General features: G+C 59.3%; 106 protein-coding genes, 1 other RNA gene and 2 pseudogenes (2 of these 109 running past the window's edge). 52 read left to right on the top strand and 57 right to left on the bottom strand.

Annotated elements, in window-relative coordinates:
- The 20 genes from P0111_01030 to ssrA all read left to right on the top strand — a co-directional run.
- A protein-coding gene (locus P0111_01030; protein MDF0642584.1) for an SRPBCC family protein crosses the window boundary here: on the top strand, positions 1–168 show its 3' end. It extends 360 nt beyond the left edge of the window; 168 of the gene's 528 nt are visible here — the last part of the coding sequence; the start codon falls outside the window, past its left edge; the stop codon is at positions 166–168.
- A 45-nt stretch (positions 169–213) separates the two neighbouring features.
- Positions 214–813: a DUF1579 domain-containing protein gene (locus tag P0111_01025; protein ID MDF0642583.1), complete on the top strand. Its 600-nt coding sequence runs from the start codon at positions 214–216 to the stop codon at positions 811–813.
- 192 nt (positions 814–1,005) lie between these two features.
- Positions 1,006–1,182, top strand: a complete 177-nt coding sequence (locus P0111_01020) for a hypothetical protein (protein ID MDF0642582.1) — start codon at positions 1,006–1,008, stop codon at positions 1,180–1,182.
- Positions 1,183–1,400: 218 nt separating this feature from the next.
- Entirely contained in the window at positions 1,401–1,778 is a 378-nt protein-coding gene (locus P0111_01015) for a nuclear transport factor 2 family protein (protein ID MDF0642581.1), read from the top strand.
- Positions 1,779–1,901: 123 nt separating this feature from the next.
- Entirely contained in the window at positions 1,902–2,267 is a 366-nt protein-coding gene (locus P0111_01010) for a VOC family protein (protein MDF0642580.1), read from the top strand.
- Positions 2,268–2,341: 74 nt separating this feature from the next.
- Positions 2,342–2,641, top strand: a complete 300-nt coding sequence (locus tag P0111_01005) for an antibiotic biosynthesis monooxygenase (protein MDF0642579.1) — start codon at positions 2,342–2,344, stop codon at positions 2,639–2,641.
- 839 nt (positions 2,642–3,480) lie between these two features.
- Positions 3,481–3,798 (top strand): hypothetical protein, encoded by a 318-nt coding sequence (locus P0111_01000; protein MDF0642578.1) that lies wholly within the window; start codon positions 3,481–3,483, stop codon positions 3,796–3,798.
- A 14-nt stretch (positions 3,799–3,812) separates the two neighbouring features.
- On the top strand, positions 3,813–3,947 hold the full coding sequence (locus P0111_00995) for a hypothetical protein (GenBank protein MDF0642577.1): 135 nt from the start codon (positions 3,813–3,815) through the stop codon (positions 3,945–3,947).
- Between the two features lie 13 nt (positions 3,948–3,960).
- Entirely contained in the window at positions 3,961–5,145 is a 1,185-nt protein-coding gene (locus P0111_00990; GenBank protein MDF0642576.1) for an efflux RND transporter periplasmic adaptor subunit, read from the top strand.
- A gap of 3 nt (positions 5,146–5,148) precedes the next feature.
- Positions 5,149–8,316, top strand: a complete 3,168-nt coding sequence (locus tag P0111_00985; GenBank protein MDF0642575.1) for a multidrug efflux RND transporter permease subunit — start codon at positions 5,149–5,151, stop codon at positions 8,314–8,316.
- A gap of 1 nt (position 8,317) precedes the next feature.
- Positions 8,318–9,745: an efflux transporter outer membrane subunit gene (locus P0111_00980; protein ID MDF0642574.1), complete on the top strand. Its 1,428-nt coding sequence runs from the start codon at positions 8,318–8,320 to the stop codon at positions 9,743–9,745.
- A gap of 69 nt (positions 9,746–9,814) precedes the next feature.
- A complete protein-coding gene (locus P0111_00975) occupies positions 9,815–10,033 on the top strand; it encodes a DUF2934 domain-containing protein (GenBank protein MDF0642573.1) in 219 nt (72 codons plus the stop codon).
- Positions 10,034–10,039: 6 nt separating this feature from the next.
- Positions 10,040–10,642 carry a nitroreductase family protein gene (locus P0111_00970; protein ID MDF0642572.1) on the top strand — a complete coding sequence of 201 codons (603 nt, stop codon included), beginning with the start codon at positions 10,040–10,042 and terminating at the stop codon, positions 10,640–10,642.
- A 4-nt stretch (positions 10,643–10,646) separates the two neighbouring features.
- The gene (locus tag P0111_00965; protein MDF0642571.1) at positions 10,647–11,297 is read left to right on the top strand and encodes a DNA-3-methyladenine glycosylase; all 651 of its coding nucleotides are present in this window, start codon (positions 10,647–10,649) and stop codon (positions 11,295–11,297) included.
- A 12-nt stretch (positions 11,298–11,309) separates the two neighbouring features.
- Positions 11,310–12,185, top strand: a complete 876-nt coding sequence (locus tag P0111_00960) for an MBL fold metallo-hydrolase (GenBank protein MDF0642570.1) — start codon at positions 11,310–11,312, stop codon at positions 12,183–12,185.
- Entirely contained in the window at positions 12,182–12,352 is a 171-nt protein-coding gene (locus tag P0111_00955; GenBank protein MDF0642569.1) for a hypothetical protein, read from the top strand. The genes P0111_00960 and P0111_00955 overlap by 4 nt, the downstream gene beginning before the upstream one ends.
- 18 nt (positions 12,353–12,370) lie before the next feature.
- On the top strand, positions 12,371–12,757 hold the full coding sequence (locus P0111_00950) for a RidA family protein (GenBank protein ID MDF0642568.1): 387 nt from the start codon (positions 12,371–12,373) through the stop codon (positions 12,755–12,757).
- Positions 12,758–12,771: 14 nt separating this feature from the next.
- Entirely contained in the window at positions 12,772–14,406 is a 1,635-nt protein-coding gene (locus P0111_00945) for a hypothetical protein (protein MDF0642567.1), read from the top strand.
- A gap of 433 nt (positions 14,407–14,839) precedes the next feature.
- Positions 14,840–15,013, top strand: a complete 174-nt coding sequence (locus tag P0111_00940) for a hypothetical protein (protein ID MDF0642566.1) — start codon at positions 14,840–14,842, stop codon at positions 15,011–15,013.
- Positions 15,014–15,384: 371 nt separating this feature from the next.
- Positions 15,385–15,732: a transfer-messenger RNA gene (ssrA, locus tag P0111_00935) on the top strand.
- A 106-nt stretch (positions 15,733–15,838) separates the two neighbouring features.
- Here ssrA and P0111_00930 read toward each other — a convergent pair.
- The 5 genes from P0111_00930 to P0111_00910 all read right to left on the bottom strand — a co-directional run bounded on the left by P0111_00930 (position 15,839) and on the right by P0111_00910 (position 25,454).
- Positions 15,839–16,312 carry a DUF4411 family protein gene (locus P0111_00930; GenBank protein MDF0642565.1) on the bottom strand — a complete coding sequence of 158 codons (474 nt, stop codon included), beginning with the start codon at positions 16,310–16,312 and terminating at the stop codon, positions 15,839–15,841.
- Between the two features lie 17 nt (positions 16,313–16,329).
- Positions 16,330–17,547 (bottom strand): XRE family transcriptional regulator, encoded by a 1,218-nt coding sequence (locus P0111_00925; protein ID MDF0642564.1) that lies wholly within the window; start codon positions 17,545–17,547, stop codon positions 16,330–16,332.
- Between the two features lie 105 nt (positions 17,548–17,652).
- Positions 17,653–20,865 (bottom strand): TaqI-like C-terminal specificity domain-containing protein, encoded by a 3,213-nt coding sequence (locus P0111_00920; GenBank protein MDF0642563.1) that lies wholly within the window; start codon positions 20,863–20,865, stop codon positions 17,653–17,655.
- Positions 20,862–24,077 (bottom strand): helicase-related protein, encoded by a 3,216-nt coding sequence (locus P0111_00915; GenBank protein ID MDF0642562.1) that lies wholly within the window; start codon positions 24,075–24,077, stop codon positions 20,862–20,864. The genes P0111_00920 and P0111_00915 overlap by 4 nt, the downstream gene beginning before the upstream one ends.
- A gap of 1,191 nt (positions 24,078–25,268) precedes the next feature.
- On the bottom strand, positions 25,269–25,454 hold the full coding sequence (locus P0111_00910; GenBank protein ID MDF0642561.1) for a hypothetical protein: 186 nt from the start codon (positions 25,452–25,454) through the stop codon (positions 25,269–25,271).
- A 270-nt stretch (positions 25,455–25,724) separates the two neighbouring features.
- On the opposite strand from P0111_00910, the gene P0111_00905 reads away from it, so the two are divergent.
- The 4 genes from P0111_00905 to P0111_00890 all read left to right on the top strand — a co-directional run bounded on the left by P0111_00905 (position 25,725) and on the right by P0111_00890 (position 29,859).
- The gene (locus tag P0111_00905; GenBank protein MDF0642560.1) at positions 25,725–25,967 is read left to right on the top strand and encodes a DUF4926 domain-containing protein; all 243 of its coding nucleotides are present in this window, start codon (positions 25,725–25,727) and stop codon (positions 25,965–25,967) included.
- Between the two features lie 251 nt (positions 25,968–26,218).
- Entirely contained in the window at positions 26,219–27,469 is a 1,251-nt protein-coding gene (locus tag P0111_00900) for an ATP-binding protein (protein ID MDF0642559.1), read from the top strand.
- Between the two features lie 318 nt (positions 27,470–27,787).
- Positions 27,788–28,753 (top strand): hypothetical protein, encoded by a 966-nt coding sequence (locus P0111_00895; protein MDF0642558.1) that lies wholly within the window; start codon positions 27,788–27,790, stop codon positions 28,751–28,753.
- Between the two features lie 74 nt (positions 28,754–28,827).
- Positions 28,828–29,859 carry a hypothetical protein gene (locus P0111_00890; GenBank protein ID MDF0642557.1) on the top strand — a complete coding sequence of 344 codons (1,032 nt, stop codon included), beginning with the start codon at positions 28,828–28,830 and terminating at the stop codon, positions 29,857–29,859.
- A gap of 65 nt (positions 29,860–29,924) precedes the next feature.
- Here the strand turns inward: P0111_00890 and P0111_00885 are convergent, their stop codons facing one another.
- Entirely contained in the window at positions 29,925–30,395 is a 471-nt protein-coding gene (locus P0111_00885) for a hypothetical protein (GenBank protein ID MDF0642556.1), read from the bottom strand.
- 238 nt (positions 30,396–30,633) lie between these two features.
- On the opposite strand from P0111_00885, the gene P0111_00880 reads away from it, so the two are divergent.
- From P0111_00880 to P0111_00865, 4 genes are all read left to right on the top strand, one after another.
- Entirely contained in the window at positions 30,634–31,791 is a 1,158-nt protein-coding gene (locus tag P0111_00880) for an SUMF1/EgtB/PvdO family nonheme iron enzyme (GenBank protein ID MDF0642555.1), read from the top strand.
- Positions 31,792–31,982: 191 nt separating this feature from the next.
- Positions 31,983–32,801, top strand: coding sequence for a polyphosphate kinase 2 family protein (locus P0111_00875; GenBank protein ID MDF0642554.1), 819 nt, complete (start codon positions 31,983–31,985; stop codon positions 32,799–32,801).
- 61 nt (positions 32,802–32,862) lie between these two features.
- Positions 32,863–33,684 carry a DUF4412 domain-containing protein gene (locus P0111_00870; protein MDF0642553.1) on the top strand — a complete coding sequence of 274 codons (822 nt, stop codon included), beginning with the start codon at positions 32,863–32,865 and terminating at the stop codon, positions 33,682–33,684.
- 32 nt (positions 33,685–33,716) lie between these two features.
- Positions 33,717–34,364 carry a DUF4412 domain-containing protein gene (locus P0111_00865; GenBank protein ID MDF0642552.1) on the top strand — a complete coding sequence of 216 codons (648 nt, stop codon included), beginning with the start codon at positions 33,717–33,719 and terminating at the stop codon, positions 34,362–34,364.
- Between the two features lie 664 nt (positions 34,365–35,028).
- On the opposite strand, the gene P0111_00860 is transcribed toward P0111_00865, so the two are convergent.
- A complete protein-coding gene (locus tag P0111_00860) occupies positions 35,029–36,474 on the bottom strand; it encodes an amino acid permease (GenBank protein MDF0642551.1) in 1,446 nt (481 codons plus the stop codon).
- Positions 36,475–36,481: 7 nt separating this feature from the next.
- On the opposite strand from P0111_00860, the gene P0111_00855 reads away from it, so the two are divergent.
- The 4 genes from P0111_00855 to P0111_00840 all read left to right on the top strand — a co-directional run bounded on the left by P0111_00855 (position 36,482) and on the right by P0111_00840 (position 40,333).
- Entirely contained in the window at positions 36,482–37,480 is a 999-nt protein-coding gene (locus tag P0111_00855; protein ID MDF0642550.1) for a ParB N-terminal domain-containing protein, read from the top strand.
- Positions 37,481–37,584: 104 nt separating this feature from the next.
- Entirely contained in the window at positions 37,585–38,034 is a 450-nt protein-coding gene (locus P0111_00850) for a CBS domain-containing protein (GenBank protein MDF0642549.1), read from the top strand.
- A gap of 61 nt (positions 38,035–38,095) precedes the next feature.
- Positions 38,096–38,446: a 4a-hydroxytetrahydrobiopterin dehydratase gene (locus P0111_00845; GenBank protein ID MDF0642548.1), complete on the top strand. Its 351-nt coding sequence runs from the start codon at positions 38,096–38,098 to the stop codon at positions 38,444–38,446.
- 33 nt (positions 38,447–38,479) lie between these two features.
- The gene (locus P0111_00840) at positions 38,480–40,333 is read left to right on the top strand and encodes a RiPP maturation radical SAM C-methyltransferase (protein ID MDF0642547.1); all 1,854 of its coding nucleotides are present in this window, start codon (positions 38,480–38,482) and stop codon (positions 40,331–40,333) included.
- A gap of 10 nt (positions 40,334–40,343) precedes the next feature.
- Here P0111_00840 and P0111_00835 read toward each other — a convergent pair whose 3' ends face one another.
- The 15 genes from P0111_00835 to P0111_00765 all read right to left on the bottom strand — a co-directional run bounded on the left by P0111_00835 (position 40,344) and on the right by P0111_00765 (position 54,818).
- A complete protein-coding gene (locus P0111_00835; GenBank protein MDF0642546.1) occupies positions 40,344–40,676 on the bottom strand; it encodes an arsenosugar biosynthesis-associated peroxidase-like protein in 333 nt (110 codons plus the stop codon).
- A 71-nt stretch (positions 40,677–40,747) separates the two neighbouring features.
- The gene (locus P0111_00830; GenBank protein MDF0642545.1) at positions 40,748–41,032 is read right to left on the bottom strand and encodes a hypothetical protein; all 285 of its coding nucleotides are present in this window, start codon (positions 41,030–41,032) and stop codon (positions 40,748–40,750) included.
- 116 nt (positions 41,033–41,148) lie between these two features.
- Positions 41,149–41,970, bottom strand: a complete 822-nt coding sequence (locus P0111_00825) for an inositol monophosphatase family protein (protein ID MDF0642544.1) — start codon at positions 41,968–41,970, stop codon at positions 41,149–41,151.
- A gap of 248 nt (positions 41,971–42,218) precedes the next feature.
- Positions 42,219–42,341 (bottom strand): hypothetical protein, encoded by a 123-nt coding sequence (locus tag P0111_00820; GenBank protein MDF0642543.1) that lies wholly within the window; start codon positions 42,339–42,341, stop codon positions 42,219–42,221.
- A 412-nt stretch (positions 42,342–42,753) separates the two neighbouring features.
- Positions 42,754–43,692, bottom strand: coding sequence for a UDP-3-O-acyl-N-acetylglucosamine deacetylase (gene lpxC / locus P0111_00815; GenBank protein ID MDF0642542.1), 939 nt, complete (start codon positions 43,690–43,692; stop codon positions 42,754–42,756).
- Between the two features lie 208 nt (positions 43,693–43,900).
- The gene (locus tag P0111_00810; GenBank protein ID MDF0642541.1) at positions 43,901–44,764 is read right to left on the bottom strand and encodes a universal stress protein; all 864 of its coding nucleotides are present in this window, start codon (positions 44,762–44,764) and stop codon (positions 43,901–43,903) included.
- 31 nt (positions 44,765–44,795) lie between these two features.
- Positions 44,796–46,046 carry a diphosphate--fructose-6-phosphate 1-phosphotransferase gene (gene pfp / locus P0111_00805; protein MDF0642540.1) on the bottom strand — a complete coding sequence of 417 codons (1,251 nt, stop codon included), beginning with the start codon at positions 46,044–46,046 and terminating at the stop codon, positions 44,796–44,798.
- Positions 46,047–46,143: 97 nt separating this feature from the next.
- Positions 46,144–46,998, bottom strand: a complete 855-nt coding sequence (locus P0111_00800) for a formate/nitrite transporter family protein (GenBank protein MDF0642539.1) — start codon at positions 46,996–46,998, stop codon at positions 46,144–46,146.
- 6 nt (positions 46,999–47,004) lie between these two features.
- The gene (gene fdhF / locus P0111_00795) at positions 47,005–49,752 is read right to left on the bottom strand and encodes a formate dehydrogenase subunit alpha (protein ID MDF0642538.1); all 2,748 of its coding nucleotides are present in this window, start codon (positions 49,750–49,752) and stop codon (positions 47,005–47,007) included.
- Between the two features lie 11 nt (positions 49,753–49,763).
- Entirely contained in the window at positions 49,764–51,284 is a 1,521-nt protein-coding gene (locus P0111_00790; protein ID MDF0642537.1) for an NADH-ubiquinone oxidoreductase-F iron-sulfur binding region domain-containing protein, read from the bottom strand.
- Positions 51,281–51,763: an NAD(P)H-dependent oxidoreductase subunit E gene (locus P0111_00785; protein ID MDF0642536.1), complete on the bottom strand. Its 483-nt coding sequence runs from the start codon at positions 51,761–51,763 to the stop codon at positions 51,281–51,283. Before P0111_00785 ends, P0111_00790 begins: the two co-directional genes overlap by 4 nt.
- 32 nt (positions 51,764–51,795) lie before the next feature.
- On the bottom strand, positions 51,796–53,175 hold the full coding sequence (locus P0111_00780; GenBank protein ID MDF0642535.1) for a hypothetical protein: 1,380 nt from the start codon (positions 53,173–53,175) through the stop codon (positions 51,796–51,798).
- Positions 53,159–53,383 (bottom strand): DUF2934 domain-containing protein, encoded by a 225-nt coding sequence (locus P0111_00775; protein ID MDF0642534.1) that lies wholly within the window; start codon positions 53,381–53,383, stop codon positions 53,159–53,161. Before P0111_00775 ends, P0111_00780 begins: the two co-directional genes overlap by 17 nt.
- 37 nt (positions 53,384–53,420) lie before the next feature.
- Positions 53,421–54,356, bottom strand: coding sequence for a universal stress protein (locus tag P0111_00770; protein ID MDF0642533.1), 936 nt, complete (start codon positions 54,354–54,356; stop codon positions 53,421–53,423).
- A gap of 42 nt (positions 54,357–54,398) precedes the next feature.
- Positions 54,399–54,818: a cupredoxin domain-containing protein gene (locus P0111_00765; protein ID MDF0642532.1), complete on the bottom strand. Its 420-nt coding sequence runs from the start codon at positions 54,816–54,818 to the stop codon at positions 54,399–54,401.
- A 797-nt stretch (positions 54,819–55,615) separates the two neighbouring features.
- On the opposite strand from P0111_00765, the gene P0111_00760 reads away from it, so the two are divergent.
- A complete protein-coding gene (locus tag P0111_00760) occupies positions 55,616–56,302 on the top strand; it encodes an alpha/beta hydrolase (GenBank protein MDF0642531.1) in 687 nt (228 codons plus the stop codon).
- Positions 56,280–56,708 (top strand): universal stress protein, encoded by a 429-nt coding sequence (locus P0111_00755; protein ID MDF0642530.1) that lies wholly within the window; start codon positions 56,280–56,282, stop codon positions 56,706–56,708. Before P0111_00760 ends, P0111_00755 begins: the two co-directional genes overlap by 23 nt.
- Positions 56,709–56,715: 7 nt before the next feature.
- Here the strand turns inward: P0111_00755 and P0111_00750 are convergent, their stop codons facing one another.
- Both P0111_00750 and P0111_00745 read right to left on the bottom strand, forming a co-directional pair.
- Complete coding sequence (locus P0111_00750) at positions 56,716–57,312, bottom strand: adenylyl-sulfate kinase (GenBank protein MDF0642529.1); 597 nt, start codon at positions 57,310–57,312, stop codon at positions 56,716–56,718.
- 10 nt (positions 57,313–57,322) lie between these two features.
- The gene (locus P0111_00745) at positions 57,323–58,567 is read right to left on the bottom strand and encodes a phosphotransferase (GenBank protein MDF0642528.1); all 1,245 of its coding nucleotides are present in this window, start codon (positions 58,565–58,567) and stop codon (positions 57,323–57,325) included.
- A gap of 160 nt (positions 58,568–58,727) precedes the next feature.
- On the opposite strand from P0111_00745, the pseudogene P0111_00740 reads away from it, so the two are divergent.
- From P0111_00740 to P0111_00720, 5 genes and pseudogenes are all read left to right on the top strand, one after another.
- Positions 58,728–59,012 (top strand): annotated as a pseudogene (locus P0111_00740) (HPF/RaiA family ribosome-associated protein).
- 54 nt (positions 59,013–59,066) lie between these two features.
- Entirely contained in the window at positions 59,067–59,426 is a 360-nt protein-coding gene (locus P0111_00735; protein MDF0642527.1) for a cytochrome c, read from the top strand.
- A 43-nt stretch (positions 59,427–59,469) separates the two neighbouring features.
- Positions 59,470–60,903, top strand: coding sequence for a pentapeptide repeat-containing protein (locus P0111_00730; protein MDF0642526.1), 1,434 nt, complete (start codon positions 59,470–59,472; stop codon positions 60,901–60,903).
- A 219-nt stretch (positions 60,904–61,122) separates the two neighbouring features.
- Complete coding sequence (locus P0111_00725; protein ID MDF0642525.1) at positions 61,123–61,428, top strand: transporter; 306 nt, start codon at positions 61,123–61,125, stop codon at positions 61,426–61,428.
- A 323-nt stretch (positions 61,429–61,751) separates the two neighbouring features.
- Positions 61,752–63,329: an alginate export family protein gene (locus P0111_00720; GenBank protein MDF0642524.1), complete on the top strand. Its 1,578-nt coding sequence runs from the start codon at positions 61,752–61,754 to the stop codon at positions 63,327–63,329.
- Positions 63,330–63,542: 213 nt separating this feature from the next.
- On the opposite strand, the gene P0111_00715 is transcribed toward P0111_00720, so the two are convergent.
- Positions 63,543–64,127, bottom strand: coding sequence for a hypothetical protein (locus P0111_00715; protein MDF0642523.1), 585 nt, complete (start codon positions 64,125–64,127; stop codon positions 63,543–63,545).
- 758 nt (positions 64,128–64,885) lie between these two features.
- Between P0111_00715 and P0111_00710 the strand changes: the two genes are divergently transcribed.
- The 3 genes from P0111_00710 (at position 64,886) to P0111_00700 (ending at position 68,771) form a co-directional block, all read left to right on the top strand.
- Complete coding sequence (locus P0111_00710; protein MDF0642522.1) at positions 64,886–66,028, top strand: transposase; 1,143 nt, start codon at positions 64,886–64,888, stop codon at positions 66,026–66,028.
- A gap of 200 nt (positions 66,029–66,228) precedes the next feature.
- On the top strand, positions 66,229–67,692 hold the full coding sequence (locus tag P0111_00705) for an arylsulfatase (protein MDF0642521.1): 1,464 nt from the start codon (positions 66,229–66,231) through the stop codon (positions 67,690–67,692).
- Between the two features lie 20 nt (positions 67,693–67,712).
- On the top strand, positions 67,713–68,771 hold the full coding sequence (locus P0111_00700) for a transporter (protein MDF0642520.1): 1,059 nt from the start codon (positions 67,713–67,715) through the stop codon (positions 68,769–68,771).
- A gap of 366 nt (positions 68,772–69,137) precedes the next feature.
- Here the strand turns inward: P0111_00700 and P0111_00695 are convergent, their stop codons facing one another.
- The 11 genes from P0111_00695 to P0111_00645 all read right to left on the bottom strand — a co-directional run bounded on the left by P0111_00695 (position 69,138) and on the right by P0111_00645 (position 84,006).
- On the bottom strand, positions 69,138–69,905 hold the full coding sequence (locus tag P0111_00695; GenBank protein ID MDF0642519.1) for a class I SAM-dependent DNA methyltransferase: 768 nt from the start codon (positions 69,903–69,905) through the stop codon (positions 69,138–69,140).
- 157 nt (positions 69,906–70,062) lie between these two features.
- Complete coding sequence (locus P0111_00690; protein ID MDF0642518.1) at positions 70,063–70,215, bottom strand: hypothetical protein; 153 nt, start codon at positions 70,213–70,215, stop codon at positions 70,063–70,065.
- Between the two features lie 22 nt (positions 70,216–70,237).
- A complete protein-coding gene (locus P0111_00685) occupies positions 70,238–70,684 on the bottom strand; it encodes a CBS domain-containing protein (GenBank protein MDF0642517.1) in 447 nt (148 codons plus the stop codon).
- 34 nt (positions 70,685–70,718) lie between these two features.
- A complete protein-coding gene (locus P0111_00680) occupies positions 70,719–71,288 on the bottom strand; it encodes a hypothetical protein (protein ID MDF0642516.1) in 570 nt (189 codons plus the stop codon).
- Between the two features lie 168 nt (positions 71,289–71,456).
- Positions 71,457–74,315 carry a cation-translocating P-type ATPase gene (locus P0111_00675; protein MDF0642515.1) on the bottom strand — a complete coding sequence of 953 codons (2,859 nt, stop codon included), beginning with the start codon at positions 74,313–74,315 and terminating at the stop codon, positions 71,457–71,459.
- Positions 74,316–74,482: 167 nt separating this feature from the next.
- Positions 74,483–77,611, bottom strand: coding sequence for a CusA/CzcA family heavy metal efflux RND transporter (locus tag P0111_00670; protein MDF0642514.1), 3,129 nt, complete (start codon positions 77,609–77,611; stop codon positions 74,483–74,485).
- Positions 77,608–78,816, bottom strand: coding sequence for an efflux RND transporter periplasmic adaptor subunit (locus P0111_00665; protein MDF0642513.1), 1,209 nt, complete (start codon positions 78,814–78,816; stop codon positions 77,608–77,610). The genes P0111_00670 and P0111_00665 overlap by 4 nt, the downstream gene beginning before the upstream one ends.
- Positions 78,817–80,225: 1,409 nt before the next feature.
- Positions 80,226–80,522 (bottom strand): hypothetical protein, encoded by a 297-nt coding sequence (locus tag P0111_00660; protein MDF0642512.1) that lies wholly within the window; start codon positions 80,520–80,522, stop codon positions 80,226–80,228.
- Positions 80,523–80,780: 258 nt separating this feature from the next.
- Complete coding sequence (locus tag P0111_00655) at positions 80,781–81,419, bottom strand: response regulator transcription factor (protein MDF0642511.1); 639 nt, start codon at positions 81,417–81,419, stop codon at positions 80,781–80,783.
- The gene (locus P0111_00650) at positions 81,412–83,523 is read right to left on the bottom strand and encodes a PAS domain S-box protein (protein ID MDF0642510.1); all 2,112 of its coding nucleotides are present in this window, start codon (positions 83,521–83,523) and stop codon (positions 81,412–81,414) included. The genes P0111_00655 and P0111_00650 overlap by 8 nt, the downstream gene beginning before the upstream one ends.
- Before the next feature lie 144 nt (positions 83,524–83,667).
- Positions 83,668–84,006, bottom strand: a complete 339-nt coding sequence (locus P0111_00645; GenBank protein MDF0642509.1) for a hypothetical protein — start codon at positions 84,004–84,006, stop codon at positions 83,668–83,670.
- Positions 84,007–84,299: 293 nt separating this feature from the next.
- On the opposite strand from P0111_00645, the gene P0111_00640 reads away from it, so the two are divergent.
- Positions 84,300–85,253, top strand: coding sequence for a glutathione S-transferase family protein (locus P0111_00640; protein ID MDF0642508.1), 954 nt, complete (start codon positions 84,300–84,302; stop codon positions 85,251–85,253).
- A 228-nt stretch (positions 85,254–85,481) separates the two neighbouring features.
- On the top strand, positions 85,482–85,967 hold the full coding sequence (locus P0111_00635; GenBank protein MDF0642507.1) for a YbaK/EbsC family protein: 486 nt from the start codon (positions 85,482–85,484) through the stop codon (positions 85,965–85,967).
- 315 nt (positions 85,968–86,282) lie between these two features.
- Here P0111_00635 and P0111_00630 read toward each other — a convergent pair whose 3' ends face one another.
- From P0111_00630 to P0111_00615, 4 genes and pseudogenes are all read right to left on the bottom strand, one after another.
- On the bottom strand, positions 86,283–86,966 hold the full coding sequence (locus tag P0111_00630; protein MDF0642506.1) for a Fic family protein: 684 nt from the start codon (positions 86,964–86,966) through the stop codon (positions 86,283–86,285).
- A 405-nt stretch (positions 86,967–87,371) separates the two neighbouring features.
- Positions 87,372–89,072 (bottom strand): annotated as a pseudogene (locus tag P0111_00625) (Eco57I restriction-modification methylase domain-containing protein).
- Positions 89,073–89,090: 18 nt separating this feature from the next.
- Entirely contained in the window at positions 89,091–89,516 is a 426-nt protein-coding gene (locus tag P0111_00620) for a hypothetical protein (GenBank protein ID MDF0642505.1), read from the bottom strand.
- Between the two features lie 171 nt (positions 89,517–89,687).
- Positions 89,688–90,170, bottom strand: a complete 483-nt coding sequence (locus P0111_00615) for a type I restriction enzyme HsdR N-terminal domain-containing protein (GenBank protein MDF0642504.1) — start codon at positions 90,168–90,170, stop codon at positions 89,688–89,690.
- A gap of 875 nt (positions 90,171–91,045) precedes the next feature.
- Between P0111_00615 and P0111_00610 the strand changes: the two genes are divergently transcribed.
- From P0111_00610 to P0111_00595, 4 genes are all read left to right on the top strand, one after another.
- Positions 91,046–92,659, top strand: a complete 1,614-nt coding sequence (locus tag P0111_00610; GenBank protein MDF0642503.1) for a thiamine pyrophosphate-binding protein — start codon at positions 91,046–91,048, stop codon at positions 92,657–92,659.
- A gap of 36 nt (positions 92,660–92,695) precedes the next feature.
- A complete protein-coding gene (locus P0111_00605) occupies positions 92,696–94,405 on the top strand; it encodes an electron-transfer flavoprotein:ubiquinone oxidoreductase (protein ID MDF0642502.1) in 1,710 nt (569 codons plus the stop codon).
- A gap of 117 nt (positions 94,406–94,522) precedes the next feature.
- Positions 94,523–95,326 carry an electron transfer flavoprotein subunit beta/FixA family protein gene (locus P0111_00600; protein MDF0642501.1) on the top strand — a complete coding sequence of 268 codons (804 nt, stop codon included), beginning with the start codon at positions 94,523–94,525 and terminating at the stop codon, positions 95,324–95,326.
- Positions 95,327–95,365: 39 nt separating this feature from the next.
- Entirely contained in the window at positions 95,366–96,382 is a 1,017-nt protein-coding gene (locus P0111_00595; GenBank protein MDF0642500.1) for an electron transfer flavoprotein subunit alpha/FixB family protein, read from the top strand.
- Positions 96,383–96,700: 318 nt separating this feature from the next.
- Here P0111_00595 and P0111_00590 read toward each other — a convergent pair whose 3' ends face one another.
- From P0111_00590 to P0111_00525, 14 genes are all read right to left on the bottom strand, one after another.
- The gene (locus tag P0111_00590) at positions 96,701–97,921 is read right to left on the bottom strand and encodes an acyl-CoA dehydrogenase family protein (GenBank protein MDF0642499.1); all 1,221 of its coding nucleotides are present in this window, start codon (positions 97,919–97,921) and stop codon (positions 96,701–96,703) included.
- Positions 97,911–98,537, bottom strand: a complete 627-nt coding sequence (locus tag P0111_00585; protein ID MDF0642498.1) for a V-type ATP synthase subunit D — start codon at positions 98,535–98,537, stop codon at positions 97,911–97,913. Before P0111_00585 ends, P0111_00590 begins: the two co-directional genes overlap by 11 nt.
- 60 nt (positions 98,538–98,597) lie before the next feature.
- A complete protein-coding gene (locus P0111_00580) occupies positions 98,598–100,016 on the bottom strand; it encodes a V-type ATP synthase subunit B (protein MDF0642497.1) in 1,419 nt (472 codons plus the stop codon).
- Positions 100,017–100,184: 168 nt separating this feature from the next.
- Complete coding sequence (locus tag P0111_00575) at positions 100,185–101,918, bottom strand: V-type ATP synthase subunit A (protein MDF0642496.1); 1,734 nt, start codon at positions 101,916–101,918, stop codon at positions 100,185–100,187.
- Entirely contained in the window at positions 101,915–102,256 is a 342-nt protein-coding gene (locus P0111_00570) for a V-type ATP synthase subunit F (protein ID MDF0642495.1), read from the bottom strand. Before P0111_00570 ends, P0111_00575 begins: the two co-directional genes overlap by 4 nt.
- Positions 102,223–103,308 (bottom strand): V-type ATPase subunit, encoded by a 1,086-nt coding sequence (locus P0111_00565; GenBank protein ID MDF0642494.1) that lies wholly within the window; start codon positions 103,306–103,308, stop codon positions 102,223–102,225. Before P0111_00565 ends, P0111_00570 begins: the two co-directional genes overlap by 34 nt.
- Positions 103,309–103,335: 27 nt before the next feature.
- Positions 103,336–103,932, bottom strand: coding sequence for a V-type ATP synthase subunit E (locus tag P0111_00560; GenBank protein MDF0642493.1), 597 nt, complete (start codon positions 103,930–103,932; stop codon positions 103,336–103,338).
- Between the two features lie 8 nt (positions 103,933–103,940).
- Positions 103,941–104,162, bottom strand: a complete 222-nt coding sequence (locus P0111_00555) for a hypothetical protein (GenBank protein MDF0642492.1) — start codon at positions 104,160–104,162, stop codon at positions 103,941–103,943.
- 28 nt (positions 104,163–104,190) lie between these two features.
- Positions 104,191–106,098 carry a V-type ATPase 116kDa subunit family protein gene (locus tag P0111_00550; protein MDF0642491.1) on the bottom strand — a complete coding sequence of 636 codons (1,908 nt, stop codon included), beginning with the start codon at positions 106,096–106,098 and terminating at the stop codon, positions 104,191–104,193.
- Positions 106,099–106,134: 36 nt separating this feature from the next.
- Positions 106,135–106,533 carry a V-type ATPase subunit subunit G family protein gene (locus P0111_00545; protein ID MDF0642490.1) on the bottom strand — a complete coding sequence of 133 codons (399 nt, stop codon included), beginning with the start codon at positions 106,531–106,533 and terminating at the stop codon, positions 106,135–106,137.
- Positions 106,534–106,555: 22 nt separating this feature from the next.
- Entirely contained in the window at positions 106,556–106,834 is a 279-nt protein-coding gene (locus tag P0111_00540) for a trypsin-like peptidase domain-containing protein (protein ID MDF0642489.1), read from the bottom strand.
- 334 nt (positions 106,835–107,168) lie between these two features.
- Complete coding sequence (locus P0111_00535) at positions 107,169–108,368, bottom strand: citrate synthase (GenBank protein ID MDF0642488.1); 1,200 nt, start codon at positions 108,366–108,368, stop codon at positions 107,169–107,171.
- 685 nt (positions 108,369–109,053) lie between these two features.
- Entirely contained in the window at positions 109,054–109,545 is a 492-nt protein-coding gene (locus tag P0111_00530; GenBank protein MDF0642487.1) for a hypothetical protein, read from the bottom strand.
- 124 nt (positions 109,546–109,669) lie between these two features.
- A complete protein-coding gene (locus P0111_00525) occupies positions 109,670–110,146 on the bottom strand; it encodes a hypothetical protein (protein MDF0642486.1) in 477 nt (158 codons plus the stop codon).
- Positions 110,147–110,991: 845 nt separating this feature from the next.
- Here P0111_00525 and P0111_00520 point away from each other — a divergent pair.
- Both P0111_00520 and P0111_00515 read left to right on the top strand, forming a co-directional pair.
- Positions 110,992–111,585, top strand: coding sequence for a response regulator transcription factor (locus P0111_00520; protein ID MDF0642485.1), 594 nt, complete (start codon positions 110,992–110,994; stop codon positions 111,583–111,585).
- Positions 111,586–111,937: 352 nt separating this feature from the next.
- Positions 111,938–112,330, top strand: coding sequence for a phosphoribosyltransferase family protein (locus tag P0111_00515; GenBank protein MDF0642484.1), 393 nt, complete (start codon positions 111,938–111,940; stop codon positions 112,328–112,330).
- Here P0111_00515 and P0111_00510 read toward each other — a convergent pair.
- From P0111_00510 to trxC, 3 genes are all read right to left on the bottom strand, one after another.
- Positions 112,314–112,700, bottom strand: a complete 387-nt coding sequence (locus tag P0111_00510; GenBank protein ID MDF0642483.1) for a c-type cytochrome — start codon at positions 112,698–112,700, stop codon at positions 112,314–112,316. The genes P0111_00515 and P0111_00510 overlap by 17 nt on opposite strands.
- Before the next feature lie 65 nt (positions 112,701–112,765).
- Positions 112,766–113,020: a hypothetical protein gene (locus tag P0111_00505; GenBank protein ID MDF0642482.1), complete on the bottom strand. Its 255-nt coding sequence runs from the start codon at positions 113,018–113,020 to the stop codon at positions 112,766–112,768.
- A gap of 310 nt (positions 113,021–113,330) precedes the next feature.
- Positions 113,331–113,765: a thioredoxin TrxC gene (gene trxC, locus P0111_00500; protein ID MDF0642481.1), complete on the bottom strand. Its 435-nt coding sequence runs from the start codon at positions 113,763–113,765 to the stop codon at positions 113,331–113,333.
- Between the two features lie 357 nt (positions 113,766–114,122).
- Here trxC and P0111_00495 point away from each other — a divergent pair, with 357 nt between their 5' ends.
- Together P0111_00495 and P0111_00490 are read left to right on the top strand one after the other, a co-directional pair.
- The gene (locus tag P0111_00495; protein MDF0642480.1) at positions 114,123–114,326 is read left to right on the top strand and encodes a dodecin family protein; all 204 of its coding nucleotides are present in this window, start codon (positions 114,123–114,125) and stop codon (positions 114,324–114,326) included.
- A 678-nt stretch (positions 114,327–115,004) separates the two neighbouring features.
- Positions 115,005–115,343 carry the 5' portion of an Hsp20/alpha crystallin family protein gene (locus P0111_00490; protein MDF0642479.1) on the top strand. 135 nt of this gene lie beyond the right edge of the window, so only the first 339 of its 474 coding nucleotides appear in the window; its start codon is at positions 115,005–115,007; the stop codon falls past the right edge of the window.

Here is a 115,343-nt window from a genome sequence, read left to right as displayed (position 1 = left end):
GAATTCACATTGATTCCCAACGCCGCCTCTACCGAAGTGACCTGGGCCATGTACGGCCCGCAGCCCTACATGATGAAAGTCATGGGGCTTTTTTGCAGCATGGACAACATGGTCGGCAAGGACTTTGAAGCGGGTCTGGCCAATTTGAAGGCAGTCGTTGAAACGTAACAGAGGTGCAGGATGCGAAACGCGGAGGAGACCAAGGAGGTGCACATGCGTATGATATCGACCGTGATTCTGTCCCTATGTCTGCTCATCGGAGCCGCTCCGGTTTTGGCGAAAGAGAAGAAACACGAGAAGCCGATGGATCCGCAGGCCATGATGGAAGTTTGGAAACAGCTTGCGACGCCGGGCGAGCCGCACAAGCTGTTTGCCGGCCTGGCCGGCAGTTGGACGACGAAAACCAAGGAATGGATGGAGCCCGGCAAGCCTCCGACGGAATCGACCGGCACTGCTGAGATGAAGATGTTGTTGGAGGGGCGGTTTCTCTACCAGGAATACCACAGCCAGATGATGGGCCAACCCTTCTCCGGCGTCGGCATCGACGCGTACGACAACATGACAAAAAGATACGTCACGGCTTGGATGGACTCGATGGGCACGGGCATCTTCATCATGGAAGGCACGGCGAGCGCCGACGGCAAAACGATCACGCTGCGCGGCTCGCATCCGGAGCCGGGCGGCGGCAAGATGACGCATCGAGCCGTCTGGAAACTGGTCGATAACAACAACCAGACCTTCGAGATGTACGGAGCCCACGGCAAGGAGAAAGAAATGAAGTTCTTAGAGATCGCCTATACAAGGAAGCAGTAGAGAAGAGCCGATGGCGGCTCTTGTGTCGCAAAAACCCTGGACTTTCGTCCTTTTATAGATAACGACATAAGTTCTGCCCTGTTCGTCATTCCGGGCTTGACCCGGAATCCAGTCCTGATCTGGATTCCCGCTTTCGCGGAAATGACAGACACTGCTGTGACTTGCCTCGTCATGTTTTGCGAGAAGGTACCGATGTCAGGCCAGGTTAAGGCAATCCCGGAAGGGTACGAGGGGGCCACGCCCTATTTGATTGTCGGAGGCGCCACCAAGGCCCTTGAGTTTTACAAGATAGCCTTCGATGCCACGGAGCTGATGCGCATCCCGGCCCCCGGATGGAAAGTAGGGCACGCGGAAATCAAAAATGGCTAGCACCTATCTCAACATGGGTGTTCCGGTGAGAACTGGTCATGCCCGCGAAAGCGGGCATCCAGAGTGAGCTGTCGGAACAGCTCTTTCCGGGGCCGTACGTTGAGGCTCTGAGCGATGCGAGAACGCCGCTGACGGGCTTTTGCGCATCCTGCTGGCGGTGCTCCAGCGGACTGCCTGAATCTCGCGGCTGAGCTTTGGCATTGGGCGGACATATGCTCATGACACGAGAAGACCGTGAGGCATTCGCAACTCGATGGGCGGAGTCGTGGAATCGTCGCGCCATTGAAACTGTCCTCGAGTATTTCCATGAAGATATCAGCTTTATCAGCCCCACTGCTCTCGCGGTGGTGGGCTCACCCGTTGTTCGCGGCAAGAGCGCGCTCCGCGAGTATTGGACCGAAGCACTGGCGCGCATCACCTCCCTTCGATTCACGGTGGATCGCATCCTGTGGGATCCTGTCCATCGTGAGCTGGGCATCATCTACACCTCCGATATCGACGGAAGGACCAAGAAAGTGTCTGAGAATTTCACATTCGATGAGAACGGCCGGATCGTGGCCGCGGAGGTGTTTCATGGCGTCCCCGGTCGGATTTGAGAGTGGCACGTTGCGTTTCGCGGCGGCTTCACTCTGGCGTTGGGCAGCAAAACCACGGGTGGGGATCTTTCCAGTCTGAAGAGGCCGGTCCAGCCGATACCGGATTTCGTAAGGAGGCCAAATATGAAAGTCGTTGAAATCGCGTTTACCTGTTACCCCGTCACAGACTTAAAGCGGGCGCGTCAGTATCATGAGGGCGTGTTGGGCCTCAGAGAGTCACGGTTCTTCGGAAACGAAGATCAGGGCTTCGTCGAATATGATATTGGATCGGGCACGTTGGCCATCGGCAATACAGCGCCGGAATGGAAGCCCTCCGCCGGCGGAGGGTCGGTCGGCCTCGAGGTCGACGACTTCGACGCGGCGATCGTGCGTCTAAAAGCGAGCGGGTGCCCCTTTGTCCTCGAACCGTTCGAGACGCCCGTCTGCCGGATGGCTGTGGTGTCCGATCCCGACGGCAACTCGATCACGATCCATCGGAGAGCCGTCTGATGGCCTGGTTATCATTCTGATGGCGAGCGAGATGGACGAGTACGCGGTTTGGTTCACGATTGTAGGAGGTCCGCATGATCACCGTGGTATGGGATACCTGGCTGAAGCCAGGCACTGAAGCCGAGGGGTTGCAACTCACTCGCAAGGTCTGGTCGGACATGCGGAGCTTTGACGGCTATTTGTCGCATCAGATTCTGGTCGATCAGCATGCGCCGGGCCACATCATCGCCTTGGCCAAGTGGCGGAGCCTTGCGGACGCCGACGCGGTGCGAGAGAAGTACAAAGACTCCGAGACGATCCGGCAACTGACCCCGTTGCTCGCCCGCCCTCGTGAGCGATGGATTACCCATGAGGATGTGCCGGCATCAGCCTGACTAGAACCTATCTCAAATTTCATTCATGATGGAATGGAATCTCTTGTCGTCATTCCCGCGCAGGCGGGAATCCAGTCTTTTCAGGACATTCTGGATGCCCGCTTTCGCGGGCATGACCAGTTCTGACCGGAACAGCCATTTTGAGATAGGTTCTAGCCCGCATTATCCCGGATTCCGCAGTAGCAACAGAGAGATTGACCTCGAATGTCATTTCGACCAACGGGAGAAATCTGTTCTCGCTTCCAAGCGTGAGGATTTCTCACTCCGTTCGAAATGACAAGCCGATCAGGGGCTGATCGGCTGATGTCCAGACTGGTGGAGCACGCATCGCCCTTCCAAACCCACAGGCTCAAATTCAACTGCGGACTCCGGGATTATTCACGATGACTTCTACTGCAACCGCCGATACGCCGCTGCGACAGGCGTGGATGCGAGGCGAAGGAGGTGCGGGCAGATGAGCGGCGCAAGGCTCGAAAAAACCGGACGCGTATCCGCTGGAATACGTTGAGGATGTTTTCGGGCCGAGCACGATGCAGATCCCTGCAGATCGTCTGCCGCAGTAGAATCGCATGACTCTGACAGACTCCTAGGATGCTGGAAATCACCTATACGCGTACGCGTAAGCCGCAAATCGAGTCCGGAAGCGGCTCGCCCACCCCACACAATCCTGCCGATGGTTCGGCTTGTGCCGGGATATCGGCAGGTCTCCCTCGTCACTCAACGAGACTGGGTGTCGGAAGCGCCCAACCACCTCGTTGTTTCAACAAGTTATAGGAGCAGTTTCAATCGTCCTGATTGGAACGAGCCTTGCCATTCCCTTGGGTGAGGGGGAATAAGGAATGCTGAAAATTACCGAACAGACAGGTGAAGGGACCGGGTCGATGTCCCTCCTGTTGGAGGGGCGCTTGGCCGGTCCCTGGGTCGAGGAGGTCGATTCCTATTGGCGCCGATTGGATGAACACCAACGAAGACGGACTGTGATCAACCTGGGGGGCGTGACCTTCGTCGATGGGGAAGGGAAGGCGCTCCTGGCTCGAATGTGGAAAACCGGCGCGAGGTTTGTTGCTGCGGGTTGTCTGATGAGATGCCTCGTCGATGAAATCACCGGAGCAGACACGAGCGCATCAGCCTGGCCGCGTGAAAAGCGACTCGACTGATCGGAGTTGTGACCATGGAACCATTGATGCCGTCATTCCTCGTGATGCTCGCCTTCGTGCTGACGATCACCTTGGCCATGGGCTTGCTGGAGGTCCACCGCGCCAGTAGAATGGCCGCGTCGATCACGAGCAGGATGCGACGATCGTAGGTAACTGGAGCACATGGCCATGGTCTCACCGAAAACTCAACTGTTTGGATTCTGGGCGGCATCGCTGATCATGGTCGGCTTGCCGGGGTGCAAGGAGCAGGCTGATTCAGCTCCAGCTCAGCAACTGTCTCAAGTCGAGGTGATCACGGTCTCCACACAGACGGTGCCGGACGAGCCGGAATTCATCGGACAGGCGGAAGCCTCCCGTCCGGTCGAGATCCGCTCACAAGTGACGGGGATCCTGAAGGCCGTGATGTATACAGAAGGTCGAGAGGTCAAAAAAGGAACTCGGCTCTACCAGATCGATCCCGTCCCCTTCCAGGCTGCGATGGCCAGCGCCAAGGCCAAGATTGCGCAAGCCGAAGCCAAGGTGGTGCAGGCCAAGCAGGACCTGGCGCGGGTGAAGCCGCTGCTCCTCGAGCAGGCCGTGAGCCAGAAGGACGTGGATGACGCGGTTGCGGACGATCTTTCCGCGAAAGCCGCCTTGCAGGGCGCCAAGGCCGATTTTATCAAGGCGCAGTTCGATTTCGACAATACGCTCATCACGGCTCCGATCGACGGCATGATCGAGCGCAGCCGGTATTACGAGGGTCGTCTGGTCTCGGCCCAAACGGACTTATTGACGGTGATTCACCGCGTCGATCCGATGTATGTGGTCGTAAGCGTGCCGGAGGCGTTTTTTCTCAAGCGGACCCATGACATTGAAGCCAAAAAGATCACCCATCCGAATGCCTACGACTTGCGCGGCGCCCTGACCTTCATGGATGGGACCGCCTATCCCTACGAGGGAGTTCTGGATCTCATGGAGCCGGGCATGCGGACCGAGACCGGCTCGCGTATCGAGCGCATGACCTTTCCGAATCCCAAACGGACGCTGTTGCCGGGACAGTTCGTGAAAGTCACGTTCAAGGGAGACGCCAAGCCCAACGCGGTCCTGATTCCGCAACGGTCGGTGTTGCAAGGGCCTCAGGGACCGTTCGTGTATGTCGTGGGACCTGACGAACGGATCGAAATTCGTCCGGTGGAAGCGTCGGTCTGGCAAGGAGATCAGTGGCTCATCGACTCGGGCCTCAAGGCCGGCGAGCGGGTCGTCGTCAACGGACTGATGAAGATCGGGCCGGGGGCTCCGGTCAAGGCTGTGCCATGGGAGCCACAGTCTCCGGCAGATGCGTCTCCTGATCAGACCAAGCAGGGATAACCGGTGATCTCACACGTCTTCATCGATCGGCCGATTCTGGCGTCCGTGGTGTCCGTCGTGATCGTGGTGATGGGGCTGTTGTCCGTTCAGTTTCTTCCGATCGCCCAATTTCCAGAAATCACGCCGCCGGTCGTTCAGATCGATGCCGACTATCCCGGCGCGAGCGCGGAAGTCGTCGCGGAATCGGTCGCGCGCGCCATCGAAGTCCAGCTGCCCGGCATCGACAACCTCGTCTATTTCGACAGCACGAGCAGCAACGACGGACACGTCACGATCAAGCTGACCTTCGAAATCGGAACCGATCCGGACATCGCCCAGGTCCAGACGCAGAACCGGGAAAAACTCGCGGAGCCTCAGCTGCCTCCGGAAGTCATTCGTCAGGGGGTCAACGTCAAGAAGATGTCGCCCGATTTGGTCGCGGTGATCGCCCTCAAATCGACCGATCCCAACCACGACGCGGTCTTCCTCTCGAACTATGCGATTCTCAGACTCGTCGATAACGTGCGTCGCGTCAAGGGGGTCGGCGACGCCATGGTCTTCGGCCAGCAGAATTACAGCATGCGGATCATCTTGAATCCGCTGCTGATGGCCAAATTGGACCTGACCCCGACGGACATTGCGGCGACCATCCGGGAACAGAACCGCGACTATCCGGCCGGCACGATCGGCCGAGAACCCGCGCCCAAAGGCACCGAGTTGACGATCCCGGTCATCACCAAGGGGCGTTTGACCGAGGTGAAGGAGTTTGAAGAGTTGATCGTGCGCGCCCTTCCCGACGGCTCTCTCGTGCGATTGAAGGACGTCGCCCGCATCGAACTCGGCGCGCAATCCTATGCGCTCGAAGGGCGCTGGAACAGCAGCCCGACCACGTTCATCGTCACGTTTCTGGCGCCCGGAGCCAATGCGCTGGATACCGTGCGACGGACGCGGGCTGAGATGGATGGGATGGCCAAGAGCTTTCCGCCCGGCGTGTCCTACGACATTCCCTACGACACCACGAGATTCATCGAAGTGTCCATCAAAGAAGTGGTCAAGACGCTGCTGGAAGCGATGGTCCTGGTGGTGCTGGTCGTGTATCTGTTTCTTCAGAGCTGGCGGGCGACGATCATCCCCACGGTGGCGGTGCCCGTCTCCCTGATCGGGACGTTCGCCGGCCTGTACGCACTGGGCTTCTCGATCAATACCATCACGCTCTTCGGAATGGTGCTCGCCATCGGCATCGTCGTGGATGACGCCATCGTGGTGGTCGAGAACGTCGAGCGGCACATGCGCGAAGACAAAGTCTCGGCGAAGGAGGCGGCCAAACGAGCCATGAATGAAGTGACCGCCCCGGTCATCGCCATCGTACTGGTGCTGGTCTCGGTGTTCGTGCCGGTCGGGTTCGTCGGCGGCATCACGGGGCAACTCTACAAGCAGTTTGCCGCCACGATTGCGATTTCGGTGACGGTCTCCGGCTTCGTCGCGCTCACGCTCAGCCCCGCACTGTGCGCGATGGTGCTGATCCATCGACATGGCGAACGGGGAACGTTCTGGATCTGGTTCGACCGCCTGTTCGGCAGAACGCAACATGGCTATACCAGCATCGTCGGGGGACTGGTCGTCAGGCCCCTTCGCGTGATGTTGGTGTTCGGTCTCGTACTGCTCGTGACGTTCGGCATGTTCAGCACCCTTCCCCGCAGCTTCCTGCCCGAGGAGGACCAAGGCTATTTCATCGTGGTGGCGCAGTTGCCAGACGGCGCGTCGAAGCAACGGACCGATGCGGTGTTGGAACGGATCGAGCGGTTTTTCCAGGCGAACCCGGCTGTTCATTCGACCGACGCCATGTCCGGACAGAACTTCGTGTTCGGGACCAGAGGGTCGAACTCGGCCACGATGTTCGTGCCGTTGCATCTGTGGGACGAACGGAAGGAGCCGCAGTTCCACGTGCAATCGCTGATCGGTATGGCCTACGCGGAGTTTGCCAAGATTCCGGAAGCCCTGCTCCTGGCGTTCAACGCCCCGTCGCTCCGCGGCGTGGGCACGGTCGGAGGCTTCTCGGCGCAACTGCAGGATCCGAGCGGTGGAGACTTCAAGAAGTTCGCCGTCGCGACGCAGCAGTTCATCGAGCGGGCGAAGAAGGAGCCGGCCATCGGTCGAGTCGGAACGAATTTTCGAGTCTCCTCCCCCCGGCTCTATGCCCAGGTGAACCGTGAACGGGCGAAGGCGCTCGGCGTGCCGATCTCGGACATTTTCGACACGCTGCAAGCCTATTTCGGGACGTTTTATATCAACGATTTTCTGAAGTTCGGGCGCATCTACCACGTGCAGACGGAAGCCGATGCGGAATTTCGATCCAAGCCGCAGGACATTTCAAAGATTTACGTCCGCGCACACAACGCGCAGGGCACGAACATGGTCCCCCTGGACACGTTCGTCACGACGGAGTACCAGAGCGGGCCGGATCCGGTGAACCACTTCAACGGGTACAACACGGCGCTCGTGTTAGGAAGCGCCGCGCCCGGCTACAGTTCGGGACAGGCGCTCGAAGCGCTGGACCGGGTGGCGAAGGAGGTCCTGGTGCCGGAGGGGTACGCCATCGACTGGAGTAACATTTCGTTTCAGGAACGCCGGGTGGGTAGTCAATCCAACCTGGTGTTCGTCATCGGTCTGCTGATGGTCTTTCTGGTGCTGGCGGCGCAGTTCGAGAGTTGGGTCGTGCCCTTCGCGGTCATCCTGGCCGTGCCCTTCGCAATTTTTGGGGCCTTGACGGCGGTCTGGGTGCGAGGGCTCACGAACGACATCTATTTCCAAATCGGTCTCGTCACGCTGATCGGCCTCGCGGCCAAGAACGCCATCCTGATCGTGGAATTCGCCAACACGCGGTACGAAGCCGGACGTCCGCTGGTCGAGGCTGCGGTGGAAGCCGCGCGCCTGCGGTTCCGTCCGATCATCATGACGTCGATGGCCTTCATCTTCGGCATGGTGCCGCTGGTGTTCGCCACCGGCGCGGGAGCGGCCAGCCGGCAGTCGATCGGCACCGGGGTCCTCGGCGGCATGCTCGCCGCGACCTTTTTGGCGATTTTCTTCGTGCCCCTCTTCTATGTGTTGATTCGGAAACTGACGGTTCGTCGTTCTGAGGCCGTCGCGGCGCATGCGCCGCCGGGACTGGCCTCCGCGCAGGAGGGACTCTGACATGCGGACGATTCTACTGGTACTGTCGGCAGCGGTGATGTTCTCCTGCGCGATCGGGCCCGACTACGAACGGCCGACCGATCTCCAGCTCGACAAGTTCCGCATGGCGGAAGGCGCGACCGACGCCAATTCCATCGCGAACATGCCGTGGTGGCAGCTGCTGAAGGACGAGGAGCTCCAGCGGCTGGTCCGCACGGCTCTGGACGAGAATCGGGACCTTCGTCGCGCCATCGCCAGCGTCGAAGAGTTTCAGTCGCGTCTGTTCATCTCGCGCATGGACTTCGCCCCTCAGATGACGGCGACGGCCTACGCCCCCTCGATCAAGAACAGCAGTTTCGCCTTTCCCGGATTTCCCAACCCGTTCAATTACTATCTGCAGGGAAATCTGACCTGGGAACTCGATATCTGGGGCCGCATTCGCCGGTCCAATGAAGCGGCGCGTGCGGATCTCCTGTCCAAGGAGGAGAGCCGCCGGGCCGTGGTGCTCCAGCTCGTGAGCGGCGTGGCGGAGGCGTATTTCGATCTCCTCCAGTTCGATATGCAGCTGCAGATTGCTCGGGAGACGGTGAAATCGTGGGAAGAGTCGGTACGGATCGCGCAGGCGCGGCTGCGCCAGGGCATGACCAACAAGCTCGATCTGGACCAGTTCGAATCGGAGCGGGCCAATGCGGTAGCGAGAACGGCTGAACTGGAACGGCTGATGGTCCAGAAGGAAAACCAGATCAGCGTGTTGTTGGGGCACAGTCCGAAGCAAATCCCGCGAGGACGCTCGCTCACCGAACAGGTGATTCCCCCTGAAGTGCCGCCGGGGCTTCCGTCCGAACTGCTCCAGAGAAGGCCGGATATCGTGCAGGCGGAACGGAACCTCGCCGCCGCCACCGCGCGCATCGGCATGGCGAAAGCCGATCGCTTCCCGAAGGTGTCGCTCACGGGTCTGCTCGGCATCGCGAACCCCCAGATCACCAATCTCTTTACGCCAGGCAGCGACTTTGCCGCCTTGGGACCGACCATCACGGGGCCGCTCCTGAACGCGCAGATTCTGGGATTCCAGCAGGAAGCCTCCGAAGCCCTCGCGCGACAGAGCCTGGCGCAGTACGAACAATCGATCTTGGTGGCGTTCCGGGAAGTCGAGGACGCCCTCGTGGCGGTTCGCACGGTCCGAGATCAACGTCAAGCGCAGATCCAACGGGTGGATGCGTTACGCTCCGCGTTCCGGCTCGCCGAACTGCGGTACAAGGGTGGGCTGGCCAGTTATCTGGATGTGTTGGTGGCGCGGCGGACGCTGTTTGAGGCGGAGCTGTCGCTGACGGAAACCCATCGACTGCATCTCGTCTCAGTAGTCCAGCTCTACAAGGCGTTGGGCGGAGGTTGGTCGCCGGAGACGGCCGGCGACAATGCGGGGGCGACGACTCAGAAGAGCGCCGGATAAGATTTAGGTCGGGAGCGAAGCGCAGGCCCACCAACGGTCGGTTCATGACCATCACGTAAGGAGGCAGCCATGTCCAAACGAACGACGAAGCGACCAGAGTCCTCGGGGGTCAAACGCGTCATCTTCGGCGTCAGCGGGAACGGGCTGCATGGTCAGGACCTCCATCAACAGATCGAGCTGCGCGCCTATGAGCTGTATCTTCAGCGGGGCGCCGGAGAGGGCCGGGCCGACGAGGACTGGTTTCAGGCGGAACGCGAAGTGTGCGGAGAACAGATCCAGCCTTCGTGAACCCTGATGGAAAAGCTTGCGGAGTCTCAGTACCCCATCCATGACCGCTTGCGCCGCCGCTGGAGTCCACGCGCGTTTGCCGAACGACCCCTGGAAGCGGAGAAAGTGCGAAGTCTGTTCGAAGCCGCCCGTTGGGCGCCGTCCTCGAACAACGAACAGCCGTGGCGTTTCCTGGCTGCAACCCGCGATGCGGGAACGGATTACGATCGGCTCTTGGCATGTCTGAATGAGGGCAATCGAAAATGGGTCTATCGTGCCCCGCTGTTGATTCTGTCGATAGCGGGATTGCATTTTGAGGACGATGACAAGCCGAACCGGCACGCGTTTCACGATACGGGGCTGGGGGCAGAAAACCTGGTCCTGCAGGCGGTGGCGCTCGGGCTCGTCGCCCATCAGATGGCCGGCTTCGACGTCGAGAGGGCGCGGTCGACCTGCCTGATTCCTCCGGGGTATGAACCGGTCGCCATGATTGCCGTGGGCTATCCGGGCGACCCGGCGGTCCTGCCTGAGTTTCTGCGCGAGCGTGAGATGAAACCGCGTGACCGTAAGCCGATCGGCGAATTTGTGTTTTCGTCACAGTGGGGCCTGGTCTCGCCTCTGGTCGGGTGAGCCGGTGACGCGCCGTTCACCCGCGATTCGCCATCTCTCGCTCGTCGACCCGGTCATGGAGCGATTGATCTGCGACATCGGGCCCTGCACGCTGAAACAGCGGAGCCGACGGTCGCCGTTCGAATCTTTGGCGAGGGCGATCGCGTATCAGCAACTGCACGACAAGGCGGCGGAGAGTATTCTCCGCCGGTTTGTCACGCTGTTCCCTCGCCGTCGATTCCCTCGTCCGGATGAATTGCTCGCACTCGACGCGGGCCGGATCAGGCGATGCGGGTTCTCTCGCGCCAAAGCCCTGGCGCTTCGAGACCTGGCCGCCAAGACGCTGGACGGCACGGTGCCGACGAGTCGCGCCATCGCGCGGTTGGACGACGACGCGATCGTCGAGCGACTCATCACGATTCGGGGGATCGGGAGGTGGACGGTCGAGATGCTCTTGATTTTTCAGCTGGGTCGTCCTGATGTGCTGCCCGTGGATGATTTCGGCGTACGAAACGGCTTTCGAATCGCGTACGGCCGCCGATCGATGCCGACGCCGAAGGAGATGTTACGATATGGACAACGGTGGAAGCCCTATCGCACTGCCGCCTCCTGGTACCTCTGGCGCGCGGCGGATCGGGTGAAGAACGGGAAAGAGAGCCCCGGCATCACAATATAGAGAATGTAGTCCATGGCCGACAGGAAGAAGCGCCTCGAGTCCAATGTGGCGGGCAACTTTTTTGTGGATGTGTCGTGCATCAACTGCGACACCTGCCGGCAATTGGCGCCGAAGAGCTTTGAGGAGATCGGCGAGTATTCGGCGGTCGCGCACCAGCCGGAGGGTGACGAGCAGATCCACCAAGCCTATCAAGCGCTCCTCGCCTGTCCGGTCGGCTCAATCGGGACGGAGGACACCGACCAGGCGCGCTTGCAGCAGGCAAAGAACAGTTTCCCGCTCCATCTGGAAGACGGCGTCTTTTATTGCGGGTTCAATTCGGAGAAGTCCTTCGGAGCCAACAGTTTCTTCATCCGACATCCGGACGGCAACTGGCTGATCGACTCCCCGCGCTATCTCAAGCAATTGGTCGAGGCGTTCGAGGGCATGGGCGGCATCAGAACCATTTTTCTCACGCATGAAGACGACGTGGCCGATGCCGGCCGATACGCCGAACACTTCGGGGCGCAGCGCCTGATCCACCGTGCGGACGCAGACGCGGTTCCAGGCGCGGAATGGATTGTCGATGGAACGGAACCACAGCAGCTCGCGCCGGATTTTCTCGTCATTCCCGTACCGGGCCACACGCCGGGCTCACAAGCGCTTCTGTACAAGGAGCGGTTCTTGTTTACCGGCGACCATCTTTGGTGGGAACCGGACTCCGAGCGACTGGGCGCGCCGCAATCGCTGGTCTGGGACCACGGAGAGTTGATTCGGTCGATCGAGAAATTGCTTCATCGCCGGTTCGAGTGGGTGCTGGCCGGGCATGGAGATCGAGTTCGCCTGTCGCCGGACATTTTGCGCAGGAAGCTTGAAGACCTCCTCGAACGACGGCTCGTCATGCCCTCATGAGCCGGTACGTTTTCGACAAGAACGTGAAGGACCGGGAACTCGGCCGGTTGCGATTGATCGAAGCGGCCTTGGCGGACCTTGCGATCCGGCGTGCGCGCGGGCGCTGGATCGATCCGACCTTTGCAACCTGGTTGGGCCATAACAAGCGCCGCATTCCCTTGAGCTAACGAGCAGAAGGAGCTGGCATGCCACGACAGAATGTTTCCACCGGTGGTCCCTGGGAAGGCAAGATCGGCTACTCGCGGGCGGTGCGGGTCGGTCAATCGGTATCCGTATCCGGCTCGACAGCCATGACGCCGTCGGGGCTGGTCGGTAAAGGCGACGCCTATGCGCAGACGATCCAGACGTTCAAGACCATTGAAGCGGCGCTCAAGCAGGCTGGGGCCTCGTTGAGCGACGTGGTCCGGACCCGCATCTACATGGCGAACATCGATCAGTGGCAGGAGGTGGGCCGGGCGCACGGGGAAATCTTCGGCGCCATCAGGCCGGCCACGACGATGGTCGAAGTGAAACGGTTGATCGATCCCGACCTGCTCGTGGAGATCGAAGCGGACGCGATCGTCTCGGCCTGACGACGACGCCCTGCATGTTGCACGACCTCACCAGTTGGATCGATCGGAACATCCTGTCGCTCGGACGCGAGATGCGGCTGTCTTATCTACCGCCGCTGATGGTGTACGTGGCTTATGGGATTTCCGGTCTGACCGGGATCGTAGGCACGTTCTTCGTCAAAGACTACCTCGGGCTCTCTGCCTCCTTCCTGGCCGCGCTCGGCTTTTGGGCCGGCATCCCTTGGGCGCTGAAGATGCCCATCGGCCATACGGTCGACCTGCTCTGGCGCTGGAAAAGTTGGCTCGTCGGCGTGGGTGCGGGACTGCTCGCCGTCAGTCTCGGTATCATGGCCGCCCTAATCGGCAATCGCGACGCGATGACGTCGGTCGTTTCCGCGGAAACCTGGTTTGTGATCAGCGCCCTGCTCGCCCCGATCGGTTATGTCATTCAAGACGCGGTCGCAGATGCCATGACGGTGGAGGCGGTTCCCCGCGTCAACGACCAAGGCCGGTCGTTCGATGAACCGCAACGCAAGCTGATGCATACCACCATGCAGACGCTCGGCCGCGTCGCGATCATCGGTGGCGGGATCATCGTGGCGCTGATCAACGTCTACATCTTCAGCGGCACGGAAGGCCTGCCACAGAGCGAACTCGTTCGTCTGTACAAGCAGGTCTATCTGATGGCGCTGGTGATTCCGTTCGTCTCAGTACTCGGCGTCGGATTGGCCTGGTGGCTCCAACAGCAGCAAGAGCAGCGCCTCCTCTCGCAGGGTTTCTCGCGTGAGCAGGCCGAGCACATGGTGCATGTACGAGAGGACTCAACCGAACCGACGAAGCCGAATTGGTGGATATTGGGCGGCAGCCTCGCCTTCGTGCTGTTCACGTTGACGGTCGGACTCGGCGGGTTTCCCTACAGTGAAGAAATCGTCTTTGCCGGTTCGATGGCCATCGTGCTCTTCCTCATGACGCGGCTCGTGCACGAACTGGAACCGGACAAACGCTTCACCTTGGTCGGCACGGCGGTCGTCGTCTTCATCTTCCGTGCGATTCCGAGTACCGGTCCCGGTACGACCTGGTGGATGATCGATCACCTGAAGTTCGACCAGCAGTTTCTCTCGGTGTTGTCGCTGATCGGCAGCACATTAACCCTGGCGGGCATGTTCGTGTTCCGTCGATTCATGGCCGAGCGGTCAATCGCCTATGTCGTGGGATTCCTGACGGTGATCGGGACGATCCTCACGTTGCCGATCGTCAGTATGTACTATGGTCTGCACGAATGGACAGCGAGGGTGACCGGCGGAATCGTCGACGCGCGTTTCATCGCCTTGATCGATACGGCGCTGGAATCGCCGCTCGGCCAGATTTCCATGATCCCGATGCTGGCCTGGATCGCGAATAGCGCGCCGGACAACCTCAAGGCGACGTTTTTTGCCGTCATGGCCTCGTTCACCAACCTCGCGCTGTCGCTGAGCCAGCTCGGGACGAAGTACCTGAACGACGTCTTCGTCGTCACCAGAGAGGTACGCGACCAGGTTTCACAAGCTATTCAGACTCCTGCCGACTACAGCCAGCTCGGAGACCTGCTGATCGTGCAGTTGGCGCTGGGGCTCGCCCTGCCTTTCGTCGCGATCGTGTTTGCGAAGATCACCCGCTTCAAGAGCGCGTAACAGGATGTTGAAAAGCGCCGTCAACTTCGTTCTCGCATCGCTCAAACCCTCAACGTACCTAAAACCGTACGCCTCGGGCTTTCGCTCGCTGCGGCCTCGTCGAACGACGCTTTTGACCAACCTGCGACTTAGCTCCGGTCTCGCGCCGCGGCTATGCGATTTCGCCAGGAACCGTATGTTGGAAGGATGAGTTTGGGATGCACTCATGTCGAAGCCAGGAATTTATGTTCGATAAAGTCATTTTGTCTTAATTCCTGGTGTTGCGCCCCAGAAGCTCGCTCGTGGTGAGCCTGTCGAACCATCAACGGAACTCCCTGAAAGTGGGTGTCCTTCGACCGTCTCAGGGCGAACGGATTATTGCCTGAACTTCTGGGACACAACACTAGCTGTCATTGAGTGCCAACTGAAAGGGAAATCCTAAGGCGGCGTTGAAGTGGGCGATGTCCTTGAAGCGAAGGTCCAAGGGAGGACGATTACCCTAGTTCCGAAACGCATGATTGATCGAGAACTGGCCTTGGCGATCGGGGAAGTCAAGCGCGGCCGCGTCAAGGGGCCGTTTCCCACCGCTCAAGCGACCGTGCGTGCCCTAAGACGCCGGACGGCTTGACGGCTTCGTTCACGCTCCGTTTTCGGAAGCAGTATCAGCAGCTTCCCCAAGCACGCCAAGCTAGGTTCGATGAGCAGTCGGCTTTTCTGCTTTCCAATCTTCGACACCCTGGCATCCCCTTGACCCATGCGGTATCATGAACACCTGTAAGAAGATGCTGATAGCCTGGGGCTTCTTGCAGAAGTCGGACGCAACAGGATGTTCAAAATGGCTTCTGGCAAGGCCGCGTCGGAGATCTTTAAGGATGTTCAAAAAGGTCTTCTGGCAAGGCCGCAACGAGCGAAGGGGCGAGGCGTACTGTTGTATGTACGTCGAGCCTCGGAGCGAAGTGAGAACGCAGCCAGAAGCCTTTTTCAGCATCCGAACGAAAGGGGGGCGACCGGTTTCGACGGGGATACTGACGCCATCGGTGCATGTCGAGCTCTCGGGGACTCGTACAACTCCGGGAAAATGCAACTGCCAATCAAGAACTGGCACTCGCAGCTTAATAAGCTGTGACGTCGTTCCATCTGAGGCCCGCGGGGGTGGAATGGCGCGATGCAGCGGGCTGGTCCAACGCCGGTGCTCAGCGGCTGAGGACGAGAACTTTCTGGGCTAGCGGCCATTCTAAGCCAGCCGATGGGCGTGGGTGGCTGCGAAACTTAAACTATCGGCTACACATGTAGATCCGGTGTGCCGACGATCTTCGGACAGGGGTTCAACTCCCCTCGCCTCCACCAAACCGCACTTCGTGCGTTCCGGCGGCTCATCAGGCGAAGCCTCTCTTCATTGACGCCGCCGGATAAACACCTCTAGTGGTTTTACTTTCTGATACCAAGCTTAAATTCAGAACTTCCATTTCTCTTTCCGCATTAAACCAAGAAGATTGATGCAAGGGATGCCGAGGTCACGGCAGACATCGGGGATGTAGTGGTTCTTCTTGGGATTTCGCTTTTCATGAGCAGAGGTCTCTTGCGAGATAACGATGCCGCTTTGGAGTTTTGCGAATGCAATCACATAGGCATCAGCCGATTGATGGGGGCTTTTGACATCCAGCAAGTCAGGGTACTTTGCTTCAATGGCGGCGGCTTCGAGCTGGACATCGGGGGTGAGAGGGGCAAAGAGAGTCTTATGGCTGCCAGCCCATGTCTTCAGGTCAGGCGTTCCGATCGCATTGATCTCCTCCTTGACCAACTCAACGGCTTTGAAGTTGCCGGTCTTGATGAGTTGCTCGATCCGTGTGTTTAAAGTCGCGAATACATCCAGCGGATAATACCGGGCCTGCCAATCCATGAAGAAACTCGTATCAACGGAGTACACGGGCGGATCTATCCTTTTCAGTCGCCATCGTCTCCACCATCAGATCCCCCGGATCCTCCGCCTGGCCCCTTGAACAACTGCTGACGAAGGGTCTGGACATAATCAAAACGAAGGTCAAGATATCGACTGGCATCTACCGAGGTGATTCGGTTGGCATCCAATGCTTCCAATACCAGTTGGGCAAAGGGACGGCCTGCGCGGCCTAAGGTCTTATCCACTGGTGAGACAGGACCACCTTTGCGCGGCTTCAATGTGTCCACGTAAGCATCCCATTTTTCTCTCCACGACCTGTAGCCGTTCCACGTCAATGCACCGGTTGAACGCAAGCGCGTCGCCATCGCCAGCGGCGTGACTCGAAATGCAGTGGCCAGTTTCCTCACCAGGGGCACGTCCCACGCATCACGCGCCACGGACATCTTCCCCAAGAATCCACCCAACATCTCATCAGGAATGAGCACTGCGCTCGCGACTTCCTCGGCAAAGCGTTCCATCTCTTGCCACCTTGCTTCACTGCGACGCTCGCGCAGAGCCACGTCCTCCTCATGCCCGTACACAAGGGCCACATGCACCAACTCGTGCATCAGAGTATAAGAACGCGCGGCAGCCGAAGACTCCTTGCTGTTAATTCCGATGGCGGGTAGCGGAAAAATCGGAAGTGCCACACCCCGCACTTGCTTTAGATCAACCTTGGGAAATTGAAAGACGAGAGCACCGATGCGCTCCACCGCTTCACGCCAACTCCTCCACGCCTGCCATTCATTTGCCCACTCCAATTGCTCCTCTGGAGTAATGCCGAGCACAGTCCGCAGCCGTGCCCCCGCAGCCACAGGGGGATCGGATGGATGGAGTGCGACAGTGAACTCCGGTACGGTATGGTCCAATTCACCGCTCAACTCAAGCGTTACTTCTCGTCGTTGAGACATGACTCGAAGCGCGAGCCGCAATTCAGGCGATTCCGCCCCTGGTTCAATCCCCGGCAGACGCCGATACTCTGCAGCGAGTGGAGGAAGCGAAGGAGGCTGTGGCAAGAAGAACAGGCCCAGTGGCCGGTGATAGAGCTTGGCGAGCGCCTGCGCCTGGCGCAGCGTCGGCTTGGCGTCACCCTGTTCCCACGCAAGAAGTTTGTCAGCGTGCACACCAGCCCGTTTCGCGGCCGGCTCGGGGTCATAACCGCTTTCTTTCCGCGCCCACTTGAGTAGGGCTGGAGTCACCATCGCTGGAATTGATGCTGCCATAGCTCGTCCGTTCAGATCATGCCGGGATCGGAGGGCCTCAGTATATCAATCCTGTCTTCCATGAGGCGGGAAACCCCCACCGTAAACCCCGCGCCCGCAACGAGATCATCTTTGAGCGTTATCCTCGACGAGCTTGATCTCGTCCGGCGTCAGGCCGTAGAGCGCATAGACCAACTGGTCGATCTCCCGGTCTTTATCTGTAGTATCACTGCTAGGATCGCGTTCCTTATCTTTGAGGATTGATTTTACTAATTCAATAATAGGCGCTTGGACTTTTGACGACACGTCCTTAATGGGAAGACATCTAACATCATTAACAAGGATTTTCGGGAATAGTCCCTTCTTAGATTTTGGAGAAGTTTCGAAATGATAAAAAGAAAGAAGGCGAGAATTAATTAATCCTAGGATGAAGAAAGGAGATAGTTTTTTGAATGAAACGACATTTATGATTGAAGGTGTATTGTAAAATTCCTCCTTTGTATATCCAGCCAGGATGCGAGGATTTGTAATCTCTCGTATCAAAATGCGCTCGGATTTAAAGAAACGTGGCTCTCTAGGGGCAGCCAGCCAAATGCCGTAACTAATCCATGTCTCTCCATTCCATTGAACCAAATATCGGTCCACATCTTTACCTTGTAACTCCCGGCGATATGTTTTGTTTTTCTTCCTAGTGGCGTGCCATATACGGTTTTTGATCGTATATTCATTATGGCCTCGATATTTGTCGTATGGTATTAAACCTTGAGAACTGTCAGCAAAATCGCTTAACGGTGTCCCCTGGTTTCGAATTTTATCCGCTAGCACAATCTTACTGTCCGCTGCAGAAAAAGAGGTTAACCAATTATCTAACCTTACTCGCAATTCCTTAGACTCAACATCCTTGGACTGAATATGACCCTTTAATGAGGAAAACAGTGATAGCCGCAGCGCGTAATTAGAAGCCGGAGGCGTCTTTGACAACATAGTTATAGTGTTACGGACATTTGCAGATTCAAATACAGAAAAATCCGAACAGTCGTCGATGCGAAGGATGGTGTACGTTTCAAGTAAATGATTACGGAACCTTTTCGCATACCGATTTATCAACCAAGTATTTGGCACAATAAAGCATTCAAATCCTCCAGTTGTTAGTAGCTCCAGTCCAATACAAATGAAATAATCGTATGATTCGTAATCTGGGACAAATGGGAACTTGTTTTCGAGTCGTCTCCGTTCAAATTCCGACAAGTCGGCCCCATACGGTGGATTGGCGATCAGCACATCAAAGCCGCCTTTACGATGGAACACTTCCGAGAAATAAATCTCGAAGTCGAAATCCTCCTTGCCGTTGGTCAGTTCGTGGATGGTGTCGTCAATCTGCTGCTTGTAGCGATCTTTCTTGTCCTTGTCCGGCTCGTCGAAGTAACGCGGCTTCAGTTCTTCAAGCCGCTGGAAAATCCGTTCGTTGAATAGGTTCTTCTCCACGCCTAGCAGCGAGTTACCGGTGACGACTTTGTAGAACAGGTTCGGCAGCGGCTTGATCTGTTTCACGTCCTCCTCGTCCACAACGAGCGAGAGCCAGAGGCGGAGCTTCGCGATTTCGACCGCGCCGGGGTCAATGTCCACGCCGTACAGACAGTTCTGGATGGCGTGGCGCTTGAAGTGGTAAGGCGTGCGGTCGTGCACGTCGTTGAAGTAAGGCGTGAGCGCGGAGCGCGCGCGGACAATCTCCGTCATCATTCCCACCGGAAAGGCTCCTGATCCGACGGCAGGATCGCAGACGGTGATGTCGGCCAGTTTTTCGTCAATCAGTCGCGCGTGCTCCTCGATGCTTTTGGGCAGTTGCGGTCTGTAGCTGACGGTTCCTGACAGTCGTGCGGTTTCGAAGAGCGATGCTTGTTCGCCGAGATGGACAAAGGCCTCAATTTCTCCACGCGAAATTATTTCGCGTCGCACGGTTGTTTTGAGTCCGGTTTGTTCCGGTTCTGGCTCGCCGAGAAGCGTGGTTTGTTTGGGATTTGTCGGGATGGGAGATTCCTCTGCCGTGTTGAGCGCGGTATCGAGGTAATTAATGAGACTTTCCTGACACATGTAATGGACGATTTCGCGCGGCGTGTAATAGGAGCCGAGACCTTTGCGGCGATTGTCCTCGATGAGGTTTTCAAAGACCTTCCCAAGCATTTCCGGGTCAATGGCCACTTCTTTTTCCAGTGGCTCGGCCTCGTTGACGGTGAAGTTGTAGCGGTCGAACACGTCGAGGACGCCTGTGCCAGTGATGCTCTCCTCGACGAACTCAGAATTCGTGAACAGTGTGTTCGGCAGAATGATGTCGGTCTTCTTCCAGTTGTAATTGCCAAGCGGTTCGAACAAACCGCCGTTGAGGAACGGAATGCGGGACTGGAAACGATTGCACCAGGCCTCGTGTCCCCGGTCGGTCGCCAGGGTGTCGTAGAAGAGCGGTTCGAGGATGTCGTTGAAGAGGTTTTCGTAAGAACCGTATTTGCCGCCGGCAAGCCGACGCAGGAAATCATGTGGGCCAGTGCCCCAATCCTTTCCCTTGGCGACACCGAGCCAGCCTTTCTTCTGAAGGAAGTACAGGAATACAACCTGACCCATGAGCTTCTTGGCAAAGTCCACGGCCTTGACGTGCTTCTTCTGGAACTCGTCGCGAATGGCCTTGTCTTTCACTGCCAACTTGTCCAGCCCAGCGTTGATGTCCTCGAAGAGCTTCCGGTATTGGGCGAAAAATTCTTTGGTGACAGCCTCGACGCTGAAGGCATCCTCGATTAGCGCGAGCGTGGGATTGTTCTCCGTGTCCTGCAGCAAATCGAGAAAGCGGGTTTGTGCCGTGTGGCAGCTCTCGCCTTCGCCGACGATGTAGGAGAAGCGCCGGGCCGGCGTCAAGCGTGATTCCACACCAATCTTGCCGGACTCCTTCTGAACCGTGGCATACTCCATCTTAACGTACGAGAACCGCCACTGTTGCTCGGTGGGTGAAACGAAGGCGACGAGCGCGGCGTCTTTGTTGTCATGTTGTTTAAGATGATCCGCGACGAAGTTGCGGATTGCCGTGCGTGCGCGCTCCAATTTGGATTCGTTCGTCAGGTGCACGATGAGCACGTCGAGCTTTTCGCTTTCAGGCGACGTGTAGGTGCCGAGTCGTTCGAAACGCGAGACGTGCTCCTTGAAGGCATCCTTGACATAGGTGCTGTTGCAGAAAAAGGCTTTCGACTCGTCGAACTTGTTGAGGAGGTTGATGGCGAAGTTGCGGAAGCCGGCCTTGTCGAACGAGCGGGTAAACGTGTCCCGGACGAGCGCGCGCGCTTGGTCTCGGTTCATTTGGCTTGCACCAGGTAGGACGAGAGAATGACCTCGCGCGGACTGAGCGCGTGGAACGTCCGTTGAGCCCGCGTGGGCTGGAACAGTTGCGAAGGGATGTCTCGCCGAAGGATGCCTAAAACCTTTAGGGGTTCGAGTTCTTTTTTCAGCGCCTCTGCGACCTTCTTCGTGGTCGGTCGAGGAAGCGCGCCGTCGTTCAGGAGTTGGACGACCTGCTGGAGATACTCCTCGTCCTCCTCTGTGAATCCGTGGTAGTGGCGAATGTCTTTGGCCCTGAGACGTTTGAGAATGTAGGCATCGTTCGCACCGCCTTTGTGTTGGGATGAGGCATCGTCGTTCGACGGGCTCGTTGCCGCCGTGAAAGCCTCTTTGTTCTTGTCGAGCAGCGCATAGAAGTCCTGTGAAATGGTCTGCCGTGCTTCAGCAGTGTCATGAGGCTTGAGGATCTGTGCAGCGGCAAAGAAGTCTACCTCTATTGCGTCATGGGCACCAGGATGAGCTGCAAAGAACTTATCGAGTCGGCCCTGACGGAAATAGGTCAGCAACGCCGGGAGTTGATTGATCGTTGAAGCAGGGTTAGCTTCTAGCATTCTAGAGGATCGAGCTTTCTTCGGAAGCTGCTTGATCCTCGTAAATAGCTCCGGGTTCTTGTCGCGGACTTCCCGGATTTCCGTGAGGTATTCCAGTTCGCTGTCTTCCTCTCCGTCCTCGCCCGTGATTGTCTTCTTAGAGTTTAACTGGGCAAAGAGGTCATACGACTTGATCTCCTCCCCCTCGGTCAGCAGTCTCGCATCCGCACCGAGCATTTCGATGAACGCATGAATCTTGGCCTCAGCCGCTTCTTTCAGCTTAATAAGGTCATTGCCCTCTTCGGTGGGAAAGAAATTGTAGGTGTGAATCGTGTCAAACTTGGTATCCACGCGATTGATGCGACCGACTCGCTGGATCAATCTCGTGGGATTCCATGGGATGTCATAATTGATGACGATGTTGGATCGGTGCAGGTTCACGCCTTCGGAGAGCACTTCGGTCGATACAAGGATCCGATAGTCGTTTTTCGATTGAAAGGCTCTGGCGTCGAAGTTGGCGATGACGTGCTTGCGAACGGCGTCATCGGAATGCCCCGTGAACAGTACCACCTTGGGCTCGACCTCATTGGCGATGCGATCTGCGAGATACTCGGCTGTTTCCCTGGACTCCGTGAAGATAATCAGTTTGCCGCCTTTCAGGGCCTTCGTGGTGATGAGAATTTCACGAAACGCCTCCCACTTGGGATCGCGTGAGATTTGCTTCCAGTGCTTTTCGATTGTACGGAGGATTGTGAGGTCGTTCTTCAAGTCGCCGATGAACCCGGACGAAAAGTCCTTCGCATTTAGCTTTTCGGCCTTATCCTCGGAGAGCAGTTGATCGATCGCCTCCTGATCGTCGCTTTCGAGGAGGTCAAAAATCTTATTGATATATTGTTTGCTGATATAGACATGGCCTTTGCCGAACTCCTCGATGACCCGTGCGTAGGATTTAATGAATCGATCGAGCGTGAGTCGGAACGCATAGAAACTGCTTTCCAGACGTTTGACGATCAGGATTTTCATGAACTTCGCCAGGTTGCGCTGGCTCTGCACTTCACGCTCTTCGTGCTTGCCTTCGTAATAGGTTAATGGCTTGTAGCGAGCGTATGTGAACTCCTGGACCAACAGGCGAATGGTCTCGGTGAAAATTGCGTTTTCAGTTTTGCTGAACGTGTAGAACAGCGGCTTTGGATCGGCCACATCGGGGAACTTCAAGCCCTGCCGACTCAAATCTTCTCCATAGTACTTCACAATCTCGCTGCGGGTGCGGCGGACCATGAGGTATTTCAAAATCTTCTCCCGCGTGGCCTTGGCATTCGCTTTCACATGCTTGAAGTACTCCTCTCGATCATGCTGCCGGTCGAGATCGCCCAGATTCTTTTCGAGTTTGGAGAAGAATGCTTCGAGATTTCGGACGTTAGGTATATAGCTGTTCTTCCCGGGTTGGAACAGCTTAATCTGACTCAAGATGTCTCGCGGCGTGTTGTTAAGCGGAGTGGCAGAAACCAGAATCACACGTTTGCCTCGGCAGATTTGCGCCAGCATCTCGTACGTCTGGTTGGTTTCGGTGCGGAAGCGGTGCGACTCGTCAATGAAGACGTTTGTGTACTTGGAAACGTCCCGCTCCAAGAGCGCGTCGAGTTTTCCGGAGGACTCGAAATCCGTGTGGGGGACGTGGAAGTCTCCGAACACGTTGGGCCATGAGCCTGGATTGTTCTTGTCGAGCAGATGCGGTGGAGCGATGACTAAGCAACGGCCATCAAGCTGCTGGGCGAGCAGTGCAGCCATGTAGGTCTTGCCCAGTCCAACGACATCGGAGAGGAACGCTCCGCCATATTCGTCGAGGACCTTTCGAATACTCAGAACGGCTTCCTCCTGGTACTTCAGTTTCTTGAACCCGTTGGGCACATACATATCCTCCAGTTCCGATGGACGGTTGAGTTCGCCTTGAAAGTACTCGTACAGGAACTTGAGGTAGAGTTCATAGGGTGTGAAATGCGCATAGGGCGACTTGTTGATAACCGTGTCTTCGTAAGGTTTGGAGACATCGACTGCCATCGCCCAGAGTTCATTGAAGTTCTCGATGGCAAAATCGTAATCAGACCTGTTCTTGAGTTCGACGTTGAATTCCAGATTGTCCTGAAGCCCTGACTGGGACAGGTTGCTGGAGCCGGTGATGACACGGCCCTTGTCCCGGTCACCCTCCGCAAATGTCATGATGTACACTTTTGCGTGCAGGTTCGCAGAGGGGTGCGCCCTGACTTCGAGTTTGCCTGAACGAATCCATTCGACGAACTTGTGAACGCCCGTATCGATTTCAGTGGTATCAGCAGACTTTGCCAGCTCAGCAAGGACATCCTGCGTTACTTGCTCTTTCGCCGAAGCGTGAGATTTTAGATGCAGCTCACCTTTTTCTTTGGCCTTTTCCAGCAGTTCGTAGGCTGCGCGATCCGTCTGAAGTCCGACGAGGATGCGGACCTTCTCAACTTTCTCCAAGGCTGGGTAGAGCTTGTAAAAGCCACTGATGAAGAAATACCCCACTAAGCAGTCGAAGTACCGCGTACCGTGACCTAGCAAGACCCCGAAACGGTCACGGAGGCTCTTGCCGGGCTCGTTGGTGATAAAGGTCAGGTCAGAGGACATGACTGGAGAGTATGCCTCCTACTAGAGGGCAGCCTTACAGGACATTCGCCGGTAGACAGATACGTCAAATAACTCAAGAAATCAATGGGCTAGGGACATCGAGCGTCACTCGCTTTACCAGAGGGCGGGCTCACCAAGGGTGCGAGCGGAATCCGCCAGGTTTGTCGAAGTCACCCGACTGAGACTGCCGAGTGGGTGGAGGGCCGTGAATGAAAGGTTGGGCTTGGTGGCGCATGCCACGAAGCCACACACGTTCATGGTCTGGAGTGCGGGAGTCTGCCGCAAGCAGTCTCCCGCGAACTCTTTGGTGTTGATGTCGTTTGCCTGATTCTCCAGGGCGGGGCTGACACATGGGCGGCGCTCGCTGGCGTGGTTCAGAGTCCGAAAAGTTCTGCGCGGCCCGGAAGCCGAGGGCTCGAGCCTTGCGGCACCAGAGGGGCTCGGCCCGCAGGGAGCGGAAGACCTTTAGGGGCTGAAGCCCGAGGACAGAGACCCTCAGCGCCTCTGCAAGGCGAGTGACCGAGGCAGAACGCGCCTGGCACGCCCCCTTGCCACCTCAAGTCTAAATCCAATAGAAGAACGCAAGGGGCGTGACAGGCGTTCAAGCGGTCCGAACGAGAGGATCAGGGGCTTTGCGACTCGAAGAAGGTTCGAGCCCGCTGCAAGAGGGTCCACCATTCGACTCGCCCTTCGATCAGCTCAGGGCTCGCTCATGGCAGGCCATCTGGGAATTGCTCAGGACACCATCACTGCGAGTCGAATGGTGCCCCGAGCGAGCGAGACGGAACGAGGCGGCCCTTCGACTTCGCTTAAGGTCGATTCCGAGAATGGTCGAGCGAGTCGAGGGGCGTCCGGTTCCAATGTTTTACGCGTACATTCTCCGCTGCGCTGATGGCAGCCTCTATGTGGGCACGACGCAGGATCTTCATGGTCGCGTGACGGTGCATAACGAAGGCCGAGGAGCCGCGTACACATTCAAACGCGGGCCCGTCCGGTTGGTGTATTCAGAACCATTTCTCAGCGAAGAAGCAGCGATCCGGAGAGAGAGGCAGCTCAAGAACTGGAGTCGAGCAAAAAAGGAAGCCCTCATCGTTGGAGACCTGCACAGCCTGAGACGTCTCAGCAAGCGACGTTCATAGGCTGTTCTGCCACCTCGGACAATTTCCTCCATCCGGACACAGGATCAGGAAATCACTTCTCCTTGGCCTTCCTCAAGTCCCACACATCTTTTTTCAGATAGCGATAGGCATTCCTGTCTTTCCGGAAACGCAGCTCTCCTGTTTCACGGATGTGAGAAAGGTCGCAGGCGGAAACTTTAAGTTCCTTGCGCGCTGCTTTCGAATCGAGCCAGTCGCTCTGCTTCGATTTGAGTCTCATTGATTTCACTCCTTTCGCTTGCAATCTCATTTACTGATAAGTCGCCAGAAGGAGGGGAATCTTGCACTCTCTGCTGCAGGTGCCTAGGATAAGCGCCCTGCAATGATCCATCTCGACCACAATGCAACGACGCCGGTATTGCCGGAAGTGAGGAACGCTGATTGGCCCAAATGGCGTGGCTTTACCCATTCGCAGCGTCTGGATGACAGAACACTTGTCGGGCATCACGAAGGTCGTTACACTGATTCCCGATAAAGGGGGTGCATCACGATGAAGTTTGAGCTCTACACGGACGTGGCGTTGACGCGCGATCTGCCAGAATATCGGCTCCGACGGGGCGACGTCGTGAAACTGGTGGACCATCACACCGCGCCTGATGGCGCAGAGGGCTACTCCATCGAAGTCTTCAACGCTGTTGGCAACACGATCGCTGTTACCACTGTTTCTGCCTCCGCCCTCGAAGGCCTCCGCGAAGACGAAGTGCTCTGCGCTAGACCGCTCAATGTAGCGTAGCTGACTCTGTTGTCGGAGGAGACTAGAACCTATCTCAATTTCCTTCATGATGGGATGGAATCTGTGGTCGTCATTCCCGCGCAGGCGGGAATCCAGTCTTTTCAGGACATTCTGGATGCCCGCTTTCGCGGGCATGACCAGTTCTGACCGGAACGCCCATTTTGAGGTAGATTCTAGACTCCCGATACTCCCGTCGGATCGACATGCCGGCTTGGTTGCTATTCACGCCGTGAATGATTATCATTCATGGCGTGAATGATCATAAAACCACACTCCCCCGGCATCTTACAGCGACCGTAGTCCGCGCGCTCAAGGCGTTTCCCGTGGTCATTGTGACTGGGGCCAGACAGACGGGAAAGAGTACCCTGATCCGAGAATTACTTCCCGAGTCCGGCCGGGACTACCGCACGCTGGACGACATCGACGTACTCGATCTGGCTGAGCGAGAGCCTGAGACCCTGGTATTCGGCAAGCGACCGATCGCCATTGACGAAATCCAGCGGAGCCCGAAGCTGCTCCTGGCCATCAAGCGAGCGGTGGATCGAGAGCGTAAACTTGGACGATATCTCCTCTCCGGATCCGCCAATCTTGCACTGCTCCGCACTGTGTCTGAAACACTGGCTGGTCGCGCGATCTACCTGACGTTGTATCCCCTTACCCCAGCGGAACGTGCGGGACTCGGGACCGTCGGCCAGTGGAAGCAAGTCTTGGCCGACCCGTCGCAATTCGAAGGTACCCACGCCCCGGTCTCGGATCTGGGTCAGCGGGTCTTGCAGAGCGGGTTTCCGCCGACCGTCTTGGACATGGAGCCGTCCGTGCAGCGAGCATGGCTGGATGGGTATGTTCGCACGTATCTGGAGCGGGATCTCCAGGCTCTTTCGACGATCGAGAATCTGATCGATTTCCGGCGGCTCATGCGCGCGGCTGCGCTGCGATCAGGCGCGCTCGTCAACCAGACTGAGCTGGCCCGTGACGTGGGGTTATCCCAGCCGACGGCGCATCGGTACCTCAATCTTCTGGAAGCGTCCTATCTGCTCCATCGGCTTCCCGCCTATGCGGTCAATCGCACGAAGCGGCTGATCAAGACTCCCCGACTCTTCTTCTGCGATAGCGGCCTTGCGGCATTTCTCTCGGGAGTCACCTCCGAGGCTGACCTGGACAAGGCCGGCTTGCGCGGCCCTTTGCTTGAGACGTTGGTGTTCAGCGATCTGCTCACCTGGCGGGAATCCGTGACACCGAAGCCCGAAGTGCTGTATTGGAGGACGGCCGGCGGGGCGGAGGTGGATTTCGTCATCGAGCGGGAAGGAACCGTGGTTCCGGTTGAAATCAAGGCGACGAGTCGGCCACAGTCAGGCGATATCGCCCATTTGCGTCTCTTCCTGGATGAGTATAAGCGAGGCGCGCCTCATGGAATCTTGATTCACACCGGACCGCGGGCGGAACGGCTCGCCGATCGGATATGGGCCATCCCGTTATCGGTGGTACTCGGCCTGTCCCGTTGACCTGCATTGTTCAGCCCCCCCCCCTTGAAAATGTGCCGGGAATCTTGCGGGTGCAAGTCCTGTCTGGGGAGTCGCCTGCCTGTGCTCCCGCAGCAAGGTCGGGAGACCCCGGGATCTACCAAGACGATCAGAAGGACATCTCACCGGTCGAAGCTGTTCGGACACTGGCCCACCACGGGTGGGCTCCGTGGTGCTATGATGGCCGCCGATGAAACTCCATCGACAGGCGCAAGTGGTCTGCAAGACCCCGTACCACGTATCGGAGGGGCGTTTGCCGCCGGATTACTTCCCCGAAACAAGAAGGCAGCCGCCGATCTCATGAAACTCAGTCCGGTCCCAGAGAGTGTCGCGCGCACGGGTCTGCGCACGATCAAGTCCGTGTGCATCGGATCACCGGACAGAGAGCTGTCGGATCTACAACGCCGGCTGCTTCTGGGCGTTCAGGAGCATATCTTGAAGACCGGCTTCGTATTGGAACAGTTGGAGTGGATTTCTCCGGAAGAACTTGCAACAACCGCCATCGAACAGGAGTTCAGAGAGCGCATCATCAGGGGCGGGATCGTCGCGGCTTGTATCGATGGAGAAATGGATACGCATGCCGTTGCTCGACTTGAGCGATATGGGGCGGCGCTCCTGGCTGATCTGGGGCCGATACAAACGGCCTGGAAGTTGGCGAACAAGCACCTCTTGCTTGCCAGGATCGACATTATCAGAAGATCCTTGCCGGGCGTGAAAATCAGACAGACGGTCACGTCCGGGGGTATCGCCGCGGCGATCAAACAGTTCTTCCCCCTTGCCGGCGTTCAACTCCCTGACGTGACGGCCAAGTACAAGAACTTGGATCAGTATGCGACCGGAACACTCGGCAGGGCCTTTACGGACTATCTGCACCGGAACAATTTTCCCTATCCTGGCGAAAAGGGCGCGGCCCCGGAAATCATCGTCGTACATGACTGTCTGCACATTCTCGGCGACTACGGGACGACGGCGACGGAGGAGATTGAAATCGCCGCCTTTCAAGCCGGCTGCCAATTCGAGGATCCTATCTTTGGGATTCTCTTTGGTTTGGCCCAGTATCATCTGAACATCCAAGTCGCGCCGGTCGCTCCCTCGCAGGCGCTGCAAGCGAACCCTGAAAAGATGATCGCAGCCTTCGCTCGTGGCTGCCGGGTGAACAGGGATATGTGGCGAGATTTTGATCCCTGGGACTACTTCGAAAGGCCGGTAGAAGACATTCGCAGATCGTTGAGCGTACCGCAGAAGGACCTCTCTGAACCTCATTGAGGTCGAACATTCTGGACACTGCATCCTCGCGATGTCTCCACAGAATTCCCCGGACTACCTGTCGGCGGCAGCGCATGACGCAGTGTGTGCAGAGCCCCGGAGCGATCCGTATTCTTCCCGGCCTGCCGGGAACAGGCGCTTGGCTCATTTGGTTGTTCCTCTTGAGTGCGTTCCAGCCGTCGTTCGCGCAGGAGTCGTCATCTTCCTCAGAGCAGAGAGAACGAACATCCTTCGAGGAACAGGGTCATGCCGCCGGCTCTCAGGGAACTGACCAGGCTCTTCCACTCGACGAGGCGACGTCAGGACCGGAGGATGAGAGAGCGAGCCGACCGCGTCCGGTAGTCAGGCGATTCGGAGCGAAGCCGCTGACTCCCGAGCAGCAGGAGGAAGCTAGGCGCCTGTCTGCTATTGCGGCCAGGATGGGGACCGACCCGACGGCCATCGTCGGGCGGGTCGAGACCTTCTTTCGGTACGATGCGCTGGCGGGCGGCGGCCGGAACAGTAATGTCGTCGGTCGCATCGACGTGCCTTATCATAAGAACATTGTGCTGCGGGCGGACCTGCCGTACGTGTGGTCGAATCCTAACCAGCCCGGCACAAGCAATCGGCGTGGATTGAGCGACTTGTTGGTACGGGCCGGCGGGCGTGTCTATTCTGATCCGGCGGATACGATTTTTCTCGGCATGGACTTCACGTTCCCCACGGCGGAAGACACATTGGGGACAGGGAAATACACGGTAGGACCGGGCCTGGCAACGGCCCACGTGTTCCCTGCGTGGGGATCCCTTATCTTCGCGCTGCTCCAGCACCAGTTCTCAGTGGGAGGCGACCCTTCGCGCAATGACATCTCCGCGTCCCGCCTTCAGTGTTGGTTCAACACGATTTGGTCGGACCACTGGTGGACTCAGCTCGAGGCAGTCGGTCAAATGGATTGGGAGCGGAAGGAAAAAACCAGTATGGTCTTGGAATTTGAGGGAGGCTATCGCTTCAAGAAAGATTGGGGATTGTGGCTCCGGCCGGGGGTCGGGCTCTGGGGGCGGGACCTACCCGGCGCCTATGATTGGATGATCGAAGTCGGCATCAGGCGCATGTTCGTGGGATTTTGAGCGGTCACGGCATCGAGACCAGGCGAAAGTGAATGTTTCGCCAGACCCATGAACAAACCGGCCAACTACTTCTCATTCACGTATCGTATGGCCGTTCCGGATAAGTACTCTGTGAATTCCGTCTTATCAGTCGGGCTTTGCGCGAGGCTCCAGCGGTCATAATAGAAAGGCCACCAGCCTCCGGTGCTTCCGCCGGCCTGTCCCATCGTGGATTGCGGGGGAGACCCAGTCCCGACGGTTTCCAACACGTCGGACTTTCCCATGATCACCGCGTCCGCTCCGAGCGTTGCGGCACGGGCCAGAATTTTTTCGCGCAGTTCGTCTTCATCCGCAGTCTGACTCGTGGCGCTGATCCGCGCCAATTTCACATGAGGAGCTTCAGGCTCGGCTTCCAGCCACTGCAGGGATTCCGGACCGTTCTTGGGAGGATACACTTCGTGGGTCAACGGCTCGACATGCACCGATACGCAGGAGGTCAATGGGAAGATAAGAAGCAGGATCAGTTCATACGGAGCGAGAGGGCGGTGAACCTTCATGCCGACTATTCCTCCACGATGCGATACCCCGGCTGCACTCATAGCTTGTACCACTCGATCGGTCCCGCTTGGTATCCTCCCTGTAGGCAATTCCCTACAAGCCTGCGTTAAAAGTCTTTCATTTTCGCAGTGATTGGTCGACGGCCCTAGATTTATTGTAGGTCCTTTCGGTACCCTGAAGGGGTCAAACACTTGTTCCGGCTGATCGGCCGGAAAGAAGAATGACCCGGATCACACGATGAGAATAACGGCGGCCGTCACGCTGACGGTGGTGCTCTCAATCGCCTTGACGGCTGTGGCGGTACAAGCCGACGAGGCCGCGGCTCCAAAATCAGAAGGAGCTCAAGCGCCTGCTCCGCCAAAACCCAAACCGCCGGAGGGCGAAGCCAAGCAGCCTGCCGTGAAACCGGCTGCTCCCGCCGAGACGAACGGAAAAGAAGCGACTCCTTCAAAGCCGGAAGCAAAGCCGGAAGCGAACCAGACAAAGCCGGAACCGAGTCCGGCGAAGCCCGAATCCACACCGGGTCCTGCACAGACGCCTACGCCGGCACCGACAGCTCCACCCCCGGCGAAACCGAAGGCTACGGAAGGCGAGCCCAAGCCGCCGACTAAGGCTACAGCACCAGCCAACGGATCCCCGCCGTCCGCGTCCAAACCCGCTCCCGCACCGCCGCTCCAGGCTGAGATGACGGGAAAGGACGGAGCACCGATGGTCTTGATCCCGGCCGGCGAGTTCGCGATGGGGAGCGACAAGGGAGACGTCGACGAGCAACCGATCCATCGGGTCTTCATCGACAGTTTTTATATCGACAAGTTCGAGGTCACCAACGGGCGCTTTGCCAAGTTCGTCGAAGCCATTCAGATCGAGCCGCCGTGGGGATTCAAAGACAAGGAAACGCCTGTCGTGCATATCGATCAACCGGTCCGGTGGGTCAACTGGATGGATGCGATGGGCTACTGTCTCTGGGCCGGCAAACGGTTGCCGACTGAAGCGGAATGGGAGAAAGCCGCCCGTGGGACCGACGGCCGTATGTATCCCTGGGGCAACGAGACGCCGACCCCGGCCCATGCCGTCTTCGGATTGAAGGAAGGAGCCGACACGGTCTCGGCGATCGGCAACAGGGACAAGGGGAAGAGCCCCTACGGAGTCCACGACATGGCGGGAAATCTCTACGAATGGACGATCGATTGGTACGACGAGCAGTTCTACTCCTCCAAGAATCCAGCCATCAACCCGCGCGGCCCGGCGGAAGGCGCGGCCAAAGTGCAACGCGGAGGATCCTACACCAATGCCCCCTATCGGCTGAGGTCAACGTTCCGCACGAAGGGAGATCCGACGGAACATGATCCCAACGTCGGCTTCCGCTGCGCGCAAGACGTTCCCGCTCAGCCCTAGCAAGGCGCTGAAAAAGTCCGCCAGGATTTTTCGCGCAGCGTTCAGAGCCGCGCGGGGGACTGGCTCCGGCGCAACCGGTGCCTGTCCCAGTTTTCTACGGGTCAACGAGGACAGTCGCCGAGCTGAAGGGTGACAGTCCCCTCCCTGGGATGCGTGGTCCGTTCACGCCGGCCTCCCGGCCAGGAGACAGCATGAAGCTCCATCGCGTCAAGGCCGCCTCCCGTTTGGATTTGAACGCTTGTGACCCCGACGATACGGGACCTTACAAGAAACATGACGACGACAAGGCCGCTGCCAAGGCGGAGACGCGACAGCTGATTCGAAGGCTCAGTCGGCTGCAGGAACGACTCTATGCGAATAGGAAGCGCGCACTCCTGATCATCCTCCAGGGCATGGACACCAGCGGAAAGGACGGCACGATCCGGAGCGTGATGTCCGGTGTGAACCCGCAAGGCTGCAAGGTCGTGTCCTTCAAGTCCCCCTCTTCCAAAGAGCTCGCCCATGATTTCCTGTGGCGCGTGCACCAGGAGGTGCCGGCGAAAGGCTGCATCGGGATCTTCAACCGGTCCCATTACGAGGACGTCCTGATCACACGCGTGCACGGTCTGGTGTCCGAACGGGAGGTCAAGCGGCGGTTCACGCAGATTCAAGAGTTTGAATATCTGCTGAGCGACAACGGCACGACCATCCTGAAATTCTTCCTCCACATTTCGAAGGACGAACAGAAAAAGCGGCTGGAGGCGAGGATTCGAAACCCGGAGAAGCGGTGGAAGTGGGACTCGGGCGACATCGAGGAGCGCAAACTCTGGAGCGACTATATGAAAGCGTTCGAGGACGTGATGTCCGCCACGAGCACGGACCACGCGCCCTGGTACATCGTGCCGGCGAACCGGAAATGGTACCGGAATCTGGCGGTCGCCGACCGCGTCGTCCGGGCGGTGGAGGACATGAAGCTCGGAACTCCGCCGGCTGCAACTGATGTGGACTGGAACCGGTTGAGGATTGTCTAACCGCGCTCCCCGGCGTAGACTCGTGACGCCGCCCCTGTTGTCTGATCCATACGGAGGTCGTATGCGTGTCCTCGCTGCTCTCTTCACCGTCACGATTGCCGCCGGGTTCCCACCACCACCGGCAACGGCCTCGGATTTCGAAGGCGTCCTTCACATGACCACGACTCATGGCGATGAACAGCCGGCGAAAATGGACTGGATGATCAAGGGCGACAAGGCCCGGATCGAACGCGCGCGAGCCGACGGCAGGACGCATGTCATGATTCTCGACTCGAAGGCCAAGACGATGCTCGTCCTGTTTCCGGAACGGCAAGCCTATACGGAGATCAAGCTCGGCGGTGAGCAGAGCGAACGCATCAGCAAGGCCATGGAGGACTACGAGGTGGAGCGCACGGGGAAGACGGACAAGGTCGCCGGTCGCTCCTGCGAAATCTGGCGCGTGAAGGAGAAGGGCGAGGACAAGGAGAAGCACGAAATCTGTGTCGCGAAGGGGTTTGGGCGGACGGCGAGCTTCTGGATGGAGCCGATGAAGAAGCAACCGACTTGGGTCACGCGGCTGATCAACGAGGGAGGATTCGGGCTGCGCTCGATCCGATACGACAGCACCGGAACGGCGACCACTCGTACGGAAGTGACCGGCATCGAAGCGAAGTCGATGGACGCCGCGCTGTTCGCCGCGCCTGCCGGATATCAGAAAATGGACCGTGGCGCCATGATGGGGGCCATGGGCGGCGAAGATGTTCAGAAGCGAATAGAGGAAATGAAAAAGCGCAGAGCGGGAAAGGACGGAGCCTCGACCGGAGGAGCCAAGCCCGACCTGTCCGAGATGATGAAGCAATTCGGCGAACGGATGAAGAAGCAGCAGCAGGAAGGCGGTCAATAGAAATGAGCGTCTCCCCGAGAAAGGACTCGACCATGAAAACCGCCACGATCGCGATGTTGGTCATGCTCTGGTGCGGACAGGCGATGCCGTCGTTCGCCGCGGCGTTTGAAGGCGTCATTACGCTCAAGGAAACCTCGGGCGACGAGACGGAGACCAGGACTTTTTATTTCAAGGGAGAGAAGATGCGGGTCGACGACGGCGACGCGGAGTTCAGCGTCTGGGACGCCAAGAAGAAGGACGGATTCTTCGTCGATCGTGACGACCACACATACACGACCATGATCTGGTCGGACTTGGGTGTGGCGGATGCCAAATCAGTTCTGGACGACATCACCGTCACTAAGACCGGAAAGAATGGGAAGATTGCGGGCTACTCCTGTGAGGGCTATGTCGCTAAGGACAAGTCGGACGGCAGCATGAGCGAGCTGTGCATTGCGAAGGGGCTCAGCAATGCGGCCCTGTACGGGGTCCTGGCCGACGAGGCCTCGTCCCGTGGCGGATATCCATCCTGGTTTCGCGATTTCCTCAAGGACGGGGGATTCCCGCTCCGGCAGATCGACTACGACGAGACCGGCAAAGAGGAATCTCGATCCGAGGTGACGAAAATCGATGCGAAGCGGCTGGACGACGGGCTGTTTCACCCGCCGGCCGGTTTCAAAAAGTTGGAGCTTCGGAAATGAACAGGCTCTGGAAACAGTGGCATGCCTTATGCGTTCACTGCGAGACTCAAAAAGTGCTTTGGGCCATTGACATCGTTTTCTAATGGGCGTAGGAAAAAATCGCGGCCCGAACGCTTACGAAGGTCGAGAGATCGAACAGACCGCGCGGCTGTTACCCAGGTCTCTCGGTGACCTCACAGGAGAGGAGGGTGGGTATGGACGACGCGACTCCACCTGGCCCGTTAGGCCCGCCAATGCAAGGGCGGGCTTCTCGTCGGTCGTGCTAGTCGGTTCTCCACTGGCTGTGCCGTATGGGCACCAAAGACCAACCGGGTGTGAGCCTGACTCATTCCGGAGAGCCGATCGAAACACGAGGAACTCAAGTGCCTGGGATTGACGCAGTCTCCCCCGACTGGAAGCTTGCATCACCTGACATCGCGCGGGTCATGCGGGCCGCAAGATCAACACAAGACCAATAAGTCCGGACATCCGGCGCCCTAAGCGCCGACCACGGGCGACCTCCCACCAGCGGATTAGGTCGCCCGTGCTGTTCTCGCCTCGCAAAAATACTCTCCAACGTCGTTGTCGCATCGCTCAATCCCCCCTTGCCCTCGCCGGACTGCAGCAAGTACGGCTCGACATGTCGCTCGCTGCCGCTATGTTGAAAACCATCTTGACGAGGCGATTAAGAAGGCATTGGTCGTGCGTGTCGGAGCTTGCTCCAGATCCGGTAGAACGGCAATCCTGCGAGCACGGTGGCCAGGCCGAGCAGGGATTCCATTGGGTGTTGCAAGATGCTGCTCCCGACGAGTCCTCCGGCGCCGATCATCAAGATTCCGGGCAGCCAGGGGTAGAACGGCACGAGGTACGGGCGGGGTAAGCCTGGTTTGTGCCGGCGCAAGCGGATCACGGCGCCGAGCACCAACAGTACGAATGCCGCGAGGACGACTCCGCTGTAAATCACCAGTTGTTCGAAGGTACCGGTCACGATCAAAACCGAAGCCCAGAGTGCCTGGATCAGCATGGCACGGACCGGAACGGCGCTGGACTCGTGCAGCCCTGCCAACCAGGGTGAGAGCACTCCATCCTTCGCCATCGCCCAGTAGACTCGAGGTCCGGCCCACATCATCGCGCTGACGCCTCCCGCGAGAGACAGCGCGAGTAAGAGGGCAATCCACCGGGCGGCCGCCGGGCCCCATAAGGCCGCCGCCGCTTTCTCCGCCACAGGCAGAATCGGCGGTTCGGCTAATTGCGCCATAGGCAAGGCGTAAAGGTAGAGCACATTGAGCGACAGATAGATGGCGGCGACGAACGCCGTGCCGCCGATCATGATGCGCGGCAGGGTTCTGGTCGGCTCGGCAATTTCACCCGCGATGTAGCCTACGACGTTCCACCCCAGATAGCAGTACATCACGAAGATGAAGGCGACAGCGGCCGATCCAAGACTTGCGCCGGCCGGTATCGATCGAACAGCAAGGTGCTCCCACGCGCCGCTTCCGAAGAGGAATCCACCAACGATCAAGACGCCCAACGCGGCGAGCTTGGCTGTCGTGAGCAGGCGTTGAAGCAGACCCCCGGCGCCCACGCCTGCGGCATGCACGGCGGTCAGACACCAGACGAGCCCCAATGCGAGGCCGGTCTCGAAGATGGACTGTTGTTCTTCGAGCGGCAACACGCGCGAGAGATACGATGCGAAGCCGACGGACGATGCGGCGATCGCCGCGCCGAATCCGATCGTGAACGACGTCCATCCGCTTAAGAAAGCCGGCAACGCACCATAGGCCTCTCGGAGATAGAGGTAGTCTCCGCCTGCCTGCGGATAGGCCGCGCCGAGTTCCGCATAGGCCGTCGCTCCGGCCAGTGCGACCAGCGCGCCGAGGAACCAGAGAGCCAGCATGAGAAGAGGGTCTCCAATGTCGCGCGCCAGAAACCCTGTGGTCGTGAAGATCCCGCCCCCGATGATATTGCTCACGAGGACACAGGCGGCGGTGAACCAGCCGATGGTCCTCCGAGGAGCATCGGGTGAATGGCCCGGAGGCGGTGAGAGACTCATGGGTTCGTCAGTGTAGTCCGGCGGCTGTGAGATTTCGAGCCGTTCTCGCTTTTCTTTCTCGTTCGGCTCGCATACCATAGGCTCCATGGCCACGGCGAAGGGGAAAAAGGGCTCCGGCTCCGCTGGGGTGAAGCGGCGGAAACGACCGGCCGGCGCATCGATCGGCCTGGCCGCGGTGGAATTGCAGGCCGCCGCGCCTCCCGGGGAGGTTGCGCAGCTGCATCGCACGATCGAGGAAGACGGCGGGAAGGTGCTGGCGGTATATCGGGAGCCCTACGGAGGCCGCTGGCTGGTGCTGGCGGCGTTGCCGATCGAACTCGTCGAGCCGACGCCCTATCAGCGCAACCTCTCCGATACCCACGTGAGAAAGCTCGAGGCCGTCATCGGGAAGATCGGCCGCTTTCTCGATCCGATCATTGCGGTGCGAATGCCCAAGCCGAATCAGGCCGCAAAATACTGGACCCCGAACGGCAACCATCGTTTGTCCGCCATGCGGACGCTGGGAGCCAAGAGTCTGGTGGCGATCGTCGTGCCGGAAGCAGCCGCGGCCTATCAAATCCTCGCGCTCAATACGGAAAAAGCGCATAACCTTCGCGAAAAGGCCCTGGAGGTGATTCGGATGTACAAGGAGCTGGCCCAGCTCGAGGACAGTTCCGAAGAGATGTACGCCCTGGAATTCGAGGAGCCGTCGTTGATCACGCTGGGGCTTTGCTACGAGGAACGACCACGGTTCAGCGGTGGGGCCTACCATCCGGTATTGAAACGGGTCGATGAATTCTTGAAAAAGCCGATGCGCACGGCGATCGAAACGCGCCGGGAACGGGCCCGCACAGTGCTTGCGCTGGACGACCTGATCGTGCGCCAGGTGGAAGCGTTGAAGGCGAAGGGCTTGACCAGCCCCTACCTCAAGAGTTTCGTCGTGGCCCGAGTGAATCCGATCCGCTTCCGTCCCAAGGAGGCTCCCGCCATCTCGTTCGACGAGGCGCTGGATCGCATGACTACAGCCGCTGAAAAATTCAATCCGGACAAGGTGAAAATGGACGACTTAGCCAAATCCGGAGGCGCTCCGGACGAAGCCGAATAGCCGACGACAGCCTCGTTTCCCCACCTGGTTTCCCGTTCAATAGTAGGTTTACAATACTTTTCATTTTCTGCTGCGCTCCTCATTGTTCAACAAAGGAGGATGCCATGTTCGTCCGCGATGTCATGTCCAGCGGTTTTGTCTCCGCGTTCCCTACCGATACGGTTCGTTCGGTCGTCATCAAAATGATCAACCGTCATTGCGGCGCGATCCCGGTTGTGGAAGGCGACAACCGCCTTGTCGGGATCGTGACGGTGCGAGACATCCTGCTCCCGCTCTATCCAAACTACGGGGACTATATCCATGACAATGTTCACAGCCGTGATTTTCTCGAAATGGAGGAGGGCTATCACGAGATCCTGACAAAAAAAGTCGAGGAGGTGATGAGCCGAAATCCATTGACCATTTCATCCAGCGGCCCGATCCTCGAAGCCGCTTCGTACATGGGTCTGAAGAATTTCCGGCGCATTCCAGTGGTGGATCAGGGCCGGCTCGTCGGCATGCTCAGCATCGGAGATATCAACCGGGGACTCTTCTTTGCCCAGCAAGCAGCGTGAACGGCTTGGTTGCGTTGGAGAAAGAGGCCTCATTACAATAACAAGTTCGCAGGAGGCTCATATGGGACTCGCAGATCAGAAATGTGTGCCCTGTCGGGGCGGGGTCCCGCCCCTTCCCAACGATCGCGTCCAGAGTCTGTTAAGAGATCTCGGCGGAGGTTGGTCTCTGAATGGGCAAGGCCACCTGGAACGACTCTATACCTTCCAGGATTTTGCGCAAGCTCTCGCCTTCGTCAACAGGGTCGGCGCCGTGGCTGAGGCCGAAGGACATCATCCCGACCTGTATCTGGCCTGGGGGAAGTGCAAGGTCGAGATCTGGACCCACAAAATCAACGGTCTGACAGAAAGCGATTTCTATATGGCGGCCAAGGCGGATCGGGAATTCGAATCGACCCGCAACGCGGCGGCATGAGAGCTCGCGACCGATGATCTCACGAGGCACCAGATGATCGACAAGGCCCAGGTGGCACTCGTCAATATGCCGTTCAGCTATTCGAAGTATCCTTCGATCCAGCTGGGCACTCTCTCCGCCCTGCTGAAGTCGCAGGGCATTCCCGTTGACTGTCATCACCTGAACGTCCGCTTCGCTCACAAGATCGGGACGCCGCTGTATGAACTGATCTGTGAGAAGCGCGCGCTGTTCGGAGAGTGGATCTTTTCGTACCTCTTGTTTCGCGACAATCCCAAGCGCGCCGAATATCCGCGAGTGTTCAAGCCGGTCTTCGAGCAGCTCACGCAGGAGAGCGGGCATTCACTCGGCTACTTCGAGGACATGGCCGTCCGCACGGCCCCTCAGTTTCTGACCCAGGCGCTCACCTCGATCGATTGGGGGCAATACCGCCTCGTGGGCTTTACCTCGACCTTCGACCAAAACGTGGCCAGCCTGACCATGGCGAAGCTGATCAAGGACCTGTATCCATCGGTCACGATCGTCTTCGGCGGCGCCAATTATGACGGCGAGATGGGTCTCGAGTACTTCCGGGCGTTTCCGTTCATCGACCACGTGGTCGTCGGCGAAGGGGAGGAGAGTTTTCCCCGCCTGGTCCGCAAGGTGCTGGGCCGGGAGGCCTCGGAATATCCCAGCGGCATCGCGTACCGAGAGGGAAACGACATCCGGCTGACGCCCAATGCCTCGCTCTTCTCCGATTTCGTCAAGACGGGTCCCCCTGATTACGACGACTACTACCGCCTGCTGGCCGAATTGGGAGAATCGTCGCAGGGATTGGACCGCATCCTCCTATATGAGGGCTCACGGGGGTGCTGGTGGGGCGAGAAACACCACTGCACATTCTGCGGTCTGAACGCGCAGAGCATGAAATTTCGCGCCAAATCTTCGGAGCAGGTGGCGCAGGAAATGACCTACCTCTCGCATCGATACGACACGGCCAGGTTCAGGCTGGTCGACAACATCATCGACATGAAATATGTCGAGAACCTCTTCGGAAAATTCGCGGCGGCTCACTGCGATCTGGACGTGTTCATCGAAACCAAGAGCAATCTCCACAAGAGCCAGATCCGCACGCTCGCGGTCGGCGGGGTGAAGTGCATGCAGCCGGGCCTGGAGTCTCTAAGCCTTAACCAGCTGAGGGCGATGGACAAGGGCGTAACCCCGATGCAGAACATCCTGTGCCTGAAATGGAGTTTCTATTATCGGGTGGCCGTGTCCTGGAACATTCTCCTGGGATTTCCGGGCGAGACGAACGAGGACTATCGCCGGCAGCTCGACTTGATCCCGTCGTTACTGCATCTCCAGCCGCCGGAGTCGACGGGAAAGTTCTGGCTTGAGCGGTTCAGTCCCTATTACATGAGGCCGCAGGAATACGGCGTGCGGATCACGGGTCCCGGCGCGGCGTACGAGTATATATACGACGCGCGGCAGGTCGACCTGAAGAAGGTCGCATACGATTTCGAGTATGAGTTGGACGACTGGCCGGTCGATCCGCATGTCTATCAGGAGCTGGTCTCTGCGATCGAGGGCTGGCGCCGCCTGCATACGTCGAACGACCGGCCGTTCCTGTACTATTCCAAGGCGCTGAATTACGTGACGGTGTATGACGGGCGAACACCCGGGTCCCCCACCCGCAAGCGGTACGACGGTCTGGCGGCGCAGGTGATAGAAATTTGTAATGACGCGGCGAAAGGCCTCGAACAGATTCAGGCGGCGCTCGCTCGTGATGTCCGGGAAACGGATGTTGAGCCCTTGGCGCCGGTGCTGGCCGAACTCACCGCCCGGCGCATCCTTTATGAAGAGCGCGGGAAGTACTTCACGTTGGCCATCCCCGAGCATCCCTACCTGTAGGCCGGGGTCGTTACATCGAGAGTTTCTCGGCGACGTTCCGCATCTGCACACCGTGAACCAACGAGGCTCCGCCGCGGATCGCGCAGGCGACGTGCACGGCTTCGGTCATTTCCTCGATGTTCGATCCTTTCTCAAGGGACGCCTGGGTATAGGCGTCGATGCAGTACGGACACTGGACGGTGTGGGCGACGGCGAGCGCGATCAGGGCCTTTTCGCGTTCCGTCAACGCTCCTTCGGCAAAGCACGCGCTGTAGTACGCCATGAATTTTTCCCACAAGACGGGGTGGCCTTTGCCCATATCGGCGAACTTTCCGAGATCATGGGGATGGTAGTAGGTGTCCATGACAACTCCCTAATTGAATTGGAAGGTTACGGTTGAGGCTGAGAAGAGGATCGGGGTTCCCGGCTTCAATGTCACGCGTTGCTGGGCGGACCCGCGTCGGCCTGGGAGAGGATTTGGGAAAAGCGGCGTCCGACGATGCCGGTCACTTTGCCCAGGAGATCCGCGACTTCCTGCCATTCGTTGGGGAGCAAGTCTTGTTTGAGCTGCGGGTGAATCGCCCATTGAGCATCGACTTGGGATCCCTTGCGGCTGACCTGAACCCGAAGCAGTTCGACCTCCGTGGCGAGCGATTCGGCTTCGTCCGGCTGAGGTGGATTGCCGTTCGATTGTCCTGAGGGAGGCACTGACCTGGCCATACGTCGCACTCCTTTTCTTCCACCGATTTCTGTCGATCATACTCCATCGACCTTGCCGCTGTATATGATAGCCGGGCGCCGGATCTTGAGCAGGTCGGCCGTCGGCCGTGCCTCGGTCAAGAACGGGGCCGTGCGCCTTGTCGGAGGACCTCCAGCATGGCCTGATGGATCAACCCGTTGCTGGCGACCAGCTCTTTCCCGTAGATCGAATGGGCGCCGCCGACAAAATCCGTGACGGTTCCTCCCGCTTCCGTGAGAATGACGATTCCCGCCGCCATGTCCCAGGGATTCAATCGCACTTCCCAGAATCCGTCGAATCGTCCGGACGCCACGTAGCAGAGATCCAGGGCCGCGCTGCCCGTTCGACGCAGCCCCTGCGTCTTGAGCGCGAAGCGGGCAAAATGGTCCAAATTGTTGTCGGCGGTTTCTCGAATATCATAGGCGAATCCCGTAACCAAGAGCGCTCGATCCAGGTGAGTGATGCGCGAGACGGCCAGGGTGGTTCCGTTGAGACGCACCCCGGCGCCGGCTTGGGCCGTGAACAATTCGCTTCTGGTCGGATCGAAGACGACGCCGATCAGGCCGATTCCGTCGCGCTCCACACCGATCGAGACGCTGTAGAACGGGAACCTGTGGGCAAAGTTGGTCGTTCCATCGAGCGGATCGACAATCCATTGATAACGGGAAGGGGCTTGGACGGTCGGCCCCTGTTCCTCGGCAAGAATCCGATGGGACGGGAACCGCCGGCGTATCAATTCGATGATGCATCGCTCGGCCGCACGGTCGGCGTCCGTGACGAGGTCGATGGGATTCTTGTGTTCGATGCGGAAGCCGGCCTCGGCGTAGTCCAGGAGCAGGTCTCCGGCCTGCCTGGCCGCCTCGATCGCCACCGTCATCAATTGGTCGGGTGGAATGTCTTCTGAGTCTGCTGGAAGCATGAATGTCCCATGATAGCATGACGGTTCTTGAATGATCCCTGTCCGTGGGTCAGGCGCGGCATGAGACGGATCTGAACGACTCCGCTCGTGGTTTCCATCGTGCGGCAGGCTCCGATCCGCATTCGTTCTATTGACTTGATTCATGAGCAAGACTATAAAGCAGAGACGGTGATCAAGGTTTCGTGAATGAATGTGCGGAGAGACGTGTTCGTGCTGAGCAGTGAAACATGATTCGGTAGGAACCGTTATCAGGAAATCAACGACAGCACCACCGCCTGAACCGGGACTTCGCACCCCGAGACCGGTTTTGCGACTCGGCCGAAACGCTCGATCGCGTAGATGCCGACCACGATCCCACCGATTGTTTCCACTCAACCGATTGCTGAAGCCGCTGGTACTTGCCGCCCGTCCGAGGCGCCGATGGGTTCATCCTGCTCGGAATGGCGTCGGGGCCACAACGCAATGGGAGATTCTCCACGAGTCGGCGCGAGCGGGACGCGCCGCTCACGTCGGGGGCGACATCGTAGAGCAGTAGCAGAAGGGCGCGTCTATCCCCGGGGCTGACAGGCTGAAGGACGAAGGGAGGTGAGAGTCTTGGCGACGAAGAAAGCAGCGAAGAAGAAAAAGAAGTAAGTCCCGCCTTGATTCCAGCGTCGGGAACGAGGCCACTCGTTCCCGACGTCGACCAACGATCCCACCACTCATCGGTATCTCGACGCAGACCAATCGACCGCCCCCGAGCGGGGGCGGGGCGGTCGGTCATGGGGTTTGTTACAGGGGTGTTCAGGAAGCGGCTTGGAGCGCCACAGGAGCGGTCGGCCGCGAGGAGGACACGGTGGAAAGAAGCTCGGGAACCGTCAAGCCGTGGTCGGCGTTGAGAAGCACCCAACAGTCCGGATGATCCAGAATCTGCTTCACAAGTTTTGTGTGCAGGGCATGTCCTGAGCGGTCGGCGATCAGATGACCGATGAACGGAACCCCCAGGAGCGCAAAGTCGCCGATCAGGTCAAGCACCTTGTGCCGGACGAACTCGTCGGCGAAACGGAGACCGGATTCGTTCAAGACTCCGTCCTTCGACAACACGACCGTGTTGTCCAGGTTGCCGCCGCGCCCAAGCCCGCGCGCCCATAGGGCTTCGACTTCCTCCAAGAACCCGAACGTCCGGGCATCGGCAATCTCCGACTCGAATGCGTCCGCCGAGTATTCGTAGGTGTACGTCTGTGTCTGAATCAGAGGATGGTTGTATTGAATGGAATAGGTGATTCTCGGCGTCGACGACGGCTCAATACGAATCCGACGCGACCCGTCCACCACTTCAAGAGGTCTCGTCATCTTCAGGTACGGTTGGCGCTTGGCTTGGGAAACCAAGCCCGCCGAGCGGATCAAGCGCACGAACTGAGCGGAGCTGCCATCCATGACCGGCGCTTCCCCCGCATCGAGGTCGACGAACACATTGTCGACGTTCAGCCCGGCCAGTGCCGCCAAGAGATGCTCGATCGTCTTGACCTGAAATCCATTGCCGCTGATCGCCGTGCAAAGCTCGGTCGGGACCAAATGCTTGACGGTGGCTGCGAGAGAGGCTCCCGCATGTCCGTTTCGATTGACAAAGACGACGCCGGTATCAGGAGAAGCCGGTCTCATGGTCAAGGTAACGGGTTGGCCTGAGTGAAGACCAACGCCTGTGCAGGTTATTGTATTGGCTAAGGTCTGTTGCAGTCTCACCTGGCACCTCCGATCTACTGGTCGAGACAGCAACTCACATGCCAATAGAAATTCTGGCGGGAATGTATCGTAAACTATTGTTTTATAGTGGTTAATTGATCATGCTTGATTCCAAGCCGTTGTTGTAAAAACCTAACACCTGTGACTTTTGCGAAGGAGTGCCATCGGCTCCTCCCTTCACACCGCACCCGGGAGAGAACAGTGACGATCATCTCGTCACCAGCACCGATATGGAGGATCGTTGGGCGACTCGGGTTGATACGCTACCCAGCACCAGCCTGGCGATCGCTCCCAGGCCCTGCGCTCCCATGACGATCAAGTCCGTTCGGCGCTCCGTGGCCACCTTCACAATCTCATCAGCCGGCCTGCCCAACCGGCAGACGGCGTCGGCGACAAAGCCCGCGCCGGCCAGCTTGAGTCGATGCTCTTCAGCGAGGCGACTCCCCGCCTCCTTCAGTTCCGGATACTTGAGAAACGGCATCACATGAACCACCGTTATGTGGAGCGGTGTCCGGGCGTCCTTATCAGTGGAGACGTTCGGGCGGAATTTCGTCAGAAGCCATTTCATCGCCTGCCGTGAAGACGCCGATCCGTCGGCAGCCAGAACGATCCGGCGCACCGATTTGATGGGTGTCTTGGCGATCAGCACGGGGCAGGACGCATGATGCAGCACGTTGGTCGAGATACTGCCGAGCATCAGACGGTCCAGCGCATCGAGCCCCTGGCTGCCGACGATGACCATGCCGTGCGTGTTCGCGGCTTGCTTGAGAATCGTCGGCGCGACGCCCCCCCGCAATTCCTTCGCCTTCCCGTTGAGGCGAAGCACGCGCATCTGCCGACGCGCTCCGGCGAGGGTCTCGGCCGAGCGACGCTCCATGTGCCTGATTTCCTGCTGGATGAACCGCTCGTTCCCGGCTACCATGGACTGCGAGACAAACGGGGCGCGCAGGGCGGCGATATCCAGAACATGCAAGGCCGTTACTCGAGGCTTGTCCTTCAACGGGAGGGCCGCCGCCCAACTCAAGGCCTGCCGGCCATACTTTGATCCATCCATAGCGACTAAGACTTTCATCTCATCCATCCTTTCGTGCCTGCGGACGCGTTCAAACAGACGGCGGCTGGAACCGGTGCCTGAATACCTCCTCTGAAAGTCCGACCAAAGCGCAGTAGCGGCTCAGCTGTACGGGATTGTTGAAATCCTCCGCTCCGAGCCGAACCATGTATTGGCGGGCAATCTGATATGCCGGCGAAGCCGTATCCACCATCCTGACCTTCGTCCGGCCACTGAGCGGGTCCACCATGCGCTTGAACGGAATAGGGGTAAACCTGCCGTCCTGGATCGACACCATGGCGGCTGTCCCTCCGTCGATGAGATATTGTGCCGCACAATATCCAAGATCGCGAGTGTACTCAATGTCGTATGGAATCGGATCCGCGCAACGCAATTCATAGCCGATGTCCTTGGCCACGATGGTGGTGGAAATCCCCAAGACCTGCAGGTCCTTTGTCACTTCCCGCCGCAACAGATCACCCACATCCACATCGGCAAGGCGGCGATGACCATGCTCATCCCGTTCGACGTGCTCCAAGCCTCCGAGATCGTGGGGATCCAAAATTTCAATTAGTCCCTCAGCCAACACAACGACGCCGTGGGGTCGTCCGGCATTGAGACGCTTGATGATGGTCCCAATCAGGACATCTACGAGGTGCCGAAGTTTAACGGGTCGCTCCCTGAATTCTTCAGGAATCACCGTCAATGTTGCGCTTGCGGCCTTCCCGATTCCCAGCGCCAAATGGCCGGCCTTTCTGCCCATGGTCACTGCGAAGTACCAGCGTGAGGTGGTTTGAGCGTCTACCATAAGGTTCTTGACAATCTGCACGCCGAAATGGCGCGCTGTTTGGAACCCAAAAGTCGGAATGCCGTAAGGGAGATCGAGGTCGTTGTCGATAGTTTTCGGCACATGTACGATCTGAATGCGACCGGCAGACCGTTCTTCGAGCCTCAGCGCCGAGAATGCCGTATCATCTCCCCCAATGGTCACCAGACGAGTGACTCCAAGGCGCTCGAGAGACGACAGTACATTGTCGAGGTATTCTGCCTTCTTCGTGGGATTCGCGCGGGAGGTCCCCAAGAGCGAGCCACCATCAAAATGAATGCGGCTCACTGCCTCAATCGAAAGCGGCCGCGCGTGATTCGTATTCCCTTCCATCAACCATTTCAAGCCGTCCAAAATGCCGACGACGTTACACTCGCCGACAATACTTCGAATCGTGACGGCGCTGATGACGCTATTGATGCCGGGAGCCGGTCCCCCGCCCACCAGGATGCCGACAGTCGTCCTCTGCAATGTCATTCGTCTCTCCTAGCCCTTGGCCCAGCGACCTTCATTCGAGTCTCGCCCAGAACGTTGTACTCGCCTTGTCACGCCCCATTCTGAGAGCGCACTCCGCTTACCGAACGCGTGCAGACTGCCTCTCGCCTTCTCCGCGGAGATACACAAACCAATACACCGAGGCCACGAGGATTGTCCCGCCGAGAATATCCCCGATCGTCACGAGCAGCAGATTGTTGAGGGCGCCGGCCAGCGCAATTGGCGCGGCGCCGCCTGATGTCAGAATGATTCCGATGGGGAGAAAGTACATGTTGGCGATGGAATGTTCAAACCCGCAGGCCACGAAGGCGCTGATCGGGAAAATGATCGCCAGAATCTTATCGGCGACGCCGCGCGCGCCTATGCACAACCACAGGGCGAGGCACACGAGCACGTTGCAGAGAATTCCTCCGGTAAGGGCCGATAGAGGATCAAGCGACACCTTGGCTCGCGCGATCCGCACCATCGTGTCTCCGACCGCGCCGTCATTCAGACTCTGCACGTCGGCCAGCCAGATCAACAACGCGGTTCCGATCGCTCCAATCAAGTTGCCGAGATAGACCCACACCCAGTTCCGAAGGACTTGCAGAGCGGTCACGCGGCCGGACGCCCAAGCCATCGCGATCAGATTATTGCCGGTGAAGAGTTCCGCCCCGCCGACTACCACAAGGATGAGTCCCAAACTGAATGTCACGCCGCCCGCCAGCCGCACAAGCCCGATGGCCGTCGGTGGATCGGCGGGTCCCGTCGTGATGGTCACGGTGTAGAAGAGTGCGCCTAAGCCGATGAATGCTCCCGCCAACAGCGCCAAGGCAAGCATCGTGGGAACAGGAAGGGTGGCCTTGGTCATGCCGACGTCGCGCACCCGCACGGCAATCTGCGCGGGGGCATAGGCGTCGAGCGGTAATGCAGACGATGTCGCGACGGGCTCCATGTGCGCCTAAAGTATGAGTTGTCTGCGAATCTGTCGGAGTTCCACTTCATCTTCCGGATCGAGCGCATCCAGGTCCATCGGTTCCACACGGACGGCCGATACCTTGTATTCAGGGCACTTTGAACTTTCGTCGGCGCTCGATGAGAGCAATTCGTTAACGGTTGAAGCCGGGAAATGAAAGCTGGTGAAGAGATGCCGGGGAAGCACACGCTCGCTTCTCACGACCGCGAGAATCGCTTCCCCCCTGGCACTCACCAGCCGGACGATCGCACCTTCAGTCAGATGCAGCTGCTCCATATCGAGCGGGTGCATTTCCAACACGTCGGCATCCACTAAGGCCAGGATGTCCGTCCGCCTTGTTTGAGATCCGCAATTATAGTGCTGCAGAATGCGTCCCGTCGTCAGGACGAACGGGTATTCTTCGCCCGCCACTTCGCCAGGGGGCAGATAGTCCACCGCGACGAAGTGCGCTTTGCCTTTGGAGAATGTATCCCGGTGCATCAGAGGCGTCCCTTCGTGCGCGCCGTCCGGAATCGGCCACTGTAAGCCGGCGTGGTCGTCCAACCGGTCATATGAAACGCCCGCAAACATGGGGGTCAGTCGTGCGATCTCGTCCATGATCTCGGATGGGTGGGCGTAGGTCATCGGATAACCCATGCGATTCGACACCTCGCAGACCACGCGCCAATCCGGGAGAACCCCCTGCGGCGGGTCCACCGCCTTCCTGATCCGCTGAATCCGCCGTTCCAGGTTGGTGAACGTGCCGTCCTTTTCCAAGAAGGACGCGCCGGGCAGCACCAGATGAGCGAACTTGGCGGTCTCGCTCATGAAGAGATCCTGCACCACCAGACACTCGACCTGCCGGAGTGCTGCATGGACCTTCTTGAGATTCGGATCGGTCTGCGCCACGTCGTAGCCGATGATCCAGAGTGCCTGTAGGCGACCATCGAGCGCGGCATCCCACATATCCGGCGTCTTCATACCTCGCTTCGCCGGCAGGGGACGGCCGGTGATGAATTGATGTCGCGCCGACAGTTCGGGGTCATCCAAAGACTGATAACCGGCAAAATAGGTCGGAAGACAGCCGACGTCCGATGCTCCCTGCACGTTGTTCTGTCCGCGCAGCGGATTGATGCCGGTTCCCGGTCTGCCGATATTTCCGGTGGCTAACGCGAGGTTCACAAGGGCGATCACTCCATGACTGCCCCAGCGATGCTCCGTCACGCCGAGTCCGTGCATACACAGCGACGCACCGCTTGAGGCATAGCGACGCGCCGCCTCTCGAATAAGATGGACCGGCACCCCGGTGACCTGTTCGGTCTTTCCCGGCGTGCAGTCCGCGACTGCCTTCATCCATTCGACCAGTCCTTCCGTTCGCTCACGCACGAACTGCTGATCGACGAGATGTTCTTGAACAATGACGTGCCCCATCCCGTTCAGTAACGCCACATTGGTGCCCGGTTCGAGCTGCAGGTGCAGATCGGCCAGCCGAGCCAATTCGGTTCGGCGCGGATCGATCACGATCAACGGGACTCCGCGTCGATGAGCCCGCTTGATCCTCGCTCCGACGACCGGATGAGACTCCATCGGGTTGGCTCCCACGACCATGATGACCTTGGCGAGGTCCAGATCTTCGATCGAATTGGTGGCGGCGGAGGCCCCCAGCGTTTCCATCATGCCGGTCACCGTTGCGCTGTGGCAGACTCGGGCGCAATTATCGATGTGATTGGTTCCGATCACGCATCGCATGAACTTGCCGAACAGATAATTCTCTTCGTTCGTCCCACGACTCGAGGAAATCGTGGCCAGCGAATCGAGGCCGTGCGCGGTTTTAATCCGTGAGAATTCCCGTGCGACATACTCCAGTGCGGCGTCCCAGGAAATCTCCTTCCAGCGGTTTCCTTCCCGGAGTAACGGAGCCCGTAGTCGGTCCTCAGCAGTGATATAGGTCCAGCCGAAGCGGCCTTTCATACAGGCATGGCCGAGATTGGAGGGACCATCGTCTGCCGGAAGCATCTGCACGACCTGTCCGTCACGCACGCCGGCCTCAAACGCGCAGCCCACGCCGCAATAGGCGCAGGTGGTGCGGACGGTGTGAGCGGGGTGTCCCTGTCGGAGCACGGTGTTTTCCGAGAGCGCTCCGGTCGGACATTCCTTCACGCAGGCTCCGCAGGATACGCAGTTCGACGTCGCATATCCTCCCGCCTCACCTGACAGGGGACCGATCCCGGCGACCGGCATCGTCCAGAATCCTCGCCCCACCATCGTCAGGGCATTTGTGCCTTGGATCTCCTCGCATGCTCGGACGCAGCGCGCGCAGGAGATGCAGATCCTGTTGTCGAACGTGAAGAATGGATTCGAGTCGTCCCGTACCGGCGCGCGTTTTTTTCGGTGCCCGCCGTCGGGATAACGGACTCGATCCACTCCATGAGCGACCGCCAGCTCGTGCAACGGTCCTGACGACTCGCCGTCCGGTTGTTCGGACAAATACAGCTCGACGATATTGTGCCGATGGCGGGACAGTTCTTCGCTCTCTGTTCGTACCACCATATTCGGCCGAACCGGCGTCGTGCAGGATGCCGGAGTGCCTGATTGTCCCTCGATTTCGCACAGGCAGAGGCGACAGGAGCCGAAGGGAGCCAGGTGATGCGAGAGGCAGAGACTGGGGATCGAGATGCCGGCCTTGTGAGCGGCGGCATAGACGGTCTCACCCGGTTCAGCCGCCACGACATGTCCGTTAATGGTAAGGTTCATGGGACTACCGCTCAGCCTGTTCCTGCCTCCTGCGCTCTCAAGCGTGTCTGAAATTCGCCGGGGAAATGTTCAATCGCTGTCAGAACCGGATAGGGCGCGCGGCCTCCCAGGGCGCAGAGACTGGCCGTTCTCATCGTGTCCGCCAGATCGGTCAGCAGCGTCAATTCAGCCTTCGTCGCTCGGCCTCCGTGAACCAGGTCCAGCAATTCCCGCCCTCGGAGCGAGCCGATCCGGCAAGGCGTACATTTGCCGCAGGATTCGTCCGCCGTAAACGCCATGAAATGGCGCGCGAGTTCCACCATGTCGGTGTCCTCGTCGTAGACGACGATGCCACCGTGGCCCAGGATCGCCCCCGCATCTGAAAACGAGTCGTAGCAGATCGGAATGTCCAGTTTCGATTCCGGGAACAGGCTGCCCAACGGCCCTCCTACCTGCACCGCTTTGAAGCGGGAACCGGCCGCCATCCCTCCGCCGAATTGGTCGAGGACTTTTCGCAAGGACAGCCCGAAGGGAATTTCGACGAGACCAGGCTGCGCGACCCGCCCGCCTATCTGCAGCGCGATCGTTCCGCGCGATCGATCGGTGCCGAGAGACGCGTGCCAGGCTCCGCCGCGGGTAAGAATATTCGGCACGGTCGCAAAGGTCAGCACGTTGCTGACGATCGTAGGTTTCCGATAGAGGCCGGAGACCGCCGGATAGGGTGGTTTGGCCCGCACGACACCCCGTCGCCCCTCCAATGACTCCAGGAGGGCCGTCTCTTCTCCGCAGACATAGGAGCCGGCACCCAGCACGACGTCGATCGCGAACGGCCGGCCGTTGAGTTCGAGCAGGCCCGCCTCCTCGACCTTTCGTACCGCCGCCCGCATCGCCCCCGCTGCGGCCGGGTACTCCTGTCGGCAATACACATATCCCTTCGTCGCGCCGATCGCACGGGCGCAAATCAGCATTCCTTCGATCAGACGGAACGGGTCACCTTCCATCACCATTCGGTCGCAATAGGTGCCGGCGTCGCCTTCATCCGCGTTCACGACCACGAATTTCTCGTCAGATTCCGTCTGCCGGGCTGCCTGCCACTTGCTCCAGACCGGATAGGCCGCCCCACCGCGCCCGCGAAGGCCGGCAATCTTGAGTTCCTCGATGATCGAATCGCGAGCCATGTCCAGCGCCCTCTCGAGTCCTTCAAACCCGCCTCGCGTCCTGTATTCGTCCAGGGCGAGCGGCTGCGTGATCCCGAAGTTCGAGAAAGTGAACCGGCTCTGAGCGGAGAGAAACGGGATGGAACGGAGCGGAACTCCCCCTCGTCCCGCAACGATGTTTGGAAGGTCGCTGGCGGTGACGTTGCACCAGACCATTCGACCTTCGCGACCTTCCGTCACATCCCGTTCGATCATCGGTTCGAGGAAGAACGCACCGCGTGAGGAGGTACGGATGAGGCGGGCGTTCGACTGTTGCCGGAGCTGCTTCGCGAGCCGGTCCGCACCGACCGCCCGGGACGACGTGTCGTTGGAGAGATAGAGCGTGGCTGGGGTCATCGGTAGCAATCCACGATGGACGGAATCTGCTCTGGTTCGACTCGCCCGAAGAGATCCTGATTCACCGCCACGGTTGGCGCCACCGCGCAGTTGCCCATGCAATAGACCTTTTCAAGGGTGAAGCGACGCCCGGCGTCCGTTTCGCCGATGACAATGCCCAGATGGTCGTTGAGGGCGCGCAGGACGCGACTGCAACGGTTTGCGAAACAGGACTCTCCCATGCAGATACGAATCACGTGACGTCCCGGCGCGAAGGTACGCAGGTCCGGATAGTACGACAGGACTCCGGCGACGTCGGCCTCGGTGGCGCCGACCCGCCGTGCAATCTGCGGGATGGAGTGAGGCGGTACGTATCCCATCCGCTCCTGGACGGCTAACAAGACCTTGAGAAGTTTCGGCTTGTCGGAGGGTCCGGAACGACCGCACTCCTCCGACAGGAGTTGATCGAGGTTGCGGTCGAGTGAAGGTTGGTCTGGCATGAAGATTTGTTTCCTTCGCCTTCGCTGCGCTGTCAAACGAGTCCGACGTGTGCCCGGAGGACGTTATAATCGAACGCCGGTGTTCCCAGCCGCAGGATGCCGAGGTCCTCATGCGCGATCTCGTCGATCAGGTCGACGACCTGTGCCCGCGAAGCCGGTTGAGCCGCCGCATGCCTTGGTGTCTGACCCTGTAAGGCGGCCAGGGGTTGGTCCGGCCATTCGAGATACGCGGTGTCGAGGAAGTTTCGGACGAGAGCCAGGTCTTCTTCCTCGCTCACAACCACTGAAGGCGACTCCCCCTCAGTCAACTGATCAACCGGCAGTTCACGACGGGGCGGCGAGAGGGATTCGCCTCGAAAGTGCAGCGAGTAGCCGAACGTCGAAGCCAGTTGATGCTTGATCGCATTGAGGCGGTCCGGCGTGTCACTCTCGACGACGAGTTGCACGGGGGTGAGCGTGAGCCGCGCAACGACCACCTTCGCGCCGTTCTCGCCGCTCGCCCGTTGAATCCAGACCCGGACCGGCTTTCCCTTTTGCCCTGAGGGCATGACGGGATGCCGGAGGGAGCCGACTTCGAGTTCATTCATGGCCGAGAGACCGTCGGCAAGGAATCCGTACTCACGATGGTCATACAGAGCCAACACATAGAGAAAAGGCGCTCCCTCCCGCGTCAAGTAGCGGATATGCACGACGGCATTGAGAAGCGTGGCCAGACGCAGGTGAGCAAAGTTCCACAACAGGATATGCCCGAACCGTTTCACGAATTCCTGCCAATCCCCGAGCACGAAGGAGCCGGACGAGATTTCCATGCTCCGCTCCCATTCGCGTGAGGCGTCGAGCACCGCGCGAGCCTTGGCCGGGGAAAGGACCAGCGCACTTCCGGCGATCCGGCCGATTCCTCGCTCTGGATCCTCCGGGTCGCGGACGACACGAGTGAGGAGCACCTGTCCCGCACTCAGGTCTCGAGCATACTCGCCTCCCTGCACCAGGACCTGGACCCCGTCGCCGATCGAGCGCAGGGTCATGACATGAGGCGGATCACCGGCTCTGAACGGAAGCACCTCGAGCAGATCCATATAAGAATGCTTGAGCTGGTCGAGCCACCGCCGCTCTTCGTCCGGGATATGCTCGGTGATGACGTCTCGGAGTTGTTCGATCAGGGTGAGCTGCCCATCCTCGGGGTAGAAATCCGTGTATACGGTCAGCGTAGCCAGGTCCGCTTCTTCCGGTAGTGGACGAAGGAGATCCCCGGAGGATTCAAGATAGGGGCGCAGAGCCCGCTCGAGGGCCACCTGGCGTTGAACGGAGAATTGCGGTGCATGGGACAGGGCCTCGAGCCGAGCGAGGAGGGCCTCCAGCGAAGGGTCGAGTGGAACAGCCAACCCCTGCGGCGAGTCATTCCCGCGCTTCATGGACTTCTTCCATCACGATTGCCTCCGCATCCAGCCAGTCACGGAGCGCATGGTCTTCCAGGCGCCCACGCTGTTCCCACAATTCGTACGCCTTGTTCGAAATGCGCTCCCAGAGATCGCCCGGCAGCGTGATCGCTTTCTGTGGGCGAGGGGCAGACCGTCTAGGCTCCGGCTTGGCCCTCTTGGCTGGCTTCACCATCGCACCCATGATTGGCTCCTCGGTTAACGGTGGAAAAGGACTCGCTCTACAAGGCAGACTTCAGGGTCACTCGCTGATGGCTCGGATGGAATTTCGGATTCCGAACGGTCAGCACCGGACATTCTGCGCGACGAAGCACCGCTTCAGCGATGCTTCCGCTCAACACATGGGAGATTCCTCGCCGTCCGTGAGTCCCCATTACGAGGAGATCGCCCGGCCAGGTCCGAGCTTCGTCCAGTATGGTGTCGCCAGGGATTCCTCCCCGAATCAGACTGGTTGCCGGGATGCCGGCGGCCGTGAGCGCCGTGGACAGGGCATCGAGGCGTTTCATCAACCGCTCCCGTGTCCGCTCCCGTTCTTCTGCATGCCCGAGCGTGAAGTCCAATCCGTAGGCTACCGGTTCTAGAACATGGAGAACCTTGATGGAGGCCTTAGTCTGTCGGGCAAGCAAAGCGGCGTACTCCAGCGCGTCCAGCGAACCGTCGAAAAAATCGATTGGGACCAGAATCCGTTCCAGCGTGATCTCGGGCCTGGGAGTCGAACTCTCAGTGGCTGTCAGATGCACGGCGAGAACGGGACAGGGCGCCGTACGGATCACACGCTCCGCCGTGCTCCCAAGCAACACATGGGCCAATCCGCTCCTTCCCCTCGTTCCCAGGACGACGAGGTCGGAGTCTTCCGCCAGAGCCGCGGCGACCACCTCTTCGCTCGGGAGTCCGGTTCCGATTCTGGCGGAAACGAAGATCTCCCGAAACTCGATGCGTCGTTTGCATTCGGCAAGCTGCTCCGACGTTTCTCGCATGCGCTCCGTCAGATATTGATGATTGACGGGGTAGTCGGGGTTCATGCCCGGCACCAATTCCAAGACGCTCATAATGGTCAGACGAGCGTTCCAGAGAGAGGCGAGAGAGCAGGCATAGTCCTCCGCCCGACGCGCCCAGGAAGAAAAATCCGTTGCCAGCAGGATACGCTCGATCCTCATTCGTAACTCAGCCCTCGGGACTCATGACTCAGAACTCTGCAGCTACACCGCCTCTGCGCTCAAGAGCAGCAACTCGCCGTTCATATTCGGATGAATCGAACAGCGAAACGTATAGCGTCCGGGTCGCTCCATGTTGAAGCGGATGGTCGCCTCCCGCTTCGGATCGAGCATCACCCCTTCAAGCCCCCGCCCATAGACGATGACGCCGTCTTTCTCGATCCTCGTGGGCAGTCCTTCGAACATGGTGGACCCGAAGTCGTGCCGCTCGGCGTCATCGTTGCGGACATGGATGACGGTCGGGAGACCAAGACGAAGCGGCACCTCCTTGGTGATCAGAAACGTAAAATCGCGGATCGTCACCTCCACGCTCTGGACAGCCTGGGATTCCACCGGTACGACCGTGGCCAGCCAGCAGAGACCCGACAATGCGGCGACCGTCATCCAACCCCATACGTTCACCATGAGAACCTCCCTGTTGAAATGCCCGACGCCGGTACGCACCATCCGCCGCACGAAACCACGCGGCGCGTCTGGGTCTGCCGACCTGCTTCGCGCTCGGTCACAGGCTGCGTCGTTCGCTCCCGTTCCCTCGCCGTCCTACGCGCCGACTCTACCAAGTGCCCGGTACCACGTCGAGACGGCCTCTTCCTCGGCGCACCCTTCGTGACGGCGCGATTGAACCCGCACAGGTCAAACAAGGGAATAGCCTCACTGCGACAGTAGTGCAGCAAGGGCAATGCCAATTCAGGGAGGTCGATGATTCAGCCTGTGCCGCGTGAAGCGACTATGGCTGATAGCGCATGGTACGAAAAGGAAAACTGACGACTGAACCGCCAACCGATCGAGGGCCTGCTGTGGGCTTGTGGCTGTCTGCTCCTCGGCTCGTTGAGGGGAGCCCTGCTACAACTGCCGCGGCCTTCTGTCGCAGAAGGGGGCACCTCGCTCTTGATGGGATTATCGGGAGGAGAAAACCTCCGGTGACAGAAGCAGTTCACGGAGAGCGTACCGGCATCGGATTTGCTGGTTCCAAAGTTCCGGTGGGTTGCGTTTTGAGAAGCAGGAGGATGATGACCAAGGGAAGGTGGCTACTCGTAGGGGCAATCGCGTTGGGGCTGGCGGTGGCGGTCTATCTGTTGCTCCTGTGTCCTATGGAATGTCACTGAGTGCTTCCGCTGTCTCGACCAAGCACCGCCTTATGGATCCACCCTCTCCGGAATGATCATAGACTGATGAAGAGAGGTGAGCACGGGGAGGCTGGTATGCCGTATGGAAGTTGCGAACGGCCTGTAACTGTGTCGGAAGGCAGGCTCGTGCTCAAGGGATTTCTCGGCCTCCCGCACGGGGCCGCCGGGATTGTCCTCTTTGCCCACGGCAGCGGAAGCGGGCGGTTGAGCCCTCGCAACCGCTACGTCGCGCATCAGCTTCAGCAGGGCGGAATCGCCACATTGCTGATGGATCTGTTGACGGAACGGGAAGCAGAGGATCGTCGTAACGTCTTCGACATCGACCTCCTTGCGGACCGAATATTGATCGCCGGCCGGTGGTTAAGACAAGACGTGCTGACCAAGCCGCTCCCGCACGGCTACTTCGGGGCGAGCACCGGCGCGGGCGCGGCGCTACGGGCCGCGGCCCGAGTCCCCTCTTCGATCAGGGCGATTGTCTCGCGCGGCGGGCGGCCGGATCTGGCCGAGCCGTATCTCGCGCAAGTACAGGCTCCGACCCTCCTCATCGTCGGTGAACACGACGAGGAGGTCATCAAGCTGAATCGGGCTGCTGCCGGTTTGCTGACCTGCCGGAAGCGACTCATCATAGTCCCTGGCGCGACCCATTTGTTCGAAGAACCGGGAACGCTGGAGCAGGTCGCCGGCGAGGCGCTGAACTGGTTTCAACAGGTATTTGCGTCAGAGGGAGCAGGAGTCGTCGATGAAGATCATGTTGGCCGTTGACGGATCGGATCCATCGCTTAAAGTGGTTCGGGCCTTGAGGTACTTTCGGAGGGCGGACCGGCTCGTCCTGCTTCATGTCCTCAACGTCCCGAGACCCGCCTATCCGATGATGATGCCGGATGTGGCGGAGGAACTCTATCACGGGCTCGAGCGGAGCATGCGTGAAGACGGTGAACGGTTGTTGGACCGAATGCAATCGCTGCTCCCGCCTCATGCAGGCCCCGCCGCCAAGATGCTTCGAGTTGGCTCGCCGGCCGAGGTGATTGCGACCAAGGTGGAGGAGGAGCAAGTCGATCTGGTCATGCTGGGCGCGCGAGGGCTTGGGCCGATCAAGGAGCGGGTGCTCGGCAGCGTTTCGCACGCGGTATTGCATAAGATGCCATGTCCCCTTCTCGTATTGCACTAGCCGGCAGTCAAAGGGCGGACCATCGCGTCCGGATGAGGGTGACGATCTCCCGGGCGGCGTCCGCCGGAGAGACGGCGGTGGTGTCGATCCGCAATTCCGGATCCGCTGCCGGCTCGTAGGGTACCTGTAAGCCGGGCACAGTCGATGTGTCTCCCCTGCTGCCGCGACGGTAGGTATCCTTGCAATCTCGCCGTATGCAGACTTCCAGCGGGCACTCCACGGACACCTCGATGAAACGTGGGATAAGCGCTCGAGCCAGATCCCGATGACTCCGTTTCGTGGCTGTGGCGTCGAACAGCACCGTGACACCGTGTGCGACCAGACGCGCGCCCAGAAAGGCCAGGGCACGGTAGAACAAATCCCGCTCCATCTCCGAGTACGTAGGGGTGGGAGTGAGAATGCGTCGCACTTCGTCTGATTCCAGCACCTCCACGGTCAAGTCCAGGGCTTCCAGCTCAGGCCGCAGCCGGGAGACGATCGTGCTCTTTCCCGACGCCGGAAGCCCGGTAAGCCAGACGGCGAAAGGAGACAGGCGAGGCGTTCTGGATGAGGTGTGATCAGGATTCAACCGCCGCCTCGGCGAGAGTTTGTCATCAGGCACCATCGATCACCGATCATCGGCAATACTCATTTACCCGGTCCGGCTCAAACCGTCGTGTATCGAGGACGTTGATGATGAAATGAAAGATGCTCCGACGGACCCGGATCGGCAGGTTGGGGTACCAGACCGGGCTGGCGACGACGAGGCCGCGGAAGGCAAAGAAAGGTGCGGCGGCGGCCATAACCTCCTGATCACCGCTGGCCTCGACATAGGCCTCCCAAAACCTCCGGAACAGGATCTCGAACGGCCCTTGAAGTTTCCCCCATTGAATCAAGGAATTCAGCACGTAGTTCATCGTCATGGCCGTTACGTCGTCGGCCGGCTCGCCCCATTCGCCGCGCGACCGGTCCAGCACCGAGAAATCTGTTCCGGTTCGAAACAGCACATTGTACGGGTGAAAATCCCCATGCACCTGGGAGAGCCGATCGCCCTCGTCGCGGAGCTGCCACCGCCGGCGATTGCAGGAGTCTTCAATCGTCCGGAGCAATCTCTTGGTAATGAAACCTGGTCGTGTGGGATAGCTGTCGGTCAGCCCCATGATGCATTCGCCATGGCCGATGAGCTCCCGTAGCCGGCGCTTATAGAGATCGGGATCCCGGCGCTTCCGCGCGTGGATCTTTGCCAGGTAGCGGGCCAACGTAACCGTCCGTTGCCGGTCTAGCTGTCGCAAACTGTGCCCTTTCCTGAGGCGCTCGAGATCCGCCTGATAGCCGGTCCCCTCCGCCCATTCGTTCAACACGAAAAACTCGTGTGCCCGAGAGACTGAAAACATCTTCTGGTCTGCGGTGAAGGCGCCGACATCGAGGGCTTTCACGTGACGGGGCAGGCGGCCGTACGACTCGTAATCCCAGAGGAGGGCTTGAGCGCGATCGGCCATGTGCTCATGGCCGAAGGGACCGGGGGTGATGGTTTCAATCACGGCGGAGCTGACCGCTCGCCCGATCCGGAAGGTGATTCTGACCGGTGCCCCGTAGCCGTACTGCTTGTGCGTTCCCACAAAGTTGTCCTTGCCGATCGGCCCATAGGACAGGAGAGTGGTCTTCGGCCCGAAGCGGTCCCGGAGGTAACCGGCAAGGTTTTGTTTCGTGAGCGTCGGCATCACCAGCCGCTTACGCAAGGCACGTTCCAGAAGGTTTCTACCACGAGTCTTCGTTCCCGCAACCCTGTTGTCCCATTCGGCTTCAACAGCGGGGAAGGGATCTGAGGAATAATGCGACAGGAGCACGAGGTGAAGAGTCGGATGAGATCCAAGCGGCATAAATATCAACCTCTAGCCTGGCATCTCTCACCCCGGACTCGGCTCCAAGAGCGGCATGTCCTTTGCTGGACCTATGCGCGGGAAGAGGTTACCTGAGGAGGTCCCGTGAACTTGGAGGTCGAGCGCCGTCATGTCGGAATGACCCCCTCGCTGGAGACGAGAGATCGAAGCACGGATGGCTGCCCTGCAGCGGGGGCACGACGACCTGGTCTATGGGCGGGTGACGTTGACCAAAAACGTTCATCACAAGAAATCTTCTGATGTCGCCGAAGCTCTCGTAGTCGTTTCGTTGCCGGGACGGCATACCATCAGCGCGCGCAAGGACAACAAGACGTTCGAGGGAGCAATCCGTAAGGCCTTTGAAGCTGTGGGTATCGAACTCCGGAAATTCCGTGAAAAACGGGCGAAGAAGAAGGTTCGTGAGGTGTCCAATGCCGATGTATGATTATCGATGTCTCGACTGCGGAAAGGAATCGTTGAAGAAGAGTTGAGGCGCCACATGCCCCGATCGTTGCGGGGGAGCTGTTTGATCCTCTCGATTCTAGTGGCGCCGTCGACCCTCCTGGCTCAGGACTATCCTCCCGATGTCACGCGCGGGAAGCAGGTATACGAGCGACATTGTCAGAGTTGTCACGGACCGGGCGGTTGGGGAGACGGGCCGGAGGCCGCATCACTGCGAGTGAGGCCGGCCGATTTTCACCGGTTCGGCTCCTACCTCAAGTCGGACGAAGATCTGCTCAGAACGGTCGAGCACGGCATGGTCTTCAGTCCGATGCATGCATGGCGCGGGCAGCTCACTGACGGAGAGATGCAGGACGTGGTGGCCTACGTCCGACGGCTGGCGATGCAGGGACAATGACGAGTCCGGCCTCCATCGGCCGGTGCTCCCAAGGAGAAATCTGGTGAGGCATACCGCTCTTCGGTCGTGGATGGTTCCCGGAATACTCACCGCCGCTCTGTTCGCGCCCGTGACGGTCTTCGCCGTCACGGAGGGAACCGGATCGCCGCCGCCGGCGAAAACCTGCGCCGGTCCCTACAAGAGGAAGCCGGTCTCCGCGAAGGTGTTGCAGGCCGTCGTCCGGTCACACGGTCAGTGGCTGGAGCAGCGGCATCATCCCGGCCATCGGAAGGCCAACCTGTGTCAGGCGGATCTGCGTCGGGCCCAGCTCGCGGGCGCGAATTTGGAGCGGGCCGACCTGGAGGGTGCCCTGCTGGGGCAAGCCGACCTATCACGGAGTGCGCTGGCTCAGGCCAGACTGGCCGAGGCGGATCTCACGAAGGCGCGCATGCAGGCGGCCAACCTCTCCGGGGCCGATCTACGGCGGGCCCGGCTGTCTGGTGCGGATCTTTCGCGCGCCGTCGGGGACGAAGCGGCCTTCTTGGGGGCGGCTCTGATCGGAGCCCGCCTTCGGGAGTCCGCTCTGGAACGGGCTCATTTTGAAGGGGCGGATCTGACCGCCGCCGATTTCACCGATGCCGACCTCGCGGACGGTCACTTTTACGGAGCCCTCCTGCCTCGTGCGATTTTCTCCGGCGCCGATCTGCTGGAAGCGGACCTCCGCCGCACCGACCTGAGCAAGGCCCATATGAAAGGGGCAAATCTGCAAGGCGCTCTGTTCGACGGCGCGCTTCTGCGCGGAGCCCAGCTCATCGACGCGGACCTGGAGGGAGCCTACTTCGATGAGGCCGACCTGACGGAAGCAAACTTCCAGGATGCGCTGTTGAGGGGAGCCGACCTCCGGTTTTCTGACTTGCAGGCGGCGAACTTCCACCGAGCCGACCTTGAGGGGGTCAACCTCGAAGGCGCAAGGCTCGCCGGCACCAATCTACGGGCCGCCAACCTCAGAATGGCCGTCATCTACCTTGCGATGGTGGATGGAGCCGACTTCCGGAATGCCCGGATGGACCACGCGATTCTCATCGGCACGACCGGAACAGGAGCCACGTTCACGGCCGCCGACCTCAGTGAAACCTATGCGCCGAAGGTCTCGTTGCGGAACGCCCGGTTCAACGATGCGACCTTGGAATCCGCCAATCTGGTGTCGGCCGACCTGCGCGCAGCCGACTTCAGCCGCGCGAAACTCGCGCATGCCAACCTGCAGGAGGCGGATCTTCGGGGCGCGAATTTCTCGGGAGCAGATCTGACCGGCGCCCGGCTCGACGATGCGGACCTGCACCAGGCCGACTTGCAGGGAGCCGACCTCGGCTCCGTGACGGGTCTCACGCAGGCCCAGCTCGACTCCGCCTGCGTCGATGCCCGGACGACTCTGCCGAACGATCTGAATCGGCCCGGCCCCTGCCGGCCTCCGTCTCCCGCCAAGAAGCGGGCGCCGTAACCGACGGGCCCGGTCCTTCGGATGCTGTCGGGACTTCGGGATGTCTCAGGCGGGGTCGTGGAATCTCAGACCGAGACTGTATCGTTGCCCGGAGCGAAGGCGGCTGACCCCGTGACGAAGCGTGACGCGGTGCCAACCGCGGATACTCTTCACAGGACGATGGCGGACGGCGAACAACACGGCGTCACCCTGCCGGAGCGGCACCACCATTGGCCGTGACTGGTTGAACCCACCCGCACCTTTTTTTCACGAAAATCTGGGACGGAGCTGTTCATGACGGGAGGCCTGATGGCCAACACCACCAACCCGCATACCGATTACTGGACTGCTCCTGAATTCCACCTTGAGTACGTCACCAACCAACTTGTGAGCAATTTTCTGTCCATCGGGCTGCATGGTTATTTCTACTCGCAAATCGCCAATGACCACCCGGGCCCCACAGGAGCCACTGCTCTCAACTTGCTGAATCTCAACACCAGCGCAGTCAGGAGCCAGTCGTACGGTCTCGGCCCACAAATCAACTAGGTGGTGAAGAAGGACGTGATGTTTGCTTTTCGTGGATTCATGATTTATACGATCACTATCGCATGCCATCTAAATTAACGAGAGGTCCCCGCCTGGTAGGGCGGGGGTGAGAGCAAGGTCCAGCGTCTCACGCTGGACAAGCGCAGCTTGAATTCTGAGAGTGCCACGCCCGGAAGGGCGTGGGTATCTACGTTTAAGCCCCACGGCACGCCACACTGCTTAGGCGGCGGCATTCCTGAGACGTCGGGACCGCGCAGCATGCAAGCAATAGGACGCCGGGATTCACCTCGACTCTTCACTCCGCTCCCACGCTTCTGAAGGAGATGACCGCGATTATTGGGCGCTCAGCAAGGTCCTCCACCGCCTTCGTCGCTTTTGTGTTGATCTGTGGCACTTTCACTTTCTCGGTTCCGGCTGTATGTTCAAGTGAGGATCGCGTCACGACTCCGCCGGCTCATGAAGCTCCCGGATCGGAAGCATCGCCGCCATCTGACACCACCGAGGAGAAGCAGGAACCGCGGTTTGGCCCTCTCAGGCAACGGCTCCACGACATCGTGATGTCGGATGGGTCAGCCGTACAACTCCCTCAATCGCCATTCCATCTTGATCAAGCGCTCCATGTTCCGGACTGGCTCCATTTGGGCGTTGATTTCCGGACCCGCTATGAATCCTACAGTCAGCCGGTCAAGAAGAACGAGACTACTGGCGGGGCACAGTTGTCCGAACGCACCGATGTCAACATGGAGATGCGCTATAAGCCATTTAAATTTCACGCGGAGTTTCTGGACGCCCGCCCGCTGTACAACTACGGTGTGACCGTGAGTAACACCATGGAAAATCGGACCGATGCGCTTCAGCTTTACGGCAGTCTGTGGACCGATAATTTTCTAGGATTGGGTCAGCCGACTGAACTGCAGATTGGCAAGTTTACTCAGGCCTTCGGAAAAAGCCGGCTCATTGCACGAAGTTTCTACAGTAACGTCCCCCCTTCGTTCGTCGGCGTCCACTGGTCGTTGGGAACGCCCACTGATTGGCAAGTCCGGGCGTTTGTCATGCGTCCGATGAAAAATCATCAGACTTCAACTGACACGATGAATTCGCACACAAGCTTCTATGGACTCTCCTACCTCAATCAGCGCAGGCCCTGGCTCCACCACGAGCTCTATGCCTTTGTTCTCACGCAAAATGACCTGGCGCAGGGCACCACCGGCCAAAACCAAGAGCAAATCACGACAGGCCGGCGACCGCATCTCAGCACTCTGGGCTTTCGGGTGTTCCAGCCGGAGGCGACGGGAGCGTTCAACTACGAAATCGAATCCACCTATCAGTTCGGCGAATCAGCACTGCAGCCTGGCAGCCCTCCCTTGACGACATTTGCATTCTTCCAGCATGGAGAACTGGGCTACACGTTCAATGCTCTGTGGAAACCAGCGATTCGCGTTGAATATGACTATGCTAGCGGCGATAAAGATCCCAACGATACTCAGAATGGTACCTTTGACCCGCTCTTCGGCACATACGGATTTTCCTTCAACCCGACAGGTATTTGGGGCCTGTTCAAGCGGTCGAATATCAACTCCCCGGGGTATGTCATTTCGGTGCAACCGGTGAAGAATTTTCAGGTCTCGTTCAAACAGCGGTTTTGGTGGTTGGCACAGGCCAAAGACCTATTCCAAGGGGCAAACTTGCAAGACCCGAAAGGACAAGCTGGTACCTATCTGGGCATGGACTTTGACACGCGCGTGGCCTGGACAGTGAGCCCGAATCTCATCGTTGAAGGAGGATGGCTGTATCTGATCAAAGGCAGCTATTACTCCAATCTCTTAAAGCAAGGGGTGGCTGGTTCGCCTAATGATAAGAACAGTGACTATCTGTTCGTGTCTGCGCGGCTTATCTTCTAAAAGGCCCCAGAGCTGTATAGACTGGCCCGACCCCATCTCCTATTTGGGTCGAATGGATGCTGGATCCTGCTCTGCAATAGTTGAGCTCCCAGCCTCTGGCCAGAATGATTTACTATTGAACCCTGTAAATACGGATAGGCTGCAGCAGGAATTTCAAGCAGTTAGGGAATAGAATTATAGATGTTTTGGGCCTTTTGCAAAACAGCGCCTTGGTTACGATACACGGAGGGTGGAAAGCCTCTCACGAATAAGCGCTGATATTACGTCCGCTCGTTTCACGAACTCATCGAAATTACTTCTACCTCTATCGAACCAGTCGCGTTCGTCTAATTTGCTCGTAAGAACGTCTGTTTCCTCACGTCTTGCGATCTGAATAGCCCCAGACAGTTCGGTAAAAAGATTCTGTGGGTAGAAAGGACTGTGCAAATCCACGGTTCGAATTAGCTCATCTAGTGCCATTGGGAATGGTTTAAAACGTCTCTCAAGTCGTGCTCTTCGATCCTCATTCGGATCAACCAGATCCATAGTTGGTCGAATTCCACCCATGGTTTGGCGAACCCTCGCAACCTTTTCCCAAATTTCAGAAATCACCTTGAACTCGGTTTCAAACTGAACTCGGTGAACGTGAATTGCTTTATTTAGCTCACCTCTCAGTCGTTCAAGTTCTTCATTAAATCTTCGACGGTCGGACTCTAAAATTCGGTTTGCCCACACCTTGCCAAGCCATGAGCTCAATGCAAAGTCTAGCAGGCCTCCACCACCCAAACTGAGTATCACGGATAAAGCAATGTTAATCACGCTCGCGATCTCCATGTGTCAGCCCAATTTAGGTTTGGGTTGTCGCGTTTTATAGACGGGACCTTTGGTTATAGCCCAGGATCACGGTTGAAACGTTTACTCCCCGCCGTGAAACTCATCTTCATTACAGCAAACGAGGATCCCGACTTGATGAAAGAAGCATTTCGAAGGGGGAGCATCAGCCTATCTCTTGAAACATTCCGCAAGCTCTGAGCGGTCATTCTCGATAAGGGAAGTGTTGGCCGGAAGAACCCGCTTACATGACACATTGATGGGCTGGACTATCATGGTCAGCTTGGCATGTCGGGTGCGTCTCATCCTCGCGGACGATCATCGCGATAATTTGGAGGCTGAAAGACGCCTCTTGGAATCGGAGTTCGACATCGTCTCAACCGTCAATGACAGGTTGCCGCGCTCGACGACGTCGAGCAACTCCTGCCCGACGGGCTAGTGCTCGACATCTCGATGCCTGGACTGACAGGGATCGAGTGGCTTACCGCAGCGGGGTCACATGACAAGATCGTCGTCTTGACCGTGCTCGAAGATCCTGACCTACTCAGAGCATGCCTGGCCGCCGGAGGATCTGCCTACGTTATGAAGCGTCGTTTTACTACCGATTTGCGACTGGGAATAACCGAAGCCCCTCATCGGCCACACCTTTGTTTCCCCTTTTCTTCCTCTAGCAGGCTGTTGACAAACTCCTCTTGAGTTTTGACGCGAGTATGATACACACGATGCCCATCAGGAGGGACCGACCGATGATGGGTACAGCCGATCCGCAACCGTCGATGTTCTACCACATCACTCTGGAGCAGTTCGTGACGGCCGATCACCCGATGCGGAAAATTCGATCGCTGATCGACACCGACCGGATTCGGCACTTGTGCAAATCGCTGTATGCCGACACCGGCCGCCCGTCGATTCCGCCGGAGCAACTCTTTCTGGCCCTGCTGGGCGGCTATCTGCTCGGGGTCACGTCCGAGCGCGCCTTAGTGCGGGAGCTGACCGGGAATCTGGTCCTCCGGTGGTTTGTGGGACTGGACTTGGACACGGCTCCGTGGGATCACTCCACGTTCTCCCAGAACCGGAAGCGGCGGTTTACCGAGAGCGGGCTGCTCGAACGGTTGTTTGATGAGACGGTGGCCGTTGCCATCAAACAGCAGTTGGTCTCGCAGCATACGACGCTTGATGGGACGCTCGTGCAGGCGAATGCCTCGCACAAGAGCTTCGTGCCCAGGGAAGTGTTCCTGAAGCCAGAGGAGTACAAGTGGCGGATTCGGTCCCTGGATGCGGGGCCGGAGCCGGACCAGGATCCGGGCAATCCCACAATCACATTTCGCGGGGAGCGGCGCTCCAATCAGACGCATGTCTCGACGACCGATCCCGACGCCAAGTTGGCCAACAAAGGCCAGGGGACCGCAGCGATCGTGGGCTATACGGTCAACGGGCTGATGGAGAACCGGCATCGGCTTTTGGTCGGCATCAATGTGGAGCCGTTTCGGGGCCCGGCCTCGGAGACGGCCGGCGGGCGCACGTTGATCGATACGTTTCATCAGAAACATCGCCAGCGGATTCAGACCGTCGGAGCCGATAAGGGCTATTTTGCCAAACCATTTCTGACGGCACTCTTCCGGCGACGCATCATCCCGCACATTGCGGCCAAGACCACCGGACGAGAGGCGGTGCATCAGCGGGTACGCCGGCTGAGTCGGACGGTGGGCTACCGCTGCTCGCAGCGAGCACGGAAGAAGATTGAAGAGCTGTGGGGCGAGGCGAAATGTTGGCACGGCTTCCGCCGATTTCGCCGACGGGGGTTGCTCCAAGTCCGCGACGAAGCCTATCTGATGGGCTGGCTGCTGCATCTGAAGCGGCTGGCGACATTGCTCCCAGCTCCAGCCTAGGTGGCCAGCCCTGCGGGGAGCGGAAGTTCGGAAGAGCGGGATGAGTGAGGGACGAACCCCATGATCGACGCACAGGACCTTGATCGGAGATATCGACCGGTGAATTTACCACAGCAACTCTCCGCAGACGCCAGTTTGTCAACAGCCTGTTAGGGGAACAATAGATTCCACGGTCACCTATGATATGAAAGGAGAGGCCCATGAAGTGTGTCTCGACGCGCACCATGAGCATGTTTGGTTACTTTGGAATCTGGCTGATCACCGGCACGGCGGTGTTGCCCACGGCCTCGTTCGCGGCCGATAAGCCCAACATTGTCTTCATCTTGGTGGACAACGTCGGCTGGGGTGATTTCAGCGTCTACGGCGGGACGACGCCTACACCGCGCATCAACAAGTTGGCGAGCGAAGGTATCCGCTTCAACAACTACAACGTCGAGGCGCAATGCACACCATCACGAGCCGCCATCATGACCGGACGCTACTCAGTCCGATCTGGCACGTTCACCGTGCCCTTGCCTGGGCAGGGGCACTATGGCCTGGCTCCATGGGAATACACTATCGCCGAGCTGTTGTCGCAGGCCGGCTATTCCACCGCCCTGTACGGCAAGTGGCACCTCGGCAACGTCCCAGGCCGGCTCCCGAACGATCAAGGGTTCGATGAGTGGTGGGGCGTGCAGGATAGTTGGGATGAAGCCGGGTACACGAGCTACCCGCTCTTCAAGGAATCGGGCATGAAGCCACCCATGATCTGGGAAGGCAAGAAGGGTCAGCCTTCCACTCCGGTCATGCCGCTTGATTTGAACGTGCGGCCCGTCGTGGACGAGAAATACCTCGTTCCAAAGACGATTGACTTCATCAAGCGGGAGGCTGCCGCAAAGAAGCCGTTCTTCGTCTATGTTGGGTATTCGGAGTTGCATCCGCCCTTCATGGTGAACCCGAACTTTGTAGGCAAATCGGCGCAGCGCGGCGGAGTCTATTCTGACCTTCTTGGTGAGATGGACTTTCGCATCGGGCAAATCCTTGATGCCATCAAGGAAGCGGGCATCGACGATAACACGCTTGTGGTGCTCACCAGCGACAACGGCAACGGCGCGTCCCTGGTGGCCAGCCAGGGAGGATCCAGCGGGCCTTGGCGAGGGGACTTCTTCAATGTGCCGTTTGAAGGGAGCTACCGGACTGCGGGGATAGTTCGATGGCCCGGGAAGGTGCCGGCGGGAGTCGTCACCGACGAAATGCTCGCCGCAGCTGACTGGCTGCCCACCTTTGCCGGCCTCGCCAGTGCGTCAGATCTTGTCCCCAAGGACCGCCCGATTGACGGCATCGACGCCTCCGCCTTCCTCCTGGGTAAATCCCCGACCACGGGCCGAGACTCCTACATGCTCTTCGGCCCTGACGGCGAGCTGATGTCCGTCAAGTGGAAGATTTACAAGATGATCTTGCGCTACTCCGAAGGAGTGGACAAGCCCATCGTCAAGCCGCAGTTCCCGTTGACCTATGACCTGAGCAGTGATCCGCACGAGGACTGGAATCTCTTCAGCACACAGTTGACGCATGGCTGGCTCTTTGCGCCGGTCTTTCGGGAGATCATGAAGTACGAGGTGGGTCTGCACAAATACCCAAACACGAAACCCGGTGAGGAATTTAAGGGCTATCAAACGAAGTAACCAAATAATTGAGGATTAGTATGGACCATTTGTTCAGCAGCCCAGGTGGTCAGGCAAATTCAAGTCGCCATGTGCGAGTGAAGGGAAACTCTGCCGCGACTCCTGCCCAAACGATCCTCATCATTCTGGCACTGGGGCTCATGCTCCTTGGGTTGGCGAAGTCACCACTGGCTCATGCCGCTGAAGGTGCAGGGAGCAACTACTACCCAGGCACCTACGGCGATTTGCTCGTGGCAGCGCAGCCCAAGCCGGGTACATTCTCAATGACCCAATACACGGGCTTCATTTCGAGCAAAATAGACCAAGTCGTGATTAATAACAGAGCGCATGTCTCCGTCGACGTTCAGCAAGCCTTTCTCGCGCCGCTCGGTCTCTACACACTCGAGAAGCCAATTCTTGGCGGTGCCACCTTTTCCTTTGGCGGCTTTGCATCCCTAGCCGCGGCCTCGCTCCAAAGTACTCTGGCCACGTCGTCTACGCTACTCGGGTCCCCTCAGTCTGGGGAGAACAATGCCGGAATCGGAACGTCCGGATTGATCCCAGCTTACTTGTCATGGAAATTTGGCGAGGATTTCTCCCTTTCGACCTTCGAAGTAATCTATATGCCAACGGGAGGGTGGGATCCGAATAGTGCGGTGAATCTCAACCGTGGTTACTGGGGTTTCGATACAAATCTTGCATTCACTTTTTTTCATGAAAAATCGGGGACGGAGCTGTCTGCGACGGGAGGCCTGATGGCCAACACCACGAACCCGCACACACAGTACTGGACTGCCCCAGAATTCCATCTCGAATATGTGTTTAACCAGTTTGTGACCAATTGGCTCTCCGTCGGCCTGCATGGTTACTTCTATACGCAAGTCGCCAATGACGACCCAGGTCCTCAAGCGGCCGATGCCCTCGCTTTGCTGCGTCTGAACACCAGCGCCGTGAGGAGCGAGTCATATGGTCTGGGCCCACAAGTCAACTGGGTGCCGAAAGACAATCTCTTCTTCGGCATTTCATGGATTCATGACCTGTACGATCACTATCGTCTGCCATCCAACTATTATTATTGTAATTTATATGTGCAGTTTTAAGCCAATCTCTCCTATTTGAACCCACGGCGCGGCAATATGATGCTATTTCCACGTACTGATCGCCCGAGCAGAATTCACTCCATAGCACTTTCCCCCTTCATTCGCTTCGGAACGTTGATCAGAAGAGGTTCGAAAGGTGATCCCTACTCAGAACAACGGATTCAGATTGCAGCACGGTCCAGCAAAAGAATTGATGGATTCGTCAATGGCGGTAGACATGCCAATGGGGAGGGACGACCGCCCAACCCATCAACCGATCACTCGATTGCCTTCCCGGTGGATGTGTCGCAGTTCTTCTTTGAGGATGGCAGTGACGACGGTCTGATAGGCAGGCCTATGGGGCGTCTGGCGAATCTGAGCAGAGGCTCAGTCCTGTTTAACCTCTGAATTATTCGGAATCATTTCGCGTTTGAAGCGATCTCCGCTCCCGCCGTCTCCCAAAGCGAGACCGGTGGACCAGGTCTTGTCCGAGAAGGGCGGATTGGCGACGACGTAGTCGTAGGTGCGGAGCTGCTCGCCGTCCTTGAACTTGGGATCGAAGAGCGTGTTGCCCGAAAGGACGTTGGCCGTCGGGAAATCGTGCAGCGAACCGGAGCCGCAGGTGGGGTCATAGGCGGTGGTGGCGGCTTTGGAGTTGGCTGGCGAGATGCCAATGGCCTTGGCTATGACGCGGCTGACTTCGGACGGGGTGTAGAACTGGCCCTTGCTCTTGCCACTCTCGGTGGCGAAGTGCCCCATGAGATATTCGTAGGCATGGCCGAGAATGTCGTCGTTCTCGGCGCGGTTCTTGGAGAAATCGAGCGCCGGGTTCTCAAATATGGCGATGAGGTTGCCCAGTTTTTCAACCTTCTGCGCGCCATCGCCGAGCTTGTTCGAGTCGTTGAAGTCGGGAAAGTCGCTACGAGCGAGGCGCTGATTGGTATCGATCAGCGGCTGGATGACCTGAGTGTTGATCAGGTTGCCGATGTCGCTGTTGCTCTTGAGGGCGACCATGTCCTTAAAGCTGGCTCCCTTGGGGATGACCGCGGGCGGGGCAAAGTCGTCGGAGTCGCCGTATTTGTCGGAAACATATTTGATGAACAGCATGAACAGGACATAGTCCTTGTATTGGCTGGCATCCATGCCGCCGCGCAGTTCATCACAGATCAGGCGTCGTCCTTCCGGTACTGAGTTAACTTGATCATGAACGAATCACCGTCCTTTGAGGAAGCCTGCATGAGTCAATATCAACCTACGCTCTGGCTTTTTGACGGATGCTAGACGCTAGCGCTACCAATTCCCTATCGCAAGTTTAGGCCGCCAGCGCGATTCCCTTAATTTCAAAGCTGAGCAATGGCGCCAACGATGGTTGGTTCGCCTGCTCGTCCAGATTCCCTGACAGGCTCGTCCATTCGATCGTCGCCACCCGTTCCATGAGCGCCGTGTGGGCGATGCGAACGGTCATGTCCGGCAGTCTCCGTCCGGCTTCAGCGCGGCCCGGTCTTCTGGCGGGTTTTCAGATAGGTCCGCAGCAGGTCCCGCCTCGCCACGATCCCGACCACCTTTCCCTCGTGGTCCACGACGGGCACCCGCACGAGATCGCTGGCGCTGAGCACGTGCACGAGCGTGCCCAGGGTGGTTTCCTGTGGAATCGCATAGGGATTGGCGGTCATGATGTCGCCGGCGGTGACGGCTTTCAGGGGATGGCCGCCGTCGATGGCCGCCAAGAGGTCGTGCTCGCTGACGATGCCGACCAGCTTCTTCGCCCCGTCCACGACGGGGACGGCGCCGTAGCCTTCGGCCATGAGGGAGGCGATCACGTCCGCCTTGGTTCCGAGGCGCACGGACTGCGGTCGGTTTCCCATCACCTGCCCGACCGTCAAGGACTGAAAATCCGTCGATCGCGCCCGCCTTGCCTTGGTCTGTTTTTTCATCTACTACTCCTCTCTCAGCCGGGGTTGTGATGATTCATTCTTCGGGGGCATGGATGCTGATGCCGTGATCGTGGGCCCAGCGCAGGTGAACCACGCGCTGCTTGCCGGATTCGACCTTGACGCTCTTGAGCCGTTGAAGATCGTTGCCGTAGCTCGCGGTCACGTCGTACAGCCCGGGGGACACGTCGACGAACAGCCAGGGGCCTTCCACATGTTCTCGCGGGATGACGATCGGTTTGCCGCCGCGGGTCGGGGTGATCGTGACCGCGACGCCGGAAAGAAACGGTTTCCCACCCGCCGTGAAAACCAGTTTCAAGGAAAATGCGGGATACGAGGCGGACCGTTCCTCCAATCCAACGCCCGCGCTGAAATACCGGACGCCGCCGGTACGGTGCAGGGGAAGGCGCTCCGGTCCCGAGCGACCGTCCTGCTCGAACTCAAGATAGTCGCCGGACGGCGCGATCTTGGCGACAGGCGTTCCTTCGGCGAGAACCAGCGAAGTTCCCAGGAGGACCCCCCACAAGACCAACAGGCCGCGCATCGTCATATGCCAAATCTCCTTGGTCGTCTCCTTGGCCTTCCGCACAATCAATATGGATGCCATGACTCGCCGAAAGCAATCCGTCGGGAAGGCGAGCCGCCGGCGGGAGAATTATCCTCAAGCTGTCCCGGCCTATTCAAGTCTGGCGCGAATCACCACAGTGGACGCTCTCGACCTGCTGCAAAACGCGGCATGGTGCAGAGGGTCTTGCCGAAGCGGTCACGCGAAGATTCAATTGGTCATAAAATGAGTCGTTACGTGAAGGCGTCGCTTGATCGCCTTGAGTCCTTCCACGACCACCAGCGGCAAGAGCACCATGGCGGCCATGAGCTCCCAGTCCTCCGTGGGCAAGGGCGAAACTTTGAAGATGGGCTGCGCGGCCGGGATGGTGATGATGGCGACGTGCACCGCAAGGGAGACCAGCAAGGCCCAGATGAGCGGACGGTTGGTGAACAAGCCCACCTGGAACACAGACCACCGGTCGCTTCGGCAATTGAAGGCATGGACCAACTGGGCGCCCACCATGACGGTGAAGGCCACGGTTCTCGCCTGTTCGACCGGTTGCCGCCAGACGTAGAGGCTGTAGGCGAAGGCGCCCAAGGCTATGATAGCCAGAAGGAATCCCTCCCCGGCGACGGCGGCCAGCCGCTCGCTGTCCAGCAAACGGGCCGCCGGTCTGCGCGGCGGGCGGCGCATGAGATCCGGCGCCTTCGGATCCACCGCCAGCGCGAGGGCCGGGAAGCCGTCCGTGACGAGGTTCATCCAGAGAATTTGAATCGGCAACAGCGGCAGCGGGAGGCCGAGCAGCGTCGCGAACAACATCACCAGGACCTCGCTCATGTTGCACGACAGAAGGAAATGGACCGTCTTCCGGATGTTGTCGAACACGCCGCGGCCCTCCTCCACGGCGGCGGCAATGGAGGCGAAGTTATCGTCGGTGATCACCATGTCGGCGGCCTCTTTGGTGACATCGGTGCCGGCGATGCCCATCGCGACGCCGATGTCGGCGGCCTTGATGGCCGGCGCGTCGTTCACGCCATCGCCCGTCATGGCGACGACCGCCCCTCGGCTCTTCCATGCTTTGACGATGCGCAATTTGTGCTCCGCGGACACCCGGGCATAAACCGACAGCCGATCTACCAGCCCTGACAGCTTCTCGTCGCTCAGCGCATCCAACTCGGCGCCGGAGAGGGCCCGATCCGGCGCGTCCCCAAGGCCCAAGTCTTTCGCGATCGCCGACGCGGTCTCCTTGTGGTCTCCGGTAATCATCACCGTTCTGATGCCCGCCTCCCGGCAGGCTCGGACCGCCTCCTGCGCTTCCGGCCGCAACGGGTCTTTCATGGCAAACAGGCCGAGAAAGATGAGATCCCGCTCGATCCCGTCCGGCCGGTCGGCGTCGCGGTCGTCGAGGGATTTGTAGGCCGTGGCGAGGATGCGCAAGGCTTCGTGGGCGAGCCTCGCGTTGGCATCCAAAACCGCCCGACGGCCCTGCTCGTCCAACGGTTCGATGGAGCCTTCCAGCGTCATGCGCGCAGTACAGCGGGTCAACAGGACGTCCGGCGCGCCTTTGGCGAACAGAGTCCGCCGTGAAGCTGCGCGCCGGATGATGCTCATCATCTTGCGCTCGGTATCGAAGGGGATTTCGGTTTCAAACGGCGCCTCGCGCTCGAGATCGTCTTTCTGCCATCCCGCCTTGGCCGCCGCGACGAGCAATGCGCCTTCGGTCGGGTCGCCGACAATCTTCCAGGTTCCGTTCTCCTTCGTCAGGATGGCTCCGTTGCAGAGCAGACCGGCTTTCAGGAGGTGCCGGAGGCCGGCAGGCAGTGCTGAGTTGCGAGTGCTGAGTCCTGAGTTGCCGGACCCCAGAGAAGTCTCCTCTCGGGAAAACTCAGCACCCAGCACCCAGCACTCAGCACTTGCTTCTCGTATGTCTCCGACCGGCTCGTACCCTTCCCCCGTCACCTCGAACAGACGTCCGTCCATGAAGAGGCGCGTGACGGTCATTTCGTTCTTGGTCAGCGTCCCGGTCTTGTCGGTGCAGATCACGGTGGAGGAGCCCAGCGTCTCGACGGCCGGCAGCTTCCGAATCAACGCATGCCGCTTCACCATGCGGGTGACTCCCAGGGCCAGCGTGATCGTCACGACGGTCGGCAGTCCTTCCGGCACCGCGGCCACGGCAAGACTTACGGAGGTCAGAAACATCTCGACTATCGGTTCGCCCCGCAGGAAGCCCAGGACGAAGACGACGGCCACCACCCCGAGCGCCAGCCAGATGAGCGTATAGCCGAATTGCTCCAGCCGGCGCTGGAGCGGTGTTTCGGCCCGCTCAGCTGTCTCCGCCGCCTGGATCATCGAAGAGATGCGGCCCAGTTCGGTCCGCACCCCGGTGGCCACCACTAGAGCTCGTGCCTTCCCGGACACGGCGGCGGTTCCCATGAACGCCATATTGGTCCGGTCGGCGATCGGGACGTCGGATCGGCAGAGCCAGGCGGCATTCTTTTGAACCGGAGTGGATTCGCCGGTCAAGGAGGCTTCCTGTGATTGGAAATTGGCGGTATAGATCAGTCGGGTATCGGCGGGAATGCGGTCGCCCGCTTCGAGTAGGATCACGTCGCCGGGAACCAGATCACGCGCCGGGATGGAGTGCAGCGCGCCGTTCCTCCTCACGCGTGTCGCGGCGACGGACAATTTGCGCAGCGCCGCCAGCGACCGTTCCGCCCGGAACTCCTGCACGAAGCCCAGGAGGCCGTTCAGCGCGATGATGGCCAGGATGGCGGCGGCATCCAGCCAGTCCTCCAGGAAGCCGGACACGGCGGCCGCGCCGATCAACACCCAGATGATGATGCTGGTGAATTGGGAACGGAGCAGGTTCAGCCAGGAAACCGGCGGCGCCTCAGGCAGTTCGTTCCATCCGGACTGCTCCCGTCTTCGCTGTACCTCATCCTCGGCAAGGCCGGCGTCAAGATCCGCTCGAAGCTCCGCGGCCAGTTCTTCAACCGGCCTGGCGTGCCAGCGTTCGGGCGGCGGGGTTGTCCGGTCCGACTCGGCCATGCCGGTTTCTCTCTTGCTGGCGGGGTCGGTGGTCCTCAACTGCTCTCGCTAGTTTTCTCCGCTATTTGTTTACCCCTCCAGCCTGCGGCTGGAAGGGATTGGCGGTTACGGAGGCGACATAGCGCCGAGAAATGTCCATCGCAAACCACAGAAAGCGCGCGACGAGAACAACAGAAGCTGCCCATTCCTTCCGATGCTGCCCCGTCCTACACCCAGTCGGGCGTCTGTCCGGCGGTCAATTCCGCTTCCGCAAACCGGTGGTACAGAGCGGGCAGCACGATCAACGTCAGAACCGTGGAGGTGAACAGCCCTCCGATGACCACCGTGGCGAGCGGCCGCTGCACTTCCGCGCCGATGCCCTGTGCGAGCGCGAGCGGCAGCAGACCGAGCAGCGTCGTCATCATCGTCATGACGACGGGACGGAGCCGCAACGTGCAACCGATCACGATGGCCTTTTCCCTGGGCGTGCCTTCCTGGCGAAGCTGGTTGATATAGGACACCAGGACGATGCCGTTCCCCACAGCGAGACCGAACAATTCAATGAACCCGACGGACGCCGGCACGCTCAGGTACTGGCCGCTGAGCCACAGTGACACGATTCCGCCGATCAAGGCAAAGGGCAGATTCAGGATGATCAGCAGCGCATACCGGAACGAATGGAACGCCCAAAAGAGCAGGAAGAACACCAGTCCGAGCGTGACCGGGACGACGATCAGCAAGCGCGCGTTGGCGCGCTCCATGTTTTCAAACGCGCCTCCCCACGTGACGGCATACCCGGCCGGCAGGTGAACCGACTCCGCGAGACGCTTGCGGCCTTCATCCACCACCCCGCCGATGTCCCGGCCCACGACGTTGAATCCAATGTAAATTCGGCGCTTGACTTCCTGCCGGCTGATCCGAAGGGGGCCTTCCCGCATCTCGATGGTCGCCAGATCGTGCATGGGGATCAGGGCGCCGGAGGCCGCTTTGACACGGATGTCTCCGATGGTTCCCACGCTGTTGCGCGCCGATTCGGGGAACCGCAGGACCAACTGAAATCGCCGCTCGCCTTCATAGACCTCCGTGGCGCGCTTCCCGCCGATCGCCGTCTCGACAAGCTCTTGGACATCGGCCACATTGATGCCGTGGCGGGCGATCTTCTGTCGATCGATGTCGATGGTCAGATAGGGCTGTCCGGCGATCTGTTCGACCTTCACGTCCTTGACGCCCCGGATCGTCTGCATCGCGGCTGCGATCTCTTCCGCCTTCTGGTGGAGTACGTCCAGATCCGGTCCGAACAGCTTGATCGCGCACTCGGTCCGGATGCCGGAAATCAGTTCGTCGACCCGCTCCTGGATCGGCTGGCTCATGAGCACAGAGATCCCGGGTATCTCCCCCAATTTCCGTCTGATCGCGTCCGTCAACTCCGGTTGCGACGTCGCCGTGGTCCAGGTGCTGCGCTCCCGCAGAGACACGATCGGGTCGCTCTCGTTCGGTTCCTCAGGGCCGACCGCGATATCGGGCCGTCCGATCTTGCTCACGGCCGTGCGGACCTCCGGGAACTCGAGTATCGCCTTGTGGGCCTGCTTTTCCATCTCGATGGATTCTGGAAGGGAGACGCTGGGCAGCCGGACGATCTGCGGCGTCAAGGCGCCTTCTTCCAGGATCGGAATGAATTCCCGTCCGATGTGCGGCACGAGGAGCAGGCTGAGCAGCACGAACGCCGCCGAGCCGATCAGCACCGGTCCGCGGCGCCGGAGCGACCACTGCAAGACCGGCTGGTATCGACGCTTCATCCAACGGGTCAGGCGCGTTTCCTCGGGATGGTCGCCTCGGAGCATCAACGACGCCAGGACCGGCGAGAGCGTCAGCGTCACCACGACCGACAACAAGAGGGCGATGACCAGCGTGTAGGCCAGGGGTGCGAACATCTTGCCTTCCATGCCGTGAAGCGTCATGAGCGGCAGGAAGACGACGCTGATGATGAGAATGCCGAACAAGATCGGGCGTCCGACTTCTTTTGTCGCCTTGAGGATCACGTCCAGCTTGCCGCGCCCGCTGTCACGATGGTCGCTGAGATGACGGAAGACGTTTTCCACGACGACCAGCGAGCCGTCTGCAATCTCGCCGATGGCGATGGCCAGGCCGCCGAGCGTCATGAGATTGGCCGAGAGACCCAGGCGTTCCATGGCGATGAATGTCACCAGCGGCGTCACGAGCAGCGTGACGGTCACGATCGCCGCGCTTCGCGCATGGCCCAGAAAGAAAATAAAGACCAGAATCACGAGGAGAATCCCCTCGATCAAGGCATCCCTCACCGTATTGACCGCGGCCGTCACCAGTTCGATGCGGTCGTAGAACGGCACCAGTTTCGTCTGAGGAGGAAGCAGGTGCTGCCGGTGAAGTTCTTCCACCTTTCCGGAGACGGCCTCGACGACCTGCCGTGCATTGCCCCCGCGGAGCATGAGGATGGTGCCGGTAACCACTTCGCGTTCGCCGTTGAGCACGGCGGCGCCGTGACGCACCGCATGGCCGATCTGCACCTCGGCGAGATCCCTCACGAAGACCGGCGTGCCATGCGACTCCTTGACGATGATGGACTCGATATCGCTCACCGTCTTGATCAGGCCGAGTCCGCGCACGATGGAGCGTTCGGCGTGACGCTCCAGGATATTGCCGCCGGCGTTGGCATTGTTCCTCGCCACCGCATCGAAGATGTCGCTCAATGTCAGGTCGTATTTCCTCAGTTTCAAAGGATCGACCAGGATTTGGTACTGCTTGACGAATCCCCCGAGCCCGTTGACGTCGATGACGCCCGGCACGCTCTTGAACAGCGGGCGCAGCACCCAATCTTGAAGCGTCCGCTGCTCGGTCAATTCTGCTTCCACCGTGGCGGGATCGGTCTCGTGCGCGTGCGGTCCTTCCAGGTAGTACTGGTAAATTTCCCCGAGTCCCGTGCTGACCGGCGCCATTACCGGCTCGATACCCTGGGGCAGACGCTCTTTGGCCGCCATCATCCGCTCGAGGACCAACTGGCGCGCAAAATACACATCGACGTCGTCCTGAAAGACGACCGTCACCTGGGCGAGGCCGAACTTGGACAGGGACCGAATTTCGGCGAGACCCGGCAGACCGGTCATCTGCAGTTCCAACGGGTAGGTAATGAACCGCTCGATTTCGACCGGCGACAGGCCGCCCGCTTCCGCGAGGATCTGGACCTGGACGTTCGTGACGTCGGGGTAGGCGTCAATCGGAACGGAGTGAAAGGCGAAGACGCCGGCGACGGAAAGCAAACAAGCGAGGCCCAGCACCAGAATCCGCTGACGGAGCGAAAACTCCACTAGAGATCCGATCATAGCGCCGGCTCGATCTTGTGCCGCTCCATCTCGGACTTGAGCGCAAACGATCCTTTGGTCACCACCGGTTCGCCGGCCTGCAGACCGCCGAGCACGGCCACGACCTCTCCATACTCTCCGCCGAGCCGAACCGTTCTGGCTTCGAACTCTGAAGCGCTGTGCCGGATAAAGACCATGGTCCCGGCAGGACCGTTCTGGATGGCCGACAACGGAATCGTCAGCAGGTCGGGATCGGGAGCGGCATAGACCCGCACGAGGGCGAACATCTCCGGTTTCAGGCGCTTGTCGGGGTTGGACGCCGTGACCCTGACCCGCAGAGTCCTGGTGGCCGGGTCCAGTACATCTCCTACGTAGGTCACGGTGCCGCTGAAAAGGGCATGAGGATAGGCCGCAGCTACGATGTCTACACTCTGGCCTTTTTGGATGTACTCGACGTCTTTTTCCGGAATCGCGGCGGTGACCCACACCTCCGACAGATCGGCCACAGTGAAGAATTTCTGATTGGTTTCGACGACCTCGCCACGTGTGATGTTGCGCATGATCACGCGTCCGTCGAACGGCGCGCGCAGCGGTACATCGGCTTTGATGGTATGCTCGCGATCCAGCCGCTCAATCTCCAATCGCGAGACGCCGAGCAGTTCGAGCCGGTTTTGAGATTCACGGACTTCGGCGCGCGCGGTCCGCAGCGCCGCCTCCCGGCGCTGTAACTCCGCCAGACTCACCGCCCGGGCTTCGTGCAGTTCCTTCGCTCGCTGGTACGCCAGGTCCGCTTCATACAAATGGGCCTCCGCCTTCAGGTACGCCCCCTCCGCCAATCCGAGGTCGGTGCTGTGCAACAGCGCGAGGAGATCGCCCTTCTTGACATCCGCACCGATGTCCACGTGCACCTTGACGACGCGCCCGCGGATCAGCGTCGTCACTTCGGCCAATTCGTTTTCGTTGGGCTGAATAACCGCGGGAAACTCGCGGGACACACGGACAGATCCGCGCGCGACCGGCGCAACCTCAATGGTGGTTCTCGCCAGTTCGTCCGCGGTCAAGCTCATGAGGCCGACGGGCGCCCGGGGTGATCGTGATGTCGCCGTCGTGACCGAGGAGCCGTCTTGCGCCTCATTCCCGCATGCCACAAGGCAGAGCGCGATGCCGAACACTGCCAGCGCGAGGCGCGAACGGCGACCGAACCGTCTGTGAATTCGCCGATCCAACGGGACATCATCCCAGCCAGGAAGTCTGCTGCTCGTTCGTATACTCTCGCCCCGAATATCAGCACGAGACATGCCTGTCCAAGCCCGTGGATTTGCAGGCAAACAGACGATTCCCGTGGCTATTTGCCACGGTCAGGCTTCGCTTGAGTGGTGAAAGGCGACAGGCGAGAGTGTCCGGCAAGAATGAGGCGATTCCGTCGTTTGGTATGCGATACAGCCTGGGTTTACAGGAGCATCATGGTTGTTCCTGACAAGTGTCACCGGGGGTCGATGAAACTGGAAGACGAGCCGGCTCCTCGTTGGTCAAGGCCCGCACGCACTTACGGGCATCCATAGGCACATTCTCCGCCGTGCAGCGCCAGCGTCGTCGTCGAATTCATGCGGTCGGACTCGCCGTCGTAACCAGGCTGTGGCAGAACAGTGCGAAGGGGGTTCGAACGCTCAACGGACTCACCTCTCGACCCGGCGACGGGTGCGGGCGGGAACAGGTTCTCGACGGTCGGCTGACTCGTACTGTGTTCATCTCTCGGTCCGATGACGGCGCCCGGTCTCTTGCCTGGCTCAGCTTGGATTTCACTCGGCGTCGTCCGTGCCCTGAAGGTCTGGGATTTCCCTCTGTGAGGGGGAACACCAATCTTGACGGTTGGCGCGAGAGGCTTCGTCCGCATCGTTCTGCTGTCCGTTGTCGAGGCACGATTGACTGTGGTGCCGGTGCGAGTGCCTTGTCCCGCGGCGGCACCGATCGTGGCGATTCCCTGATTCCGCATACGTGCACGGGCGGCCAGACTATCGGCAAGAGACGGTGCCGGCGCACAAGTTGAAGACCCCGGGAGCCGTTGGCGACCGTCCTGTCCCGAGATGGCGTCTGGAAGATTCCGCGGAGAGAGGCTGCTCCAGGTCGAAAGGTCAAGAGTCGGCGTTCGGTCAGTCGGCCCTGCGGCAGCACAGTCGGCTGCCGCCACCGCGTTTCTGTCGCCGACCGTCGGAACGAAGTCCAGCGCCGCCAAGGGAATGGCCATCAGAATGCCCATCAAGAGCGACAAAGAGTGGTCGTGTGTCCGTATCACCTGCGACGGAGAAAGAGGGGTCATGGAGTCCTCCTTTTCTTGGCTCTCCGTTGTGATCGTGCATGCATGAGTGAGCAGTAAACACGACATCGTCATGGCGGTCACTCGGACAACGCCGGAATCCGCTACCGGATATGCAGCAATCCAGACGTAGGACATTTCCTACGACTGAGCATGGCAGGGTAAGACAGAACAACTGCGGCGGGCAGGGCGTGAGGACAGACTGCTCAGTCAGGCCGGATTCCCGTCAGTCAACAGTTTTGGCGATGCATGTAGCCGACAGGAGGCTCTGTGGAGAAGAACGCGCCTCCTGCTCTCGGACGTTCCTTCGCTGCCGCGACCTTAAACGGGAGTGTCAATCCCGCATGCGTCCGCTTCCCAAACTCGGCGGGCGGCCGGTTCTTCATCGCCCCGCAGTCTGCCGAGACGATTGCCGTGGGGGAGGAGCCGTAGATGATAGGTCAGCCCGGATCGGGAAAGCGCGATGACGTTCGTTCGACTGAGACGGTCGACGGCGAGAAACAATTGCGCCCAACTGAAATCCGGTCGGCTGATGATCAGGTCCTCCAGCTCGAGGACCTCGTACCGGTGAAGCATGTTCAGGACCGCCTCTTCCGCTTCCAGGATGGCTATGCTCATGACCCGCTCTCCTTTCTCAGATCGCCGACGTGTGGCTCGTTCCCGTTGATCCGGTTCCTCCCGCCGTATGGGTGCAGTGTGGTCCGCAGCCTCGGCGGAACGAATCGGAACATATCCAGAATCCGTGTAGGAATTCGCCTCGAAGGCATGTCGGACCGCCCTCATCGACCGTTGGAGCCGGGTGGTCGCCTCCGACGTGGCGGCAGGTGGACTGAACGAGAGAGAGTACGGTGGTCCCAGGGCAGGATTCCGCGAGGGTTAGGTCAGGAGATGGTGTTCGACGGCATAGCGTGCCAGGTCCGCATTGTTGTTCAGATGAAGCTTCTCGAGAATGCGGGAACGATACGTGCTGATGGTTTTGGCGCTGAGGGCCAGCTGTTCGGAGATCTCGGTGATGGTTTGGCCTGCCGCAATCATCCGAAACACTTCGTATTCCCGGTCGGACAGCGAATCATGGAGCGGCTGTTCGGTATCGCCATGTCGATCCACGTAAGCGGCGAGCAGTTCAGCGGCCTTCGGCGTGATGTATTTCCCGCCCTTCCAGATGGTCCTAATCGCGCGGACGAACTCCTGCGGCACGCTTTCCTTCGTCAGGTATCCGGCCCCTCCGGCTCGGAGCACGCGCACGGCAAATTGATCTTCCGGATGCATGCTCAGCACAAGAATGGGAAGGTTCGGACAAAGCCGTTTCAGTTCATGTAACGCTTCCAGGCCCCCCCTTCCGGGCATCGTGAGATCCAGCACGACGACGTCCCATCGCAGTTTCTGAGCCTGTTCGAGCAGTTCGGGTACGTTCGCCACCTCACCGATCACGGCGCCGGGGAACTCATCTCTGAGGATCTGGATAAGGCCGCGACGGAGATAGGGATGGTCATCTGCGAGCAGAATGTTAATCATCGCCGCTCCGATGCAGGGGGATGCGGACGGCGATCGTCGTGCCGACTCCCGGTTTTCCATGAATCGCGATCTCTCCGCCCTGCTGCTGAGCGCGAAGGCGCATGCCCAGCACGCCGAATGCCTGCGGCCCGGTCGTGGCTCCTTCCGGGATCCCCTTGCCGTTGTCCGTCACGTGCAACGACACATGGTCGTCGGACTCTTCCAACCTGATGTGCACGGTGGTGGCCTGTGCGTGCCGGACCACGTTCGTCAGGACTTCCTGAAGGATGCGGAATAACGCGGTGGATTGTTCGGCGCTCACCAGAATGCGATGCGGCCGTATGAGCGTGTCGCACGCAATTCCGGTCCGCTCCTGGAACGTTCGAGCCTGCCACTCGACTGCAGCGGCCAGGCCGAGCTGGTCCAATACACCGGGTCGCAATTCCGTCGCGATCTCGCGCACCGATTGAAGCGTCGAATCGATCAGGCCGAGCGCCGAATCCACCCGTGCGTGCAGGGACTCGAGCCGAGTCGACGTCGTCGAATCGCCCAGGCGCTTTGCAATCCAACTCAGATCCATTTTGAGAACCGTCAATGCCTGTCCGAGCACATCGTGCACTTCGAGCGCGATTCGGGTTCGCTCCTCCTCCCGAACCGATTGGAGACGTACTGCGAGCGCTTCGAGTTGGTTTCGCGAGTCGATCAGCGCCTCTTCCGCCCGCTTCCTGTCCGTGATGTCCATTGAATAGCCGATGATACCGATCGGGGCGCCGGAGCCGTCTTTCTGCAATGTGAGCGACAGCTGGGCGAATCGTATGCTCCCGGACTTGGTTAGCCGGCGAACCTCAACGTGATGAGTCCCCTTGGCCTTCACGGGGGCGAGGACTTCACGATCGAGATATTCCCGGTCTTTCAGCGGATACACAAAGGAGACGTGCCGCCCGAGGGCCTCGTTCACGGAATATCCCAAAAGGTTTTCGGCCCCACGATTCCAGCCCAGCACGTAACCGTTCAGATCGACGGTGATGATCGCCTCCTCAACCTGATCGATAATGTTGGCTTGTCTCTGGATCAGTTCCTCCGCCTTGCGTTGCATGGTGATGTCGGTCCAAAGGCCGACGATCTCCTGGATCGCGCCGTCTTCCCGGCTGGTCAAGACCGCCTCATCTCGGAACCATCGATATTCTCCCTCATATGTTCGCCAACGGTACTCCATCGACAGCGTGTTCTCCTGGGGCAGTTTGGCGAACTTCGCCAGGGTGCTCTCTCTGTCGAGCGGGTGAAGTCGTGTGGCCCAGAGGGAGGAATCGTCGAGGAAATCTTGGGCGGAAAATCCGGCCAGCGCCTCGATGTTCTCACTTACCCACAGGGCGCCGAAATCTCCCGACGATTTCGCAGAGTACAAGGCGACAGGCAAGGAACGAAGGATCAAGTCTTGGTAGGCTTGATTCACGCGCACGGCGTTCTCGGCGCGCCTCCGCTTGGCGAGGTCGTAAAAGATCAATGCGCCGCCCCCGCCCGTAAGGAGCAACGTCAACACGGATCCGCCGATCATCAGCGCCAGAGTGAATGACGCCGCCTGGTCCGCCTGCTTCGACCAAGTATTCAAATTTCTCTCTTCTTGCGCCCCCATGGTTTCCAGGGTCCGGGCGATCCTGTCGAGGGTTTCCTCGTCCGCCCGGGTTTGAGCCAGCGGCGCGCGTGCCATCCCTGGGTCCCGTAATGCGATTGATCCATCGGCCTGCGCAGATTGTGCGGATTGCGGCATGCCTGCGTCGATCAGACGACGCAGGACACCGACCTGTTCCTGTTGGCCCGGATCGTCCTGAGTCAAACGAGCCAGGCGCTCCACCATGGTGCGCACTGGGCCCGCGGCTTGAGCAGACCCGTCGTCTTTGGCGTGATCGGGAACCGGGTCGGCCTTCCCTGTGACGGCCGCGCGAGCGACGAGGAGCTTGACCTGTTCGATGGCCTCCCTCACCTGATGGGCGTGTGTGACCCGGGCTTCACGATCGGCGAGCGCCGTCGCGCTCCGGTAGGACACGACACCCAGCCCGATCAGCAGGATCAGGGCGGCTCCGAGACCAGTCGCGACCTTTTTCTCCAATGTCAACGTCATGGACATGTTCGATACACCTACCGGGGCTCGAAGGTTTCGGAATCTGAGCTGGCTGTGACAGGAGGAACGTCACAACGGACGCCGGTATCGGATGTCGCCGAGAGCCGACGCTGCCCATGATGGGGTTTATCGAGCAACAGAACGGAGGAATCAACAGAGTGGAGGAGGCCGGGATATACGGGACGCGACCGCCAGGAGTTGGGAGCCGAAAGCTATCCTCGAGTCGTCACCGGAATATGCAGGGCCCACGGCATTGACCGACCGCTTGTCGACGACTGCAGGATCTTTCAGGGGGTCGTCCGCAGAAACCGCTCCGTCACCGGACGCGGCCTGTTTCCAGTGGGAATCGACGACTTGGGCGAAGTGCGTCGGGGTCAGGTCTCCATAGTACGCGACGTCGACGAGGTAGGGCACCGATAGCAGGAGGGCGGCGAGCACGACAAACGCCCTCTTCAGAACGGGCCCGTGTCTTGGCCTTCGTGCTCTCATGCGAGGCTGCCTGGCAGTTCGTCCAAGATTCACTGCTTGGAATGCAGCACGTCGAAGGGTACGTTCACGCTAGCACCCGACCCTTTTTCATGTCAACAACATCGGGGGCCGGGTCCGGACAGGTAGTCCCGAGGCGACGATCCCGATGAGGATCGGTCCGTTGGAGACAACTTGCTCCGTCAGGCCGGATGGATCGCCGGTTCCAGGCGATCCGGCACATCTTGCGGTCTTGAATTTATGGTAAAAGACAAGGGTAACTGAAGGACTACCGGTTGTTTCCATATGGGAGTGCCATGACTGGTCGAGCGCAATTCCCCGATGAACAGTCGGAGGCCGGCGAATTCAAGCGGCAAGCGGACGCCTTCCGCCATTGGGTGACGGCCGACGGAAGCTCCGGTTATCCTGCCGCAAGCGGCCGGTATCACTTGTATGTGTCCTGGGCCTGTCCCTGGGCGCACCGCACCGTCATCGTGCGCCGACTCAAGAAGCTGGAGTCGGTGATCGGCATGACGGTGGTGGACCCGATCCGCGACGAGCGCGGGTGGGCCTTTCGCGACGGCCCTGGCCACTCAGTCGATGCCCTGAACGGGTTTCACTTCTTGAGCGAGGCCTACAGGGCGACCGATCCTCCCTACCGGGGACGCGTCACCGTGCCCGTGCTCTGGGACACGGTAACCAAACGGATCGTCAGCAATTCAGACGACGATCTGATGCGGATGTTCAACCGGACGTTCGATCGGTTCACGGAGAGCCGGATCGATCTGTATCCAGAGCGGCTTCACAGAGAGATCGACGAGCTGAACGAGTTCATCTATGAGAACGTGAACGACGGAGTCTATCGCGCGGGGTTCGCTACCTCTCAGCGGGTCTATGAGCAGGCCGTGCGTCGCCTGTTCGACGCGCTGGACCAACTGGACGCCCGTCTAAACACCAGCCGCTACCTCTTTGGAGAGGCCTTTGTCGAATCGGATTGGCGCCTGTTTGTCACGCTCATCCGGTTCGACGCCGTGTATCACGGCCACTTCAAGTGCAACGTCAGGCGAATCATCGACTATCCCAATCTTTTTGCTTACCTCAAAGACCTCTACCAAACCGACGGAATCGCCGACACCGTCAATTTCGACCACATCAAGCGGCACTACTACATCACCCACGACGATATCAATCCGACGCGCATCGTGCCGCTGGGGCCTGAGCAGGATTTGAGGGCTCCGCACGGCCGCGAACGACTCGCGCCACTGTCCTGAAACAGGATGGGTAGCAGATGGGGTCAGGCCGCCTGGAGCCTGTTGTCCCATTCCGCTACGGTGCTCCGTCTTACACGTCCCGGCCCCCATGCGTCGCGTCGCCAACCACTCGGTTCTCCGCTGGTTTGGCTCGATTGAACTGGTCTGATCGATGGCACTCCCCTTGCGAGCCCTCTGTCTCAGGAGGACCGGGGCGACCTGTCATGGGACCGAATCAAGGAGGTGGCCATGATCATTCACAGGAGGCTGCAAAGCTATTTGGACAGCCGGAAGATCCCCTACCAGATCGTCAACCATTCGGTCGCCTACACCGCACAAGAGGCGGCGGAGAGCCTTCACGTTCCGGGAAATCTGTTCGCGAAGGTCGTCGTCGTGAAGGCAGGCGAACGGTTCGTGATGTTGGTCCTGCCCTCGAACTGGAGGGTGGAGCTTAACCATGTGGCGGACATCCTGGAATGTCCTCACGTGCGGCTGGCGACGGAGGAGGAGCTGGCCGGCCTGTTTCCAGACTGCGAAATCGGCTCGATGCCGCCCTTCGGCAATCTCTACGGGATGTCCGTCTATGTCGATGGACTCCTGACGCACGACGAGGAGATTTTCTTCGACGCCGGCAGTCATGTGGGAGCGATCAAGCTGCGGTATCGGGATTTCGCCGAGCTGGTCCAACCGCAGGTGGCGGAGTTTCACCGGGAGCCGACAAAGCTGGAATACTAGCCGGCGGGCGCTGGCGCACTTCGCTGTGATACCTCCCGAAGCGATCCCTTCGGGCTCGGCCGGGGGGAACGACCGCGCGGGTGGCTCTCTGGCTTTCGCCCCACGCGCCCTTCTGGAATTCTCTCGGACACGGTTGTTCCAACCGTGCCTCCTCGGTCAGTTCCAGCTTTCCTTCCCGGCCAAGCCTCGGCGGATGCCTCGCTTCTCCGGTCATCTTCGCGAAGTGCGAAGTCGCCCGCCGGCATCGAGGGCGGGAGAAGGGGCCGGTTCAAGTCGGCTGATGCGACGGTGGAATCCCGATCGAAGATTGCCTGCCTATAGGGCCTCTGCCAGACGGCGTACCCACATGTCGGTCAGCCGGGCATAGTTCCCTTGATCGGCGTCGTTGGGCGCTGCGAAATAGGCCCGGCGAAACTCCTGTCCGGCCGGGACAATCTCTACCGGAGGCAGACCGAGCAGATGGAGGAGAGCCACCAGGAGAATGCGTCCGACTCGCCCATTGAAATCCCGAAACGGATGGATGGATTGAAACCGTCCATCCGCCACAGCCATCAACTCGGCAATTGAGTGCAAATCCGCGGCGCCGGATCGAAGATGCCGGAGCCGCTCCGCAAGATCGTCGCAGAATAGCCGCATGTGAACCGGTACTTCATAAGAAGGCGGGGGCTGGTGACTCCCGATCTGAACATTTCGATCGCGAAACCGTCCGGCCCAATCCGGGAAGAGCACACCGGCCAGTTCTTGATGGCGGAGGCAGAGCCATTCAGGCGTAAACTCCAAGGTAGCGGGATCGGTATCGACAATCCGAAGCAGGATGATCGCCAGCGATACAGCCAGACGTTCAGCAACTTCGGTATAGGGCTTGGGTCCTTCAGCCGTATCGAAATAACGGGTTGAGCCTACGCTGCCGGACGAGTGGTCTCCTGGTTTGCCAGGAGTTCCTGAAGGCGGGCCATAGTCACCGGTTCGTTCTCGAATCTCATCGATTCCACCACCCATCCCAGAATCTGCTCCCGAAAGAGAGCCTGCCTGGTCGTCAGATCCGCATGCTGGCGCCGCCAATGGCGCAGCTTGGCGTTGGCCTGAGCGAGATCGATCGGCTGGTTGAGTTTCTGTGTCATGGCTCTCATTCTCCTGCACTTTCGCCGGAGAAGCAACAGCTGCCTCCTCGACGATCTTAATCTCGTCTTCCGTTAAGCCGTAGAGGTCATAGACCAATCGGTCGATCTCCCGATCGGTCGCGTCGATCTGGCGCTGGAATCGATCCTTGTCGGCAGGAGTTTGTGCCCCTCGAAGGCGTTCTTGTAAGTTCAGGATGCGATTGACAACCTCGGCAATTTCGTCGTGTCTAGTTTTGTCGTCTGGGTTCGTAAAGTCTATAGGGCGAACTAAAATCGGTTCTATATATTGCCGATTGAATGAAAAATACCCTCCTCCGAAACGCGAATTAACCAATTTTGCCTGCCAGTCGGCCAGATTGCTGTTGATGAGCCCAAGGATGTAGTAGATAGAGTACCTGGTATTAGTCTTTGCAACCAGACCATAAGAGCCGCCTCCGCCACCCCCGCTTCCTACAAAGCGGTAATTTCCGTCAGGATCAATCGCTGCAGACAATCGCTTCCCTATAGATGGAATGAGTAGTCTTGCTATGCCATCACGAAGATCATAGTTGCGCCTCCTAAATGCATACCAATCATTCTTCCCGCGAGCCTTCAACCGTTGAAAGTTGTTGGTGAGATAATTCCACGCCAGCGGAAATTCTCGAGCAAACAATTCAGGTTCAATGAGTGCCGGTTTTCCATCAATGTGCTGATAGGGAAAGACAAGCACGCGATCGCTTTCTATCCTATATCGCTGAACGTCCGCAGAGCCTTTAACTAGCGAACGAACTGCTGCCTTTTCGATCTTGAACGGTTCACCACATGCCTTAGACGTAACCAGGACAGTCTTCTTAGCTTCGGCGTTCGGACACACATGAAGGAAGAACACATCGTCACATCCTGTCTCCAGTCCTCTTTCGATTTCACAGAGATCTCCCAGAGAGGGGAAACCTTTGAACTTACTGAGCAGTTGTGAAGATCCAGCGGTCATGAACGACCATGAATCTTCAGTTAGTTCAGATTGATCGATTTGTATGGCGGTGCCTAGAGCGTCAGAAAGAGATTCTGTGCTGGCTTTCAAGTAGGTGACATCTTGCTGTGGCGACCCATTCAGGAACAAAAGACACGTGTATGTCGAAGCTCCTCCAAATACTTGTGAGTCTCCAAAATCCACTATCGTTCGAACTGCCTTTCGCGATGCTAGGAAAGCTCGGAGACTTTTTCCATAGTCAGCTGTGAAAAACTTATTCGGAAGGATAAACCCAAGACGGCCTTTGCTAGAAAGCAAGCCGTAAGCTTTTAGAACGAAGACGATGTAAATATCGAAGCGGTGAGTCACATCGTAGTGTGTGTATAAATATGGAAGGACCAGCTCATCAATGTTTCCCACTCGCACATACGGTGGATTGCCGATCACCGCATCGAAGCCCTGCACCGACCCTGCCGAGGGCTCGCCGTCCTTAAATATCTCCGGAAACTCGGCCTTCCAGTCGAAGGGATTCACCCGCCGCATTTCGTCTTCGTCCGGCATGAGCTGGCCGGCGAAATAATCCGGCCCGATGAGGCTGTTGCCGCATTTGATGTTCCGGCCGAGATCCGGCAAGGCCCGCTCATGCACGAAGGACAATTGCCGCTTCAGCGTCTCGTCGCTCTCGCCCTCCAGCACTTTCAAGAGCAGGCTGAGCTTGGTGACTTCGACCGCCTGGCTGTCGATATCCACGCCGTAAATATTGTTCACAAGAATGCGTTTCTTCTCCTGCGAGGTCAGCCGCCATTCGCCGCCGGCAGCCTGATACAGTTCTTTCCGATGTTTTTCCGGTCCGTCGTTGACGTACCAATCGCGGTGATAGTTCAACAAGTAGCGATAGGCGCCGATCAGGAACGAGCCGGATCCGCAGGCCGGATCGAGTATTCTGAATTTGGAAATCTGCTTGGGCGTCTTTTCTTTGCAGAGGGCTCCCACCGTCTGTTTGGCGATGAATTCGACGATGTAGGCGGGGGTGTAATAGACGCCGCCGGCTTTTTAAACCTCCGGCTTCTCTTCGACCTTGGCTTGATGGCCGGACGTGAGGCGGATGACCTTGCCCAGGAACTGTTCATAGACTTGGCCGAGAATCTCCGTCGGAAAGACGGAAAACTCGTACGGGCTGTTGGGATAGTACAGCCGGCCGATGATGTCCTTGAGGATCTTGTCGTCGATCTTGAGCCTGGGCGTCAGATCGTCGGGCGACTCGGCCCGGTCCTTTTCGACCTGGAAATGAAAGAGGCCCGAGTTGTACCGGTCATCCGCCTGGTCGTAGAGATAGCGGAGCCGTCCGTAAATATTCTGTCCGTTGAGTAGCGCTTGAAGCTGGGCATAGGCCTCGATCCCGCGATCTTCGCAAATGCGGAGAAAGATGAGCCGGTCGATCGTGCGCTGGACGGAGAAATTCAGCTCGTGGACGGACAACTTCGGATTGCGCAGTGCGAGATTCTTTGCCAGGGCCTCGCGCCAGGTTTCGATTTCCTTCAGAAACTCGGTATCGACAGTCGCGGTGCCGCGTTTGCGGTCGGTGACGGCATGTTTGTCGAATGAGCCTTTGAGAACCGCGTCCTTGGTAAAGATCGCAGCGATCTCGTCTCATTTGTCTACGTAGTCCCGATAGGTCAGATAGAGAATGCGCCCGGCGCTAGCTTTATCGGAGGGATTCGGGCGCGTCCGGCAATCGTAGACGGCGAACTCTTCAAAATCCGTCAGGATCGACAGCGGCAGTTTCGCGGACCAGGTATAGCGGCGGAGTTGATAGGCGGGGCTGATCTCGTCTTTCAGGTTGACGGCGGGTTTCTTGGCCTCAAGGAAAAACTTGCGTGCGCCGCCGATACGAAAGCAATAATCGGGCGCTTTCGTATACCCGTCGATCTTGATGGCATCTTCATGGATGACGTCTTTGTAGGCTTCGGCATGGCCCGATGTGTTCGCCACATCCCAGCCCAATGCCTCGAAAAACGGATCGAGGAACTCTGGCCGAAGCTGGGTTTCGTTGTAGCCCTGATTTGTATAGGCGTCGCGGTTCCGCTCGAACCGCTCGATGAGGGTGACGACGACCGCGGGGACTTGCCCCATCCTGGACGCTCCTGGTTGGCGGCCGAGTCTAACAGGATGTGGAATTCCTGGCTAGGCTCGTCCCTCGTAGCCTCGGCCTGGCGGATGGAACGGATGCGCAGTGAGGCTCACGCCATAGCGCCATCCTCGGACAAGAAGCCATAGCGGTGCCGAATGCGCCGGCCTCGCGATACTTCAGCGCAGTTTCAAAGTCGCATGAGGCCAGCAGCACGGTGGTCAATGGGAGTTGATAGTGGACGCACTATGGCGCGACCGAACCCGCGCACCGTTCGTCGGTCCACAATTCTCTTCCTTTTCGCTGTATCCCTTTCCTGTCATCCTCGCTCAGATTGGGGTCTGAGTCACCGTGGAACGGGTGGCGTCGGGCGGGCGATTTTCTCACCCGCCCAACCCCGCCGCGCCGAGACGCGACTTTTCACCGAGCGCGCGCAGCGGGGGTCCCCACACCGGGCGGGGGTGCGAGCACACTTGGGCTGCCCGGCGACAGGACCCGCTCCACTCTCTACCTCGCCAACATCCCCAATCCCCGCATCTCGTCCAGCCATGCCATCCGTTGCTTCTCGGTCATCCCTTCGATCCGGATGACCTTGAATGATGACGATCCGTTTGACCATCGGTGTCCTATCACCTCTTTCTCCCGGCGCTGCCGAGGCAAGTGGTATCGCAACGATGCTGTTTTGCGGTATGCGTTCGTAGCCGACGCATGTGTGGTGTTTCAGGGCAGCGGCAGAGCATGTATGAGGCCAAATGCCCCCGTCGGAAGGACGAGGCTTTGCCACGGTTTACTGTGAAGTTGCCTCCCGTGGCCCACGTGGAAACGGGAACACGTCTGATGCAAAGGTCTGGTGTCTGAATCGGATGGCTAGGTGCGGACTATGCAACGTACCGACGATGTCATGCGTCTGGCTCCGTATCTCTTCCAGCAGTTGTTCGAACTTGGGGCGGCCCATGCCTTTGGCATCCCGGGCGATCACGCGCTGCCGCTGTATGAAGCCCTGGCTGACCGACCCATCCGTTCGATTTTGACCACGCATGAACCCTCGGCCGGTTTTGCCGCCGACGCCTACGCGCGTCTTAAGGGAATCGGGGTGGCGATAGGCACCTACGGCGCCGGCGCGCTCAACATGGTCAATCCGATCGCGCAGGCCTACGCGGAGAAGTCACCTGTGCTCGTCATCAGCGGCGCGCCGGACCTGGCAGGCCGAGACCCCGACCTGTTGATCCATCATAAGGTCAAGACGTTCGAGACTCAACGTCGCGTCTACGAAGAGATGACCTCCGCCAGCGCAGCTCTTGAAGATCCGAAGACGGCGGCTCGCGAGATTCAGCGCGTGATTGCGGCGGTGCGGCGCGAGAAGCGGCCTGGGTATCTGGAACTCCCTCGCGACATGACCTGGGCCGAAATCGACGAAGCGGAGCCAGGAGCGTTTGTGACCCCGCAGAGGGACCGAGCCGCGCTGGCGGAGGCGATGCAGGAGATTACGGAACGCCTCAATCGGAGTCGGAACCCAGTGTTGCTGGCCGGGATCGAAATCATGCGATTAGGGCTTCGGGATGAAGTGATCCGTCTCGCTGAGCGCTATAACCTGCCGGTCGCCACCTCGTTCATGGGGAAGGCCGTCTTTCCCGAACATCATCCAAACTTCATTGGGACCTATATGGGAGCGGCGAGCGACCCCTCTACGCGACACATGGTGGAAGGATCAGACTGTCTGCTTCTACTGGGCGTGTGGCTGACGGACACGGAGACCGGGCGCTTCACGAGCCTGATTGCACGCGGCACCCTCATCCAGGCGCTGGCCGACGAAGTCGTCATCAGCCGCCATCGGTACCAACACATCGGACTCGCGGAGATTCTGCCGACGTTGGTGGACGGCTCTGACATCAAGCTTCGGGAATTTCGCAACGACTATAGGCCAGAGCCGCCGGGCACCGACAAACGGTCCTTGGTTGCCTCGGTGTTCTCGGAGTTGAGCCGCTTGGACGACAGGCAGTACACCTTCACGACAGATACCGGCGACTGTTTATTCGGCTCAGTGGCGTTGCATGCCCAGACGATTCTGAACCCCGGCTACTACGCCAGCATGGGTTTCGGCGTCCCGGCGGCGTTAGGCGCCGGGTTGGCCGAGCCGACCCGCAAGCCGGTTGCGCTGGTCGGAGACGGCGGCTTCCAAATGACCGGCATGGAGCTCGGGACGTTGGTTCGATACGGGGTTGATGCGATCGTCATCGTCCTCAACAACGGAGGATATCGCAGCCTGGAGGCGTTGGGGGAAGGGCGGGCGGTTTGGGATATCCACCCCTGGGACTATGTGGCAGTGGCCAGGGCCTTGGGGGCCGATGGCGCTCGCGTGCGGACGCCGGAGGAGTTCAGGAGCGCCCTGCAGCAGGCTTGTGATCGGGCCGGGGTATCGCTGATTGAGGTGGTGCTCGCTCCTGAGGACGTTTCCCCCACACTTCGAAGGCTGAGCGGGAAGGCCGGAATGTAAAGGCGAGGGCAACGGACCTTCAGGGAGGCAGGGTCCATGGCTGAAGCCCCGAAGATCCTTGAAGTGGATATCCTGTTCGTCGGGGGAGGGCCGGCCAACCTTTCCGGGGCGCTTCGTCTGGCCCAGCTTATCGCAAATCATCATGAACGGGTTTCTGCCGGCAAAGCGTCGAATCCCTGCGTAGCCCCGCGAATCGCGCTGATCGAGAAGGGCCGCGACGTCGGCGCTCACGCCATCTCCGGCGCCATTTTCGATCCGATCGCGCTGGAAGAATTGCTGCCGGATTATCGCGATCGCGGCTTTCCCTTCTCCCGCCGTGTCGCCCGGCACGAGCTGCAATATCTCACCACCGAGGGGAACATTCGGCTGCCCAACATGCTGATTCCGCCTTCCTACCGAGAGGACCGCTGCTACCTCGGTTCCCTTCAGAAATTGAACCTCTGGCTGGGCGAGCAAGTGGAAGCCGCCGGCGCCTACCTGTTTCACGAAACCTGCGGGGTGAAGGTCTTGTACGACGGCGAGCGGGTCCGCGGGGTTCAGACCGGGGCCAAGGGACTCCAGGCAGACGGCGGCAGGAAAGCGAACTACGAACCGGGCACCGACATTCACGCCAAGCTCACGGTATTTGGCGAAGGCCCTTGCGGGACCTTGGCAGAGGACGTGATCCATCGGTTCAAGCTTCGCGACGGCCGTCAGGCCCAATCCTACGCGGTCGGTGTCAAAGAGGTGATCCGGGTCAAGTCGGGAGGGGCGCCGGGTCTCGCAATTCATGCGATCGGCTACCCGCTTAGTTCTCGTATCTTTGGTGGAGGATTTTGCTACGGCCTCGATGACAACCTCTTCGCGGTGGGGATGGTCTGTGGGCTCGATTGGGCTGACCCGCAAATGGACGTCCATGCGCAGCTCCAGCGGTTGAAGAAGCATCCCTACATCCAGCGGTTCATCAAGGGCGGTGAGGTCGTCGGATATGGAGCCAAGACCCTTCCCGAGGGCGGCTACTTTGCCGTTCCTCGACCCTATGTCGACGGCGCTCTGCTCGTGGGCGATTCGGCCGGTTTGCTGAATGTGCCGTATCTGAAGGGTATTCACTATGCGATGAAGAGCGGGATGTTGGCCGCTGAAACGATTTTCGGCGCGCTACAGCGAGGCGACACCTCTGCCTCAGTGCTGTCGTCCTATGAAGCCCGATTGGCCTCATCCTATGTCATGCGGGATTTGTATTGGGTACGAAACTTCAGGCGAGCCTTTGCCTACGGTCGCCTGCCCGGCGTTCTCCTCGGAGGGTTGACGATGTGGACCGGACTCGGTCCAGCGCGACCGGGAAGCAGTCGAGAGGATTTCAGACGCCTCCGCCCGCTTGATCAAGCGGCTCGAGGCCGCTGGGCTCCTGAGCCGGCACAGTATGACGCCGGAGTGCTCGTTGACAAGCTGACCGATGTCTATCATTCCGGCACGCAACATCGAGAGGATCAGCCTTCGCACATCCGAATCCTCGATCCGACTCGCTGCCTCACGGACTGCATCGCCGTGTACGGCGATGCGCCCTGCACGCATTTTTGTCCCGCGAAAGTCTATGAACTCGTTGGTGAGGGTTCCGCCCGCCGCATTCAGATCAACTTCGCCAACTGCGTGCATTGCAAGACCTGCGTCATCAAGGATCCGATCGACGTGCTTCCGGGCGATCATGTCCAGAACATCGTCTGGCGCGCGCCTGCCGAGGGAGGGCCGCGATATCAGGGATTATAAGGATCAGGCCCCCTTCCCGCGCTTCGTGGGACCGACGCCCTTCGCCGCGTCTGCGCGTGGTGTCGGTCCGACCCGGACGCACACTGGAGGACGGGCCTCTGACCATCGGGGAACCGAATGAATCTCGTCGTCTGTATCAAACAAGTTCCGGCTACCGAGTCCAAGCTTATCGTCACAGCAGTGGGGATGGACATCGACCGGTCAGGTCTCACCTTCGTTGTGAATCCATACGATGAGTTTGCGGTCGAGGAAGCGCTACGGATCAAAGAGCACCTCGGCATCGGCGAAGTCACCGCCCTGTCGCTGCGCCCCTATGCGGCGCAGAAGCCGGAGGGGGCCTTGCGGAGCTGTTTGGCGATGGGGGCTGACAAGGCGATCTTGTTGAGCGATCCGGCGTTCGAGGGCGGCGATAGTTACACCACGGCGTTGGTGTTGGCCGCCGCCATCAGGCGGCTCGCCTTCGATGTGGTTCTATTCGGCAAACAGGCGGTGGATGACGATGGAGGAGCGGTCGGAATCCAAGTCGCGGAGTTACTGGGCATTCCGCATGTCGGCGTGGTGAATAAACTGGATGTCGATGTTCAGATTCGCCGCATTGAGGCCCATCGCCAAATTGAAGGCGGGATCGAAGTGGTCGAGGCGCCGCTGCCGGCCGTGGTCACTTGTCAGAAGGGCCTTAACGAGCCGCGTTACCCGTCGCTGCCGGAAATCATGAAGGCCAAGCAGAAGCTGCTTGAGATCTGGGGCCGGGAACGGCTCGGTTTAGCGCCGTCGGCAGTCGGCGCCGCCGGGGCGAAATGCAGCATCGTACGCCTGGAACTTCCACCGGCGCGACCGCCTGGCCGAATGATGACCGGCGATGCCGCAGCCGCAGTCAGAGAGCTTGTCAGGCTGCTCCATGAAGAGGCACAAGCGATCTAGCGATTCAATCTGACGAACCGGATGCACCGAGCTGACGCGATGAACCAAACGAACCTGACAACCCGGACGAACCCGATCGTGGTGTTTTGCGAACAGCGTGAGGGGTGCCTCAAGAAGGCGGGGCTGGAGGCCTTGGGCGAAGCCTGTCGTCTCGGCAAGGGGTCGGACAGGGCCGTCGCCGTCGTTCTGATCGGGCCCTCGGTCGGCTCCCTCGCACAGGAGCTTGGAGCGCGCGGCGCCTCACGCATTGTGATCGCTGAAGATCCCGCATTCACATACTATTGTTCGGAGATCTTCACCACGATTCTGGCCGAGGTCGCCAGGGCGCTCCAGCCGACGGCAATTGTGATGGGTGCCACCGCACTGGGAAAAGACCTCGCTCCAAAATTGGCCGCAAGACTCGCGAGCGCGCTGATGCAGGACTGCGTGGCGCTGGAGATGGAATCCGACGGCTCGCTACTCGCCACGCGTCCCGTCTACGGAGGGAAACTGCGCGCGGTGGTAAAGGCCACGACTCCGCTGATGCAGATCGTGACGCTCCGCCCGAACATCTTCGCGCCACCGGAGCCCAGGCCCGCGCCGGATATTCCTGTTGAGAGACTCACCATCTCCTGCGATGCCGCGCGACCGATGGCCAGGGTGCGCGAAATTCGGAGAACGGCGGACGACAGGAAAGAATTGACCGAGGCATCGATCGTCGTGTCGGGAGGCCGTGGTCTCAAAGGACCGGAGAACTTCAAACTGATCGAGGAACTCGCAACCGCCCTGGGCGGCGCCGTGGGCGCGTCGCGGGCGGTGGTGGACGCAGGTTGGAAGCCGCATGCCTCTCAAGTCGGCTTGACCGGGAAGACTGTCTCGCCGCAGCTCTATATCGCTTGTGGAATCTCGGGAGCAATCCAACACCAGGCCGGTATGTCCTGCGCGCGCACCATTGTTGCGATCAACAACAATCCTCACGCTCCGATCTTCAAGCTCGCCACCTACGGCATCGTCGGCGATCTCTTCGAAGTGGTCCCGCGGCTGATAGAAGAAGTGAAGAAGCTGAGAATAGGTTGAGTGAACTGCCAAATCCGGACCGAGGTAGGCCCCGCGCCCCACATCGTTCCGTTTTCCATCAATCCATATTTCAGGAAGACTTGCGGTCCTGCCGGAACTTCGCTACCGACAACGATCGTCTCCCCCGAAGATCCCCCAACTCGTTCCGAAATGGGCGGTGCGTCGTTGTCTGTCTTGACGGTCAGGATGGGAAGAACGGTAAAGCCAGGCACGAGAATCAGGATCGTTCCGTGCCTCCACCAGGGGGAAAGCGCTTCAACTTTCGAAGAAGTTCTGTCCATCGCCAACTCGATGGCAGCGGAACGTGATCGTCCCCGGCTAGGTAAACGCCTTGATGCCGAGCAGATGGGAGCCGATCAACAATTTCTGGATCTGCGACGTGCCTTCATAGATCGTGGCCACCTTCGCGTCACGGTAATACCGCGCGACCGGCGTTTCTTCCGAATATCCGTACGCCCCGAAGATCTGAACCGCGTCAGTTGCCGCCCGCACCGCCGCTTCAGAGGCAAAATACTTTGCGATGGACGTTTCGAACGAGTTGAGGATTCCCTGGTTCTTCAGATGCCCGGCGCGAAACACGAGCAGGCGCGCGGCATCCAAGTCCACCGCCATGCGAGCGATCATGTCTTGAACCAGTTGAAAACTTCCGATGGACCGGCCGAATTGTCGGCGCATTTTGGCGTACTCCGTGCAGGCGTCCAGGCAGCCTTGGATGATTCCGACACAGCCGGCTGCAACGCTATATCGGCCATTGTCGAGCGCGGACATGGCCACTTTGAATCCTTGGCCGGCTGATCCCAATAGGGCGGTCTCAGGCACCGAACAATTCTCGAGGATCAGTTCGCCGGTGTCCGACGCGCGAAGCCCCAACTTGCCGGCGATGGCTTGAGCGGGGAATCCCGGGGTGCCCTTCTCAACGAGAAACGCGGTGATCCCATCGTGGGCCTTGCTCGGATCTGTCTGGGCAAAGACCAACGCAAGGTCGGCCACCGTACCGTTTGAGATCCAGGTCTTTGTCCCGTTGAGCACCCAACCGGCTCCCTGTTTGACTGCCATGGTCTCCATGCCGGCCGGATCGCTTCCGGCATTCGGCTCCGTGAGGCCGAAGCAGCCCAGCATACGGCCGCCGCACAGCTCGGGCAGGTATCGGCGTTTCTGCTCCTCGGTTCCCCACCGCATCAGGGTCAGCTCGACCAGTGAGACTTGCACCGACAAGGTCGTGCGAAGCGAGGAGTCGGCTCGCCCTACCTCTTCGGTGAGGATGGCGTGACCGATGTAATCCAACCCTGAACCGCCGTATTCTTTCGGGATGGGTCCTCCGAGGAAACCCATCACGGCCATGCGGTTGAGCAACTCACGCGGGAACCGTCCGGTTCGATCGTTCTCTGCAGCGACCGGTGCGATCTCTTGGTCGGCGAATCGCCGCACCGTTTCCCGTACTAGTCGTTGCTCATCGGTGAAGTCGAAGTCCATTTCCGTACTCCGTTGTCCGTCGATCGTCTTCCGTTCTCCATGTAGGGGAAACGGATCACCGTCCACGACTCATGCTCTTGAAGCGTTTCATCCGGAACAGGTCTTCCCGCTCACGCTCTTCGAGGGTCTGTCGAATGTTCGTGACCTCTCGGGTCAATGCAGGAATCATCACCTCATTGAGCGCATTGATCCGGCGCGTTGCTTTCTTGATCTCAGATCCGAGCTTCTTCAGCCGCAACTCAACCGAGACGCTGCGTAGGATCACTTCCAGTACCTGTTCGAACCGTCGTGCCGTTTCGTCTATGTGTGTGGACACCCCTGACGTGGCGTAACCTCGCGCATCCAGCGCCCGAAGCACAGGAGCGTAGCGGACTTCCGGAAACCGGACGCCCCACACATTGCGTTCAGTCAGCTCGATGGGGAGAGTCCGGCTTGCCGCATAACCGGCTGATCGGAGCGACGCCCGGCCTTCCATGCCGAGAGCCAGCGTCAGGGTGGAGAGAGCCTGTCCCATCACACCCTCCATTCGGGCTCGGCTTTCCGCCACACGATCCATGACGGCGAAGAATTCGTGCACCAGCGCCTCACGCTTGCTGCGGAGCAGCTCCAGCCCGCGCTGAGCGACTTCGACCTGGCGCTTCAGGAACAGCAGATTCATTCTGGTGCGGCCGAGCGTTTCCATCGCACCTCGTAGTCGTTGTTCGTATCCCTCTCGGACGAGATACGCCTTACGAGCAACGCTTCACGTCTCTTTTCGCCCGTAGTACCGTTCAATCAGTTCCGGCTTCACCCTTGTCAGTCGCTCTTTCGGAAGATAGCGCAAGAATGCCCATCCGAGGTCCAAGGTCTCCGCGATCTCGCGCTCGTGCGACCCTTGGTTCACGAACTGCTGCTCAAAGTCCTGGGCGAGCTTCAAGAAGTGTTTGTCGGACTCACTCAGACCATCCTCGCCTACGATTGCCGCGAGACGTCGAATGTCTCGCCCATGTGCGTAGAAGGCATAGAGTTGATCGGCCACCGCCCGATGATCCTCACGAGTTTTGCCGGGACCAATCCCGAGGTTCATCAGCCGCGACAGACAGGGCAGAACGTCGATGGGAGGAAAGATGCCCTTGCGATGCAGCTCGCGGGACAGCACAATCTGACCCTCCGTGATGTACCCGGTCAGATCGGGGATCGGATGAGTGATATCGTCATCCGGCATGGTGACGATCGGAAGCTGGGTGATTGAGCCGGCTTTGCCCCTGATCCGTCCGGCCCGCTCGTAGATGGAGGCCAAGTCCGAGTACATGTATCCCGGGTAGCCGCGCCGGCCTGGAATTTCCTCCCGTGCCGTCGCGATTTGGCGCAGCGCTTCGCAATACGCAGCCATGTCGGTCAGGATCACCAGCACATGGCGCCCTAGCGTGAAGGCCAGATATTCTGCGGCGGTTAAGGCGTACCGTGGGGTAAGCAGCCGCTCAATCGTCGGATCATCCGCGAGGTTCAGGAACACGACCGTGTGCTCCATCACGTCGCCACGTTCGAACTCACTGAGAAAGAACGAGGCTTCCCGAAACGTGATCCCCATCGCCGCAAACACGATGGCGAAGGGACTGGCTCCCGCCCCCTGGGCGGCGCCTGTCCCCGTGTCCTCCCTCACCTTCGCTTGACGAACGATCTGCGCCGCCAATTCCTTGGCCGGCAGCCCGGCGCCGGAGAAAATCGGCAGCTTCTGCCCGCGCACCAGCGTGTTGAGCGCATCAATGGTTGAAAGCCCTGTCTGAATGAAATGGGAGGGCTTGTCTCGAGAGACCGGGTTCATAGGCCGCCCAATGATGTCCATGCGGATATCGGGGATGATCGACGGCAGGCCGTCGAGAGGCAGCCCGGCGCCGTTGAGTCGCCGGCCTAGAAGATCGGGCGAGAGATCCATCATGGCAACCGATTCCGTGAGCCGGACTCTGGTCCCGGTCACTCCCAAGCCCGTCGTCTCCTCCAAGACCTGGATGACGGCATGCTGCTCAGACAGCTCGATCACTTGACCTCGTCGGGCCTCGCCGCTGGGGAGAAGAATCTCGACCATCTCTCCGAGGGAAGCCTTCTTCAGCTTCTCCACAAAGAGTAGCGGGCCGGCAATGCCGCTGACGGCCTGATAGTCGCGGGTGATCAGGTCATCCATTCCTTGTCGCACCTCGTCTCTCGTCGCTCATATCTCGCTATAGTCCGTCGCGCGTGAATCGTTTCTCGCAGCGTTAACGCACTGGGCGCTCACCGGCTCGCGCCCGTCCGCAAGCGTGACGCTCACTGTTCTTCGCGTCGCGGACATTCACCCTTCACGAGCGACGCTTCACGTCTCCAGCTCCTGCTGCATCTTCCCGATCATCGTCTGGGCCTGCTGGATGCAACCGTCCGGAGGCGTCTCCTTCATGCGCTCGAGCTCGCTTCTAAACGAAGAGGCAAGGAGTTGTTCAATCCGACGCCCCTGCTTAAGCAAGGCCTGGCAATAGCGAAGAAATTCCAACTGGGCTTTCAGCATCCAGTACTGCTTCGCGAGCGGGCAGGCCGCGTCAATGTCAGAATAGGCGTTCTGCCGGAGGTACTCTTCCCGAACCAGGCTGCTGACCTCCAACAGGATGCGCTCCGGGTCTTGGAGCGCATCGATCCCGACAAGCTGGACGATCTCCTGCAGTTCCTCTTCTTTTTGGAGGAGTCCCGCCAACTCAGCCCGGAGCTGAGGCCAGTCGGGTGCAATCTTCGTCTGAAACCAAGGATCGAGAGGTGTTGAGTACAGCGAGAAACTACGCTTCCAATTGATCGCAGGGAAATGGCGGCGATGCGCCAGATCCGAGTCCAACGCCCAGAGCCCCCCGGTCACTTGCATCGAGCTTTGCGTCACGGGCTCTGAAAAATCTCCACCCGGTGGAGAGATGGCGGAGACGATCGTCACCGACCCCTGAAGGTCTGTCTGTCCCAGACAGCGGACCCGGCCACCACGTTCATAAAATCCGGCCAGTTTGGTGCCCAAGTAGGTGGGATACCCTTCCTCACCCGGCATCTCTTCCAACCTGGCCGAAATCTCACGGGTCGCCTCCGCCCAGCGTGACGTGCTGTCTGCCATCAGGGCTACGGCATAGCCCATGTCGCGGTAGTATTCCGCCATGGTGATCCCCGTGTAGATCGAGGTCTCTCGGGCCGCCACCGGCATGTTCGAGGTATTGATGACGAGGACGGTGCGCTCCATGAGCGGCAAGCCGGTGCCGGGATCGTTCAGGTGTGGAAACTCGGTCAGCACTTCGGTCATTTCGTTGCCCCGTTCCCCACAGCCTATGTAAATGATGATATCGGCCTGCGCATACTTGGCGAGCGTTTGCTCGACCACGGTCTTCCCAGTTCCGAATCCCCCGGGCACAATCACGGTTCCGCCGGAGGCGATGGGGAAGAGCATGTCGAAAACCCGCTGGCCGGTAATGAACGGTACGTTCGGAGGGAGCCGTTCGGTGACAGGACGAGAAGCCCGCACCGGCCAGCGCTGCAACAGAGTCAATGAACGGTCCCCATCGAGCCAGGCAATCGGCTCCTCGATGGTAAAGGTGCCTGCCTGAATCTTGGAGAGCGTCCCGGACCATCTCGGCGGGACCAAAATGCGATGTTCGACCTTCACGGTCTCTTGAACGACTCCCACGCACGTTCCACCGACGACTGCCGTCCCGGGACGGACTGTTGGAGTGAACGCCCATCGTCGTTCTCTGGACAGGGCCGGCAAGGTGACCCCACGCGCAATCCAGTCACCCAGCCGGGTCGCGATCACGTTCAATGGACGCTGGACCCCATCAAAGATGGAGCCGAGGAGGCCAGGACCGAGCTCCACTTGGAGGGGCTCTCCCGCATCGGCCACCTCCTCGCCGAGCATCAGTCCCGTGGTGTCTTCATACACTTGAATCGTCGCTTCCCCTCCGCCAAGACGAATCACCTCCCCGAGCAATCCTGTCTTCCCGACCGCGACACGATTGAACATGCGGGTTTGTTCCATTCCCCGTGCGACGACGGTTGGGCCGGAGATCTTAATGATGGTTCCGCTCATCGCTTGATTTTCAGTTGATACCCGATGGCTCGTCGGAGGAGACGGGCGAGGTATTGCTCTCGGGGTTCCCCCACTCGCTCGGCCTGAGAGACTCGGATTCCAAAGAAGACCGGGCTCACGCTTTCCTCCAGCTCGATCTGGCTCTTCTCCGGAAGCCCCATCCGGTACTCCTCGTTATAGATTACGATTCCTGCCTCCTTCGTTCGAAGGAACGCAAGCAATCGCTCTGCTGCCTCTTTCTTGGCGCTCACCTCACTCACTTCGACACCAGCCAATCGAAAACCCAGCGCTGTGTCGGGATCAGTCACGACGACCAGACGGGCCATAGGATCAGCCATTCCGCGATTTGTTCCTTTTGCATTCCCAATGCCTTCCCTCGGAGGATCATCCGGAGATTACGGACCTCGTTCGTCTTCTGCTCGATATACGAGATCGCCTGACCGATCCCCAATGGATCCGGCCGAGCGAGGCCTACGGCTTTGCGCATGCCCGCGCTGTCCAAGTGTCTCTCCACAAGCGGAAGAGCAATGGTGTCGCTTTCCGGAAATACGTCGGCAAGCCACCCGTAGGGGGTTGCCGTGAGCCGGGCGAGTCCATCGTGCAGATCTCGAGCGTCCACAACCGCCTCGTAGTCGGATCGAGTGAACCGTCCCCCTCCCTTGACGAAATGGCGGCGGGCCTCTACCGGAGAAAGAGCACTGCGTTCGGCCAGGTAGCGGAGCGCGGTCAGAATATTGACCTTATCCGCGAGAAACCGGAGATAGTCCCCCACGATTCGGGCTTTGTCATCGCCGTCACCGGCCAGTCGGGCTGTGCTCATAACAGCGAACCGATCCAGCTCAGACTCAAGCGGCTGCAGCGCGTCGGCCTCTCCGAGCAGGTTCAGTCCGGTTCTGACCGGACGGGCGAGTGGAAGTCGCCACGTCTCCAGCAGATGAGCCGCGGCTTGCATGGTCGGCGCTCGTGCAAGTTCGGCCACAGCCATGTCGTCCAGGATCCCGACCGGAAGCGTCGTCGCCAGGATTTCTTCGACCGGCGCGGCAACCCGCTTCCCGCGCAACACCGTTTTCACATTGTAGACATCCCATCGAAGGAAGAGCGCGTTGATCAGCTCTCGCGAGCGATCGGAGAAGAAGCGCCGAAGCGCGCTGAGATTCTGCATAAGGTCCCGCCGCAGAGCTTCATCGATGCGAATGATCGTCTGGGAAAGCTGAGCAAGATTGAGTGCCGTGAGAGTTTGCTCCACCGTGCGCGCATACGACGAACTCTTCAGCGCCTGCACCAAGGTATCGAGGCGCTCCTGGCCTAACAAAGACTCATACTGCCTCCGGCTGAGAAGACGGCCCTCCATGGCACGGATCCTGGCGTTGGTATAGGCGTAGTCAGCCATTTGTCATCTCTCGCGTGAGGTCGCGGCTCATTGCCGAGCACCGACTGTCTCCTCGATGAACAACAGTCGGTTCAGCTCGATCGTCAGTTCCGGCTTCGCCTTGGCGAGACGAGCGGCCAAGCAGTTTGTTAAGACCTCGCCATTCCCTTCCAACCTGATCCCAAGAAGCAGGTCATCCTGGTGTTGCTCTTCAAAAGTGATGCTTCGCTCTGTCAAGATCTCTTCAAGGTAGGGACGCTCCCGACCATCAATGAGCACTCGGGGTGATTGAGAAGAGCTCGCGGTGAGTATTTCGTCAAGGAGTGCGCTGAGGACCGCCGTCCGAGCATGGCCGGTAAGCGTCGTGGCCTTCTGACTGACGTGCCGCCACACGGCATCTAGGATCTCTCGCTTGGCTCGGAGCATGACATGGCGAGCAGAGAGAGCCGCGCTGCTCAGAATCACAGCGCGCTGGGTGGATAGGCTTCGGCGGATGGCGGCGTCTGCCTCACGGTCCAAGGTTTCGCACTGTTGCTGCGCATCATTCAGAAGCCGCTCGGCTTCAACCTGAGCCTGACGCACAATGGCTTCGCTCTTGGTTCTCCCTTCTTCCAGCAGCGCGTCAATGAGCGTTGCGTACGGCATCGTGAGCCTTACTTGAGGGCGAATAAAATCAGAATGGCGACGGTAAACCCGAAGATGACCAACGTTTCCGGGATGACGAGCAAAATCAACACCGTCCCGAAGGCCTCCGGTTTCTCCAAAATGGCACCAATCGCCGCTGCACCAATCCTAGCCTGCGCCAATGCTGTAGCCAGGGCCGCCAGCCCAATGGCCAAGCCCGCACCGATCGCGATGAGTCCGATCTCTGTCATGATCCCTCCTTCATGGTTGTCCTCCGCCTCATCCTCGAACAGGTAGTGTCGGATGGAGATGCCGAAAAGGCTTGTACTGGCGGCCGCCGGGCGCAAAGAAGTTTTCGAAAAATTCTACATAATGGAGCCGGAGCGATTGGATGGTCGGTGAGAGGATGCCGAAGATGACATTAATCCCGTGGAGCGTCACCGCGATGACGATGCCCAAGAAGACGTTGCCCACCAGGCCGCCCAGCTTGTTGGCGGCAAAGGCAAGCGCGGCCGACGCGACGCCGATCCCCATCAGGCGCAGGTAGGAGAGCACATTGACCAGGTTGTGCAGCTCCATGACTCCGCGGCCCCTTCCAGAGATGAAGATGATGACCAGCGCGCACAGCAGCCCTACGACCTCCGCCGATCTCCATTCGCGCGGCGCTAGTCCGGCGACGCTTGCGAGGAGAGAGATGAATGACAGCACAAGCACCATGCTGCCGCACTTCATGAGACTCACCTGCCGGTTCCCACGCCGCAGGGCAGAGTGCGCACCCAGCGCAAGCCCTAACACCACATGCACCGTGCCGATCCCGATGGATATGTAGAGAAGAGGCAAGAACGATTGCATGCGGTTCAGGACCGGACGCAGACCGACATACTCGCCCAGTTCCCCAAACAACTCCCCAAACAGGAGACCGAACAAGATTGCCGAACCCGAAGCCCACAGGAAGATCGTCGAAAGGTCGCGAACGAGGGGGTGGGAACGGCACCGCCGTCGGACCATGGCTGCGGCGACAAGTAGGAGCAACCCATAGCCGACATCGCCGAGGATCACGCCGTAAAACAAGGGGAAGAACGTCGCCACGTACGGAGTCGGATCGATGCTCCCGTATCGCGGCAAGGACACGACTCGGGTCAATGTTTCAAATGGTTGGAGAAAGGCGGGATTGCGCAGTGCCACCGGGACAACCGCCCATTCCTGGGGAGCAACCGGACATTCTTCCAACACAACCTTGCCGCCGAATTCGTCCCCGATCCTGAGCCGTAAGCCGGTGAGCATCCGACACGGGACCCAGCCGTAGATCAAGGTGGCCATCTCGGTTTGATAGAAATACAGGCTCGCTTCGATTCGTTCGAGGCAACGCACAATGGCGTCGTGGTATTCCGCTAATTCCTGGCGCCGCTGGAGTGCGACCTCTCTCAGTTCCCCGCGATAGCGGTGCGCCTCCAGAGGGAGCTCCGTCTTCTGCTGAAGTAGCATGCGCACGGCCTCTCCCAAAGGCTTGTCTGAGACGGACACCGGCAGTCGTAGTTCGGCGATCCCTTCCTCCCACAACAGATTGCGAACCCTGGCGCTATGCACCTTGGAAAACACCAGCAGCACGACCAACGAACGTGCGTCTATCCTAGTGTGGAACAGCTCATAACCATTGTCCGTGATCTTGGCCATCATTTCTCGCAGGAGACGCAGGAGATCAGGGGATCCTTCGCGCTCATCGAGCGTCACGCCGAGGTGGTCCAATTCCTCGCTTTCCTGAATGAACCGTAAGAACGGCGCCAATCCCGCCAAGGCCTTTTCATACTTGGACAGGAGGGCTAATTCCTCTTCACAAGCCTTCAGCCGAGCGGACAGATCGTCAACACGGGCAGCGATCTCTCGGACTGAATGGTCAAGCTGCTTGATTGCTCCTTCCGTAAGGTCCGGATGCCGAGCTTGTTCCGTACTGATGCGCTCGTTTGACGAGATATCAGGCAAGAGTAGAAGAAGCCGACGCACGTCTTCCTGCAATCGTTCAAGTTCAGCCCGCCGTTGTCGGACAGATTCATTCATCACCTGAGGACGTAAGGGGATCCGTGCCGCTTCCATCGGAGCAGACTCGATATGTAGGACGCCGGTCTCCTGGAGAGTGGACGTCACACGGTCCACGAGAGTCCGGGGAGCAACCAATCGTACCTTCGCCATTGACTCAATCATGGATTCGCCCTCGGCGACCGGTATTCAGCCGTCAGCTTTCAGCGCGTTTTGATTTCTGCCGACGGCTGATTGCGAATCACTGATTAGAGGAGATGGCAGAATCCGCTTGAGCACCAGGCCGACCGCCTCATCCATCCTGCGCATGCACCTGCCCTTGAGATCGCCAGCCTTTGCCCGTGCATTCGTGAGCAGTTGCTCAGCCTCACGTTCTGCCTCCGCCGTGCCGGCGGCCTCGACCGCTTTCTTCCTCTCCTCAAGGCGGCGACGTGTCCCGCGTAACAGGGTTTCAGCCTGAGCCCGAGCCTTGTCGAGAATGGCAGCCGCGTCTTGCTGAGCCGCGCGCAGCATGTTTTCCACTTTCTGCTCGGCAGCTTGGATCTGGATGAGAATCTCCGGGGACTTCTGATCCGACGGCTCAGACATGGCTGCTTCCCTCTTCGACAACTCAACTTTCCGAGTGAAATAATTCGACCACCCTGGCGATCGGCACGCCGGAACCTACTGCGCCGAACCGCGTCATGATGGACGAGTGGACGGCAATGAGTTCTCCTTGGCTGTTGAAGATCGGACTCCCGCTTCCTCCGCTCGTGGTCTGGGCATCATGGATCACACGGTTCGGAACAGCGTCGCTTACGTGGCCCTGCGTCGTCAGCGGCCTGATGAGGTTGCGGCCGGTCAGGTCTTGCACGAGCTTCTGCAGATTGCGGCCTGCCCCTTTCAGCAACCCGGCGGCTGCCTGAGAGATGGATGACGGAAAGTCTCAATCCGATGTCGCCTGGGCCGTGCGGTGCGGCATCACGAGATTCGCCCACACGAGCCGGCCTGTTCACCTCATGAGTCGCCACCGTCACCATCGTTGCAAGGCTCCGACCGCCGGACCCTACGTCCCTACGGCCCGGAAGGCCCACCCCCCTCTTTCACGATCTGTCGCCTCTTCGCCACAGCTTCTGCCAGGACTACGTTCTTGCAACGGTCACACATCCAATGTCCATTTTTCCTAACAGTCTGTCGCTTCGTCTCACCGTGGTCACGCGATCGTGAGAGCTGCCATAATCTCGCTATGCTCCTCCCAGCCGGCGACCAATGGGAACATAGGCTCGGCCGTGCTGTCCGTCATAGATCTGATCCGGTCGGAAGAGCTTATTGTCCTTGAGCTGTTCCAGCCAGTGAGCCAACCAGCCGCTCACGCGCGCCATCGCAAATAGGCACGGGAAAAAGTCTTCATCGAGACCCATCGTTGCGTAGAGCACGCCGGAGTAGAAATCCACGTTGGCGTGGATTCCTTTGCCTGCTAATAGCTCTTCTCCGACCCGCTCAACTTCCTCTGCCACCTCATACAGCCGAGAATGTCCATAGTGTGCAAAGAGCCGGTGGGCTAACTCTTGCAGGATGACGGCTCTCGGATCTTTTATCTTGTAGATCCGATGCCCGAATCCCATGAGTTTCTGCTTCGCGGCCAGCCTCTTCTGGATGTATGGCCGGACGTTGTCCACCGATCCGATCTCCTCCAACATTTCTATGGTTTCCAGGGTCGCTCCGCCGTGGAGAGGTCCTTTCAGGGTCCCGATCGCCGAAGAGACGACCGTGTAGGGATCCGCCAGCGTGGAGGCGGTCACCAAGCCACTGAAGCTGGAGGCATTCATCGTGTGCTCGGCATGGAGAATGAGGCAGGTGTCCAGCACCTTCGCGATCATAGGGTCGGGCACTTTCTCCGTCAGCATGTACAAGAAGTTGCCGGCATGGTCCAAATCATCGCGGGGCGGAATCTGCTCATCGCCGCGTCGAAGTCGGTAGTATGCGGCTACGATCGTGGGAACCTTCGCGATCAGTCGGATGGTCGACCAGTATTGCACTTGGGGATCTAATACCTGTCTCGCCGGGTAGAACATCCCGAGGGCTGCGACTGCGGCTTGCAGGGCATCCATCGGGTGCCCGTGCTCGGGGAGACATTTGATCAGATCACTGATTTGATACTTGATGCGCCGATGCTGTGTCACATCGACCGTGAACCGGTCTAGTTCAGTCTGTCCCGGCAGTTGATCGTAGAGCAACAGGTAGGTCGTCTCCAGAAAGGAACTGTGCTTAGCCAGCTCCTCAATCCGGATCCCGCGATATTCCAGCGGACCCGTCTGGCCGTTTACAAAGCTGATGGAGGACTTGGCTGCCGGCACACCGGCGAGGCCGGGAGAAAATTCATGCTGGATAGCCTCTGGGATCGCCGTCGCCTCAGGGGCGGCGGCCTTCACGTCTCCCTTCATGGTCCTGACCTCGGTTCAGAATATGTGACACAATTGCGTCCGAACCCCGCGCACCCGTCGGCATTGCCGACACGGACTCGCTTGTCAGACTGCTCATCCCTCTTGTTCACAATCCTCGGATCCACCCGCGCCCCGCAGATCACACAGCGCCTGGCACCCACACGGCCAACTCCTTCGTTGGTCCAGTCCGGCGCCACGAGCCCACCGGATCGATCACAGGCATAAGGGCGGTCTCTCCGCGCTGGCTCAATACCCGCTGGTCTGGTCGCCGCCACGCCTATGCCCGTTCCCACAACGACAGCACTCGCATGGAAAGTGCCTATGTCGTTCCTCGCAGTTCCAACGGAACCCATTGATATGCTGGAGACCGAATGGCACCGGTAGTTGACTCGATCTCGTCGGGAGCGGGTGGTGGGGTGTTTCAGGCCAATGCCGGAAGAAGTGATGGCGCGAATTGCCTCAAGATGGAGCGACTATCTAAGTTGCCGTCAACACGGTCTTCTCGCGCCACTGTTTATGATGCTTCACATCAGGACCCGCTCCGGTCGAACTCCGCAGCCCCGATCGGGCTCCAGAGCGCCGGAGCGCTGAACAGGGCTGCGGCCGCCGCCCACACGATCACGACATCATCTAGCCTCCTACGCGCCCTACTGCGAGACCTTCCGGCTCGGGATTCATCAACCCGTCATCCGCCGCCGACCTCGCCCTTGGTCTCGACGACATACAACTCCCCTCTGACCTCGGGGTGAATGTCACACCAGATGGCGTATCGTGCACTTTCCGCGATCCCCGTCGCCGGATCATTCTTCGAGGCCATCGTGGAGAAGTGGAGCACCATCGTCTTTCCCGGATCCACGTGGTAGGCCTTGATGTTTCTCCCTTCCACCAAAACTCCGTCACCCTCCATCCGAACCGATACTTCCTTGAACAGCTTCGCGGCGAATCCGTGAGTCACGCTGTCCATGTTCCGAACCACAATCGTGGTGTCCTGCGACGGCATGGTGAACCCCACGGTGTCATACCCATGGGTCCGGTCCTTGATGGTGATCTCCACCTTCGATGGTGGCGCCCCCATCCCCTTAGCTTGCGCATAGGCCGTGCCTGTTCCCACCAGCATCAATGCTGCCGCGATGATGGGAACAGCGAGCAAGCCGATTGTATGCCCTCGGATCTGCATGATTGACCTCCTTGGTTCGAACATTCACCGCCTCGTGTCCTCTGAATCCCGCTACCTACTGCTTGTCAGTTCATGCCCCCGTCACGCCATTGACCTCCTTTCTTCTGGCGCATCGGCTCGCTTACTAGCCTCGACGCTCGATGACGAACAGTTCCCCTTTCACCTCCGGGTGCATGTCGCACCAGATGACATGACGCATGAGCGGACTCATCATCGTAAGTGGAGCGTTCGCTGACCCCTTTGTGAAGTGGAGCGTCATCGTCTTCCCTGGGTCTACCCGGAACACCGGGCCATCTTTCCCCGTCACCTGGTACCCATCGCCTTCAAGACGAACCGAAGTGTCCTTGAACAAGGGGGAGTAGAACCCGTGGGTCACCCCATCCTCGTTGCGGACCACGATGGCGGTCGGATTCCCTTCTCGCCCATAGCCGGAGACATGGAATTCCATTTTCTTGATGGTGACCTGGATCGTCAGTTCCGTCGGTTCCTGTCTTGCTGTGGCCGCGTCGCTCGCAACCGACTCCCCGCCTCCCAGCAAACCGAGCACCAAGGCCATAGAGCGGCACATGGCGGACAGCGGAACACGCCTCATCCATCTCATGGCGCACCCCCTCTCTTTGAGCCACATCGTCGTTTCCTTCCTCCTTCCTTGCATCCCGGTCTCTCACGAACCCGGGCGTGATTCGCATCTGCGCTTTTAGATTAATCATGCATAGACTCCTGCACAATGAGGCAAGTGCATCAATTTGGGCGTGGGTGATTGACACCAGTCCATCGCGGCACGCGTTGTTCCTCGTCACATTCGCTATCTGACGCCAAGACACCTGCCAACAGACGTGTCGATCGTTCGTGCGGGTAGTAACACTTACGTGCAGGCTGTTGACAAAGTCCGTCAGCGGCGTTCCCGCGGGACACTGCCGCCTCACCATCTCGCGGGCGTTCACAAACGTGCCGCGCCTTATTCCGCGCGGCGTGAACCTCGTCGCGGCCTTCAGGGAAACCGACGCGTCTTGGCGCGTCGGGGTGGGTGGGTGGGGAAGGACGGCCTTTCTGAACAGCCTGCAGGGCATGCGGATGGCGTCCGTGACCCCAGACACGACTCCATTTCCGAGGTCATCACGCAGTATGTCAACACACTGCTAGGCTCTTCTCAAGGCGAACCGCTCACGGTCCGGCGTGAACGCTCAACCTATTCAGAGGGCCCTGTCCCTAATGGCCCCATATACGCCGGTCTGTTCGGACAGTGAGGCCACGGATGGTGTCGCCGCCCGGCACGAAACAGCGTGGTCTGCGCGGTCTGGATGGTGACGAGCCCGCCCAGCCTGCCGATTGCGGATGCCCCCGTGGCTACCCCTAGGGTGTTTCCTAGTTACTCCGTCCTATTCGACGCGCTATGCGTAGAGAGCCGGGCTAGGGCATGGTCTGCGTGATCAGGAGGGAAATACCATGTACGCGTCGCCGCGGGATGATCAAGCGTTGTCGTTTTTGGCGGATCGGCTGCGGGAGCGGGAGTCCACGGCTGCAAGTGTCGTAAGACCACAGCCCGCGCTCCGCTGGCGGGTGTTGATCGTGGACGGTCATGCGGCGATTCGCGAGATGATGCGGATCATCCTGGAACCGTGCGGGGATCTCATCGAAGTCGTCGCGGACGCCTCCGACGGGGAGAGCGCCATCAACCAGGCGGTCCTTCACAAGGTCGATCTGGTGCTGATGGATGTCAACCTGGCCTCTCCGAACGGGGTGGAAACCACGCGTCGCCTCAAGCAATCGATGCCGCATGTGGTGATTCTGGGCCTGTCGGCGGACTATACTCCCCACATCTACAACTCGATGATCGCCGCCGGCGCCGCAGCCTTCGTCCGAAAGCAGGATGCGGTGGACATGCTGTTTAGGACCATCGTGTATGCGATGTTCCACTATTGCCGCCCGCGTGAGAAAGCTCGGGTACTCGGAAGTAGCGCGTCGGCCCGTTTCGAGGACGGGAGCCAGGCAGCCGTCCGAGCCCCTGTTCCCGGGACGTCCCCTCCTCCACGCTTCTGAGTCGCTTCGTCACGCCGACTCCGAGCCGTCCGTCTTCACTTCGGCTCGGACGAATCACACAAGCAAGCCGATCGGCGCCCCTGGCTCGGTGTCGCCGCCCTCAAGGTTCGTTCCGGCGAAACACAAGCAACGGTCTGTACCGTTTCCGCGAAGCGGGGACGCAGGGAGGCACCCATGCCGTGGATGAGTACGAAGGGACTCTCCTCGGCAGATGATGGTGAGGATGTTTCGCGACCGTGACGAGGCCGGATGCCGTCTTGCCCAGCGGCTTCTCGCCTATCGAGACAGCCCTGATGGCTTGGTCTTGGCGCTGCCCCGCGACGGCGTGGTGGTGGGGTAGCGGCTGAGCCTTGTGCTTCACTTTCCGCTCGATGTCTTCATCGCCTGGAAACACGGTTCGCCGGTGAATCCCGAATCTGCGCTGGGCGCGATCACCGAGGTGGGCAATCTCTATGTGAACCCTCTGAATGCCGGTGATGGTGGATCGCTGCCGGAAGCGGTCGAGGCTCTGGCGGTGGAAAAGAAAGCCGAACTCCTCCGACGCCAACGGCTGTACCGGGAGGGCCGTCGTCTCATGGATCTCAACGGGCGGCCGGTCGTGCTCGTGGACGACGGGATCGCCGCAGGGGCGACGTTTCTGTCGGCCGTGGAGGCGCTTCGCGCCCAGGCACCAAGGCGACTCGTTGCTGCGCTACCGCTCGGTCCGGTGGAGACGTCGGCGACGGCGGCTATGGAAGCGTCCTGAGCCAGGCCAGAATATCGGCCAGTTGCCGATCAGTGATCGAACCCTTCAACGGCGGCATCATATGCCGTCCCTCGTGCACGATCTTTCGGAAGACCTGCTCGTTCGACAGCAGGGGATTGCCCGCCAAACGAGGACCAATGTTCCCCTCCGCTCTCGGGCCGTGGCATACGACGCAACTGGCATCGTACAGCTCCTTTCCCCGAGGGGCGTCTCCGGCGGAAGAGTCTGAGACGGTCCCGGCCAAAGGGTGCCTGTCGCCATCTTGATGGCTGCCGTCGTTCGCCGGCGAGACGTTGCCGTGCAGGACGATGGCCGTCGCCATGAAGCTCAGCGATAGGATGAAGGCTCTCCGGATGCGATGAATCGACATGCTCGCGATCGTCCTCTCCTGCATGTTCCGACTCAAGCCGATCACCGGGATGTTGCGGCGCTTTCCTACCGGAGCAGCGCCAGGAAGGCCAACGTATCGGCAAGTTCCTGATCGGTTATCGTCGTGTCCGGGAACATACCTGTTCCAGGGTGGGCTTTTCTGATGGCCTTGGCTCGCTCTCGGTCCGTCCTCAGCCGGAGCGCTTTGGGATTGCGCAGCTCAGCCGGCGCCGGATTGAGCCGCTCGATAAGAGCGGCGGTATCGGCTCGATGCGCGGGAGCTTGTCTCGCCGTCCGTCCTTTCCGTGGCAGTAGGAGCAAGCTCCCTTTCCGTTGAACACCGCCCTTCCAGCCTCCACATGATCCCGCTGTTTGCCTGTGGACTCTCCGGAAGCGGCTTGAACCGGAACGAGGCAGAGGACCGTTGCGCCCAACAGGAGCAGTCGAATCCACATATTGGCCCGGTGCAAGCGGTGCGCCAATCGATCGATCACGGTGTTTCCCGCTTCCTTCCGCGTCATGAGATCCCTCCGTCAGGCGAGAGCATGGCAGCCGTTCTGTTTGTAAGAGCTGCCTCGTCGCAGATGTTGCGCTGTTCCTGTAACGGTCGTTGCGTCGAGCCCCCTCGGTCTTACACATTTGCCCGCACCCAGCGCACGATGTCCTGCGCTCCCAAGGCGCCTGGTTGCCGTGCCAGTTCTCGGCCTCCGCGGAATGCCATCAGCGTCGGAATGCTGACGACGCGGAACCTGGTCGCAAGATCTCGTTCCTCCTCCGTGTTGACCTTGGCCAGCCGAATCTGAGGCTCCAATGTCGTGGCCGCCCGTTCGAAAGCGGGCGCCATCGTGAGGCATGGACCGCACCAGGGTGCCCAGAAGTCCACGACCAGCGGAACGTCGGAGCGCGACGCATGGAGATCGAAGTCCTCTGCCGTCAGCCTGATCGGATGGCCGGTAAATAGCGGCGCATGACACGAGCCGCAGTTGGGCCGGTGGGCCAGCCGTGTGGTCGGGACACGGTTGACACTTCGACAATGGGGACAGGGGATGTGAATCGTTTCGTTCATCGAGCGGCACACGCGTGTCTCTCGAGACACTTCCAATGCACTCCCAATGCCACACTCCTGTCAATATTGCCTTGAATGAAGCATCTGGGCGCTGCCCCCGACGTATATTCGTTCGGGTCCGTTCCAACAATAAGACGGCGGGACTTGCCAACAATCCTGTCAACGAGAGGATCGCCTTGCACCGTACCTCAACGCCGGCGGACGCCTCCGTTCAGAGCGACTCCTCCCCGGCGGGGTGAGCGATTGGCGCGGCAGAAGGTCTTCTGTGAACAGTTCGGCACGTACCTTGCTGCCTGCCTATACGGTGTCGAAGAGCAGGAGGCGTTCACGACACTCCGGCTGAAAGGAGTCAATACCATGTCCATTGCCAAGATTATAGAGATCAGTTGCGAATCGTCGAAGAGTTTTGAGGACGCCATTCAGAGCGGTATTGCTCGAGCGTCGAACACGATCCATAACATCAAAGGCGCATGGGTAAAGGAACAGCACGTCGTCGTCGAAAACAATAAGGTTTCATTGTTTCGGGTGGACTTAAAGGTCACATTCGTGCTCGATCAGTAGTCAATACTCACCGCATGGACTTACAAGATCGGCTGAGGAGCGCGGGAGCAAGAAGGAGCGCTCTCCAATCAACGATCCACGACTGCAGATCTTGGATGTACTTGTGACGCTGGGTTGCTGCCGACGCGTACGCACAACGCAGGGCTTGAACGGAGGGTAGTGCGTTCAAGGCCGTCGGTTGTCGCATGTTGCCACTTTTGCTTTTTCAGGCATGAGGAGTTCTGCAACAGATTCGAACTTCCACGCCGTCCTTCCTGCGCCACCTGGTTCGGCCCCCCTCCGCTCTGGAACGCCTCCGCATCGCTTTCATCAGCGATGCCTGGTCGATCGGACAGAAGGTGTTCAACCCTTATTCTGGTGAGAGACTCCACAGTAGGCTGAGCCCATCTCTCCTGTAATGCTACAGTTTCCCGGCCAGTGGTCTGCAAGCAACCTCTCAAACTGATTGAATCTTCGAGGGTTGCCCATCTTGCAGGGCAGAACTTGCGTGTGGCACTACAGATGCACCCGCAGCTATACAGCCCCGCACGTTTGTCTAGGGGAACCCCGCATGGAAACCCACGGGGATATCCGTCAGTGTCTGTCGGAGATTATGGAGCAGTCACTCGGCTGTGATGGGGAGCAGATCAGGTGCACAGGTGCAGTAGGGCTCGAAGAACGAAGAAAGGAGGATATGCCATGGCGGGTCTAACGAGATGGGAACCGATCGCACGGTGGAGTCCGCTGAGAGGTCTTGAGGAAATGGAAAAGCGTCTTTCTGGCGTGGTCGGACGCGCCATCGGAATGCCCAATGTCGAAAAGGAGGAAGCGATTACGGTGGCCGAATGGTCGCCGATGGTGGACATCACAGAGGATGAAAACGAGTACGTCGTCAAGGCTGAAATCCCCGAAATGAAAAAAGAAGACATCAGGATCAAAATTCACGACGACGTGCTGTCCATTTCCGGCGAGCGAGAGCATGAGAAAGAAGAGAAGGGAAAGAAGTATCACCGGGTCGAGCGGTCGTACGGAAGCTTC

The sequence above is a fragment of the Nitrospira sp. genome (assembly GCA_029194535.1).
Taxonomy (GTDB): domain Bacteria; phylum Nitrospirota; class Nitrospiria; order Nitrospirales; family Nitrospiraceae; genus Nitrospira_C.
This window is presented reverse-complemented; position numbering and strand designations above follow the sequence as displayed.

What these genes read in the sequence shown, in the direction of transcription:
- P0111_01025 (MDF0642583.1), top strand. Translation starts at nt 214, where the DNA reads ATGCGTATGATATCGACCGTGATTCTGTCCCTATGTCTGCTCATCGGA.
- P0111_01020 (MDF0642582.1), top strand. Translation starts at nt 1,006, where the DNA reads ATGTCAGGCCAGGTTAAGGCAATCCCGGAAGGGTACGAGGGGGCCACG.
- P0111_01015 (MDF0642581.1), top strand. Translation starts at nt 1,401, where the DNA reads ATGACACGAGAAGACCGTGAGGCATTCGCAACTCGATGGGCGGAGTCG.
- P0111_01010 (MDF0642580.1), top strand. Translation starts at nt 1,902, where the DNA reads ATGAAAGTCGTTGAAATCGCGTTTACCTGTTACCCCGTCACAGACTTA.
- P0111_01005 (MDF0642579.1), top strand. Translation starts at nt 2,342, where the DNA reads ATGATCACCGTGGTATGGGATACCTGGCTGAAGCCAGGCACTGAAGCC.
- P0111_01000 (MDF0642578.1), top strand. Translation starts at nt 3,481, where the DNA reads ATGCTGAAAATTACCGAACAGACAGGTGAAGGGACCGGGTCGATGTCC.
- P0111_00995 (MDF0642577.1), top strand. Translation starts at nt 3,813, where the DNA reads ATGGAACCATTGATGCCGTCATTCCTCGTGATGCTCGCCTTCGTGCTG.
- P0111_00990 (MDF0642576.1), top strand. Translation starts at nt 3,961, where the DNA reads ATGGCCATGGTCTCACCGAAAACTCAACTGTTTGGATTCTGGGCGGCA.
- P0111_00980 (MDF0642574.1), top strand. Translation starts at nt 8,318, where the DNA reads ATGCGGACGATTCTACTGGTACTGTCGGCAGCGGTGATGTTCTCCTGC.
- P0111_00975 (MDF0642573.1), top strand. Translation starts at nt 9,815, where the DNA reads ATGTCCAAACGAACGACGAAGCGACCAGAGTCCTCGGGGGTCAAACGC.
- P0111_00970 (MDF0642572.1), top strand. Translation starts at nt 10,040, where the DNA reads ATGGAAAAGCTTGCGGAGTCTCAGTACCCCATCCATGACCGCTTGCGC.
- P0111_00960 (MDF0642570.1), top strand. Translation starts at nt 11,310, where the DNA reads ATGGCCGACAGGAAGAAGCGCCTCGAGTCCAATGTGGCGGGCAACTTT.
- P0111_00955 (MDF0642569.1), top strand. Translation starts at nt 12,182, where the DNA reads ATGAGCCGGTACGTTTTCGACAAGAACGTGAAGGACCGGGAACTCGGC.
- P0111_00950 (MDF0642568.1), top strand. Translation starts at nt 12,371, where the DNA reads ATGCCACGACAGAATGTTTCCACCGGTGGTCCCTGGGAAGGCAAGATC.
- P0111_00945 (MDF0642567.1), top strand. Translation starts at nt 12,772, where the DNA reads ATGTTGCACGACCTCACCAGTTGGATCGATCGGAACATCCTGTCGCTC.
- P0111_00925 (MDF0642564.1), bottom strand. Translation starts at nt 17,547, where the DNA reads ATGGCAGCATCAATTCCAGCGATGGTGACTCCAGCCCTACTCAAGTGG.
- P0111_00920 (MDF0642563.1), bottom strand. Translation starts at nt 20,865, where the DNA reads ATGAACCGAGACCAAGCGCGCGCGCTCGTCCGGGACACGTTTACCCGC.
- P0111_00915 (MDF0642562.1), bottom strand. Translation starts at nt 24,077, where the DNA reads ATGTCCTCTGACCTGACCTTTATCACCAACGAGCCCGGCAAGAGCCTC.
- P0111_00910 (MDF0642561.1), bottom strand. Translation starts at nt 25,454, where the DNA reads ATGAGACTCAAATCGAAGCAGAGCGACTGGCTCGATTCGAAAGCAGCG.
- P0111_00905 (MDF0642560.1), top strand. Translation starts at nt 25,725, where the DNA reads ATGAAGTTTGAGCTCTACACGGACGTGGCGTTGACGCGCGATCTGCCA.
- P0111_00895 (MDF0642558.1), top strand. Translation starts at nt 27,788, where the DNA reads ATGAAACTCAGTCCGGTCCCAGAGAGTGTCGCGCGCACGGGTCTGCGC.
- P0111_00890 (MDF0642557.1), top strand. Translation starts at nt 28,828, where the DNA reads ATGACGCAGTGTGTGCAGAGCCCCGGAGCGATCCGTATTCTTCCCGGC.
- P0111_00885 (MDF0642556.1), bottom strand. Translation starts at nt 30,395, where the DNA reads ATGAAGGTTCACCGCCCTCTCGCTCCGTATGAACTGATCCTGCTTCTT.
- P0111_00880 (MDF0642555.1), top strand. Translation starts at nt 30,634, where the DNA reads ATGAGAATAACGGCGGCCGTCACGCTGACGGTGGTGCTCTCAATCGCC.
- P0111_00875 (MDF0642554.1), top strand. Translation starts at nt 31,983, where the DNA reads ATGAAGCTCCATCGCGTCAAGGCCGCCTCCCGTTTGGATTTGAACGCT.
- P0111_00870 (MDF0642553.1), top strand. Translation starts at nt 32,863, where the DNA reads ATGCGTGTCCTCGCTGCTCTCTTCACCGTCACGATTGCCGCCGGGTTC.
- P0111_00865 (MDF0642552.1), top strand. Translation starts at nt 33,717, where the DNA reads ATGAAAACCGCCACGATCGCGATGTTGGTCATGCTCTGGTGCGGACAG.
- P0111_00860 (MDF0642551.1), bottom strand. Translation starts at nt 36,474, where the DNA reads ATGGTATGCGAGCCGAACGAGAAAGAAAAGCGAGAACGGCTCGAAATC.
- P0111_00855 (MDF0642550.1), top strand. Translation starts at nt 36,482, where the DNA reads ATGGCCACGGCGAAGGGGAAAAAGGGCTCCGGCTCCGCTGGGGTGAAG.
- P0111_00850 (MDF0642549.1), top strand. Translation starts at nt 37,585, where the DNA reads ATGTTCGTCCGCGATGTCATGTCCAGCGGTTTTGTCTCCGCGTTCCCT.
- P0111_00845 (MDF0642548.1), top strand. Translation starts at nt 38,096, where the DNA reads ATGGGACTCGCAGATCAGAAATGTGTGCCCTGTCGGGGCGGGGTCCCG.
- P0111_00840 (MDF0642547.1), top strand. Translation starts at nt 38,480, where the DNA reads ATGATCGACAAGGCCCAGGTGGCACTCGTCAATATGCCGTTCAGCTAT.
- P0111_00835 (MDF0642546.1), bottom strand. Translation starts at nt 40,676, where the DNA reads ATGGACACCTACTACCATCCCCATGATCTCGGAAAGTTCGCCGATATG.
- P0111_00830 (MDF0642545.1), bottom strand. Translation starts at nt 41,032, where the DNA reads ATGGCCAGGTCAGTGCCTCCCTCAGGACAATCGAACGGCAATCCACCT.
- P0111_00825 (MDF0642544.1), bottom strand. Translation starts at nt 41,970, where the DNA reads ATGCTTCCAGCAGACTCAGAAGACATTCCACCCGACCAATTGATGACG.
- P0111_00810 (MDF0642541.1), bottom strand. Translation starts at nt 44,764, where the DNA reads ATGAAAGTCTTAGTCGCTATGGATGGATCAAAGTATGGCCGGCAGGCC.
- pfp (MDF0642540.1), bottom strand. Translation starts at nt 46,046, where the DNA reads ATGACATTGCAGAGGACGACTGTCGGCATCCTGGTGGGCGGGGGACCG.
- P0111_00800 (MDF0642539.1), bottom strand. Translation starts at nt 46,998, where the DNA reads ATGGAGCCCGTCGCGACATCGTCTGCATTACCGCTCGACGCCTATGCC.
- fdhF (MDF0642538.1), bottom strand. Translation starts at nt 49,752, where the DNA reads ATGAACCTTACCATTAACGGACATGTCGTGGCGGCTGAACCGGGTGAG.
- P0111_00790 (MDF0642537.1), bottom strand. Translation starts at nt 51,284, where the DNA reads ATGACCCCAGCCACGCTCTATCTCTCCAACGACACGTCGTCCCGGGCG.
- P0111_00785 (MDF0642536.1), bottom strand. Translation starts at nt 51,763, where the DNA reads ATGCCAGACCAACCTTCACTCGACCGCAACCTCGATCAACTCCTGTCG.
- P0111_00780 (MDF0642535.1), bottom strand. Translation starts at nt 53,175, where the DNA reads ATGAAGCGCGGGAATGACTCGCCGCAGGGGTTGGCTGTTCCACTCGAC.
- P0111_00775 (MDF0642534.1), bottom strand. Translation starts at nt 53,383, where the DNA reads ATGGGTGCGATGGTGAAGCCAGCCAAGAGGGCCAAGCCGGAGCCTAGA.
- P0111_00770 (MDF0642533.1), bottom strand. Translation starts at nt 54,356, where the DNA reads ATGAGGATCGAGCGTATCCTGCTGGCAACGGATTTTTCTTCCTGGGCG.
- P0111_00765 (MDF0642532.1), bottom strand. Translation starts at nt 54,818, where the DNA reads ATGGTGAACGTATGGGGTTGGATGACGGTCGCCGCATTGTCGGGTCTC.
- P0111_00760 (MDF0642531.1), top strand. Translation starts at nt 55,616, where the DNA reads ATGCCGTATGGAAGTTGCGAACGGCCTGTAACTGTGTCGGAAGGCAGG.
- P0111_00755 (MDF0642530.1), top strand. Translation starts at nt 56,280, where the DNA reads ATGAAGATCATGTTGGCCGTTGACGGATCGGATCCATCGCTTAAAGTG.
- P0111_00750 (MDF0642529.1), bottom strand. Translation starts at nt 57,312, where the DNA reads ATGGTGCCTGATGACAAACTCTCGCCGAGGCGGCGGTTGAATCCTGAT.
- P0111_00745 (MDF0642528.1), bottom strand. Translation starts at nt 58,567, where the DNA reads ATGCCGCTTGGATCTCATCCGACTCTTCACCTCGTGCTCCTGTCGCAT.
- P0111_00735 (MDF0642527.1), top strand. Translation starts at nt 59,067, where the DNA reads ATGCCCCGATCGTTGCGGGGGAGCTGTTTGATCCTCTCGATTCTAGTG.
- P0111_00720 (MDF0642524.1), top strand. Translation starts at nt 61,752, where the DNA reads ATGACCGCGATTATTGGGCGCTCAGCAAGGTCCTCCACCGCCTTCGTC.
- P0111_00710 (MDF0642522.1), top strand. Translation starts at nt 64,886, where the DNA reads ATGATGGGTACAGCCGATCCGCAACCGTCGATGTTCTACCACATCACT.
- P0111_00705 (MDF0642521.1), top strand. Translation starts at nt 66,229, where the DNA reads ATGAAGTGTGTCTCGACGCGCACCATGAGCATGTTTGGTTACTTTGGA.
- P0111_00700 (MDF0642520.1), top strand. Translation starts at nt 67,713, where the DNA reads ATGGACCATTTGTTCAGCAGCCCAGGTGGTCAGGCAAATTCAAGTCGC.
- P0111_00690 (MDF0642518.1), bottom strand. Translation starts at nt 70,215, where the DNA reads ATGACCGTTCGCATCGCCCACACGGCGCTCATGGAACGGGTGGCGACG.
- P0111_00685 (MDF0642517.1), bottom strand. Translation starts at nt 70,684, where the DNA reads ATGAAAAAACAGACCAAGGCAAGGCGGGCGCGATCGACGGATTTTCAG.
- P0111_00680 (MDF0642516.1), bottom strand. Translation starts at nt 71,288, where the DNA reads ATGGCATCCATATTGATTGTGCGGAAGGCCAAGGAGACGACCAAGGAG.
- P0111_00670 (MDF0642514.1), bottom strand. Translation starts at nt 77,611, where the DNA reads ATGATCGGATCTCTAGTGGAGTTTTCGCTCCGTCAGCGGATTCTGGTG.
- P0111_00660 (MDF0642512.1), bottom strand. Translation starts at nt 80,522, where the DNA reads ATGAGCATAGCCATCCTGGAAGCGGAAGAGGCGGTCCTGAACATGCTT.
- P0111_00655 (MDF0642511.1), bottom strand. Translation starts at nt 81,419, where the DNA reads ATGATTAACATTCTGCTCGCAGATGACCATCCCTATCTCCGTCGCGGC.
- P0111_00650 (MDF0642510.1), bottom strand. Translation starts at nt 83,523, where the DNA reads ATGTCCATGACGTTGACATTGGAGAAAAAGGTCGCGACTGGTCTCGGA.
- P0111_00645 (MDF0642509.1), bottom strand. Translation starts at nt 84,006, where the DNA reads ATGAGAGCACGAAGGCCAAGACACGGGCCCGTTCTGAAGAGGGCGTTT.
- P0111_00640 (MDF0642508.1), top strand. Translation starts at nt 84,300, where the DNA reads ATGACTGGTCGAGCGCAATTCCCCGATGAACAGTCGGAGGCCGGCGAA.
- P0111_00635 (MDF0642507.1), top strand. Translation starts at nt 85,482, where the DNA reads ATGATCATTCACAGGAGGCTGCAAAGCTATTTGGACAGCCGGAAGATC.
- P0111_00630 (MDF0642506.1), bottom strand. Translation starts at nt 86,966, where the DNA reads ATGGGTGGTGGAATCGATGAGATTCGAGAACGAACCGGTGACTATGGC.
- P0111_00615 (MDF0642504.1), bottom strand. Translation starts at nt 90,170, where the DNA reads ATGGGGCAAGTCCCCGCGGTCGTCGTCACCCTCATCGAGCGGTTCGAG.
- P0111_00610 (MDF0642503.1), top strand. Translation starts at nt 91,046, where the DNA reads ATGCAACGTACCGACGATGTCATGCGTCTGGCTCCGTATCTCTTCCAG.
- P0111_00605 (MDF0642502.1), top strand. Translation starts at nt 92,696, where the DNA reads ATGGCTGAAGCCCCGAAGATCCTTGAAGTGGATATCCTGTTCGTCGGG.
- P0111_00600 (MDF0642501.1), top strand. Translation starts at nt 94,523, where the DNA reads ATGAATCTCGTCGTCTGTATCAAACAAGTTCCGGCTACCGAGTCCAAG.
- P0111_00595 (MDF0642500.1), top strand. Translation starts at nt 95,366, where the DNA reads ATGAACCAAACGAACCTGACAACCCGGACGAACCCGATCGTGGTGTTT.
- P0111_00585 (MDF0642498.1), bottom strand. Translation starts at nt 98,537, where the DNA reads ATGGAAACGCTCGGCCGCACCAGAATGAATCTGCTGTTCCTGAAGCGC.
- P0111_00580 (MDF0642497.1), bottom strand. Translation starts at nt 100,016, where the DNA reads ATGGATGACCTGATCACCCGCGACTATCAGGCCGTCAGCGGCATTGCC.
- P0111_00575 (MDF0642496.1), bottom strand. Translation starts at nt 101,918, where the DNA reads ATGAGCGGAACCATCATTAAGATCTCCGGCCCAACCGTCGTCGCACGG.
- P0111_00570 (MDF0642495.1), bottom strand. Translation starts at nt 102,256, where the DNA reads ATGGCTGATCCTATGGCCCGTCTGGTCGTCGTGACTGATCCCGACACA.
- P0111_00565 (MDF0642494.1), bottom strand. Translation starts at nt 103,308, where the DNA reads ATGGCTGACTACGCCTATACCAACGCCAGGATCCGTGCCATGGAGGGC.
- P0111_00560 (MDF0642493.1), bottom strand. Translation starts at nt 103,932, where the DNA reads ATGCCGTACGCAACGCTCATTGACGCGCTGCTGGAAGAAGGGAGAACC.
- P0111_00555 (MDF0642492.1), bottom strand. Translation starts at nt 104,162, where the DNA reads ATGACAGAGATCGGACTCATCGCGATCGGTGCGGGCTTGGCCATTGGG.
- P0111_00550 (MDF0642491.1), bottom strand. Translation starts at nt 106,098, where the DNA reads ATGGCGAAGGTACGATTGGTTGCTCCCCGGACTCTCGTGGACCGTGTG.
- P0111_00545 (MDF0642490.1), bottom strand. Translation starts at nt 106,533, where the DNA reads ATGTCTGAGCCGTCGGATCAGAAGTCCCCGGAGATTCTCATCCAGATC.
- P0111_00535 (MDF0642488.1), bottom strand. Translation starts at nt 108,368, where the DNA reads ATGAAGGGAGACGTGAAGGCCGCCGCCCCTGAGGCGACGGCGATCCCA.
- P0111_00530 (MDF0642487.1), bottom strand. Translation starts at nt 109,545, where the DNA reads ATGCAGATCCGAGGGCATACAATCGGCTTGCTCGCTGTTCCCATCATC.
- P0111_00525 (MDF0642486.1), bottom strand. Translation starts at nt 110,146, where the DNA reads ATGAGATGGATGAGGCGTGTTCCGCTGTCCGCCATGTGCCGCTCTATG.
- P0111_00520 (MDF0642485.1), top strand. Translation starts at nt 110,992, where the DNA reads ATGTACGCGTCGCCGCGGGATGATCAAGCGTTGTCGTTTTTGGCGGAT.
- P0111_00510 (MDF0642483.1), bottom strand. Translation starts at nt 112,700, where the DNA reads ATGTCGATTCATCGCATCCGGAGAGCCTTCATCCTATCGCTGAGCTTC.
- trxC (MDF0642481.1), bottom strand. Translation starts at nt 113,765, where the DNA reads ATGAACGAAACGATTCACATCCCCTGTCCCCATTGTCGAAGTGTCAAC.
- P0111_00495 (MDF0642480.1), top strand. Translation starts at nt 114,123, where the DNA reads ATGTCCATTGCCAAGATTATAGAGATCAGTTGCGAATCGTCGAAGAGT.